Genomic DNA, 113,561 nt, shown 5'->3' with positions numbered 1-113,561 from the left:
GAGCGCGTCGGCGTGCTTCATCATCGACGTCTGCAGCTCCGTCATGACGGTCTCGTGGTCGCCCAGCAGGAAGCGCTCGGCGTCGCTGACGTCGCGTGCGTAGTCGGGTGCGGAGACGAGCCCGACGCACGGGCCCGAGCAGCGCTGGATCTGGTACAGCAGGCAGGGCCGCGAGCGGTTGGCGAAGACGGTGTCCTCGCAGGTGCGCAGCTTGAACACCTTCTGGATCAGCTGGATCGTCTCCTTGACGGCCCACGCGCCCGGATACGGCCCGAAGTACTTGTGCTTGCGGTCGACGGCGCCGCGGTAGTAGGCCACGCGCGGGAACGGGTGCGAGACGAGCCGCAGGTACGGGTAGCTCTTGTCGTCGCGGAACAGGATGTTGAACTTCGGGTTCAACGTCTTGATCAGGTTGTTCTCGAGCAGCAGCGCCTCGGCCTCGGTGCGCACGACCGTGGTCTCGAGCCGCGCGATGCGCCCGATCATGTGGCCGATGCGCGTGCCGCCGTGATCCTTCTGGAAGTAGCTCGCGACACGGCGCTTCAGGTTGCGCGCCTTGCCGACGTAGAGCACGGTGGAGGCGACGTCGAAGTAGCGATAGACGCCAGGCATCGCCGGCAGCGCGTTGACCTCGGCGAGCAGCTTGTCGCGCGCGACACGCGCTGCCTCGACGGCCGCGCGGTCGGCCTCCTCGGCCCGGCTGGCGCGCGTGTCCTCGGCGGCCGAGCTCTCGATCCAGGCCTCGACGTCCTCGGCGCTTCCGAGCTGGGCCGACGAGACGGGGAACGCCGTCGGGCCGCCCTTCTTGGCGACGGCGGCGGGAATCTTGGCGTCGCCCGGCGACGGCTTCGAGGATGGAGAACGGGGCATGAGCCCGTCATTGTGCCGCGCCGCGCCGGGGCATGTCGTCACCGCAAGAAACGGGAAACATGCCTGCGTATGATCGCCGCGATGCCCGCTTCATCCATCGCCACGCCCGCGCTGCTGTGGGACGTCTTCTGCCGCGTCATCGACAACTTCGGCGACATCGGCGTCTGCTGGCGCCTGGCCTGCAACCTGGCCGAGCGCGGCCAGCGCGTGCGGCTGTGGATCGACGACACGACCGCGCTGCGCTGGATGGCGCCCGACGGCCACGACGGCGTCGAGGTGGCGGCCTGGCTCGCGGCGACGAGCTTTCCGCCGCCCGGCGACGTCGTCGTCGAGGCCTTCGGCTGCGACCCCGCGCCGGCCTTCCTCGCCGCGATGGCCGCCGCCGATCGTCCGCCCGTGTGGATCAACCTCGAGTACCTCAGCGCCGAGCCCTACGTCGAGCGCAGCCACGCGCTCGCGTCGCCGCAGATGAGCGGCCCGGCGCGCGGCCTGGCGAAGTGGTTCTTCTATCCCGGCTTCACGGCGGTCACCGGCGGCCTGCTGCGCGAGCCGGCGCTGTCCGCCGAGCAGGCCGTGTTCGACCGCGACGCGTGGCTCGCCGCGCAAGGCCTCGGGCTGCGCGACGGCGAGCGCCTGGTCAGCGTGTTCTGCTATCCCGGCGCGCCGGTCGATCGGCTCGCCGCGTCGCTGGCCGCCGACGGCCGGCCCACGCTGCTGGCCACCGCGCCCGGCGCGGCCACCGGCGCCGTGCGCGCCGCGCTGGCGACGCTGGGCGAGCCGGCGGCCTTGCGCCAGCACCCGCTGCCCTGGCTGACGCAGTCCGGCTTCGACCGCCTGCTGTGGGCAGCCGACCTCAACTTCGTGCGCGGCGAGGATTCCTGGGTGCGCGCCCAATGGGCCGGCAGGCCCTTCGTCTGGCAGGCCTATCCGCAGGACGACGGCGCGCACGGCCCGAAGATCGGCGCCTTCCTGGCCCTGTCGCTGGCCACGGCGGCGCCGGACGCCGCGGAGACGATCCGCGACTGGACCGCCGCCTGGAACGCGCTCGACGACCCCGCCGCCGCGCTGCCGGCCTGGACGCCGCAGGCCCTGGCCGCCACCGGCGCGGCCGCCCGCGCGTGGCGTGACCGATTGACGGGCTCCGCCGACCTCGTCACGCGCCTGCTCGCCTTTGTCCGCGAAAAGCGCTAAAATACAGGGCTTTGCGTTACGTCAGCGGCAGGATGTCCGGCTGCGCGAGCGAACGCCGATGACCGGTCCTCTTGGCCGTCCGGCTGTTCCGTCCTCGACCAACAGTAACGCAGCTCTGGAAATCGACCCATGAAAATCGCTCAGGAAATCCGCGCCGGCAACGTCATCATGCAGGGCAAGGACCCGATGGTCGTGCTGAAGACCGAATACAGCCGCGGTGGCCGCAACGCCGCCACCGTGCGCATGAAGATGAAGAACCTGCTCAACGGTTCCGGTGCCGAAGTCGTCTTCAAGGCCGACGACAAGATGGACCAGATCATCCTCGACAAGAAGGAATGCACCTACACGTACTTCGCCGACCCGATGTACGTGTTCATGGACGCCGAGTACAACCAGTTCGAGGTCGAAGCCGAGAACATGGGCGACGCCATCAACTACCTCGAAGACAACATGACCTGCGAAGTCGTGTTCTACGACGGCAAGGCCATCTCGGTCGAAATGCCCACCAGCGTCGTGCGCGAGATCACCACCGAGCCGGCCGTCAAGGGCGACACCTCGGGCAAGGTCATGAAGCCGGGCAAGATCGCCACGGGCTTCGAGATCTCGGTGCCGATGTTCGTCGAATCGGGCGACAAGATCGAAATCGACACGCGCACGCACGAGTACCGCAAGCGCGTCTGAGCCCTCCGAGGCTTCGCGCGAAGAGCGCCTGCCGGCAGATGCCGCAGGCGCTTTTTCTTTGCACTTCTCGTTGGGGTCGGGCCCTCGTTGGGGTCAGGTCTTGCCTTTTGCCTTCCGGCCCTCGTTGGGGTCACGCCCTCGTTGGGGTCAGGTCTTGCCTTTTGCCTTCCGGCTGGGGTCAGGTCTTGCCTTTTGCCTCTCGTCCACCTATGGAAAGCGACCTTGCACGCAATTTCGAGACGGCAAATCGAGCCTCGACTTTTCTGTGCAGGAGCGGCCAACTACCCCGTGCAGCCACGGGCAAAAGGCAAGACCTGACCCCACAGCGGAGGCAAAAGGCAAGACCTGACCCCAGCCAGCTTGCAGCCACGGGCAAAAGGCAAGACCTGACCCCACAGCGGAGGCAAAAGGCAAGACCTGACCCCAGCCAGCTCTGACCCCAGCTAGCTCGCAGCCAGCTTGACCCCAGCCAGCTCGCGTGACCCCAGCTCCCGCCTCCCCTGACCCCAGCTCCTCACGACTGCGATCGACGAGTCAGCGCGAAGCGAGGAGATGCCGGAGCCCTCGCGCCCGTGTCCGCGACAATCGCACCCGCCATGAAGCACGCGCCCATCGTCCCCGCCGAGATCGACTTCAGCGATCCGCTGTCGCCGCGCTCGCCGCGCTTCGACGACCGCTATCACGCGGCGTACGGCGCATTCGAGCAGGCGGCGCACGTGTTCCTGGGCGGCAACGGGCTGCCCGCGCGCTGGCAGGGGTGCGACGCCTTCACGATCCTGGAGACCGGCTTCGGCCTGGGCAACAACTTCCTCGCGACCTGGGCCGCGTGGCGCGCCGATCCGCAGCGCAGCGCGCGCCTGCGCTTCGTGTCGATCGAGAAGCACCCGCTGCGATTCGACGACCTGCGCCGCGCGCTCGCCGGTTCGAGCGAGCCCGCGCTCGCCGCGCAGCTGTGCGAGGCCTGGCCGCCGCTGACGCCCGACCTGCACCTGCTGTCGTTCGACGAGGGCCGCGTCGAGCTGCTGCTGGCGCTGGGCGACGCGAGCGAGCGGCTGCGCGAGATCGTCGCGAGCGTCGACGCGTTCTACCTCGACGGCTTCGCGCCCGACCGCAATCCGCAGATGTGGTCGCCCGGCATCTTCAAGGCCTTGTCGCGCCTGGCCGCGCCGGGCGCGACGGCGGCCACGTGGAGCGCCGCGCGCGCCGTGCGCGACGGCCTGCAGCAGGCCGGCTTCGCGTGGCGCGCGGCAGACGGCATCGGCGGCAAGCGCCACGTCACGCTCGCGACGTTCGAACCGCGCGCGCCGCTGCGCAAGCCCGTCGCGCGCACCGGCGATCCGCGCACGAGGACGGTGGCCATCGTCGGCGGCGGCCTCGCGGGCGCGGCGTGCGCGCGGGCGCTCGCGCGCGAGGGCCTGCGCTGCACGGTGTTCGACCGCCAGGCGCAGCCCGCGAGCGCCGCCTCGGGCAATGTCGCGGGCCTGTTCCATGGCGTCCTGCATCCCGAGGACGGCATGCACGCGCGCGCGCACCGCGCGGCCGCGCTTGCCGCGCGTGACGCGCATGCGCGCGCGATCGTGGCCGGCGTCGAGGGCCAGTGCGCGGGCCTCGTGCGGCTGGTGCCCGAGCATGCCGACCCTGCGCCGTTGCTCGGCGAGCTCGCCCGCAGCGGACTGCCCGCCGACTACCTGCAGGCCTGGTCGGCCGACCAGGTCGAGGCCGCCGGCGGGCCGGCCTGCGCGGCGTGGTTCTATCCGGGCGGCGGCTGGATCGCGCCCGCCGAACTCGCGCGCTGGTGGCTGCGCGGCGACGGCATCGCGTGGCGCGGCAACGCCAGCGTGGCGCGCCTCGAGCGCCGCGAAGACGGCTGGCACCTGTTCGACGCCTCCGGCGCGCCGCTCGCGACCGCGGACGCCGTCGTCCTCGCCAACGCCGGCGACGCGACGGCACTGTGGTCGCGCGCGACCGACGCGCAGGGCCGCGCGCTCGCTGCCGATGCGAGCTGGATCGCCCCGCTCGCGATGACGCGCGGCCAGGTCAGCATCGTCGCCGCCGACACGCCGGGCCTGCGTCCGCCGGCGTGGCCCATCGCCGGCGCGGGCTACGCGTTGACGTTGAAGGACGGCGCCGTGATGTGCGGCGCCACGACCACCGCCGACGACCCCGACACCGACGTGCGCCTCGCCGACCACGCGCACAACCTGCGCCAGCTCGCGGCCGTCACCGGCTCGCGGCTGAAGGCGCCGCTGCCCGAATGGGTGGCGCCGGCCGACGACGACGAGCACCTCGCCGCGACCCTGGTGGCGCGCGGCCGCCTGCACGGGCGCGTCGGCTGGCGCGCGACCGCCGCCGACCGCCTGCCGCTGGTGGGCGCGGTGCCGCTGCAGCCGCCGGACGGCGACGCCGCCCTGACCGACCAGCCGCGCCACTGGCCGCGCGTGCCGGGCCTGTTCGTCGTCTCGGGCCTCGGCTCGCGCGGCCTCACGTGGGCGCCGCTGGCCGGCCGCCTCATCGCGAGCTGGATCGCCGACGCGCCCTATCCGCTGCCGGCCGACCTCGTCGACGCGCTCGACCCCGCGCGCTTCTGCACGCGCCGGGTGCGCGCGTCACGCCGGCCGGGCTGATCACCTCGCTTCGCGGAACGTCATCAGCGTGTCCAGCACGCGGCGTGTCGGCGCTGCCAGTTGCTCCAGCGGCCGATGCGCGACGCCGAGCCGGCGCACCAGCGCGGGCCGCAGCGGACGCACCTGCAGCCGGCCGCCCAGCGTCTCGTCCGGGTGTTCGAAGGGCAGCACCGACACGCCGTAGCCCGCGGCCACCAGCTGGCGCGTGATCTCGTTGATCGTGACCTCGACGCGCAGCCTGGCGCGCAGCCCCGCGTTGGCAAGCCAGGCATGCACGGCCTGTGCGACGTGCGTGGCCGGCTCGTCGAGGATCAGCGGCTGCTTCGCGAGCCACGCCGGCGTCACGGCGGCCGGCGCCTTGCACGCGGCCGGCAGGATCGCCATGATCGGCGTGCGCCGCATCGGCGTCAGCGCCAGCGTCGGATAGCCCGTCTGCGGCAGCGCGACGAGCGCGAGGTCGGCGTCGTCGGTGAAGAGCCTGGCCATCAGCGCCGCCGACGTGCCGAGCGTCAGCTGCACGTCGATGTTCGGATGCGCCGCCTCGAACGCCTCGACGAGCTTGGGCAGCAGGTAGGTGGTGGCGCCAGCCGAGCACGCGAGGCGCACGCGGCCCTCCTGGCCGTCGCGGTGGCGCTGGACGGCCGCGACCGCGTCGTCGGCCTCGCGCAGCAGTCGGCGCGCGCGGGCCACGAGGTCGGCCCCGGCGGCCGTGGGCGTCACGCGGCGCGGGCCGCGCAGCAGCAGCGGCGTGCCGAGCCGGCCCTCCAGCTCGCTGATGTGCAGGCTGACCGTCGGCTGCGCGAGATGCAGCGCGCGACCAGCCGCGGAGAAGGTGCCGAGGTCGGCGATCGCGACGAGCGTGCGCAGTTGGTCGAGGTTCAGTTCTCTCATCATCTTTCCTGATAGCTTTGGCCAGGAATCTCGACTTCCCCGATGCCACGGCCGACGGCAGCATAGCCTGCCATGAACACCGACGCCACCCGCCCGCTACCGCCGCACGTCCACGCCCTCGTCGCGCTGTGCGTGCTCAATCACGTCGCCCTGTCCGGCAGCCGGGTCGCGCTCGCGCTGCAGGCGCTGCGGCTGGGCGTGCCGTCGGTCGGACTCGCGCTGATGCTGGCGCCCTTCGCGCTGGCCTCCACGCTGGCAGCGCTGCCGCTGGGCCGCTGGGTCGACCGCGTCGGCGCGCGCGTGCCGGCGCTCGCGGGCATGGCGACGACGACGATCGGGCTGGCCGCCGCGGCGTGGCGCCCGCAAGTCGCCGTGCTGACGCTGGCAGCCGCGCTCGTCGGCCTCGGCTACACCGCCTCGCTGATCGCGCTGCAGGGCGAGCTCGCGCGCGACCGCGACGAGCGCACGCGCCAGTCCGGCTTCGCCGGCTTCGCGATCGGCACCGCGGCCTCGGGCGGCTTCGGGCCGTTCCTGGCCGGGCAATGCATCGCGCGCACCGGCGTACAGGCGGCATTCGGCGCGCTGGCACTGGTGTCGTTCGCCGCCTGGTGCGGCGGCATGGCGAACTCGCGCCGACTGATCGCGACGCGGACGGCCGCGCCCGGCGCGCGGGCAGCGCTGTTCTCGCGCGCCACATTCGCCGGACTCGGCGGCCTGCGGCGCCTGATGCTGGCCGACCTGCTGATGGCCTTCGCCTGGAACGCCAACGGCTTCGTCGCGCCGCTGGTCGGCCAACGCCACGGCTGGCCGGCCGACACCGTCGGCAACCTGCTCGGCTGCTTCGGCGCCGCGGTGATGCTCGTGCGCGCGCTGCCGGACTCGTTGCGCGCGCGCGGGGGCGACTGGCGCGTGATCGCGCGTGCGCTGGCGATCAGCGGCGGGGCGCTCGCGCTGCTGCCGCTGGCCAGCGGCGCGCTCGGGCCCTACGTCTTCGAAGCCCTGTTCGGCGGCGGGCTGGGCTGCGCGCTGCCGTCGGTGCTCGCGTTGATCGAGCAACGCACGCCGCCGGGACGACGCGCCGAGGTGCTGGGCCTGCGCCAGGCGGTGCTAGGGCTGGGCGCCGCGACCCTGCCGACCGCGCTCGGCGCGCTGGTGGCCGCGACGGGGCTCGTGGGCGCGCTGCTCGGATTGGGCGGCGCGCTACTGGCGGCCGGCGCCACGATCGCGCCGCGCGGCAACGCTCAGTCGGCCGGCATCGTCGCGCGGATCCGCGCGAGCAGGTCCGCGACGCCACCCGGCACGTCCTGACGCGGCATCACGAAGGTCGCGAAGGCGTTGCCGCCATCGTCCTCGACGTGGAACGACAGCACGACATCGCGTCCCGACGACCGCCCGCCGGAGCGGTTCCGGATCGCGAACGGCTTGAGCGCCCGCGTCGCGCGCGCGCGGCGCCAGATCGCCCGGAAGGCCGCGACGTCCAGCGGCGCCTCGCCGCGCTGGAGCACGCGCTCGTCGTCGCCGTCCTCCTCGAAGACGTACCAGGCCGCTGTCGCCGCGCCGTCGGCCAGCGACAGCGTCGCCTGGGTCGTCACGCGCCGTTGCGTCGAGGAATAGCGGATCTTGTGTGGCCGGCCGGGCACGAAGCGCGGCACCGGCCGCAGCAGCGCCAGCGTCAGCCAGGCGAGTGCGGCGACCACGCCGGCGAACAGCGGCAGGCTCAGCAGCGACCACGCGCCCCAGCCGTGGAACATGCCCACCGCCGACAAGAGCGCCCAGAATCCCAGCACCGCGGCGACTTCCCGCGCGCCCCAGCGCGCGAGACGGCCGCGCGCCTCGCGCCACCAGGTGCTGTCGGCCCGCAACGGCGTGCGCTCCGGAAGGGCCTCAGTCGCGGTCGTAAGTCAGCGTCTGCACGCCCGACGATGTCCCCAGCAGGCACACGTCCGCGCGATGGCGCGCGAAGATCCCCACGCTGACCACGCCCGGCCACTGGTTGATCTCGCGCTCGAGCGCCTCGGGGTCGGTGATGGACAGGCCGCGCACGTCGATGATGGGGTGGCCGTTGTCGGTGAGCACGTTGGCACGCACGCTCGGCTGGCCGCCCATCGCGGCGAAGCGGCGCATGATCTGCGCGACGGCGATGGCGATGACCTCGACCGGCAGGGGGAAGCGCCCCAGCACGTCGACGCGCTTCGATTCGTCGGCGATGCAGACGAACTTGTCGGCCAGGTCGGCGCAGATCTTCTCGCGCGTCAGCGCCGCGCCGCCGCCCTTGATCATGCAGCCGTGCGCGTCGATCTCGTCGGCGCCGTCGACGTAGACGCCCAGGCGGGTGACGTCGTTGGCTTCCAGCACCGGGATGCCCAGCGCCTTCAGCCGCGCCGTGCTCTGCACCGAGCTCGACACCGCGCCCGCCACGCGCACCGGCATGCGCCCGAGCGCGTCGATGAAGTGGTTGACGGTGGAGCCGGTGCCCACGCCGACGATGCTGCCGGGTTGGACGTAGGCGATGGCGGCCTGGCCGACGAGGGCCTTGAGTTCGTCTTGGGTCATGGCGCGATTATCCCCGGCGCGGCCGGCCGGTTGCCGGAAAGTCTGGGTGCGGCGCTCTGGTACAAAGCCGCCCATGGTGGACATCGCCCTCGTCGTCGCGCAGGCACTCCTCGTCGCGCTCCTGTGGACGCACGACTGGATCCCGCTCGGCCGCTTCAACGACGTCGCCGCGGTGCGCGGCGCGGACTCCACCGCGCGGCTCGTCGCCGTCACGCTGATCCAGAGCCTGCCGTTCACCGTGCTGCTCGCGCTGTGCCTGGCGCACTGGGGCGAGCCGCGGCCGCACGGGCTGACGCTCGCGCTGTGGATCGCGTACTCGATCCTGCTGGCCGGCGAACTGCGCGGCTGGTGGTGGCCGTACCTCGTGCGGCCCGACCCGGCGCGCGCGGCGCGCTACCGCACGATGTTCGGCCGCACGCATGCGTTCCTGCCGGTGCGCAATGGCTTCGCGCCCAACACGGCGCATGTCGCGCTGCACGCGTGCACGGCGCTGACGCTGATCCTGCTGGCGTTCGCGCCGCGCTGATGGCGCGCCGCGGCGCGCCATCGGGGACAATGCGGCACCGTCCCCGTTTCGCGCCACCTCAGCCTCCATGTCGCTCGTCCCGTACGCCCTCACCCGCCCCTTCCTGTTCGGCCTCGACCCGGAGCACGCCCACGAGATCGCGCTGGACGCGATCGCGCGGCTGCAGAACACGCCGCTGCAATGCCTGTGGTCCGAGGCGCGGGTCGACGATCCGGTGACCCTCGCCGGACTGAAGTTCCCGAACCGCGTCGGCCTGGCCGCGGGCCTCGACAAGAACGGCCGCTGCATCGACGGCCTGGGCGCGATGGGCTTCGGCTTCATCGAGGTCGGCACGGTCACGCCGAAGGCGCAGCCGGGCAACCCGAAGCCGCGCATGTTCCGCCTGCCCGAGGCCGGCGCGCTGATCAACCGCCTGGGCTTCAACAACCTCGGGCTGCCGGCCTTCCTCGACAACGTCAAGCGCGCGCGCACCTTCCGCGCGGCCGGCGGCATCCTCGGCCTGAACATCGGCAAGAACGCCGCGACGCCGATCGAGAACGCCACCGACGACTACCTGATCGGCCTGGCCGGCGTCTATCCGCACGCCGACTACGTCACCGTCAACATCTCCAGCCCCAACACCAAGAACCTGCGCGCGCTGCAGAGCGACGAGGCCCTCGACGCGCTGCTGGGCGCGCTGACCGAACGCCGCGCCGCGCTCGCCAGGGAGCACGGCCGCCAGGTGCCGATGTTCCTGAAGATCGCGCCCGACCTCGACGAGGGCCAGGTCCACGTCATCGCCGCCACGCTGGGCCGGCACGGCATGGACGGCGTCATCGCCACCAACACGACAATCTCGCGCGACGCGGTCAAGGGCCTGAAGCACGCGGAAGAAGCCGGCGGGCTGTCCGGCAAGCCGGTGCTCGAATCCAGCAACCACGTGATCCGCCAGCTGCGCGGCGAGCTCGGCCCGAAGTTCCCGATCATCGGCGTGGGCGGCGTGATGTCGGGCGCGGATGCAAAGTCCAAGATCGCGGCGGGCGCGGACCTCGTGCAGATCTACACCGGCCTGATCTACCAGGGCGCGCCGCTGGTGCGCGACGCGGCGCTGGCCATCAAGCGATGACGCGCACGCTGCAAGCGCTGGCGGTCATGCTGGCCCTGGCGGCCACCGGCGTCTCGACGGAGGCAGCCGCCGCCGACAAGCTTGCCTCGCCTCCGGCGTTCGTACACGACGTGCGCATCGAACAGATCGCCGAGGCATATGCCAAGGATGCGGTCGACGATGCCCGCGACAAGCACGCCGTCGCGTTGGACGGCTCGGAGAAGAGCATCCAGTGGGTGGAACGCATCCTGTCGTCGATGCACGACGCCTACGCGCGCGCGCAGCCCAAGCCGTCCGAGGACGTGGTGATGTCCTACGCCAAGGCCTACGGCAGCTACATCGGCGAGGTCTATCGACACCAACACGGCGGCGAGTGGGGCATCGTCACACTCGGCGGACAGTCGTTCCCCGGCATGCAGGCCGGCGGAAGCGGAGGCACGTTCTGGCCCTGGGGCCGCGTGCGGAATCGACTGGTCAACGGGCCGGAAGACAACGTGGCGGACTACTACGCCGTGCTCCTCAAGCCGACCGCCCCGGCGCCGGAAGCGGCATCGGCGCCGGCCGGCAAATGACGACGGGGCCGCGCAGGCCCCGTCCTCATGCGGCGAGCAGCGTCTCGATCAGTGGATCGTCGCGCCCGTGCGCTCCTGCACCTGTTCCTTCGTCACGCCGGGCGCCAGCTCGACGAGCTTGAGCCCCTCGGCCGTCACGTCCAGCACGCACAGGTCGGTGATGACGCGGTTGACGACGCCCACGCCCGTCAGCGGCAGCGTGCACTTCGGGATGATCTTGAGGTCGGTCGAGCCGTCCTTCTTCGTCGCGACGTGCTCCATCAGCACCACGACGCGGCCGACGCCGGCGACGAGGTCCATCGCGCCGCCCATGCCCTTGACCATCTTGCCCGGGATCATCCAGTTGGCGAGGTCGCCGAACTCGCTGACCTGCATCGCGCCGAGGATGGCGAGATTGATCTTGCCGCCGCGGATCATGCCGAAGCTGTCGGCGCTGGAGAAGATGCTGGAGCCGGGCAGCGTCGTCACCGTCTGCTTGCCGGCGTTGATCATGTCGGCGTCGACCTGGTCTTCCGTCGGGAACGGGCCGATGCCCAGCAGGCCGTTCTCGCTCTGCAGCCACACCTCCATGCCCGAAGGCACGTGGTTGGCGACCAGCGTCGGCAGGCCGATGCCCAGGTTCACGTAGAAGCCGTCCTGCAGTTCCCTGGCGGCACGTGCCGCCATCTCGTCTCGCGTCCAAGCCATTGTGTCTGTCTCCGTGTTCGGTCAGGCGGCGGTCTTCGTGACCGTGCGTTGTTCGATGCGCTTCTCGGGGTGGGCGTTCAGCACGATGCGGTGCACGAAGATCCCGGGCAGGTGGATGGTGTCGGGGTCGAAGGTGCCGGTCTCGACGATCTCCTCCACTTCGACGACGGTGATCCTGCCGGCCTGCGCCACGTTCGGGTTGAAGTTGCGCGCGGTGCGGCGGAACATCAGGTTGCCGGACTTGTCGGCCTTCCACGCCTTGACCAGCGAGACCTCGGGGTTCAGCGCCAGCTCCATCACGTACTTCTGGCCGTTGAACTCGCGGATCTCCTTGCCGTCGGCCACGATGGTGCCCACGCCGGTCTTCGTGAAGAACGCCGGGATGCCCGCGCCGCCGGCGCGCAGCTTCTCGGCCAGCGTGCCCTGCGGCGTGAAGTCGAGCTTGAGTTCGCCGGCCAGGTACTGGCGCTCGAACTCCTTGTTCTCGCCGACGTAGCTCGAGATCATCTTGCTGATCTGGCGCGTCTGCAGCAGCTTGCCGAGGCCGAAGCCGTCGACGCCCGCGTTGTTCGAGATGACCGTGAGGTCCTTGGCGCCGGAATCGCGCAACGCGTCGATCAGCGCCTCGGGAATGCCGCAGAGGCCGAAGCCCCCGACGGCGAGCAGCTGGCCGTCCTTGACGATGCCTTGCAGCGCCGCGGCGGCGCTCGGGTAGACCTTGTTCATGCGCGCTTGTCTCCGGTGGAAATCGAGATGCGGAAGCCCGGAGTCTGCTCCGGTGTCGATGTCCCGAAGCGTACTACTTAAGGCGTTACGTAGTCATTACGTAGAATTGACTACATGGACATCGCCGCCCTGCAATCCCTGTACGCCGACATCTTCGCCGAGTGGGTGCGCGAGCTCGAGCTCGAAGTGCGCGCCACGAGCGACGACGGCGTCACGCTCGCGCTGCCCGTGCGCGCGCGTCACGTGCACGCGGGCGGGGTCGTCTGCGGCCAGACGCTGATGGCCGCCGCCGACACCGCGCTCGTGCTCGCGATCAGCCACAGGCTCGGCGGCTTCCGCCCGCAGACCACCGTGCAGCTGCAGACGAGTTTCCTGCGGCCGGTGGGCAAGGACGTCGCCGAGGTCACGGTCGAGGCGCGCATCCTCAAGAGCGGCCGCAGCCTCGTGTTCGGCGAGGTGACGCTGCGCTTGCCCGACGGCCAGGTCGCCGCGCACGCGACCAGCACCAGCGCACTGCTGTGAGCCGCGACACGCCCACGCCCTCCCCGTCGGCCGAGGCGCTCGCGCGCGCGGCCGACCTGCGCGCCGGCTTCGACTACCGCACCGCGTTCGAGTTCGCGCCGATCGGCCTGGTGCTGTCGCGCCATCGCCTGATGATCGACTGCAACCGCGCCGTGCTCGCGATGTTCCGCGCCGAGCGCGAGCAGCTGATCGGCCAGTCGTTCCGCGTGCTCTATCCGACGCAGGGCGAGTACGAGCGCACCGGCGAGCGCATCCTCGCGAGCCTGGACACCGAGGGCCGCTACGCCGACGAGCGCGTGATGCGCCGCGTCGACGGCGAGCTGTTCTGGTGCCACGTCTGGGGCCACGCCCTCGACGCCGCCGACCCGCACGCCGCGGGCATCTGGAGCTTCGAGGACCTGTCGTCCAAGCGCTCGCTCAAGCTCGATTTCACCGCCCGCGAACGCGAGATCGCGGCGCTGCTGATCGAGGGACTGACCAGCAAGATGGTGGGCAAGCGCCTGGGCATCAGCCCGCGCACCGTGGACGTCTATCGGGCGCGGCTGATGCGCAAGGTGGGGGCGTCGACGACGGCGGAGCTGGTGCACAAGCTGCTGGCAGGCTGAACTGGCGGAGGCGAACCGCGCGCCCCTACCAGCGAATAGGCAGCGGATGGGCAATGATCAGTCGGCCTTCCTGCTGGCGCACGTACTGGCCCGTCTCGAGATCCTTCATGACCCTGCTGACCATCTCGCGCGAGCATCCGATGCGATTGGCGAGATCCCGGTGCGTCAGTCGTTCGCCGACGACCGCCGTCCCGTCCGCCCGGGGACTCGAGGCCGACTCCAGCAGTTGCTTCAGGCTGCCGTAGACGCTGTTGAGGGCCAGGTTCTTGGCCGACAGGGTCGCCGCGCGAGCGCGCCGTATCACCTTGGTCAGCAACTCGAAGGCGAACGCCGGATGCTCGTCGATGAATCGATCCAGCGTCTCGCGCCTCACGACCGAACATAGCGAGGCCTCGATCGTCTCGACGCTGGCGCAGCGCGGGCCGCCATCCAGGCTCATCTCGCCAAGGTATTCGCCCGGACCGTAGATCCCGAAGGTGATCTCGCGGCCGTTGGCAGCCGACGAGAACGCCCGCAGCCGGCCTGCCATGATGATGTAGAGGGCATCGCCCTGGTCGCCTTCCTCGATCAGGACGGTTCCCTTGCGATAGCGCCGCATCAGGCCGCACGCTGCCAGCTCGCCCAGGAGCGGGGTCATGGCAGGCAGCGGCGGCGCCTCGATGCTGCGCCTAAGGACGGAAACCGCTCCTTGGACTGCTTGTGTCATCGCTTCGGTGCCTCCGCAAGTGGGTGCAGGGCGAATGGTAGCGCGGCAAGCCCAGGAGATGTTGGCCGTCGGCATGGTGTCCTCAGCTGACCGCCAGCCCCGAACTCGCGCCCAGCGCATGTCCCGATGGAGGAAGCAGCGCGACCTCGCGCACCAGCCTGCCGATCGACTTCGCGCGCGTCTTCGACCGGATGTTGCCGACGTGCGAGCGCACCGTCGACACCGCGATGCCTTGGCGGCGCGCGATCTCGCGGGGGGTCAGGCCGGTGCACAACAGATCGAGCACCTGGGCTTCGGTTGGGGTCAATCCGTGGCGGCTCGCGAACATCTGTGCCGTCAGGGCGTCACAGGCATGACGCCGGCCGATCACCAGCAGCGCCAGGCCGGGGATCGCCGCACGGGGCCCCGGCAGGGGTCCGACGGTGGCCACGACGCCCTCGCCGCCCTCGTCGAAGGCGAGCAAGGCCCGCCATCCGCGCACGACCGCGCCAGCCAGAGCACGGCGGAACACGCCGGCTTCCCGGACGGACACGGCTTCGATGCGGCCGCCGTGGATCCGCAACGGTGCGGCTGCCGACGACAGCCAATCTCGCGCGGCGCGGTTGACGTGCAACGCATCGGCCGTTTCGTCCAGCACGACGAGGCCGTAGTCGATCTGGTCCAACAGACCGGCCAACCAATGTCCGGTCCTTGCGGTCGACGCCATGGCAGGGTCGGCGGGGGACGCGGCGGCGAGCGCGCCGGCCTCGAGTCTTTGATCGATCGCCATTGACATGGATTTCTCCTCAGGCTCGCCCGGACAAAGGCGTCCTGGCAGTGCAGAGACTAGGCGGTCGCCCGCGTGCCGGACAGTGACATCTTTGCGCCTGACGCGGTGACAAATTCACCAGCACCCGGTTGGTGCGCTGTTCGACCTGGTTCCAGCCCGTCCCAGGCCTTCTCACGGCATGTTGCAGCCGCGGGTCATGAGCAAGGCGCTGCGATGCCACGACTGCGAACGTTCGCCGCCGAGCGTGAAGATTCACCGTCTGCGTGGTGCGCAGTGCGCTGGTTTGCGTCGCGTGGCGGAAAGAGACTGTCCTGGCCCCACGAGCAGTTCGTGCGGCGAAACCAAAAGCGAGGGCACCCATGAAATTGCAGACCGAAGACTTCGTTTCATCCTTGTTGGGCCTGGTGCTGTGCGCCGCCAACGTGTCTTTCCTGGTGCTGCTGCTGTCGTGAATCGATAGCCAGCCCGAGGGCTTCGCCTGGCGCGATGCCCCTCACCTCCACGGAGATCATCATGAGTCAGTCTTTTTCCATCAGACCGCTTCTGCGCTACTTCGCCGTCGTCGCATTTTCGATCCTGTCCTATGCAGCCATGGCGCAAGCGGCGCCGACGTCCGACGCCTGCGGGCACGCGCTGTCGTCCTTCCAGCAGCGCCTCTATGGGCATTTCCTGGCCGGTCCGGCCTCGCTGCGCGAGTTCGTGTTCAACGAACGTGGGGTCCATCTGCTCGACATCCGGGAAGTCGATGCCTGGGCCCGCAACATCCAGGCGCAGGTTTGCCCGGTTGGCGAACCGGTCGTTTCGGCGGCGGATACGGGCGCCGTACGGCTGTCGCCCGACATCTCGGCGCCAGGCGCGGCGCTGTCCGTAACCGACGGCGCAAGCCGGGACCGATGCAGCACGAACGTCCTGGACGTGATGCACTGCGAGGCCCGCAGCGAGCGGGCCCGGGAAGCCGTCGTCGCGGAACTGCGCAATGCCCAGGCCTCCGGGCAATTCGACAGGGTCGGTGAACTGTCCGATGCGCAATTGAGCAGCGTCGTTGCCCCCCGCGCTTCGATCGCAACGACGCGCGCTGCGGTCAGGCAGGAACTGGCACTGGCGCGATCTGCTCATCAGCTGGAGTTCGGTGAACGGTGAGCCTGCCGGCGTCAACCCTGGGCGCCCGCGCCATGCGGGCGCCTCTTGGTCTTCGCGGCTCGCCGGCGGGCTTCGGGAGTTCGCCCGCGATCGGCAGGCAGGTCTTCCTCGATTGCACGCCGCGGCTTCCGGCATGCCGGCGGGTGGCCGCTGTCAGCGTCCTCGGCGCCGCGACCGCCGGCCCCCTTGCGGTCGCCCTGTGACCTGTGCATGATGTGCGCCAACAAGCGAGAACCGCGGGAGGTAGGTTATGGGCCCATTGGCACTTCCCTCGCCTTGTGTGTGCGTCGGACCGGTCGAAGGTGCAGTGACCGGGCCTCACGAACACGGCCCACGCGCGACAAAAGGACGATGACGTGGCGTCCGCGTGGGACTCGCAAGGCCTCGTCCTTGCTGCGATGTCGCCCGGGGACGAGCTGCTCCTCGCGCTCACCGACTCGCGTCGCACCGTACGCTTCGCTTCGATTCCGAACGCCACGCCGAGGATCGAGGAATTGCACCGGCGATTCCTGGCTCTGACTGCACGGGCTCGACCGGGCGAACCGGAACTGCGCAGCGCCGGCGCTTCTGCATGGTGCGAGTTCGGGGCCTTGCTGTCGTCGGCCCTTCTGCCGGCGCCCATCGCCGCCGTCCTGCGAGAAAGCGGCCCTCGGCCGCTCACGCTGCAACTCGAGCCGGCGTTGGCATGGTTGCCATGGGAGCTGGCATTCGATGGTGATCGATTCCTGGGCGAACGGTTTGCGATCAGCCGGCAGCTCGTCGTCGACGATGGCGTCCATGCCAGTGCGGCTGCGCCGCCGAGGCACGGCCCGCTGCAGGTCTCGGTCCTGGTCGGACTGGTGGCGCGCCCCGGCGGCGAGGATCCCGTCCTCCCCTTGATCGAGCGCCTGCGCACGATGGACGGGGTCGCGGTAAGCGTCGCGCACGTGACCGACGTGCGGCGCGACGAACTGCTCGACCTGGTCACCGAGTGCGACGTCCTGCATTGCCTCGGCACGTTCAGCGGTCGCCTGACAGTCGACGGACCGCCCCTTTCCTGGCGCAATGGCGAACTGTTCGATGCGCAGGAACTCCTTGCCGGCGTGCATTGGCCGCGGCTCCTCGTCGTCCAGTGCGCCGGCGCGCCGCTCGCGGGCGACTGGCGTGCGGCTTGTCACAACGCCGCGGGGACGCTTGCCTGTGGCTCGATGCCGGAAGACCCGGGGTCGCTCGAGTTCCTGACCTGCTTCTACGGCCAGCTCATCAACGCTGCGCCGCTGGCGATCGCCGCGGCAGAGGCGCGCGTCCACCTCCACGACAGGATGGGCATCGACCGCCTCGCCACGCTGCGACCGGAGATTTATGGCGACGGGGCATTCGTCCCGTTTCCGGAGCATCGCCGACGGCGCAACGACGACACCTGGCGCCAGGTGACGGTGGTGTCGATCGACGTCGACGATTCCATGGGGCGTATGCACCGGCTGGGAACCGAGCGCTTCAGCGAATTGCAGGCCGCCTACGACCACCGCGTCGCCGCCATTGTCGAATCCTACGGCGGCGTCGCCGATGACCCGCAGGGCGACGACAGCCGGATGTGCTATTTCGGATTGCCCGTGGCACGCGAAGATGCGGCTGCCAAGGCCGTCAACGCCGCCTTCGAACTGGTCGAGGCTGCGCCCGCGTTCGGACTCTCGGTACGGGTTGGCGTCTGCACGGGCGAAGTCGTGGTGCGCGATGGCGTGCCGACGGGCGATCCGATCGTCACGGCAGCGCGCCTGCGCGACAAGGCCGGCGCGGGTCGCATGCTGGTGGCAAGTCCCACGTGGAGCATCGTGCGGGACGCCTTCCGATTCGAGATTCCAGGGCACCTGTACGACGAGCTGAAAGGGATCGAGAAGCCGGTCTTCGCCTTCTTCGCGTCGGGCAAGGTGTTGTCGACCGAGCAGCACGGAGCGACCCGCATCGCCAATCCCCGCATGACGCCTTTCGTCGGACGCCATGCCGAACTGGAAGCGCTGGACAACCATTGGAACGCTGCGTGCGCCGGCTCGCTGCGCCTCGTTCGGATCGTCGGCGAAGCCGGGATCGGCAAGTCGAGACTCGTGCGCGAAGCCAAGACCGTCCTGGTCGCGCGAGGATCCCCCGTGTTCGAGTGTCGCTGCTCGCCCGATCACACGAACAGCGCGTTCCAGCCGCTGATCGAGGCGCTGCGTGCCCAGCTCAACATGGAAGACCTCGGCGATCCGACCACCCTGGACCGCTTGCGCCATCTGGTGGCGCGCGTCCGTGCCGATGAAGGGACGTTGGCGCTTGCTGCCGACCTCCTGGGCATCGCCATGCCTCGGCGCCATCCGGTCCTTGATCTGGCGCCCGAACGGCGGCGCCATCTGACCGTGGAACTCCTGGTGGCGCTGGCCGTCAAGCTGATGCGCGAAAGTGCTTCCTGCATGATCGTGGAAGACGCGCATTGGGCGGATCCATCGACGGCCGACTTCGTGAATCGCTTCGCCGAGGAAGGGCGCGCGCTCCCCCTGTTGATCATCGTCACGATGCGCACCGACGCGCATGGCTGGTGGTACCCGCGAAGGCCGGTGCACGAGATGCAGTTGCGCGGCCTCTCGCCGGCGCTGTCGCGTTCAATGGTGGAGCGCACCTGCGCGGCGTCGAGGTTGCCGACCGAACTGGTGCATCTCATTGCCGCGCGAGCCGATGGCGTTCCGCTCTTCATCGAGGAGTCGACCCGGATGGCCATGGACGTCGGTGCCACGGGAGGGGTCCTCGATCCGACTGCCGTGCCTCCCGTCCCCACCACGTTGCTGGACCTCCTGACCGCACGCCTTGACCAGCTCGGACCCGCAAAGCCGGTGGCCCAGCTTGGCGCGGTGATCGGCCGCGAGTTCCCGCAGGCGTTGATACAGGCCGTCTTCGAACACCCCGGCTCCTCCTTCCCCCTGCAGGATCTTCAGGTGCAGCTCGCGGCGCTGCTCCGTTCCGGGGTACTCATCTCCAGGCGCGACGACGACGAAACGCGCCTGGCATTCCGGCACGTGTTGTTGCGCGACGCGGCGTATCGTTCCCTGTTGCTGCCGCGGCGTGCGCGCCTGCACCAGGTCATCGCGCAGGTCATCGAAGAGCGGTTTGCTGGACTGGCGCAACGCCAGCCCGAACTGCTGGCCTTCCACCTGACACAGGCGCGGCTCGATTCCCAGGCGCTTCACCTGTGGGAGATCGCCGCCAGGCAGGCCACGGCGCGCTCGGCCCATGCCGAGGCGATAGGGCATCTCGAACAGGCGTTGAGCGTGCTGCACCGCACGCCCGAATGCCAGGAGCGCGATCGACTCGAGCTCCGGCTACAACTGCTGCTGGCCGCTCGCCTCATCGCCACGCACGGCTACGGAGCACAGAGCGTCGAACAAGCCTATGCACGTGCCATGGCGCTGACCCGTGATCTTGGTGATCAGGCCGCGCTCATGCGCGTTCTCCTCGGCCTCGAGGGCTATCACTTCATGCGCGCCAATTTTGCGCAGGCGCGGGACTACGCGCTTCAAGCCGCGGCGGTCGACGGCCATCGCGACAGCCCCTTGCATCGCATCCAGACCCAGTGGGCCCTGGCCAACATCCTCATGCACCAGGGAGAGATGGGTCTGGCCGTGCGCCAGATGGACGAGTGCCGCGCCGAATACGATCGCCTCGAGCGCAAGCCCGAGGGCATGCAGAACCCCGGCGTCATGTGCTTGTGCTACTCGGCCTGGTCGCTTTGGGAACTGGGCTTTCCCGATCAGGCCCTTCAGCGCGTCGACGCCGTCGTCGAACTCGCGCAGCGCCTGAACCATTCATTCAGCCTCGGCGAAGCGCACGGCTTCCGGGCAGCCGTGCAGCATTTCCGCGGCGAGGACCAAGCCGCGCTGGGCAGCGCCACGACCGCCGTGACGGTCTGCGAGGAGAACGGATTCACGGTCTGGCTCGCCCACGCGCGGATCATGCGCGGACGCATCCTCGCCGAGTTGGGGGAGTGCGCCGAAGGCATCGAGGAGATGCACAAGGGCTTTGAACTCTGGGCGGCCACCGGCGCCGTCGTCACGACCCCTTTCTACCTGGCCATGCGGGCCGAGGCGCTGGCCCGAGGCCTTCGACTCGACGAAGCGCTGGCCCTCCTGGAACAGGCGCTCGCCATCGTGGAACGCACCGGCGAGCGCTACTACATCGCCGAGATCCGGCGCCTGACGGGGCAGATCCTGTTGCAGCGCGCCGTGCGATCCGGCCAGGATCGCGCCGCCGACGCCGAGATCTGGCTGCGCGGCGCACTCGCGGACGCGACGTCGCTCGATCAGCGCTCGCTGGCCTTGCGCGCGGCGACGAGCCTGGCAGAACTGTGGCACGGCCAGGGCTGGCACCGCCAGGCGGCCGAGGTGCTCAAGCCGGCCTACGACGCCATCACGGAGGGGCACACGACGCGCGACGTGCTTCAGGCTCGCAACTGGCTGGCTCGCAGGGAACGGGTGGAGTCGCCCTGAGTCCAGGGTCGGCGCGGCAACGACACAGTGGGAGGTGAGGAATGACCGACAAGCTCGACGTCTTCGATCGCGAGACCAACCCGTTTCGCCGCAATCGGCTGCTGTTCGACTGGTTGCGCGACGATGAGGCGCGGCAGGATCTGTACCGGGAGCTGCGAGATGCGGGCTTCCGCCTGCTGCAGCTGAAGAGCCTCGTGCGCGAGCCCGACGATACGGCGTCGTGGCCGAGCCATGACCTCTATGTCGTCTCGGGCCGTGACGACGTCGCCCACGCACTCCAGCACTACAGCGTCCAACCCTATGCGTCGCTCGACAGCCAAGGACGTTTCATGTTGGGTATCGATGATCGTGCCCTTCACGACAAGCAGAAGCTCGATGCCGTGAAAGCGCTGACGTTCAGCAACGGCGAGATCGAAGCCACGGCCCGCGAAGCCGTGCGGCAGGCGTGCGTCCGCCCCTTCAAGACCAGCGAGTTCGACCTAGTCGGCAACGTTGCGCAGCAGGCCGGATTGCGCTTCGTCGAATTGCTGTTCGGCTTGCCGCCGGAATCGCACGTGCACCTCGAACTCGGGATGGCAGCCACGTACGAGCGGCTCATCTTCCAGATCATCGGTCGGCACTTCGTCACCGACCCGGGCCTGGCGCCGCTCGAATCGCCGGAGGCCCTCGCCTTGAAGAGCCTGCTCGAGGCCTTCGTGAACGACGCCGCGACAGCCACGCGGGACCGGGACCTGCTGGACAAGGGCCTGTCGCGGCAGACGGTGATCTCGCGCCTGTTCGCGCAGAACGGCTCCGGCGACCCGGCGTATCCGATCATGGTGGCTCTCGGACTGATGGCGGGAACCGTCGGAAACATCACGGCGGCCGTCTCGATCGCCATCGACTTCTTCTTCGACGATCAGGCGCGCGCAGAGGGGACGCCGTCGATCGGGGCTGCACGAGCAGCAGCCAGGGCGGGCGACAGAGCGCGACTCGCCGCCTTGATCGACGCCGCCCTGAACGCCAGGCCAGCGGCCCCGTTCCTGACCCGGGTTGCGCGTGCCGACCCGGGCGACCCTGGCAGCGGGGCCCGGCTGGCAGGCATTCCGGACGGCGCACTGGTGCTGCTGGCACTGGGCGCCGATTCGCAGGATGACCTGCGATTCGGCTGGCAGGCACCGCGGAAGGACTATCCCCATCGATGCGCCGGGCAGCGCTTCGTGATGCCGCTGGTGGTGGAGGCCGTCATGCAGGTCCTGCTGCTGCCTGGTCTCTCGCGCGTCATTGCACCGGACACCGGGTTGCCGATGCGACTGCGCACGCGCTGGGGCGCCATCTGCGAAAGCTTCCCGCTGCAATTCCAACGCACCCTGAGGCTGAACCAGCAGCCGTTGCATGTGGTGCTGCCGATCAAGGAGCCGGTGCTGCAGAGCGCCTACAAGCTCGAGCAGATCATACGAGCCGGTGCGCACATCGTGGAAGACGCCCTCGCGATGTCCAAGCACGTGCATTTCGCCTGGTTCAATTTCGACGAGACGCGCACCCACCTTTGCATGTCGACGGCCTACGACGGGGAATTCGATGCCTACGTCGAATTCTTCGCACTGCTCGTGCCCTTGTTCGATCTGCAGTTCAACTACCTCGATGTGAATCTGCCGCGGCCGATCCGCGAGTACCCGAACGAGTTCGTGAATGCCATTCGACAGTACCATCGCGAGCCGATCGCCGGCTACTTCTTCAGCGCGTATCCGCTGACGACCGTGGCAGACATCGCCAATGCGGGGGTTTGACAATCATGGTCATCACCCCCCGCATCGACGGAGACGCTCCCGCGCCCGGCGCCCACCCGCCCCCGACACCCTTGGACAAGGCGGAAGAGCGCGACGTGCAGCGCCTCGCGCTCACCGGCTACGACACCGACTTCGCTCGCCACATCGTCCTGAAGATCAAGGAAGCGGGTGCCGCACGCGGCTTCCTCGACCGCTTGCTGCGCCGGCGCTTGATCACGTTCGGCGAGGCCGGCCGCCCCGACGTCGCGATCAACATCGGGTTCACCTATCGCGGATTGCAGGCGCTCGGGTTGGCGGCCGGGTACCTCGACATCCTTGCGCAGAAGTCGCCCGCGTTCACGGAGGGGGCACCCTCGCGTGCCGGTGTGCACCTCGGCGACTCGGACGACGGCGCTGCGGATCGCTGGGAGGGGCCCTTCGCGCTGGATCGCGCGCATGTCTGGCTGAGCCTGCATGCCGACGAGAAGGACGACCTGGAGAAGATGACGCGGCTGCTCCGGTTCGCCATGTGCGGCGAGGACTGCTTCGAGGGATGGGAGACCATGCTGGACGCCGCCCACCTGACGCGCAAGATCAGGCCCAAGGCGCCTGCGCCGGTCCGGGTCGTGCATTTCGGCTTCCGCGACAACATCTCGCAGCCCGTGGTGACCGGTCGATCCCGCACGCAACAACTGCACTCCGCCGGCGAACTGCTGCTGGGCCACGACAACGACAAGCAATTCAACTACTGGGTCGGCAAGAGCACGCCGGCCGACGCCGCTCGCTTCGCGCGCAATGCCAGCTTCGGGATCCTGCGCAAAGTCGAGCAGCACGAGGACCGCTTCAACAAGTGGCTCCAGCGCACCGTTGCGAGCAACCCCGAGACACGCGACATCGAATACCTGAAGGCCAAGTTGTGCGGCCGATGGACCAACGGCGCGCTTGTACAGCCCGGAGTTCTCCTTGCCCCGGCTGCCGGCGCCAGCGGAGCCGTGCCGGTCGCGATGCTGAAGCCGAGCGAGGATCCGAGCGGAACAGGCTGCCCCTTCGGCGCGCACATCCGGCGCGCCAATCCGCGCGATGATCCCGTGGTGCCTCCAGGACTGCGCACACTGTTCCGGCGCGGCATCCCTTATGGGCCCAGCTTCGAGAAGGCCCCGGAGGTGCCCCGGGGGCTCATGGCCGCCTTCTTCTGCGCCAGCATCGAAGACCAGTTCGAAAGCCTGGTCTCGGAATGGATCGAGAAGAAGCCGATGGGACCGGACAACCGCGGACGTGCCAAGGATCCGCTGGTCGGCCATCACGAAGATCCGGAGGCCGTCTTCGAGATTCCGCAGGCCGGCGGCGAACCCATCCGGGTCCAGGGGTTCGAACCCTTCGTCACGACGCGCGGCACTCTCTACGCGCTCTTTCCGAGCCGGCAGGCGCTTGGCGAACTGGCCGACTGGGGCGACCAGAGCGCCGGCTCGACGGCAACCCCTGCCCCGTCTCCCGCGGCACCCGTGAAGCCGGACACCGACGACATCGGGTCCATCGAAGCGCGCGGGGCCCCGCGCAACCGCTTCTGCGACATCATCCTGGAAGGCGGCATCACCAGCGGCATCATCTATGCGACGGCCGTGGCCGGATTGTCGCGGCAGTACAGGTTCCGAAGCATCGGTGGCAGTTCGATCGGAGCCTTCGCCGCCGCCCTGACGGCCGCGGCTGAATATCGCCGGCGTCATGGCTTCGCCGACGGCTTCGAACTGCTGGAGAACGTACCGAGCAAGCTCGCCGCCGAGGTCGAGGGCGACCAGCGTTCCCAATTGGAGCGCCTGTTCAATCCGCAGCCGCGAACGCGCCGGCTGTTCAAGATCTTCCTGGCTGCGCTGAATCACGGGTCTGCCGCGTCGCGCCTGGGGGCCGCGGCTGTCGAGGCCTTGCGGCAGTACGGCAAGTCGATGCGCATCGTGTATTGCGTGCCGGTCATCGCGCTTGTGCTCGGCTGCATCTGGACCGTGCTGGCCTGGACAGGGGCAGGGAACATCGGCAAGGCCACCATTCTGACGATCAACTTCTGGGCGCCATGGTGGCTGCTGGCCTTGCTGGTGTTCGTGGTGACGCTGGGGCTGGCAGTGCTGGTCGGCATCACATGGGATCTGGCGCGTGGCCTGGTCCCGAACGGCTTCGGCCTGTGCCGAGGTCACGGCGGCGAGGCCGCTGCGGGCGAACCGGACCTCGTCGAATTCCTGCACGCATCCATCCAGCAGGCAGCCGGGCGCGACCCTGCGGCCGATGCGCCGCTCACCTTTGCGGATCTGTGGGATGCGCCATCCCCGCCATCCGAGGTTCTGAAATACGACGCGGTGGATGCTGACCAACGCTCCATCGATCTGCAGGTCTACGTGAGCAACCTGTCCCACGGGCGGCCCTATCTGTTTCCGTTGGACGAGTCCGATGACATGGAGAGGCTGTTCTTCCTTCCCGACGACTTGAAGGACTACTTTCCGCAAGGGTTGCTGGATTACCTGGAAGGAATGTCGAGCAGCTACATGCCACGCGATGCCCTCGATCCGCCGGTCAGCGCGGTTCCCGAGGGCCTGCGCGAGCTGCCGACCGGCGCATTGCCGATCGTCGTTGCCGCACGCATGGCGATGAGTTTCCCGTTCCTGATCTCGGCGGTGCCCTTGTGGGCGCTGGTATACGAAACCCCCTACACCAAGCCAGGTGCGAGGCGCTGCTGGATGTCCGACGGCGGGCTGTGCTCGAACTTCCCGATCCACCTGTTCGACACCTGGGTACCCAGGTGGCCGACTTTCGGAATCTCACTGCAGTCCCGCGCGAGCCGGGACGCCGGGCCGCCGGTCTGGCTGCCGAAGCAGAACCGGGAGGGCCGAGCCGACACATGGGACCCCGACGAGGTGCGTACCCGCACCGGCCTGGCCAGCCTGATCTCATTCACGGTAGCGCTCTTCACGACGACCTGGCGCTGGAATGACGGCACGGCCACGCGCATGCCGGGCGTGCGCGACCGGGTCGCACGCGTCTACCTGCTGCCGGACGAGGGCGGAATCAACATCCGAATGTCGGGCAGGCAGATACTTGAACTGGCCGACGAATACGGCACCGCCGTGGCCAAGGCCTTCATCGAAAAATTCGCGATGCCTGGCAGCGTCGGCTGGATCGAGCACCGCTGGGTGCGCTTCAATGCCCTGCTGACGGCACTGCGCGAGCGTGTCACCGGACTGGCCTCCGCAGTCGGAACCCAGCCGGATACTCCAGCACTGGCGCAGCAGATCGCGGCAGCAGCCACTTCGCCGCCGCTGCGCGCGGCTCGCACGGGTCCGCCCTGGCCGTCGGAGATGCCGATCGACGCACCGCAGGTCGCGGACTTGCAGGCGCTGCAGGCTGCCTTGCTCACCCTCGAGAAGTCGTTCGTCGCCGCGACCGCGCCCGCCGCTTTCGATGCGGTGCCGCGCCCGGGCCTGCACATCCGGCATCCTTCGTGAACCGTCCGGTCACTGCCGGCGCAGTCGGCGCGGTGCATCCTGCGGAAGCCGCCGCCGCCGTGGCGTCCGTGTCACCGGCGGACGCGATGGCACTGGAGCCTCAATTGCAGGCAACCCGCAGGTGGTCGGGCAAGGGAACGGTCTTCTTGTTGGGGAAGTCCAGCCACACCAGCGTCGCGCCGCCGTTGGCGGAGACGAGGTCGGGCGTGTCGGACATCGAGAGCGTGAAGTAGGTGTCCAGGCTCCTGGAGCCCGGCTTCGGCGGCGTCACGAAGTGGCGCGCGACGATCTCGCCGGGATACTCGATCTGGCGGATGAAGTTGCAGAAGCCGTTGGCCATCACCGGCCCGACGCCTTCCGGGTTGGGCTCGGCGCCGAACGTCTGCAGCCACTCGATGCGCAGCGACTCGAAGTAGCGGAAGTAGATCGTGTTGTTGACGTGGCCCATCGCGTCGAGGTCGCCCCAGCGCACCGGGATGCGCATCTCGTGGACGAGCTTCAGGCCTTCCGGCAGGTCGAAGCGCATCGTTCAGAGGCCGAAGCCGTCGTCCGCCTGCAGGACGGCGCCGTTGATGAAGTGGCTCTCGTTGGCGCACAGCATCAGCAGCGCGCTGTCGAGGTCGGACGGCTTGCCGATGCGCTTGCGCGGCGTCATCTGGATCAGCTTCTGGCCCGACTCGGTCGCCCAGTGGTGGTGGTTGATCTCGGTGTCGATGTAGCCGGGGCACAGCGCGTTGACGTTGATGTCGTAGCGGCCCCATTCGAGCGCCATCGCGCGCGTCATGTGGATCACCGAGGCCTTGCTCATCGCGTAGACGCCGATCTGCGACAGCGGCCGCAGGCCGGCCATGGAGGCGACGTTGACGATACGGCCACCGGTATACGTGCCGGGCGCGGCGCCGCGGGCGCGCGCGATCATGCGCTTGGCCACTTCCTGCGCGACGAAGAAGGCGCCGCGGGCGTTGACATCGAACACGTAGTCGAAGTCCTCGGGCGTGACGTCGGTCAGCTTTTGCGTGGTGCTGACGCCGGAGTTGTTGACGAGGATGTCGATGACGCCCATCTCGGTCTCTGCGTGGGCGACGGCGGCCTTGATGCTGTCGGGGTCGGTGACGTCGAGCTCGACGACGTGCGCGTCGCCGCCGGCCGCCTCGATCTCGGCGCGCAGCGTCTTCAGCCGCTCGACGCGGCGCGCGGCCAGCACGACGCCGGCACCCGAGTTCGCCAGCGTCTTCGCGAACTGCGCGCCGAGCCCGCTGGACGCGCCGGTGACGAAGGCGACGCGGCCTTCCAGGTCGATCTTCATGGCCATGATCTGCTCTCTCCGTGAGTTCGTTTTGAGGCGGGCGTGCGAGCACGCTGCGGCGACGTCGGCGACGCCGTCCCGCCTGGATTAGATGGGTGCCACCATAGCATGCAGCGCAAAAATCGAACGATCGTGCTATTTTCGTCCGCGTGCCCCGTAGAATGCAGCCCCAATGGCTCCAAGCCGGCGCCCCAGGCATTCATCTTCCCAGGAAAGCTGCTCATGACCCCGCAAGAACTCATTGCTCAATACGGCCCGCGCGAGGCGATGGAATACGACGTCGTGATCGTGGGGGCCGGCCCGGCCGGGCTGTCCACCGCGATCCGCCTGAAGCAGCTGGCCGCGGAGTCCGGCAAGGAAGTCTCCGTGGTCGTGCTCGAGAAGGGCTCGGAACCGGGGGCGCACATCCTGTCGGGCGCCGTGATGGATCCGATCGCGATCAACGAGCTGCTGCCGAACTGGAAGGCCGACGGCGGCCCGCTGCTGCAGCCGGTCACGGGCGACGAGTTCCTGTTCCTGTCGGAGACGGGTTCGAAGAGCGTGCCCGAGTGGCTGATGCCCATGCCGTTCCACAACAAGGGCAACTACGTCATCAGCCTGGGCAACGTCGTCAAGTGGATGGCGAGCCAGGCCGAGGCGCTGGGCGTCGAGATCTTCCCCGGCTTCGCCGCGGCGGAGGTGCTGTACGACGACAAGGGCGCGGTCAAGGGCGTGGCCACCGGCAACGTGGGCGTCGGCCGCAACGGCGAGCCGCACGACGGCTTCCAGCTGGGCATGGAGCTGCACGGCAAGTACACGATCTTCGCGGAGGGCGCGCGTGGCCATCTGGGCAAGCAGATCCTTGCGAAGTTCAACCTGCAGGAAGGCCGTGACCCGCAGAGCTGGGCCATCGGCATCAAGGAGCTGTGGGAGATCCCGGCCGACAAGGCCAGGCCCGGCCACGTGATGCACACCGGCGGCTGGCCGATGATGGACGACACCTTCGGCGGCGGCTTCCTGTACCACCTCGAAGGCAACAAGGTGACGCTGGGCTTCGTCATCGGCCTCGACTACAAGAACCCGTGGATGAGCCCGTTCGAGGAGATGCAGCGCTGGAAGACGCACCCCGCGATCCGCGCGCACCTCGAAGGCGGCAAGCGCATCTCGTACGGCGCGCGCGCCATCAACAACGGCGGCCTGCAGGCGCTGCCCAAGATGGTGTTCCCGGGCGGCGCGCTGGTGGGCTGCGACGCGGGCACGCTCAACGCGTCGCGCATCAAGGGCAGCCACGCCGCGATCAAGACCGGCATGCTTGCCGCCGAGGCCGCGTTCGCCGCGCTGCAGGCCGGCCGCCAGGGCGACGAGCTCGCCGCGTATCCCGATGCGTTCGACAAGAGCTGGCTGCACACCGAGCTGCAGCGCACCAAGAACTTCAAGCTGTGGTTCAAGAAGGGCAAGCTGATCGGCAACATCATGACCGGCATCGAGCAGTGGCTGATGCCCAAGCTCGGCATGATCCCGCCGTGGACGCTGCACGGCACGGTCAAGGACAACGAGACGCTGCGCCCGGCCGCCGAGATGCCGAAGATCGCGTATCCGAAGCCGGACAACAAGCTCACCTTCGACCGCCTCAGCTCCGTCTTCGTCAGCAACACCAACCATGCCGAAGACCAGCCGATCCACCTGACGCTGAAGGACAACTCGGTCCCGGTCAACGTCAACCTCGCGAAGTACGCCGGCCCCGAAAGCCGCTACTGCCCGGCCGGCGTGTACGAGTTCGTCAAGAACGAGGACGACACCGACCGCCTGCAGATCAACGCGCAGAACTGCGTGCACTGCAAGACCTGCGACATCAAGGATCCGACGCAGAACATCGTGTGGGTCACGCCCGAGGGCGGCGGCGGCCCGAACTACGCCGGCATGTGATGCCCTCGACGCCCGCCTTGCGCGGGCGTTAATTCTTCGTCAAGGAAGAAACCTGCAACTGCGCGTTGTTTTGGGCATCTTTCGGATGCCAGGGGCCGCCAAACTCCGTTAGTCTGCACGTCTATAAAAATGGACGAGACAGACCGGACATGGCATCCCTGCGAGGGTTCACCGACGCGCTGTTGACCACCGATCGCCGCCAGCGCTTCCGCCTCGCGCAGGCCTGGCTCGCGTCGGCGATGATGTGCTTCTGCGTGCTCGCGCTGCACATCGCCAACGGCTTCGGCCTCGTCGACACCGGCCCGATCTGGTGGTGGTCGGCCGCCTCGGTGGCTGGCATGCTGGTGGTCGTCAGCGTGATCCGCGGCGGTGCCAACAAGCGCTTCGCCGACCCGGCGCTGACGATGCAACAGATGCTCTACGCGATCCTGTGCGCGGCCTGGGCGTATTCGTTCGCGGGCCAGGCGCACAGCCTGGTGGGCATCATCCTCGCCGTGATCCTGATGTTCGGCATGTTCGGGCTGTCGAGCCGGCAGGTGATCTGGGTCGGCTTCTACACGCTGGGCCTGTTCGGCTTCGTGATGATGCTCGCCTCGCGCCGCAACCCCGAGCACTACCCGCCGGGCGGCGAGATCGTCTACTTCATGATGCTGTGCATCATGGTCATCGGCGTGGGCCTGCTCACCGTGCGCCTGCACCGCATGCGCGACCGGCTGCGACGCCAGAAGCTCGAGCTCGAGGCCGCGCTGGCGCACATCCATCGCCTGGCCACGCATGACGACCTCACCGGCCTGGTCAACCGCCGCCACATGCAGGAGCTGCTCGAGAACGAGCGCATGCGGCTCGAGCGCAGCGAGCAGGACTGGTGCGTCGCGCTGATCGACCTCGACCACTTCAAGTCGGTCAACGACGCCCACGGCCATGCCATCGGCGACGAGGTGCTGCGCGCGCTGAGCCGGCACGCCCACACGCTGATCCGCCGCACCGACGTGCTCGCGCGCTGGGGCGGCGAGGAGTTCGTGCTGCTGCTGCCCAACACGCCGTTGGCGCAAGCGGTCATCTCGCTGGAAAGGCTGCGCGAGCACTTCCACGGCCACCCGCTGGTGGTGCAGGACATCACGCTGCCGGTGTCTTTCTCGGCCGGACTGACCGAGCACCTGCGCGGCGAGAGCGTGGCCGAGACGCTGGAGCGGGCGGACAAGCTCTGCTACCAGGCCAAGACCCTGGGACGGAACCGGGTGGAGCGTGGCTGACGCCGTCGTCGACAACACGAGCGTGGAGCCGGCGCGCAAGCCGGGCTGGGTGCGCGAGTTCTGGCCGACGATCCTCGCCACGCTGCTCATCCTGTCCAGCGCGCGACCCGGTGCCGGGTTCCTGCTGCCGCTCTGGCTGCCGATCCTGCTGGTCTGGTTCCCGCGCATGGCCTGGCTCGCCTGGCGACGTCCGGCGCGGCGCAAGGCCCAAGGCATCAAGGCGGTCGCGATCGTGGCCGCACTGGCCGTGAGCGCGTTCGCGCACGGCCGCTACGAAAGCGAGGCGCGCGCGCAGGCGCAGCGGGTCGTCGACGCCGTCACCGCATACCACGTCCAGCACGGCAGTTATCCGGACGATCTTGCGCAGGTCGGCCTCGATGCGGACGCGCTGCGCCGCGACTGGCAGGTGCGCTACTGGACGCACGACGGACAGCACCGCGTGTCCTACGCGGCGGAGTTCACCGTGTACGACGGCTACAGCTACGACTTCGACAAGCCGGGGTGGGTCTACAGCGCGGAGTGAGTGGGACCGGCGGGGTCTGGCTTCTCCCCGTCCGCGAGATCACGTGGGCCGCAGAGGGGATGGCGATCGCGGATGAGGCAATGCCAGCCCCCTTCGGCACTTCACAGCGGCTCGACCGTCACTCCCACCCAAGGCGCATTGCCCGACCCGCCGCGGATGACGCCGCGCAGCGGCGCCACGTCGGCATAGTCGCGCCCCCACGCCAGCGTGACGTGATCCTGCCCCACCGGCACGTCGTTGGTCGGATCCAGCGCCAGCCAGCCGTGCGGCGGGCACCAGACCTGGGCCCAGGCGTGCGACGCGTCGGCGCCGACCAGGCGCGGCTTGCCGGGCGGCGGCTGGGTCAGCAGATACCCGCTGACGTATCGCGCCGCCAGGCCGAGGGAGCGGCAGGCGCCGATCAGCACGTGGGCGAAGTCCTGGCAGACGCCGTGGCGCAGCGACAGCGCCTCCAGCGCGCCGGTGGTGACCGACGTCGACTGCGGCAGGTACTCGAACTCGTCGTGGATCCGGTGCATCAGCGCGAGCGCCAGCTCGACGACGCCCTCGTTGTCGTCGGCGGACGGACGCGCCCAGTCGGCCAGCGCCTTCGCGCGCGGCGCGAGCGCGGAGTCGAGCGCGAACTCGGCGGCCTCGAAGGCGGCGCGCTCGGCGCGGCGTTCCTCCGACGAGCCGCCCGCGTTGACGTCGTGCGCGCTCGCGCCCGCGTGCAGGCGCAGGTCGCGCGCGACCGCGCGCCAGGGCTGGCTCGTGCCGGGCTCGGGCAGCGGCTGCGCGCTGACGCCGGCCTCGAATGCGGAGGTGACGTCGAGCTCGTCGTGCACCTGCGAGTGCGCGAAGACCTGGCGCGCGTTGCCCCAGGGGTCGACCGTCTCGCGGATGCCGCTGGCCAGGTCGACGCCGGCGTCGGGATGCGGCGAGACGACCAGCGACCAGGCGCGGATCTGCTGCGTGGCCGTGTCGCGCGGGCGCAGGTGCGCGAGGTGGTGCGCGCCCTCCACTTCGGAGTCGTAGCGGTAGCTCGTCTGGTGGCGCACGTGCAGCCAGCGCACTTCGGGGACGACAACCTCGGACTCGACATCCTGCTCGATCGCCCCATCCGCTGCAATGCGCGGTTCAGGATCGTCGCTGTCGGAGCCCTGCGACTGGGATTGCGATTGCGAAGGCGAAGGCGATCCCGGCGGCGACTGCGCCTGCTCCTGCTGCTGGCCGTCCTGCGACTGCGCCATCGGCTGCGGCTGCCAGCGGAGCTGCCAGGTCAGCGGGGTCCCGACATCGTTGCTCATTGCCACACCGTGTGATCGCCCGGCCCGACGTGCGAGAACAGCCGCCGCCCGACCTCGGCCGACAGGGCCTGCGTGCGCTCGCTGAGGGTCTTCAGCGACGACAGCAGCACCGCGTGGCGGCCGTCCTCGTCCACTTCCAGCAGCTGTTCCAGCGACCATTCGTCGGGCGCCGGCAGCTCGTCCAGCATGCGTTGCACCCAGCGCTGCTCGTGGCGCGCCAGGCGCTCGACGCGGTCGCGCAGCGTGCGTGCGACGCCCGCGAGCGAGCGCGGGTTGTCCAGCTCCAGCACCAGCAGGTGCAGCAGCGGCGGCAGCTCGCGACGGGCCTGGAACTGCGCGCGGTAGGTGATCGTCGAATCGAACAGGCCCAGCAGCAGCGCAAAGCCGTCGTCGCGCGCCGGCAGGTCGAGCTGCAGGCCCAGCATCAGCGCCTGCGTGAGGAAATCCAGGCGCTCGGTCTGGCGGCCCACGCTCAGCAGGCGCCAGCCGTCGTCCCGCGTCATGCGGTCGGACTGCGCCCCGGTGATCGCCGCCAGGTGCGTGGCGGCGCGCTGCAGCACCACCATGACGTCGTCGACGGACTCGACCGCGTGCCCCGTGCCGCCCGCGGCGACGCCCGCCGCGCGCGGCTGCAGCACCGCGCCGAGCCGCTCCTCGAAGTTGCGGCCGACGGCGTCGATCAGCTTCCAGTGCTCCACCGACAGCCGCTCGCGCAGCGCCTGCGCGCAGTGGCGCAGCGCGCGCAGGTTGAACGCGACGCTCATCGCGGAGGTGTCGGCCATCGTGTGCACCAGCGAGCGCTCGAACACGCGCACCGACTGCACCGGCGACGGCACGGCGCCGCCGATCAACCCGTTGCGCAGCGCCAGCCGGCCGAGCGCGTCCAGCATCACCGGGTTCGCGTTGTTGAGCGATTCGAGCGTGATGCGCGCGAGCCGCACGCTGTTGTCGGCGCGCTCGGTGTAGCGGCCCAGCCAGTACAGGTTCTCGGCGGAGCGGCTGGTGACGGTGCGGCGCGTGCGCGAGAGATCGCCCGCGCTGAGCGGCTTGGGCAGCAGCGTCGTGGCGTCGACCTGGCCTTCGGTCATCACCCAGGTGTCGACCGACACGCTGCCGTGCTGCATCGACAGCCACGCGTCCTGCGCGGCGTCGCGCCGCGTGGCCACGCGCGTCAGCGCGCCCGGCATCACGTGCCAGCCGCCGCGGCCGTCGGTCATCGCGTAGACGCGCACCAGCGCCGCGCGCGGCTCCAGCGCGCCGTCGTTCCAGACCGGGATCTCGGACGGCCGCACCCGCGCCTGCAGCGTGTAGGCGGCGGGGCGGGCATCGATGTCGGACAGCAGGCTCTCGCGTGCGGCGGCCGACAGCTCGGCCACGCCGTGCGGCGCGAAGCCCTCGGTGGTCGCGCTGCTGGGGAACGTGGGCGCGACGACGAAGTCGGCGAGACGATCGCGCTGCGCCTGCCAGACGGCGTCCTCGCCGCACCACCAGCTCGTGGTCGACGGCAGCAGCAGCTCCTCGCCCAGCAGCCGGCGCGCGACGGCGGGCCAGAACGCGGCCAGGCCGGGGCTCTCGAGAAAGCCGGCGCCGGGCGCGTTGGCGACCACCACCTGGCCCGCGCGGATCACGCCCAGCAGCCCCGGCACGCCGAGCGCGGAATCGCCGCGCAGCTCCAGCGGGTCGAGGTACTCGTCGTCGACCCGGCGCAGCAGCACGTGCACCGGCTCCAGGCCGTGCAGCGTCTTCAGGAACAGGCGCTCGCCGCGCACGGTGAGGTCGCCGCCCTCGACCAGCGTCACGCCCAGATAGCGCGAGAGGAACGCGTGCTCGAAGTACGTCTCGTTGTGCGGGCCCGGCGTCAGCAGCACGACGCGGGCGCTGTCGCCCTCCGGGCTCAGCCGCTGCAGGCCCTGCAGCAGGCCGAGGAAGCCGGCGGCCACGCGCTGCACGTGCAGGTCGCGGAAGGCCGCGGGGAATTGCTGCGAGATGATGAGCCGGTTCTGCAGCAGGTAGCCGAGCCCGGACGGCGCCTGCGTGCGCTGGCTGACGACGCGCCAGTCGCCGTCGCGGCCGCGCGCGAGGTCGAACGCGGCCACGTGCAGGTGCACGCCGCCCGACGGACTGCAGCCGTGCATCGCGCGCAGGTACTGCGGATGCGCGAGCACCAGCGACGCCGGCAGCAGCCCTTCGTCGAGCAGGCGGCGGCTGCCGTAGACGTCGGCCAGCACCGCATCGAGCAGGCGCGCGCGCTGCTTGACGCCCTCCTCGATCGCGGCCCAGGCCGTGGCGTCGATCAGAAAGGGCAGCGGCTCCAGCGGCCAGGCGTTGGCTGCGGCGGCGCCTTCGGCGTAGACGTTGTAGGTGACGCCGTCGTCCTGCACGCGGCGGCCGATGCGCGCCTTGGTCTGCGCCAGGTCGACCCAGCCGTCGGAGCCGGCGGCGTCGAAGAACTGGCGCCAGGGCGGCGCGAGTTCCGCGCCGGCCGCGGCCTCCTCCGCGATGACGCCGTGCAGCTCGTCGAAGCTGCCCGGCGTGCCACGCTGCGCCGCGGCGCGCGCGAGGGCCGCGGCCTCGGGGGCGTCGTCGGAAAGAAAGCTGGTCTGGACGGATGTCGGCATCGGGGACAAGACAAAGGCGGCCGGGGCCGCCTTCTTGCGGGGCAACTAGCGGTTTCGGCGCAGATCGAGTGTGAACGGAAACTCCAGGCTGCGCTGCGGCCGCGACACCGCCATTTTCCCAGGTGTATGGCCGAGCGCGAAGAAACGCGCCAGCCGGCGGCTCTCCGCCTCGTACGCATTGACCGGAAGCGTTGCATAGTTGCGACCGCCCGGATGCGCCACGTGGTACTGGCAGCCGCCCATCGACCGCTGCGACCACCGGTCCACCAGGTCGACCGTCAGCGGCGCCTGGACGGGAATCGTCGGATGCAGCCCCGACGGCGGCTGCCACGCGCGGTAGCGCACGCCGCCGACGAACTCGCCGACCCTGCCCGTCGGCTGCAGCGGCACCGGCTGGCCGTTGACGGTGAGCACGTGGCGCGAGTCGATCAGGCCGGTCACCTTCAGCTCGATGCGTTCCAGCGACGAGTCGACATAGCGCACCGTGCCGCCGGCGCTGCCCTCCTCGCCCATCACGTGCCAGGGCTCCAGCGCATTGCGCAGCGTCACGTGCACGCCGCCCGCTGCGAATTCGCCCACCTTCGGGAAGCGGAACTCCAGGTGCGGCGCGAACCACTCGGGGTCGAAGGCCATGCCGGCGTCGGTCATCTCGAGCAGCACGTCCGCGAAGTCGGTCTGGATGAAATGCGGCAGCAGGAAGCGGTCGTGCAGCTCGGTGCCCCAGCGCACCAGCGGCTGGTCGTAGGCCTTGGCCCAGAAACGCGCCACCAGCGCGCGCAGCAGCAGCTGCTGCACGATGCTCATGCGCGAATGCGGCGGCATCTCGAACGCGCGCAGCTCCAGCAGGCCGAGGCGTCCGGTAGACGAGTCGGGCGAGTACAGCTTGTCGATGCAGAACTCGCTGCGGTGCGTATTGCCGGTGGCGTCGACCAGGATGTTGCGCAGGCTGCGATCCACGAGCCACGGCGGCACCGTGTCGCCGCGCTCGCGCGTGGCGCGCGCGATCTCGGCCAGCGCGATCTCGAGTTCGTAGAGCTGGTCGTTGCGCGCCTCGTCGATGCGCGGCGCCTGGCTGGTCGGACCGATGAACAGGCCGGAGAACAGATAGCTCAGCGACGGGTGGTTGTGCCAGTACGCCAGCAGGCTGCCGAGGACGTCGGGGCGGCGCAGGAACGGCGAGTCGGACGGCGTCGCACCCCCCAGCACGAAGTGGTTGCCGCCGCCGGTGCCGGTGTGCTTGCCGTCGATCAGGAACTTCTCGGTGGACAGCCGCGACTCCCACGCCGCGTGATACAGGAACTCGGTGTGCTCGACCAACTCCGTCCAGTTGAAGGCCGGGTGGATGTTGACCTCGATGACACCGGGATCGGGCGTGACCTGCAGCAGCTTCAGGCGCGGATCGCGCGGCGGCGGATAGCCCTCCAGCACGATCTTCGTGCCCAGCTCCCGGCAGGTGGCCTCGATCGCGGCGAGCAACTCGAGGTAGTCCTCCAGGCGCTCCAGCGGCGGCATGAACACGTACATCACGCCGCTCGGCGAGCCCACGCGCTCGGCCTTCGGGCCGTTGGCGCGGCGCGGGTCGCGCACCTCGATGCACAGCGCCGAACGCGTGACCCAGTTGGCCGACTCGAACTTGCCGGGAATGCGTTCGTCGACCGGCGACGGCGAGGCGCTCGCGGCGGCGTTGGCCGCGCGATTGGCGGCCAGCGTCGCGGCGGCGCCCGTCGCGCCCGGCGTGACGCCGCCGACGATGCGTGTCGGCACCGCCCTGGCATCGGCCGCGGACTGCGGCGAGATCGGCGCGCCGCCGCCGGCCGATCCGACCGCGCCGCGCGCACCGAACACCCCCGGCACCGTCGTCGACGGCGTACCGCCCGCGACCGGGAACGACGTCGGCAAGGCGCCGCGCGAATCCATCGGATCGCGCTCGATCATGTACGGGTATTCGTTCTCGCGCACCCAGGCGAGCGAGTCGAGCGGCAGCCGATAGCCCATCGGCGAATCGCCCGGGATCAGGTACATGCGCTCGCCGCGGAAGTGCCACGGGCCGGTGACCCAGCGGCCGCCGACCAGGCCCGGGCCGGGCTCGCGGCGCAGCGGCAGCACGTAGCCGACGGGCGCGTCCAGCCCTTGCGTGTAGACGCGGCGCAGGCGGTTGCGTTCGAGTTCGTCGGACAGCCGGGACTCGAACGGATCGACGTTGACCGGCAGCTGGCGCTCGCGCCAGAGGTAGTAGAACGTGTCCTCGAAGCCGGCCTGCACCGTGGTGTCGACCAGCCCCAGCTTGCGCGCCAGCGTCCGGCCGAAGCGCTGGGCATCGGCCGCGGTGTAGTTCTGCGGGACGCGCTCGTCGGCGAACAGCGACGGGTCGTTCCAGCACGGCGTGCCGTCCGCGCGCCAGCAGATCGACAGCGCCCAGCGCGGCAACTGCTCGCCCGGATACCACTTGCCCTGGCCGTAGTGCAGGAAGCCGCCGGCGCCGTAGTGGTCGCGCAGCCGCAGCACCAGCTCCTGCGCGCGCATGCGCTTGGTCGGGCCCAGCGCGTCGGTGTTCCATTCGGCGCCGTCGCGGTCGTCGATCGAGACGAACGTGGGCTCGCCGCCCATCGTCAGGCGGACGTCGCCGGCCACCAGCTGCGCGTCGACCTGCTCGCCCAGCCGCAGCACCGCCTGCCACTGCTCCTCGGAATACGGCAGCGTGACGCGCGGCGACTCCCAGATGCGCGTGACGGCCATGTGGTGGCTGAACTCCACCTCGGACTCGTCGACGCCGCCGCTGATCGGCGCCGCGCTCGAGGGCTGCGGCGTGCACGCCAGCGGCACGTGGCCCTCGCCGGCGAGCAGGCCCGAGGTCGGGTCGAAGCCGATCCAGCCGGCGCCGGGCAGGTAGACCTCGCACCAGGCGTGCAGGTCGGTGAAGTCGATCTCGGTGCCGCTGGGGCCGTCGAGCGCCTTCTGGTCGGGCGCGAGCTGGATCAGGTAGCCCGAGACGAAGCGCGCCGCCAGGCCCAGCTTGCGCAGCACCTGCACCATCAGCCAGCCGGAGTCGCGGCACGAACCGGAGGCCAGCGTCAGCGTCTCCTCGGGCGTCTGCACGCCGGGCTCCATGCGGATCAGGTAGCGGATGTCGCCCTGCAGGCGCTGGTTCAGCGAGACGAGGAAGTCCATCGTCGCCGTGGGCTCGAGCGGGATGCTCGCGACGAAGGCGTCGAACGCGGGACCCTGCTCATCGACGACCGTGTAGGGCGCGAGCTCGGTGGCCAGCGCCTCGTCGTACTTGAACGGGAACTTTTCGGCGCTGTCCTCAAGGAAGAAGTCGAACGGGTTGTAGACCGCCATCTCGGCGACCAGATCGACGGTCACCTTGAACTCGCGCGTCTTCTCCGGGAACACCAGGCGCGCGAGATAGTTGGCGAACGGATCCTGCTGCCAGTTGATGAAGTGGTCGGCCGGCTCGATCTTCAGCGAGTACGACAGGATCGTGGTGCGGCAGTGCGGCGCCGGACGCAGGCGCACGATCTGCGGGCCGAGCGAGACGAGCCGGTCGTACTTGTAGTGCGTGACGTGACTCAGTGCGACGTGGATGGCCAAGGACGAACTCCCCAAAAAAATGCTGGCCCGCACGCCGATGCCGGCGGCGGACTCGAAACGTGGACGGCGCGCCGGCGTGCGGCGCGCCGTGCGGGTCACTGCGTGACGAGGAAGTCCTTGCTGATGCCCACGCCCAGCTCGCCGACGTTCGCCAGGAACTGTGTCAGGAACGCGTGCAGGCCGGTGGACAGGATCTCGTCGATGCGGCCATAGCGCAGGTCGGCCTCGAGACGGCCGGCGCGGCGCAGCGTCTCGCCCGAGTTCGCGTTGGCGACGGAGCGCAAGTTGCTGCTCATGCGGTTCATGCAGTGCGCCAGCGAGCGCGGCATGTCGGCGCGCAGGATCAGCAGCTCGGCCACCTTCTCGGGCTGGATCACGTTGCGGTAGACCTTGCGATAGACCTCGAAGCCGGACACCGAGCGCAGGATCGCCGACCAGTGATAGAACTCGTACTCGTTGTCGCGCTCGTCGGCGTGGCCGTAGAAGTCGCTGTCGACGTCGTGGAACTTGACGTCCAGCATGCGCGCCGTGTTGTCGGCCCGCTCGAGGAACGAGCCGATGCGCACGAAGTGAAAGGCCTCGTCCTGCAGCATGGTGCCCACGACGACGCCGCGCGACAGGTGCGAGCGGAACTTGACCCATTCGAACACGTTGGCCGGATCGCGCCGCAGCTCGCCGCTGGCCAGCAGCTTGTTGAACTCGAGCCAGGTCTGGTTGGTCGTCTCCCAGACCTCGGTGGTGAGCGTGCCCCGCACGGCGCGGGCGTTCTCGCGCGCGGCACGCAGGCAGCTGACGATAGACGACGGGTTTTCCTCGTCGGCGACCATGAACTCCATCAGCTTGGCCGGATGGATGTCGCCATAGCGCTTGGTGTAGTCGCCGGTGAGCTCGCTGATGGCCAGCAGCCCGCGCCAGCCCAGCTCGGCGACGGCGTCGGATTGCGGCAGCAGCGCGGTCTGGTAGTTGACGTCGAGCATGCGCGCGGTGTTCTCGGCGCGCTCCATGTAGCGCGACATCCAGAACAGGTGGTCGGCGGTGCGGGAAAGCATCTTTGCAGGTCTCCTCAGGCCGATTTCGTTTGCGATTGCGACTGCGACGGGGCCTGCGGCGGCGTCGGCGCGCCCTTCTGCGCCTGCGGCTCCGCCTCCAGCACCCAGGTGTCCTTCGTGCCGCCGCCCTGGCTGCTGTTGACGACCAGCGACCCCGCCTTCAACGCCACGCGCGTGAGTCCGCCCGGCACCATCTGCACTTCCTTGCCGGACAGCACGTAGGGCCGCAGGTCGATGTGGCGCGGCGCGATGCCCGACTCGACGTAGGTCGGACACGTCGACAGGCTCAGCGTCGGCTGCGCGATGTAGTTCCCCGGGTTGGCGACGAGCACCTGGCGGAACGCCTCGACCTCGGCCTTGGTGGCCGCGGGCCCGACCAGCATGCCGTAGCCGCCGGCGCCGTGCACCTCCTTGACGACGAGCTCGGCCAGGTTGGCCAGCACGTAGCTCAGCTCCTTCGGGTCGCGGCACTGGTAGGTGGGCACGTTGTTGAGGATCGGCTTCTCGCCGAGGTAGAACTCGATCATCTTCGGCACGTATGGATAGATCGACTTGTCGTCGCCCACGCCGGTGCCGATCGCGTTGGACAGCGTCACGTTGCCGGCCTTGTACGCGCGCAGCAGCCCCGCGCAGCCCAGCGTCGAATCCTTGCGGAAGACTTCCGGATCGAGGAAGTCGTCGTCGAGGCGGCGGTAGATCACGTCGACACGCTTCGGGCCCTGCGTCGTGCGCATGTAGACGAAGTCGTCCTTGACGAACAGGTCCTGGCCCTCGACCAGCTCCACGCCCATCTGCTGCGCGAGGAAGGCGTGCTCGAAGTAGGCCGAGTTGTACATGCCGGGGGTCAGCACGACGACGGTCGGATCGTTGCTGCCGCCCGGGGCGACGCTGCGCAGCGTCTCGAGCAGCAGGTCGGGGTAGTGCGCGACCGGCGCGACCGCGTGCATGGAGAACAGCTCGGGGAACAGCCGCATCATCATCTTGCGGTTCTCGAGCATGTAGGACACGCCGCTGGGCACCCGCAGGTTGTCCTCCAGCACGAAGTAGCTGCCGGTGCCGTCGGCGTTGCCGGCACGCACGATGTCGACGCCCGCGATGTGCGAGTAGACGTCGCCCGGCACGTTCACGCCGATCATCTCGGGGCGGAACTGCGCGTTGTCGACGACCTGCTCGCGCGGCACGATGCCGGCCTTGAGGATCTCCTGCTCGTGGTAGACGTCGTGGATGAACCGGTTGAGCGCGGTGACCCGCTGCGCCAGGCCCTTCTCCATCTCGCGCCACTCGTGCGACGGGATCACGCGCGGGATCTGGTCGAACGGGATCAGCCGCTCGGTGCCCTCGCCGGAGTCCTTGTCGCCATAGACGGCGAAGGTGATGCCGACCCGCCGGAAGATCAGCTCGGCCTCGTTCCGACGGTCGCGCATCAGGTCGGCCGGCTGCTCGGCCAGCCAGCGCGCGTAGTCCTTGTAATGCTCACGCACCGCGTTGCCCGCGGCGTGCATTTCATCGAAAGGCGAATTCATGGCGAGCTCGGGCTCCCTGGTGCGGCGCCGCGCCGCGCGGCGTTCCGTGTGAATGCATAGCAACAACCGATCCAGCCGACCCCGGCGCCCCGTCCTGGCGGCGATGCCCGCCAAACCGGCCGACAGCGCCGTTCCGGCGTGCGGACTGGCCACCCCAGTATCGACGACGCACCGCCGGTGTGCAATGCGGCGCCCGGCGACGCGTTGTCGCGCACCACATTGAGCTCGCCGACACGCCGGCCCGCACCATGGCAAGGCCGGGCGTCGCTGGGCGCGCACCGGCACCGACGCTGGCAGGCGGGCGCCCTGAGGGCATCGGCGGCAGCCTGGCAGCCTGGCAGCCCGGCAGCCTGGCAGCCTGGCGGCCTGGCCGCCCTGACAGCCCTGGCGGCCCTGGCGCCCCTGGCGGCTGGCAGCCACGGCGGTCTCGCCTTCCGACGGACTGTTGGACAGGTGCACAGGCGGGCCCGCGGACTCGCGAGTCAACGGGCACGCGTATCGGTCGCCCGGCAGCCTTGGCGACGCGGCCGCCGTCAGGGGTCGGGCGGAGGGCCGCGCGACCCGGGCCACGCCGGTGTCGACGGCTCATCCGTCCCCTGCCACTGCCAGTAGCGCCGCCGCAGCGTCCGGGTACAGCGCGCCCCGCCGCCGGCCCACAGCCAGGCGCCGCAGTGGTCGGTGCGCACGACCGGGATGCCATGTGCGGCGTAGCGCGCCACGACCTCGGGGGCCGGATGGCCGTAACGGCTGCGGTAGCCGACCTGGATCACCGCCACCTGGGGACGCACGGCGTCGAGGAAGGCGTCGGTCGACGACGTGTGGCTGCCGTGATGGGGCACGACCAGCACGTCGCTGCGCAGCGCCGCGGCGGGCTCGCCGCGCGCGCGGGCGACGAGCCGCGCCTCGCCGGGCGCCTCGACGTCGCCGGTCAGCAACGCGCTCGCGCCGTCCGCGCCGACGACGCGCAGCACGCAGCTCAGCGCGTTGGTCTTCGCGCCGGGTCGATAGTCGCTTGCGAAAGGGTGAAGGATCGCGAAGCGCACGCCGTCCCACGACCAGCCCTGTCCGGCCTCGCAGGCGACATGCGGCAGCGGGTTCGCGCGCAACGGATTGTCGGCCGCGAGCGAGCTGCGCAGCGCGAGCACCGGCATCCGGTCGATGATGGACTGCGCGCCGCCCACGTGGTCGGCGTCGGCATGGCTCAGCATCAGCACGTCGACCCGGGGCTCGCCGCGCGCCTGCATCAACGGCAGCAGCAGGCGCTTGCCGGCGTCGTTGTCGTCGCCGAAGCGCGGGCCGGTGTCGAACAGCAGCAGGTGCGCGTGCGTGCGCACCAGCACCGCGGTGCCTTGCCCGACGTCGGCCGCCACCAGCTCGAAGCGTCCGGGCGGCGGCCGCGCGACGAAGGGCCACAGCAGCGGCGGCAGCATCGCCGCGCCGAGCGCGCGCACGCGCCAAGGCAGCGGCAGCATCAGCAGGGCGCCGCCCGCGAGCCCGGCCACCAGTGCCCAGCCAGGCGCCGTCGCGACGTGGACGCTGGCCTGCGGCCATCGCGCGAGCCAGGCCAGGAACGCCAGCAAGGGCTTCAAGGCCAGCGCCGCCAGTTGCCACAGGGGCGGCAGCGCGACGCCCAGCAGCGTCAACGGCGTCACCACCAGCGTCACCCAGGGCTCGGCGACGAGGTTGGCCAGCAGCCCGACCAGCGACAGCTGCTCGAAGGCCACCAGCGTCAACGGCGCCAAGCCGACGCTCGCGATGACCTGGGCCCGCACGCCGCCGCGCAGTTCCGCGGCGACCCCGTGGCCAAGCCGACGCAGGCCCGATCCGAATCGCAGTGCGGCCGCGCGCCACCCTGGCGACGGTCGCTGCGCCTTTCTCGACGCGCACGTCGGCACGGCACCGTCCCCGGCGTCCGTGCGCGCGCCAACGTGCGGGCTCGCGTCCCGCGCGCGCGCGGCCACGGCCTCGCGCGCGGGCTCGGACACCATCAACAGCCCGACCGCCGCGAACGACAGCCAGAACCCCGGTTGAAGCAGCGCCCAGGGGTCGAGCAAGGTCACCGGCACCATCGCGCCCAGCGCCACCAGCGATGCCGGCCAGTTCAGACCCGCGCTGCGCAGGAACGCCGTGGCCGCCAGCATCAGCACCGTGCGCTGCGCCGGCACGCCCCAGCCCGCCAGCAGCGCGTAGAGCCAGGCCACCGCGACGCCGCCCCAGCGCGCGGCCGCGGGGGTCGGCAGCCACAGCGCCGCACGCTCCGAACGCCGCCACACCGCGCCGACCGCCGCGCCGCCCAGCCAGCCCAGCATGGTGATGTGCAGGCCCGAGATCGACATCAGGTGCGCGACGCCCGTGTTGCGGAACACCTCCCAGCCCGGCCCGTCGATGGCGGCCTGGTCGCCGACGGCCAGCGCCGCCAGCGCGCCGGTGGCCGCGGCGTCGTCGGCCGATTGCGCGCTGAGCATCAACCGGTCGCGCACCCATTGGCGAGCAGTCGCGACCGGCGCCCACGAGGTGTCCAGCAACTGGCCGTTGCCGCGCACCGTGCCGGTCGCGCGCAGGCCCTGGTCGAACAACCACAGCTCGGCGTCGAAGCCGTCGGGATTCATCGCGCCGTGCGGACGCCGCAGGCGCACCGGCAGGCGCCAGCGCTGGCCGGCGCGCAAGGGCGCGGGCGACGCCGCGACCGCGCGGTCGTCGCGCTGGTTGCGGCTCCATGCGAGCCAGACGCGCGACGGGACGACCGGCCCGCCGGCGCCGGGCGACGGCGCCGCCGCGGCCGGGCTGTCGTCGTCCTCGTCGAAGCCGTCGCTCGAGGCGTGGTCGCGTGCCGCCGCCTCCTCGGCCTGGGCGACCGCGTCGGGCAACGGACGCCCGGCCGCGACGTCCAGCGAGCGCACTCGCTTCAGTTCGCGCGAGGTCATCCCGAGCGCCCGCGCCGACTCGACGACGAAGGCGAAGTGCTCGCCGTCCTGCGCGAGCTGCGGCATGTCGTCGATGACGCCGACGAGCTCGACATCGCAGCCCTCCCATGCGGGCGCGAGCGCATCGGCGAGGCGGGCGTCCGCGCGCCAACCCGCATAGCCGAAGCCGGCCGTGGCCACGGCGACGCAGATGCCGACACGCCATCGGCGTCGCAAGGCGACAAGCAGCATGACCAGCGCCGCGGCATCAATCAGTGGATACGCATCGCGGACCCACAGTGTCTGCTGCTGCAACTGCCACGCCACGCCGCCGACCCAGGAAAGCGCCGCGGCGGCACGCCACCAGGCGCCGGCGGCGTCCGATGAAGTGACAGTGCGGTCGTCGTGCATGAGCTCATCGTAGAGACGTCGTCCAAACGCCGCCCTGCGCCGATTGCCGCATTTCGCCCGCATTTGCCATCCTTCGCCCCACGACGAAACAACGAGCAGGCATCCGGCGCGAGACTGCGGTCACCCCGCCATGCGAGTCCGCCATGACCCTGACCTGCTTCATCCGCTACGAGATCGACCCGTTCAAGCGCGACCTGTTTCGCCGCTACTGCGAGGAATGGGGCCGCATCATCCCGCGCTGCGGCGGCCACCTGATCGGCTACTTCCTGCCCAGCGAGGGCACGAACTACGAGGCCTGGGGGCTGATCTCGTTCGACAGCCTGGCCGCGTACGAGGCGTACCGCAGGCGCCTGCGCGCCGACGCCGAAGGCCGCGCCAACTTCGAGTTCGCGCAGCGCGAGCGCTTCATCGTGCGCGAGGAGCGCACGTTCACCGAGGTCGTCGACGGCGCCTACTTGCGCCCATCGGAATACAGTGATGCAAACGTTGCTTGACGCTTCCACCATGCCCACTTCGCGCCGCGCGACGCCCGCGCCTTCCGACGCTCCGCACGAACCGCGCCTCGCGCGCATCGCCGCGCTGGTGGCGGAGCCGTCGCGGGCGCGCATGCTGGCCTTCCTGCTGTCGGGCGAGTACGCGAGCGCGGGCGAGCTCGCGCGCACCGCCTCGGTCGGCGCGGCCACGGCGAGCGCGCACCTGGTCAAGCTGGTCGACGCGGGGCTGCTCGTGTGCGAGCCGCGCGGCCGGCATCGCTACTTTCGCATCGCGGACGCCGACGTCGCGCACGCGCTGGAGGCGCTCGCGATGGTGGCGGAGCGCTCGTCGCACGACCGCACCTGGTCGGCGCCGGCGCGCCTGCGGTTGCGCGAAGCGCGCTGCTGCTACGGCCATCTGGCCGGACGCCGCGGCGTCGCGCTGCTCGAGCGCCTGCTGGCGCACGGCTGGCTGGTCGACGCGCCCGACGGTTACGCGCTGACCGACGCCGGCATCGCCGGACTGGCCGAGTTCGGCTTCGATGCCGCCGCGCTGGGTGCAAGCGCGTCGCATCGCATCGCCTATCCCTGCCTGGACTGGTCCGAGCGCCGCGACCACCTGGCCGGCAAGCTGGCCAGCAGCCTGTTGACGCATTTCATCGAACGAGGCTGGCTGCGCCGCATCGGCAGCGAGCGCGCGCTCGAGCTGACGCCGCCGGGGCAGCAGGCGCTCGCACCGCTGCTGGCGTTGCCATCCGTCACCCCTGACTGAGGCGATGTTGCGCATACTCTGCACGTCACGCCCATCGATGGAGACGCGCCATGCCCGAGGCCAGCACCGACGAGAACTGGTTCACCGCGATCCCGTGGTCGGCCCCGCAGGCCGTCGAGACGCTGCGCCGCGGCGGCGTCAACCGCGACCTTGTGCCGAAGGCGCCCGGCGTGTATGCCTTCACGCTGTTCGACGGCCCGATCACGCTGGCGACGAGGCTGGGCGTGCTCTACGTCGGCAAGGCCACGACGCTGCGCTCGCGCATGAAGGCCTACATGATCGATCCGGCCACGCTGAGCGTCACGGGCCGCGGCGGCGGCCTCAGCACCTCGCTGAAGCATGCGGGCAAGGTCGGCCTGCTGGTGCAGATCCAGCAGCGTTCGCGCGGCACGGCGCCGTCGGGCATCTTCTACCGCTGGGCGGTCACGCACGACGAGGCCGAGGCGCGCCGGCTGGAGCTGCTGCTGCTGAACTACTTGCGCCCGGGGCTCAACACGGCCGACCTCTGACCGGCGCCGACCGCCGCTTGTCCGCGCGAAACCGCCGCCCGCGCCCCCGCCGCGGGACAGGTGATTGGGGCTGCGTGTAGCATCCGAGCCCATCATCGGGCCACCCCGCGCCACCGCGTCCAGTCGGTGGCGGGCCGGCCCGCACGGAGAATCCCTCATGACGATCGCCGCCCGCCTGCAAGCCCTCGGAATCGAGCTCCCGCCGCTCGCCATCCCCGCCGCCGCCTACCTGCCCTTCGTGCAGACCGGCTCGCTCGTGTTCATCTCGGGCCACATCGCCAAGAAGGACGGCAAGGCGTGGGTGGGCCAGCTGGGCCTGACGATGACCACCGAGGAAGGCAAGGCCGCCGCGCGCTCGATCGCGATCGACCTGATGGGCACGCTGAAGGCCGCCGCCGGCGGCGACCTCGAGCGCGTCAAGCGCATCGTCAAGGTGATGAGCCTCGTCAACAGCACGCCCACGTTCACCGAGCAGCACCTGGTCACCAACGGCTGCTCCGAGTTGCTGGGCGAGATCTTCGGCGACGCCGGCAAGCATGCGCGCAGCGCCTTCGGCGTGGCGCAGATCCCGATGGGCGCGTGCGTCGAGATCGAGCTGATCGCGGAGCTCGCGGCGTGAGGATCCGGATCCGCATTCCGCAGGTCCTGACGATCATCGGCCTGGTGGCGCTCGGCGCCGTCGGACTGGCCGCGATTGCGCAATATCGGTTCGACATGCAGCCCTGCCCGTGGTGCGTGCTGCAGCGCCTGATCTACATCGTCGTGGGCGTGCTGGCGCTGCTGGGCGCGGTGCTGTCCAACACGCCGCGGCGGCTCGCCGTGGGGCTGGCGTTCCTGGGCGCGCTGTGGGGAATCGGCACCGCGCTGTACCAGCAGCTGCACGCCGTCAACGAGGCGTCGTGCGACCTCAGCATGGCCGAGCGCTTCATCGCCTGGTTGAAGCTGGACCAGCTGTTGCCGCAGCTGTTCGTCGCCTACGCCTCCTGCGCCGATGCCGCGGTGTCGGTGCTGCACATCCCGTTCGCAGTCTGGAGCTGCATCCTGTTCGCGATCCTCGCGCTGCTGCTGGCGTGGACGCTGCGCGCGTCGATGAGGACGCGTTGATCCGCCTGCGACGCGCGTGAATCCCGGAACGTACTACGCCGCCAGCGCCGGCCCCGCGCCCGCGCGTCCCGCGCTGCGCGGGCGCGTGCACGCGCACGTGTGCGTGGTCGGCGGCGGCTTTGCCGGGCTCGCCACGGCCATCGGGCTGATCGAGCGCGGCATGCGCGACGTCGTGATCGTCGAGGGCGAGACCGTCGGCCATGGCGCCTCGGGCCGCAACGGCGGCTTCGTCTTCGGCGGCTTCAGCCTCGACAACGCGCAGCTGCTGGCCGACCAGGGCCCGGCCGGCGCGCGCGCGCTGTACGACCTGACGCGCCAGGCCGTCGCGACGATCCGGCGCCGCATCGGGCAGTACGCGATCGCCTGCGACGCGATCGAGGGCGGCGTCGTGCTGGCCAACTGGTTCGACGACGACGCGATCCTGCGCAAGCGCCAGGAATTCATGGCCAGGGAGTTCGACGTGCACTGGCAGCTGCTGTCGCACGACGAGCTCGGCGCCTACACGCGCTCGCAGCGCTACGCCGGCGGCCTGCTGGAACCCGACGCGTTCCACTTCCATCCGCTGAAGTACGCGCGCGGCCTCGCGGCGGCGATCGAGCGCGAGGGCGGCCGCATCCACGAGCAGTCGCGCGTGACCCGGTTCGTCGCGCCGCGCGCGCCCGGCGGCGGCTTCGAGGTGCGCACGGCCGAGGGTGTCGTGCATGCGCGCCACGTGGTCGTCGCCGGCGGCGGCTACCTGCGCGGCGTGTCGGCGCCGCTGGAACGCGCGATGCTGCCGATCGCCACCTACGTGATGGCCACCGAGCCGCTGGGCGACGCGCTCGGCCGTTCCATCCCCGGCCGCGCCGCGATCTACGACACGCGCTTCTCGTTCGACTACTACCGCGCGCTGCCCGACACGCGCATCCTGTGGGGCGGCCGCATCTCCATCCTCGACCGCGCCGCCGAGCCCATTGCGCGCCTGCTCAAGCGCGACATGCTCAAGGTCTACCCGGAGCTGCGCGACGCGAAAGTGGACTACGCCTGGGGCGGCCTCATGAGCTACGCGCGCCACCAGATGCCGCAGATCGGCCAACTGCCTGACGGCACCTGGCACGCACTGGGCTTCGGAGGCCATGGTGTCGGGCCGACGACCGCCGCCGGCGAGCTGATCGCCGACGCGATCGCGGCCGGCGCGCCGATCCCGCCAGGCTTCGCCGCCTACGGGCTGCCGCGCGTCTGGGGCGCGGCCGGCATGCTGGCGGCGCAGATGACCTACAACTGGGCCGAGTTCAAGGACTGGGTCAACGACTGAGTCGCGGGATAGTCCTCGGCGCGCTCACGGACGCAGCGCCTCGAGGCGGCCATTGCGGACCTCCATCAAGTGCAGCGCGCGCCGCGCATCGCCATGCGCGTCGAGCGAATACTCGCCGTCCAGGCCCGTCCACTCGCCCGGCACCGACAGCGTCGCCCGCAGCGCCTTCGCGCCGCCTCGATCGAGCGCCGCGACGCCCAGCATCACGGCCTCGTAGGCCTGGACGGCCGGCGTCGTGGGCAGTTCGCCGAAGCGCTCGCGATAGCGGCTGACGAAGTCGCGCATGCGAGGCAGCGGGCTCTCGAGATCGACCGCCTGCAACGCGATCGCGCCCTCGGTCGAGTGGCCGCCGACCTGCAGGAATTGCACGTTCGCGCCCCACGGCGACAAGGCGATGGCGACCTTGGGGACGACGCGGCGCAAGTGCTGCGTCACGATCGCCGCGTCGCCGGGGCTGTTGACGAGGATGACGGCATCGCAGGGCGTGGCGACGACGCGGCCCATGACGTCGGCGAAGTCCAGCGAGTTGCCGGATCGATAGTCGATCTCGGTGGCGGTCGTGCCGCCGAGGCTGCGGAATTCGACGGCGGCGGCATGACCGAAGCTCGCCGAGTACGCGCGGTTGGCCGAATCCATCAGCACGACCACCGAGCGCGCGCCGCGATCGTGCAGCACGTGGGCGAGCTGGCGCGCGCCGGCCGGCGCGTCGGCGGCGTTGCGGAAGAAGAAGTCGTCCTTGCCCGAGAGCTCGTCCGTCGTGGCCGTCGGCGAGATCAGCACGAGTCCGCGGCGGTTGGCCTCGGGAACGGCGGCGACGGCCATCTCGCTGGTCATCGGCCCGACCGCGAACGCGGCCCCGCGCGACGCGAACGACGCGATGGCGGCCCGCGCGGCCTCCGGGTCGTTGCGGTCGTCCTGCACCAGCAGTTCGTAGCGCGCGCCCGGCTTGGCGTCCAGCGTCTCCACGGCCAGTTGCGCGCCGTTGCGGCCGCCGGCGCCGAGTTCCGAGATCAGGTCGCCCACGAAGCCGATGCGAACACTGTCGGGCGAATGGCAGCCGACGCAGGCCGCCAGCACCAGGCCGGCGACGACGAGGAAGATCGATTGAAACTGGGAGCGTGGAAACATGGAATGGACGAGTCCGGGTTCGAAGCCAGAACCCGTTGCCGGGCTGCTGTGCAACAGCACCTTCACCGTTCCGCGACGCCGAGCCGTCATCCTAAGGCAACCGACGGGCCCGTACGGTACGGATGTTCAGCCGGCGCGTGCCCATGCCCCCACAAGGGCCGGGGCGGGCAACGGAAATGGAAACGCCCGGCAAGCCGGGCGTCCTCGACCTCGAAGTTGTCCGACGTCAGAGCGCGATCACGCGCTGCCCCTTGATGGCCGCATCGATCGCCTTGCCCTTGCGCGCGCGCTTGCCCGCGTACGCGGCGAGCGTCGCCCCCTTGAGGTCTTCCTCCTTCGGCTTCTGGCCGCGGCCCAGGCCCAGCACCTTGACGCCGTTGGCGCAGGTGGCCACCGAGACGAGCGGATCCTTGGCGTCGACGTCCATCAGCGTGAGGCCCTTGCCGCCGTTGGACTGCAGCTTCAGCTCGTCGAGCGGGAAGACGAGCAGCCGGCTGCTCAGGCTCAGGCAGGCGACCTGCGTGTGCCCGGCCTGCAGCGGCATGGGCGGGAGGAGGCGGTCGGTGTCGGCGATGCTGAGAAAGCTCTTGCCGCCCTTCTGGCGGCTGGTCATGTCGCCCACCTTCGCCAGCAGGCCGAAGCCACCGGTGTTGGCCAGCAGCAGCGTCGCATCGGAGGACGCGGCGAAGTAGTGCAGCGGCTGGGTGCCGGCCTCGAGGTCGATCAGCGTGGTGATCGGCGTGCCGTCGCCGCGCGCGCCCGGCAGCAGGCTGACGGCCACCGTGTAGACGCGCCCGGTGCCGCCCTGGTTGCTGCCGAACACGAGCAGCGTGTCGACGCTGCGGCATTCGAAGGTGCCATACAACGCGTCGCCGGACTTGAACGCGAAGCCGCCGGCCTCGTGCCCGTGGCCCTTCATCGCGCGCACCCAGCCCTTGAGGCTGACCACCACCGTCACCGGCTCGTCGACGATCCTGACTTCGACGACGGCGCGCTTCTCGGCCTGGATCAGCGTGCGGCGCTCGTCGGCGTGCGCCTTGGCGTCGGCCTCGATCTCCTTGATCACCGTGCGCTTCAATGCGGCAGGGCTGGACAGGATGTCCTCGAGCTTCTGCTGCTGGCTGCGCGCCTCGTCCAACTGCTGCTGGATCTTGATGGCCTCCAGTCGCGCGAGTTGGCGAAGCCGGATATCGAGGATGTCGTCGGCCTGGATCTCGGTCAGCTTGAACGCCTCGATCAGCGCCGGCTTGGGCTCGTCGCTCTCGCGGATGATGCGGATCACCTCGTCGATGTTCAGCAGCACCAGCTGCCGGCCTTCGAGGATGTGGATGCGCGCGAGGACGTTCGAGAGACGATGCTCGGTGCGCAGCTTGACGGTGTGCGCGCGGAACGTCGTCCATTCGATGAGGATCTGGCGCAGGCTCTTCAGCGTCGGGCGGCCATCGCCGCCGATCATCGTCAGGTTGATCGACGCGGAGCTCTCGAGGCTGGTGTGCGCGAGCAGCGTGTTGATCAGCTCCTGTGGCGAGATCGTGCGGCTCTTGGGCTCGAAGACGAGGCGCACGGACGCCTCGCGGCCCGACTCGTCGCGCGCCGCATCGAGCACGGCGAGGATCGTCGCCTTGAGCTGCAGCTGCTCCGCGCTCAAGGCCTTCTTGCCGGCCTTGATCTTCGGGTTGGTCAGCTCCTCGATCTCCTCGAGCACGCGCTGCGTGCTGGCGCCGGGCGGCAGCTCGGTGACGATCAGCTGCCACTGTCCGCGCGCGAGATCCTCGATCTTCCAGCGCGCGCGCACCTTCAGGCTGCCGCGGCCCGTGGAATAGGCGTCGCGGATGTCGGACTCGCTGCTGATGATCTGGCCGCCGCCCGGGAAGTCCGGGCCGGGGATCAGCGTGTAGAGCTCGTCGTCCGACAGCTTGTCGTTCTTCAGCATCGCGATGGCCGCATCGGCCACCTCGCGCAGGTTGTGGCTGGGCACTTCGGTCGCGAGGCCGACGGCGATGCCGCTGGCGCCGTTCAGCAGCACGAAGGGCAGGCGCGCAGGCAGCAGCCTGGGCTCGACGGTCGTGCCGTCGTAGTTGGGCATGTAGTCGACGGTGCCTTCGTCGATCTCGTCGAGCAGCAGGCGCGCGATCGGGTTCAGGCGCGCCTCGGTGTAGCGCATCGCGGCGGCGCCGTCGCCGTCGCGGCTGCCGAAGTTGCCCTGGCCGTCGATCAACGGATAGCGCAGGCTGAAGTCCTGCGCCATGCGCACCAGTGCGTCGTAGGCAGCGGTGTCGCCGTGCGGGTGGAAGTTGCCCAGCACGTCGCCCACCACCTTCGCGCTCTTGCGCGGCGCCGGGCCCGCGGCCGACGCGTTGGTGAACGACAGCCCCATGCGGTGCATCGTGTACAGGATGCGGCGTTGGACCGGCTTGCAGCCGTCGGAGACGTCCGGCAGCGCGCGGCCCTTGACGACGCTCAGCGCGTATTCGAGATAGGCGCGTTCGGCGTAATGCGCGAGGGTCAGCGCGTCGCCGCCGCCGTCACCGCCGCCGAACGCGAGGGGAGTCTGTTCCATGGTCAAACCGGATTTCCTTTGATCGCCGGGCCGCCCGGGGTGATGGGCAGGCGACCCGCAGGGGCGCATTGTCGGTGTTCGCGGACGCGCCGCCCGCGACTACCCCTGAAGTATCGTAAGGAATTGACCGTGACGAACCGGACGCCGGGCCAGCCCGGGGTTGACGCGCGCGGCGCTCAGCGTCCGCAGACGGCCTGCGCGCAGGCCACCACTTCGACGCCATGCGCCTGGTGCGGGAGCTTGCGCTGCAAGAGTGCCCAGTACAGCTCGAGCACCATGTGCACATGGGCCTCGGTCTCGGCGATCTCCGGCATCTGGCCGCCGGCCTTGCGCACCGTGCCCTCGCCGGCGTTCCAGGCGGCCAGCGCGATGTCGATGCCGCCGTAGCGACGCGTCAGGTCGGCCAGCATGCGCGCGCCCGTGAGGACGTTGGTGCGAGCGTCGAGCATGCGCCGCGCCGCCGGCGTCTGCCGCTCCTCGCGGGTGCCGTAGCGATCGGCCGTCACCGGCGTCAGCTGCATCAGGCCCACCGCGCCGCGCGGCGACACCGCGCGCGGGTTGTAGTTCGATTCGACCGTGATCACGGCCTTCAGCAGTTCCTCGTCGACCCCGGTGCTGCGGGCCGCCTCGTCGAGCACGGGCTGCAGCGCCTTCACGTCGGGCGAGATCTCGAGCCAGGTCAGCAGGCCATCGGTGCCCTGCGTCTTGCCCAGCACGCGGTGGTCACCGTCCTCGCGCAGCACCTGGTCGTAGCGGGAGTCGATCCGGCTGGTCGCGAAGTGCGCGATGCCCGCGCCATCGACGTAGCCCCACAGCACCGGCTTGCCGGCGACCGGGACGATGGGATTGTCGGCCGCGGCCGTCGACGCGACGACCGCGGGAGTTGCCTCGAGCGAACGCGCGGCGCGCACCTCCGGCACCGCGTCGCAGGCGGCCATCGAGCCGGACACCAGCGCGATGACGGCGCAGACGATCAGCAGCGGGCGCCTCACGAGGCGGCTCCCGAAAACGGGATTTCGAGGCCGGCGTCGACGCGCTTGTCGTACTCGCGATCCAGCACCGACATCACGACCAGGCTTTCCCAGCCGGCCGTCTCGTCCGTGCCCACGCGCAGGCACTCGCGCAGCCGGCCTTCCTCGACGAAGCCTTCGCTGGCGTACAGGCGCAACGCACGGGCGTTGAGCGATTTCACGTCGAGCCAGAACCGATGCGCGTGCAGGTCGCGGAAGGCCAACTGCTTGAGGATGCGCACGCACGCGCGCCCAAGCCCGCGGCCCGGGGTCTGGAGCACGATGCGCTTGAGCTCGACCGACCGGTTCGGATTGCGACAGCCCTGCAGGATCACGAAGCCGACGGGCGCCCAGTCGTCCCCGGCCTCGACGATGAAGTGGCGCGAGTCGGGAAAGCGGATCGCGCCTTCGTGCTGCGTGCGCTCCCACGGCGTGATGAACGCGAGGTTGCGCGCGTCCTGCTCCACCGAAACGACAAAGTCGAGGTCGGACAGCATCGTCGGACGAATCCGCAGATGCGCGCTCTCGGCAATGACGTGCGTGGGCATTTGAGGGACGGCGCTCGGACGGTCTGGGGAGGTGGCGGAGAGCACGGAATCTGGGCTTGCTCGACCAGGGCCGGGCAAGAGAGCGTGGATTATGGAAAGGATCGCAGAGCCGCGCCCTGGCGAATCCCCGATGAACGCGGGATTTCTGCACGTTTTGTCGGCCGCCAGGGTAGGTGGCGATCGAGGGCGGGAGGTTCCCGACACCGAGAGGCTGGTTATGTAAGCAGATGATTCGTAGAGCCGCTCGTCCTCCGGCCGAGCTCCGGAGCTCCTCGGCTACGATGTGAACATCGCCTTTGCCGCACATGGATCTCGTCCAGTCCCACCCTCATCCGTTCTCGGACACCGAATGGCCGTTCGAAGACCCCGTCAATGCGATTGCGATCGCCACCGACCGGGTCTTCGACGGCAGTCATCCCATCCTGATGGTCACGCATGACACGGATGGCGATTGGCAGGTACTGTGCGGCGGCGACGTCGCCGAACGACGACCCGTCGTGACCTGCCTGGGTTGCACCTGGTTGCGCGACCGCTCGATCGGCGAGATGGCGGCGCTGCCGCGCGGCTGGCGGGCTTGGCGCAGTGCGGCCGGCGAGCCATGGGATATCGAACGACAGCGCGACGACCACTGATCGTCTCGCACGACGTCGCGATACCGACGATCGATCAGCGCGCGATTGCTGCCGCGAGCCCGCAGGTTTCCCGCAGCGATCCAGGCGCGAATTCTCCGCGCGTTTGCGTCGTCAAGCTCGACGGCGGTATCTGACTCAGGCCCCGCGGCCCGCAGCGGCGCCAGCAGCCGCATCAAGTCGTCGAATCCAGTGCTTCCGTTGCAAGCATCATCCCGCATGACGCGAGCGCATGACTGGGGCGATGGCCGTGGGATTCGCGGCGGCGCTGACGCCGTCGCGAACCGCCCCGAGCCGTCGGACCGACGACTCAAATATCGATCTCGACCGCGTCCCCGCGCAACTCCATCAGTTCGCGCCGCGCATGCGCCTCGCCCTTGCCCATCAGGCGCGTGAACGAGCCCTCGGTCTGCACGAGGTCGAGCTGGCCCAACTCGACGCGCAGCAGCCGTCGCGTCTCGGGGTTCAGCGTGGTCTCCCACAGCTGGTCGGCGTTCATCTCGCCCAGTCCCTTGAAGCGGCCGATCTTCCACGAATCCTCGCGGGCGCCTTCCTTGCGCAGCTTGTCGAGCGTGGCGTCGCGCTCGCCTTCGTCGAGGGCGTAGATCTTGGCGGCCGGCTTGCGCCCGCGCGCGGGCGCGTCGATGCGAAACAGCGGCGGCTTGGCGACGAACACGTGGCCACGCGCGACCAGTTGCGGGAAGTGGCGGAAGAACAGCGTCAGCAGCAGCACTTGGATGTGCGAGCCGTCGACGTCGGCGTCTGACAGGATGCAGACCTTGCCGTAGCGCAGCCCGGAGAAGTCGGGCGTGTCGTTCGGCCCGTGCGGATCGACGCCGATCGCCACGGCGATGTCGTGGATCTCGTTGTTGGCGAACAGGCGGTCGCGTTCGACCTCCCAGGTGTTGAGCACCTTGCCGCGCAAGGGCAGGATGGCCTGGGTCTCCTTGTCCCGACCCATCTTGGCCGAGCCGCCGGCCGAGTCGCCCTCGACCAGGAACACCTCGTTGAGCGTGAGATCGCGGCTCTCGCAATCGGTGAGCTTGCCGGGCAGCACGGCCACGCCGGAGCCCTTGCGCTTTTCCACCTTCTGGCCGGCCTTCTGGCGCGCCTGCGCCTGGCGGATCACCAGCTCCGCGAGCTTGCGGCCGTACTCGACATGCTGATGCAGCCAGAGTTCGAGCGCGGGCTTGGTGTACGCCGACACCAGACGCAGCGCATCGCGGCTGTTGAGGCGCTCCTTGATCTGGCCCTGGAACTGCGGATCGAGCACCTTGGCCGACAGCACGAAGCTGGCACGCGAGAACACGTCCTCGGGCATCAGCTTGACGCCCTTGGGCATCAGGCCGTGCAGTTCGATGAAGCTCTTGACCGCGGTGAACAAGCCATCCTTCAGGCCGGACTCGTGCGTGCCGCCGGCCACGGTCGGGATCAGGTTGACGTAGCTCTCGCGCACCGCGGCGCCGTCGTCCGTGAACGCGACGCACCACGTGGCGCCCTCGCCCTCGGCGAAGTTCTCGGACTCGTTGGCGCCCGCGAAGCGCTCGCCCTCGAACAGCGGCACGACCGGCTCGGCCGTGAGCGTCTGCTGCAGGTAGTCGCGCAGGCCGCCCTGGTAGGTCCACGTGAGCACCTCGGGTTCCTTGCCGGCCTTCTCCACCGTGAGCGAGACCGTCACGCCCGGCATCAGCACGGCCTTGCTGCGCAGCAGGTGCACGAGCTCGCCGCGCGGCAGCTCCGCGCTTTCGAAATAGCGCGCGTCGGGCCAGACCGTCACCCGCGTGCCGTGGCGGCGCTCGCCGGATGCGAGCTTGCGCACCTCCAGCGGCACCGTGACGTCGCCGCCCGAGAACGTCAGCGAGGCGAACTGGCCATCGCGGAACACCGAGACCTCGAGCTTCTTCGCGAGCGCATTGGTGACGCTGACGCCCACGCCGTGCAGGCCACCCGAGAAGCTGTAGGCACCGCCACTGCCCTTGTCGAACTTGCCGCCGGCGTGCAGGCGCGTGAAGACGATCTCGACGACCGGCACCTGCTCCTCGGGATGCAGGCCGAACGGGATGCCGCGGCCGTCGTCGTCGACCGTGACCGAGCCGTCGGCGTGCTGCGTGACGGCGATGCGCTTGCCATGACCGGCCAGCGCCTCGTCCGCGGCGTTGTCGATCACCTCCTGCACGATGTGCAGTGGGTTGTCGGTGCGCGTGTACATGCCCGGTCGCTGCTTGACGGGCTCCAGGCCCTTCAGGACGCGGATGGAACCTTCGGCGTACTCGCCGGCTTGCTTGGATTTGGCGCCAGCGGCGCCCGGTTTCGTGGCCATGGCGAGATTCTAGGAGCGAAGTCAGAACACCCCGCGTGTATTTTCTGTACATAAACCCAGTCTTTTACACGGGCGACATTCGCCGGAGGCCGTAGAGTGAGGCCATGGAATGCCCATCGAACCCCGCCCACGCCGCCGCCGCGCCCTCGGACTGGGTCGTGCGCTGGACGCCCCTGCTGCCCGCCGGCGCCCGCGTGCTGGACGTCGCCTGCGGCCACGGCCGCCACGTGCACTGGCTGGCCGGCGCCGGACACCGCGTCACCGCGGTCGACCGCGAGCCGCCGCTGCTCGCCCCACTGGCCGGCCTGGCCACCACGATCACGGCCGACCTCGAGGCCAATCCGTGGCCGCTGCCGGAGCAGACCTTCGATGCCGTCGTCGTCACCAACTATCTCTGGCGCGCCCTCTTTCCGGCGCTCAAGGCAGCCGTGGCGCCTGGCGGGTTGCTGATTTACGAAACCTTTGCACAGGCGCATGCCGCGCTCGGACGGCCGCGCCGACCCGAATTCCTGTTGCGGCCGGGCGAGCTGATCGAGGTTCTGCGCGAGCGCGAATCGCCTGACGCGGCAGGCCTGCTTACCTCTGAAACGTGGCAGGTGATCGCCTTCGAGGAAGGTCGGCTGCCGGCCCGCGGCGACGTCCCCGAACGTGAGGTGCAACGCATCGTCGCGCGCCGTGGCAAAGGGCCGCCCGGACACGCAGACCTTCTGGCGCCGCCGGGCTAAAATCGAGCGATTGCCGGGCCCGCGCGCGCCCGGCTCCGGAAATCTCCCCGAGGAACGCGAATGGAAAGAATTGTCGGCAGCATCGTGGCGCTCGTCACCCCGATGCACGAAGACGGCAGCGTCGATTACGACACGCTGCGCGCATTGGTCGACTGGCACGTTGCCGAGGGCACCGACTGCATCGTGGCCGTCGGCACCACGGGCGAGTCGGCCACGGTCAGCGTCGAGGAGCACGGCGAGGTCATCCGCGTCTGCGTCGAGCATGCCGCCGGGCGCATTCCCGTCATGGCCGGCGCCGGGGCCAACTCCACGCAGGAGGCGATCGAGCTGTCCCGCCACGCCAAGAAGGTGGGCGCCACCTGCACGCTGCAAGTCGTGCCGTACTACAACAAGCCTTCGCAGGAAGGCATCTACCGCCACTTCGCGAAGATCGCCGAGACGGTCGACATCCCGATGGTGCTGTACAACGTCCCCGGCCGGACCGTCGCCGACATGCAGCACGACACCGTCGTGCGCCTGGCGCAGGTGCCGGGCATCGTCGGCATCAAGGAGGCCACCGGCAGCATCGAGCGCGCGGGCTGGCTGCTGCGCGCGCTGCCCAAGTCGTTCTCCGTCTATTCCGGCGACGACAGCACGGCCGTCGCGCTGATGCTGCTGGGCGGCCACGGCAACATCAGCGTCACGGCCAACGTGGCGCCGCGCCTGATGCACGAGCTGTGCGACGCGGCGCTGGCCGGCGATGCGCGCCGCGCGAGCGAGCTGCACCTGAAGCTGCTGCCGCTGCACAAGCAGCTGTTCTGCGAACCCAGCCCGGCGCCGTCCAAGTGGGCACTGTCCCGGCTGGGCCGTTGCCGTCCTACGCTGCGCCTGCCGCTCGTCGAGATGACGGAGGCCGGCAAGGCCATCGTCGACGCGGCGCTGGCCGAATGCGGCATCGCCTGACCGCCGTCGTCCGCATGCCCGCCGGCGCCGCGCGAGCGCCGGCAAACCAGGCCGCGCAAGCCCGTCCGCGACCTCTGCGACAATCCCCGGCCCGGACACTTCCGGCCTGACCTCGAACCTGATGCACATGACCACCCATTCCCCGACGCGCCTGCTCCATCCCACGCCCCTGCGCGTTGCCACCGTGACGCTGTGCTTCATGCTTGGCGGATGCACGGTCGTCGGAGACTGGTTCTCCCACGGCGAGACCAACTACAAGGGCGCGTCCAAGCGCACCCAGCCGCTGGAGGTGCCGCCCGACCTGACGCAGTTGCAGAAGGATTCGCGCTACCTCCCGCAAGGTGGCGTGGTCACGGCCTCCGACCTGAACAAGCCGGCCGATGCCGCCTCCGGCGTCGCCGCGGCCCCGGTGCAAGCGGGCGTGGCGCCCGCCCCGGCCACCCCCGAAGTGGCACTGTCCGCCGCGGGCAACCTGCACCTCGAACACAACGGCGACCAGCGCTGGCTGACCACCGCCGACGCCCCCGAGAACGTGTTGCCGCGGGTGCGCGGCTACTGGCTCTCGCAAGGCTTCACGCTGACGGTCGACGAGGCCAAGACGGGCCTGCTCGAGACCGACTGGAAGGAAAGCCGCAACAAGCTGCCGGACGAAGGCATCCGCAACCTCTTGTCGAACATGTTCGACAACCTGTCGGACTCCGGCTTGCGCGATCGCTACCGCACCCGCCTGGAGCGCCGCGACGATGGCGGCACCAACATCTACGTCACGCACTTCGGCACCGTCGAACATGTCGCCGGCACCACCAACAGCGTGCAGACGGCCGACGTGCAATGGGTGCCGCGCGCGTCGGATCCGGGCCTCGAGGCGATCCAGCTCAGCCAGATGATGCTCAACCTGGCCAACATCACGCCGGTCAGCGTCGCCCCGCCCAAGCACAGCTGGTTCCACTTCGGTGACGACGACGACACTGCGGCGAACTCGCGTCCGATCCCGAGCGCGGCCACGACGCGTCCGACCGCCGGCGGCACCGGCCCGAACGGCGCGGCCCGCGCGCGCATCGTCACCGGCCAGCCCGGCGCGACGATGGAGGTCGAGGACAACTTCGACCGCTCGTGGCGTCGCATCGGCCTCGCGCTGGATCACGGCGGCTTCACGGTGGAAGACCGCGATCGCGCCCAGGGCCTGTACTACGTGCGCTACGTCGACGCGAAGGAAGCCGCCCGCGAGGAGCCCGGCTTCTTCTCGAAGATCACGTCCTGGTTCGGCGCCACCAACACGTCGGCGGTCGGCAAGTACCGCATCTCGATCAAGGCGCCCGGCGACACGGCCACCGTCACGGTGCTGAACGACCAGGGTCAGCCGGACAACGGCGCGAACGCCCAGCGCATCGTGGCCTTGCTGGTCGACGAGCTGAAGTAAGGCCGCGCGCCTGCAAGAGAAGCCGCCTCCGGGCGGCTTTTTTTCGTCCACTCAGGACGAAGGCAGGGACGCGCCGACGTCAATCCCCCTCATCATCCCTTGACAGTTGCGGAACCTGCGTGCGTCCTCCTGGCGGTGGATTCAACTTGCGTTCAGCAAACCGACGCAAAAAAGCCGCCCGAGGGCGGCTTTCAAATCTCGAGACGCTGCGCTCGAGGGAGCGCAGATCAGGAAATTACTTGCTGGCGGCCGGAGCGGCGGACATCGCGGCGGTCGCGGCCGACGAGGCAGCAGCCATCGAGCCGGTGGCGGCAGCGGAAGCGGCGTCAGCGGCCGACGAAGCGGACGACATCGCGGCGGAAGCCGACGCGTCGGCAGCCGAGGCGGCAACGGTAGCGGACGAAGCGGCGGACGAGGCGGCGTCAGCAGCGGCCGGCGTGGTGTCGGCGGGCTTGTTGCAAGCGGTCAGGGCAGCGACGGCGACCAGGGAGGCCAACAGGAGCGACTTGTTCATGAATTTCCTCGAAGAAAAATTTTGGGTTCGAACCAATACCGGTAATCCAGATACCCGCCCTCACGGCAAGTATCCGAGCAAAAGACAGCAGGCAAGCTCGAGCATTTCCTGTGCCTAGCCCGCCATTATACCCATCCATACGGAACCTTTTCAGAGTCCCAGTGTCACCGCCGCAAAACCGGGTCCGGCCCGTTGCAAAATCGCATCAAAGTCCTCTCGCGCCTGCTGGCGATCGACGCGGTCGAAGCCGACACGGCCGCGCAGATGCTCGCGGTCGAACACCCGGAGCGCCTGGTCGGCGGTGTCGATCCACAGCGTCGGCAACGCCTCCGTGCGGGTCTCGTCCGGCACCAGGCACTGGATCACGTGGGCCCAGTCGCGCCGCCACGCGGCGAAGCGCGGATGGCGGCGCTCGATGACCGAATAGTCGCGCGCGATCACGACCAATTCGCGGCCACCCGCGCGTGCCCAGTGCGTCAGTTGCGAGAGCACGTCGGGCTCGCCGATAGGCCAGGCGGCGAAGTCCTCGTCGCACCAGCACAGCCGCCGCGTGCCGCGTTCGCTCGCGCCGGCGATCGTGTCGCGCAAGGCCTGCGCGAATTCCACCGGCCCCTCGAAAGCCCGGCCGCCGGCGGCCGGCTTCGCGCCGGGCAGGCCGGCGTGATCGTCCATCGAAGGCGGGCGGCCCGCCGCGTCGTCAATCGTCATGTGCCCATCCCTGCGCCACCCAGTCGGCGACGACGGCCTGCGCGTCGGCGGAGAGCCGCTCGCACTGCGGGGCCGTCAGTCGGCGTGCATCGGCCAGCTCGCGCATCAGGCGCGCGTCGCGGCCGGCCGCGTTGAACGACTCGCCGTTGATGAAGACGTGCCGATCGTCGTACATCATGCGCGTGCGTCGATCGAGCCGCAAGCCGGCGCCGACGCCGCGCTCCAGGCCCGTGTCGAACCAGACCTCGGGCTTGGGCTCGGTCATCACCTCGCCGAGTGCGCGCGCCAGTTGCGCCGGATCCTTCAGCAGCCGGTCGACGGCCTTGCGCGCGAACCTGTCGAGCGCCTCGGGCATGCGCGCGGGCGTCTCGGTGGCGCTGCGCGGCGGGTCGCGGAAGTGCGGCTCGTCGGGATCGGCCTCGACGTCGTCGAGCACGCGCTGCAGCAGCTCGCGCGCGAGCTCGGTGCCCATCGGCGTGCGAAAGCCGATCGAGCAGGTCATGCACTCGTCCTCGGCGACGCCGTCGTGGCCCCAGCGCGGCGGCACGTAGAGCATGTCGCCCGGGCCCAGCACCCACTCGTCGGTCGGCTCGAAGTGTTCGAGGATGCGCACCGGCAGGCCCTCGACGATGGCCGGATCGTCCACCGGCCCGACGCGCCAGCGCCGATGGCCATGCACCTGCAGCAGGAACACGTCGTACGAATCGACGTGCGCGCCGACGCCGCCGCCCGGGCTCGCGTACGACACCATCAGGTCGTCGACGCGGGCGTCGGCGACGAAGCGGAAGCGTTGCAGCAGGTCGTGCGCGGCCTGCACGTGCAGGTCGACGCCCTGCACCAGCATCGTCCAGCCACGCTGCGACATCGGTGGCAGCGCGCGGCGCGCGAACGGGCCGTGCTTCAGTTGCCAGGCCTCGGCCGACGGCGCCTTCGAGCGCGTCTTCGTCTTCGCTGGCGCGGCGTCCTGGATCACGACGCGCGACTCGACATCGTCGCGCGACGCCAGCTCGAACAGCTGCGCCGGCGTGACGGGCGCCAACGGCGCCCCGCTCTCCGCGACGAGGGGCAGCGCGTTGCGGATCAGCAGCGGGCGCTTCTGCCAGACATCGCGCATGAAGGCCGCGGGCGACAGGCCGCCGAGCAGCGCAAGGGGTTCACGGAGGTTCATCGTGGCATTGTCCCTGCTCGCGCGGCGCGCCGCCACGAGGTCATCGCCGCCCACGTAAAATTCGGCGATGAACATCACCGCCCCTTGCGTCGTCACGCTGACCTGGACGCTGTCGGACGCCCAGAACGCGCCCATCGACGAGCTCGCCGAACCCACCGATTTCTTCTTCGGCGGCGACGACCTGCTGCCCAAGGTCGAAGAGGCCCTGGACGGCCAAGCCGCCGGCCACGACGTGCAACTGCAGATCGAACCCGAGCACGCGTTCGGCGAGTACCGTTCCGACCTCGTCTGCTTCGAGGATCGCAAGCTCTTCCCCGATGGCGTGGAGGTGGGCATGCAGTTCGAGGGCCTGCCTGACGGCGCGGCCACGCCCGACATGCCCGAGGACACCGTCTACACCGTGACCGAGATCTACCCCGAGCACGTCGTGCTGGATGGCAACCATCCGCTCGCCGGCATGGCGCTGCGCATGCACATCACCGTGCGCGGCGTGCGCGCGGCGACGGCCGAGGAGATCGAGGCCAGGAGCGTGCAGGACGATGCGGCGGGACTGCTGCAGGTGCTGCCGCCGAAGGACAAGTCGCAGTTGCATTGAGCGACGCACGCGCCGCGCTGCCGCTCGTTCGTCTCAAGGGAAGGTCCAGCGAGCAGCGGATCCGGCTCTGCCGGGCCGCTCGCGGCCGGCCCCTCGGGGGCAGGGCGCGCCAGCGACGTGGGGCTCAATGCTTGCCGGTCGACCCGAACCCGCCCTCGCCCCGATGCGACGCGTCGAAGTCCTCGACGACGCGGAACGCCGCCTGCACCACCGGCACGATCACCATCTGCGCGATGCGCTCCATCGGGTTGATCGTGAACTCGGCCTGGCCGCGGTTCCAGCAGCTGACCATCAGCTGGCCCTGGTAGTCGGAGTCGATCAGGCCGACGAGGTTGCCCAGCACGACGCCGTGCTTGTGGCCCAGCCCGGAGCGCGGCAGGATCATCGCGGCGAGGCCGGCGTCGCCGATGTGGATCGCGAGACCCGTGGGGATCAGCGCGGTCTGGCCGGGGGCGAGGAGCACGGGTGCGTCCAGGCAGGCGCGCAGGTCGAGGCCGGCGCTGCCCGGCGTGGCGTAGGCCGGCAGCGTGTCGGCCATGCGGGCGTCGAGGACCTTGAGATCGATGGTGGTCATGAAAGCGGGAGAAAAGGAAAGGAATCAGGCAGCGATGCGCCTGGCGATCTCTTGAACGAGCTGGCGCGCCAGCGTCAGCTTGTCGGCCTGCGGCAGCGCACGGTCGCCGTCGGCGTCGACCAGCACCAGCGCGTTGTCGTCGCGGCCGAACGTGGCCGGGCCGAGGTTGCCGACGATCAGCGGCACGTTCTTGCGCTGCAGCTTGTCGCGCGCGTGCTTGAGCAGGTTCTCGCTCTCGGCGGCGAAGCCGACGCAGTAGGGCCGCGGCGACAGGCGCGCGACGTCGGCGAGGATGTCCTCGTTCTCGGTCAGCTCGAAGGTGGGCGCCACCTTCTTGCCGTCCTTCTTGATCTTGTGCTCGTTCATCTGCGCCGGACGCCAGTCGGCGACGGCCGCGGTGGCGACGAAGACGTCGCTGTCGCGCGCCAGCGGCATCACGGCGGCGTGCATCTGGCGCGCACTCTCGACGTCGATGCGCGCGACGCCGCGCGGCGTCGGCAGGTGCACCGGGCCGGCGATCAGCGTGACCTCGGCGCCGGCCTCCTGCGCCGCGCGCGCGATCGCGAAGCCCATCTTGCCGCTCGAATGGTTCGTGATGCCGCGCACCGGGTCGATGGCCTCGAAGGTCGGGCCGGCGGTGACGAGAATGCGCTTGCCGCGCAGGATCTTGGGCTGGAAGAACGCGACCAGCTCGTCGCGCAGGTCGACGGCCTCCAGCATGCGGCCTTCGCCGAACTCGAGGCAGGCCTGCTCGCCGACGTCGGGGCCCAGCAGCGTCGTGCCGTCCTCGCGCAGCTGGGCGACGTTGCGCTGCGTGGCCGGATGCGCCCACATCTCGCGGTTCATCGCCGGCGCCACGAGCAGCGGCACGCGATCCATCGGACGCGCCAGGCACATCAGCGACAGCAGGTCGTCGGCGCGGCCGTGCACCAGCTTGGCCATGAACTCGGCGCTCGCCGGCGCGACGAGGATCGCGTCGGCCTCGCGCGACAGGTTGATGTGCGCCATGTTGTTGTCGGGGCGCGCGTCCCACTGGCTGGTGTAGACGGGCCGGCCGCTGAGCGCCTGCAACGTCACCGGCGTGATGAACTGTTCGGCGCCGGCGGTCATCACGACCTGCACGGTGGCGCCGGCCTTGCCCAGCACGCGCACGAGATCGGCCGCCTTGTAGCAGGCGATGCCGCCGGACAGGCCCAGCACGATGTGCTTGCCGGCGAGGTCTTGAGGTTGGCTCATGGGCGCAATGTAGCGTGACGGCGCGTCGAGCGCAGGATCGCGGAGATCAGGCGCCGTGGCACTTCTTGAACTTCTTGCCCGAACCGCAATGGCATGGGTCGTTGCGCCCGGGGACGTCGCCGACGACGCGCGTCTGCGGCTTCGGCGCGTTCTGCACCCAGTAGCAGCGCAGGTCCTGCGCGGCGTAGAGCGCTTCCTGGATCAGGTCGTCGCGCTCCATCTTCTCGCCCGGGTACATCGCCTCGCGCTCCTTGGCGAACTCCTCGGGGTCGTGCAGCGTCAGCAGCGCGATGCGCGCGAGGCATTCGTCGAAGGCCTCGGCCATCTCGGTCTCTTCCTCGGGCGCGGGCCAGTCCTCGCTGAACTGCTGCACGACGTCCATGAAGCCGTGCGCCCAGATCTCGCCGTTCTGCGGGATCTCCTCGTCCTCCGAGCCCGCCTCGATCGTGCCTTCCTCGACGAGTCGCGCCTTGTCTTCGTCCGTCCACTCCAGCATGACGGGCGCGAGGCGCAGCTCGTCGACGGCGTCCATCAGCAGTTCCGGGTCGAGCTGCTTGAGCAGCACGTTCCAGCGTGACGTCAGCACCGCGGTGGCCTCGCGGTCGGCCTGCGGATCGGCGAACGCGCGGCTCCAGGCGTCGCCCAGCAGCGCGTCGCGCCACTCGACCAGCGGCCTGGCGCGCGGGCCGGCGGCCAGCGCCGTCATCGCGCCGTCCAGCCACTCGAGCGACACGCGCTCGTCGAAGCCGGCCAACTGCTCGCACAGCTGCTGCAGGCGATCCAGCTCGGCGTCGGTGTTGGTCGGATAGTGGACGAGGTTGGTGAACGGCGTGGTCATCGGGCGCAATCGAAAGGGAGGCCGGCATTTTCTCATGCCGGCCTCGCACGATGCGGCTCAGTCGCGCGGGAAGCCGCGCAACGGCGAGGGGTTGAGGCGCGCCATCAGCCAGCCGTCGACGTAGACGCCGTCGCGCAGCGCCTCGCAACGCCGCACGCCCTCGCGCACGAAGCCGAAGCGCTCGTACAGCGCCTGCGCGCGCCGGTTGTCGGCGAAGACGTCCAGCTCGATGCGCAGCAGGCCCAGCCAGTTGTCCGCGTAGTCGCACAGCGAGTGCATCAGCAGCTTGCCGACGCCGCGGCCCTGCCAGGCGGCATCGACGTTGATGCCCAGGATCATCGAGTGACGCTTGCGCGGCGACGCGCCGATCGGATGCAGGCCGGCCGCGCCGACGACGGCGCCGTCGGCCTCGGCGACGATCTGCACGTGTGCCGACGCGAGGGCAGTGCTCTCGGCCAGGCGCGCCGCCCAGTGCTCCTCGCTCGCATGCGGCATCTGCAGCAGGTTGGGAAAGACGTCGGGGTGGTCCATCATGCGCGCGTAGGCCGCGGCGTCGGAGACGCGGGTGCGGCGCACCGTCACGCCCGTGGGGGCGTCGAAATCGTCGGGGGCATGGTGTCGGCTCATGAACATCTCCTCGTGGGGGTGCCTGGGTCGGCGGCTGCAGAAAGCAAAAGGCCCGCGGGTGGCGGGCCTTTTGCAGAGAAATCGCGGTGTTCGAAGTTACGAGCGGCCCAGGCCCGGACTTCGCAGCGGCATGACGACGGTGTGCATCGTCGACGCGGTTTTGGCGATGACGATGGCTAGCGCGCGCATGTTCACGCGCGCGCGCCGGGCGGCGCACGAGGCGATGTGGGACGAGGCGCGGGTCGAGGTCATGAGTGCAGTCTGCCGACGGATGCGCAAGCCGTCAAGAAATCCGCGCAACGATTCAGGGACGCGCGCTCGGCGTGTGCTGGTACAGCACGTTGACCCAGCGCCCGCCCCGCTTTGCGTACAGCGAGCTGGCCCACACCGGGCTCGGTACCTTCTGCGTGCCGCAGGTCGTGTCCTGCTCGGCGCGATAGGTCACGAGGACGGCGTTCGCCGACACCGCCACCAGCGTGAGCGGCCCGAGCGCGTACGACCGCACGACGCACGCGGGACTGCGCACCCCGTCCACCACCGCCGCCTTGCCGGCGACGCCGTCGCCGTGGATCTCGACGTGGTCGTCCGACAGGAACTGCTCGAAGAACGCCGAGTCGTGGCTCTTCCACGCGACCCAGGACCTGGCCTCCAGGTCGCGGATGGCGGCCTGGTCGGACGCCGACAACATCGGCGCCGCGGAGGTCTCGGCCGCGAGCGGCGACGTGGCCACCAGGGCCAGGACGACGGCCGGCAGCAGGCAGGCGGCGCGCATCCGGACTACGCGCGTTCCGCGACCCAGCCCTGCACGCTGGCGAGCGCGCCCGCGAGCTTGGACGCGTCGGTGCCGCCGGCCATGGCCATGTCGGGCTTGCCGCCGCCCTTGCCGCCGACCTGCTGCGCGACGAAGTTGACCAGCTCGCCGGCCTTGACGCGGCCGATCGAGTCGGCGGTGACGCCGGCCGCGATCTGCACCTTGTCGCCGTCGACGGCCGCCAGCACGATGGCCGCGGTCTTGAGCTTGTCCTTGAGCTTGTCCATCGTGTCGCGCAGCGTCTTGGCATCGGCGCCATCGAGCTTGGCGGCAAGCACCTTCAGGCCCTTGACGTCCACGGCCTGCGCGATCAGCTCGTCGCCTTGCGCCGACGCCAGCTTGCCCTTGAGCTTCTCGATTTCCTTTTCCAGCGCCTTGACGTGATCGAGCACTGCGCCGAGGCGCGCCGGGATCTCGTCGGGTTGCGCCTTCAGCGTCGCACCGACCTTGTCGACGGTGTCCTCCAGCGACTGCAGGTAGGCCAGCGCGTTGTCACCGGTCACCGCCTCGATGCGGCGGATGCCCGCGGCCACGCCGCTCTCGGCCACGACCTTGAACACGCCGATGTCGCCCGTGCGCTCGACGTGCGTGCCGCCGCACAGCTCCTTGCTGGAGCCGATGGTCAGCACGCGAACCTCGTCGCCGTACTTCTCGCCGAACAGCATCATCGCGCCCGACTTCTGCGCGTCGTCGATGGCCATCACGGTGGCGTTGGCCGCGGCGTTGGCCAGCACTTCGGCGTTGACGATCTCCTCGACCTTGCGGATCTGCTCCGGCGTCAGCGGGCCGGTGTGCGCGAAGTCGAAGCGGGTGCGATCGGCGTTGACCAGCGAGCCCTTCTGCTGCACGTGCGCGCCCAGCACCTCGCGCAGCGCCTTGTGCATCAGGTGGGTGGCGCTGTGGTTGCGCACGGTCTTGGCGCGGCGCTCGACGTCGACCTTGGCGACGAACGAGTCGCCGACGTTGACGGTGCCCTCGACGATGCGGCCATGATGGCCGAACACGTCGGCCTGGATCTTGATCGTGTCCTCCACCAGCATGCGCGTGGTGCCGTTGCGCAGCTCGCCGGTGTCGCCCACCTGGCCGCCGCTCTCGGCGTAGAACGGCGTCTGGTCGAGGACGACGACGGCGTCGTCGCCAGCCGTCGCCGAGTTCACCGGGCTGCCGTCGACGTACACGCCGACGACCTTGACGCTCTCGACCACGAGGTGCTCGTAGCCGTGGAACTGCGTGGGCACGCCGCTCCAGGCCAGGCCCTGCGCCATCTTGAACTTGCCCGCCTGGCGGCCGCGTTCCTTCTGCTCGTCGAGCAGGCGGTTGAAGCCGGCCTCGTCGACCGTCAGGCCGCGCTCGCGGCAGACGTCGGCGGTCAGGTCGACCGGGAAGCCGAAGGTGTCGTGCAGCTTGAACGCCGTCTCGCCGTCGATCTGCTTCGCGCCGCCGGCCAGCGCCGACTCGAGTAGCTCCATGCCGGTGGCGATGGTCTTGAAGAAGCGTTCCTCTTCCTGCTGCAGCACCTCGGTGACGCGCGCCTGCGCGGCGCGCAGCTCGGGATAGGCCTCGCCCATCTCGGCGACCAGCGCGGCCACCAGCTTGTGGAAGAACGGGGTGCGCGCGCCGAGCTTGTAGCCGTGGCGGATCGCGCGGCGCGCGATGCGGCGCAGCACGTAGCCGCGGCCCGCGTTGCCCGGGATCACGCCGTCGACGACGGTGAACGAGCAGGCGCGGATGTGGTCGGCGATGACCTTGAGCGACGGCGAGTCCTTGTCGCAGTCGCCGCCGTTCGGAGTCGCGTCGTCGACGGCCTTCTTCGCGGCGGCCAGCAGCGTCACGAACAGGTCGATCTCGTAGTTCGAGTGCACGTGCTGCAGCACCGCGGCCAGGCGCTCCAGGCCCATGCCGGTGTCGACGCTGGGCTTGGGCAGCTTGTGCATCACGCCGTCTTCGGTGCGGTTGAACTGCATGAAGACGTTGTTCCAGATCTCGATGTAGCGGTCGCCGTCCTCGCCCGGCGAGCCCGGCGGGCCGCCTTCGATCCCGGGGCCGTGGTCGTAGAAGATCTCGGTGCACGGGCCACAGGGGCCGGTGTCCCCCATCATCCAGAAGTTGTCCGACGCGTAGCGCGCGCCCTTGTTGTCGCCGATGCGCACGATGCGCTCGGCGGGCACGCCCACGGTCTTGTTCCAGATGTCATAGGCCTCGTCGTCCTCGGCGTAGACCGTCACCCACAGCTTGTCCTTGGGCAGCTTGAAGTGCACCGTCAGCAGTTCCCAGGCGTAGCTGATCGCGTCCTTCTTGAAGTAGTCGCCGAACGAGAAGTTGCCCAGCATCTCGAAGAACGTGTGGTGGCGCGCGGTGTAGCCGACGTTGTCGAGGTCGTTGTGCTTGCCGCCGGCGCGGATGCACTTCTGCGAGGTGGTGGCGCGGGTGTACGCACGCTTGTCGAAGCCCAGGAACACGTCCTTGAACTGGTTCATCCCGGCGTTCGTGAACAGCAGGGTCGGATCGTCGCCCGGCACCACCGGCGACGACGCGACGATGGTGTGGCCCTTCGATTCGAAGAACTTCAGGAAGGTCGAACGGATTTCTGCGGCTTTCATTCCGGCACTTTCTGGGGGCCGCGCCTGGCGACGGCCGGCGGGCGATGGGGCGTGCGACGAGGTCGCGCGGAGCCGTCGATTATAAGAGGCGGGGGTCGTGCGGCCTGCTGCGGGCGGGAATCGGTACAACGTCACCGATGGCGGCAGGTTTTCCGCTTGCCCGGGCGCGACGCGCTCCACAATCGACGCAGACAACCTGCCCGCCAATGTCCGACCAGCCGCCAGAGCCCGAAGTCCCTGCCGACGCACCGCCCGCGGTCGCGCCGTGGATCAGCACGCAGCACGAGATGGAGACCGCCGCGCGCCCCGGGCGCACGCGTGTGTTCCGCATGCGCATGAAGTCGGGCCACGTGAGGGTGGCGGCCGTCACGTACTTCGAGTCCGCGGCGCGCGGCGAGAGCGACAGCCGCGTCGAGCACCTCTATCGCGTCCAGCTCAGCTGGCTCGTCGAGTTCGACCCGCGAGACGGCAAGACGCAGCGCTACGCCGAGCGCACCGGCACGGGCCGCGCCACCAACGCGCTGCAGTTCCGCGTGCTCGAGATGGCCGGTCCCGACGGCCGGCGCCTCAGCGCGGCGCGCCTGGGCCCCAAGGGGCAGATCGTGGCCGATCCGCCCAACATGGGCATCATGAGCCTGCTGCGCGCGCTGCTGGTCGAATGGGTCGCCGAGCGCCATCCCGACGCGACGGTGCTCACCGGCTCGCTCTACCAGGTGGACGTGCAGTCGGAGGACGCGCTGGCCGTGCGCGACAACTTCTTCGCGCGCTCGGGCTTCACCGTCAAGCCGACCTCCGGCGGCGGCGGCACCTTCTACGCGCGGTCGATCCGCGAACTGAAGACGACCTGGAACAACGACAAGGCCAGCGAGCTGATCGCGCCGCAGATCGCCGAGGCCGTCAGCGCGCAGCTGGAGATGCCCGCGCTGCGCCAGCAGGTCGCGGCGCTGCAGGATCAGCTGGCCGCGACGCTCAAGGAAAAGCGCGCCACCGAGGTGCTGTCGCGCATCTGGCTGGCGATCACCGTGCTGGCGGTGATCTTCGGGCTGGTCTTCGGAATCCAGCCCCGGCTGGGCTGAGCGTCAGGCCCGTTGCAGCGCCCGCAGGTCGCCGACGATCCTGGCGACGTAGTCGTCGATGCCGTGCCGCCGGGTCGCAAGCGCCAGACCGCGCGCGGCGCGAGCCTCCGCGGCGGGACGATCGGCCAGCGTGCGCTCGATGGCCGCGCGCAGGCCCGCCACGTCGCCGGGCGCGAAGCTCGCCACGACGTCCTCGTCCAGGTAGCTTTTCAAGCCCGCCGTCGCCGTCGCGACGACCGGCCGGCCGCAGGCCATGCCCTCCAGCAGCGACTGCACGCCGGCCGCGTACTTGTTCTCGCGCACGCTGACGACGACGACGTCGGCGTCGCGATAGAGCTGCACCAGGTCCGTCCACGCGTAGAACTTGCGGCTCATGTTGTCCGGCAGCACGTCGGGGAAGGTCTGCTGCAGCACGGCGGCGTCCTCGGAGAAGCCGCTGATCTTCACGTCGACGTCCATGTCCGCGGTGGCGGCGGCCAGCGTGCGGTAGTCGCGCTGCTCGAGGCCGACGCTGACGATCAGCGGACGCCGCTTGTCCGGGCTCGCGGGGCCGGGCGTGAAGAACGCGTTGTCGGTGTGGTCCCAGACGAACCTGACCTGCGCGTCGTCGGTGCCGAGGTAGTCGCGCAGGAACGTGGTCTGCAGCTCGGAGCAGGCCATCAGCAGGCCGGCGTGGCGGCGGATGCCGAACAGCTTCAGCGCGACGCGGCCGCGCGGCCGGTCGAGGTTGTGCACGAAGATGCCGACCCGCGGCCTGGCGCGCGAGTCCGCGCAGGCCTTGGCGACCTGCAGGCCGCCGGCCTCGGAGCCGCAGAACACGACGTCGCCGGGCGCGGCCCGGGCCGCGATGTCGCGCGCCATCGCCCACATCGACTCGGGCCCCGCCAGCTTCGCGCGCAGCTTGTCCGCGAACGACACCGCGCCCTCGCCCGGCGCATGGACGACCGCGCCGAGATCCTTCGCGATCATCGACATCGCGATCCGGGGGCGGTCGCCGTTCGCGTCGACCGCGGCGAGCTCCTGCGCGCTCATGCGTCGGGGCATCGCGATGTGAAAGGCCATGTTCGATCGATCCTGAGGGGTGGGTGAAGCGCCGTGACGCGAGGGCTTCGGGTCGCGGGCATTCTGCCAGCAGGCCCTAGCCGAGCTCGGCCTGCAGGAACGCGTGCAGCCGCGCATCGTCGGCGAACGCGACGTTGAAGCGCATCCAGTCGGTCGGCTGCAGCGTCGCCGAGAACAGGTTGCCCGGGCCCAGCATGATGTCGTGCTGCGCGGCGCGGTTGGACAGCGCCACCGGGTCGGGCAGCCGCGGATGGCGCGCCCACAGGAACATGCCGGCCTTGGGCTCGTGGAACAGCTCGAAGCCCAGCGACGCGAGCCGCTGGCCGCAGGCCTCGTGCGCCTCGGCCAGGCGCGTGCGCAGGCTCTTGAGGTGCTTGCGCCAGCGGCCTTCCGTCAGCGCGCCCAGGATCAGGCGCTCGCTGAACGCCGACGACGTCAGCCCGGAGATCATCTTGAGCTGCGCGAGGTCGTCGATCAGCGCCGGGTGCGCCGCGATGTAGCCCACGCGCAGGTTGGGCGAGATCGTCTTCGAGTAGCTGCCGACGTAGAGCACGCGCGCCAGCTGGTCGAGGCTCGCGAGCGACGGGCGCGGGTCGGGATCGAGGTCGACGTAGAGATCGTTCTCGACGATCGTCAGGCCGTGCTTGTCGGCCAGCTGCAGCACGCGGTGCAGCTGCGCCAGGGTGGCGGTCGACGCGGTCGGGCTCTGCAGCCGCGGCTGCGTGAAGAACACGCGCGGGTGGTGCGTGACGATGGCCTCCTCCAGCTCGGCGAGGTCGTAGCCCTGCGGCGTGCGCGGCACCGGGATCAGGCGCGCGCCGGCCACGCGCAGCGCGAACAGCAGGTTGGAGTAGCCGGGGTCGTCGACCAGCACGGCGTCGCCCGCGCGCACGAGGCGGCGGATGGCGAGGTCGAGCGCGTGGCTGGAGCCGTGCGTCAGCAGCACCTGGTCGGGCTGCAGCGAGACCTCGTGCTCGGCCATCGCGTCGCGGATGAACTCGCGCAGCGGCAGGTGGCCGCGCGGGTCGCCGTAGCCGTCGAGCTCGACGTTCTCGGCCGCCAGCCCGCGCAGGCTGCGGCGCACGCCGTCCTCGAACAGCCACGACTGCGGCAGCCAGCCGCAGCCGGCCTTCACGGCCAGGTGCCGGTTCTCGAAGATGCTGCGCAGGTACCACTGGGCGTCGAAGCTGGCGGTCGAGGCCAGGCCCGGCACGGCGGCGGCCTCGGCCGGCGCGCGTCGCCGCACGAAGAAGCCGGAGTGCGGCCGCGAGACGAGGTAGCCCTGCGCGACGAGCCGGTCGTAGGCCTCGACCACCGTGAACACGCTGACCTGGTGCGTCTTCGCGAACTGGCGGATCGACGGAATCTTCGCGCCGGTGCGCAGGCTGCCGTCGGCGATCAGCCGGCGCAGGCCGTCGACGATCTGCGTGACCAGCGGCGTGGAGGAATCGGATTGCAGCGTGAACATCGATCTGTACCGGGTCGACGACCTGCACAGTGCGCAAGCCAATCGCCGCAACTGTACATGGCTGTATCGGTAGGCCGGAACTAAAGTCGATGCACCCGGTCTGGCAATGTCGAGACACCTGCCGCACCTCATTTCTTCAGCAAAGCGCGCCCTGCGCCGGAGTCCTCCATGCAACGTGAAGCCCACCTGAACAACGCCGCCCTGATGGCGCGCCGCCGCGCCGCCATGCCCACGGGCCTGGGCCAGACCTACGACATCGTGGCCGATCGCGCCGAGAACGCGGAAGTGTGGGACGTCGAAGGCAAGCGCTACATCGACTTCGCCGGCGGCATCGCCGTGCTCAACACGGGCCATCGGCATCCGAAGATCGTCGAGGCCGTCAAGGCGCAGCTGGACAAGGTGCACCACACCTGCTTCCAGGTGCTGGCCTACGAGCCCTACATCGACCTGGCCGAGCGCCTGATCGCCAAGGCCCCGGGCGACTTCCAGAAGAAGGCGTTCTTCCTGACAACCGGCGCCGAGGCCGTCGAGAACGCCGTCAAGATCGCGCGCGCCGCGACGAAGCGCTCGGCCATCATCGCCTTCGGCGGCGGCTTCCACGGCCGCACGCTGCTGGGCATGGGCCTGACGGGCAAGGTCGCGCCGTACAAGGCCGGCTTCGGCCCGTTCCCGGCCGAGATCTACCACGCGAAGTACCCGAACGCGCTGCACGGCGTGTCGGAGGCCGACGCGCTGGCGTCGATCGAATCGCTGTTCAAGTACGACGTCGAGGCCGAGCGCGTCGCGGCCATCATCATCGAGCCGGTGCAGGGCGAAGGCGGCTTCTACGCGATCACGCCGTCGTTCGCGCAGGCGCTGCGCGCGCTGTGCGACAGGCACGGCATCGTCTTCATCGCCGACGAGGTGCAGACCGGCGCCGGCCGCACCGGCACCTGGCTGGCCTGCGAGCAGTGGGGCGTCGCGCCCGACATGATCACGATGGCCAAGTCGATGGCCGGCGGCTTCCCGATCTCGGCCGTCATCGGCAAGGCCTCGCTGATGGACGCGCCCGGCCCCGGCGGCCTCGGCGGCACCTACGCCGGCTCGCCGCTGGCCTGCGCCGCGGCGCTGGCCGTGCTGGACGTGTTCGAGGAAGAGAACCTGCTCGAGCGCTCGAAGTCCATCGGCGCACGCCTCGTCGCCGGCCTGAAGAAGATGGCCGGCGCGCACAAGGAGATCGTCGACGTGCGCGGCCTGGGCGCGATGGTGGCCATCGAGCTGTTCAAGGACGGCGACGTGCACAAGCCGGACGCCGACCTGACCAAGCGCCTGTGCGCGGAAGCGGCCAGGCGCGGGCTGATCCTGCTGTCGTGCGGCTCGTACGCCAACGTCGTGCGCGTGCTGGTGCCGCTGACGGCCAGCGACGCGCTGATCGACGAAGGCCTCGCCATCATGGCCGACGCCTTCAAGGCCGTCGCGTAAGCCCGGCGGCGCGGCTCGCGAGCACGCGCCGACGTCCCGCCATGCCGCCTGGGAGCTCGCCGCAGTCCAGGCGGCATTTCTTTTGGTTGCATTGACCCAGGCAAACCCCGGCGTTTGCCGTCCGGGACACACTGGCGCAACGGGTAGAGTGTGATCATCGAAGGCCGCGGCTCGCAGCCCGACTGCAGTCACCCGCCGGCGGCCCCAGGAGATTTTTCGCAATGGACATGAAGACTTCCCCCATCGCCACGCTCAACGACGCGGGGCTGCTGAAGACGCAGGCGCTGATCGGCGGCGAGTGGATCGCCGGCGCCGCGCACTTCGACGTCAACGACCCGGCCACCGGCCTGAAGCTGGCCGAGGTGCCCAACCTCGGCACGCCCGAGACGCTGGACGCCATCGCCGCCGCCGACAAGGCCTGGCCGGCCTGGCGCGCGAAGACCGCCAAGGAACGCCACGCGGTCATGATGAAGTGGTTCTCGCTGATCGTGGCCAACGCCGACGACCTCGCGCGCATCCTCACCGCCGAACAAGGCAAGCCGCTGGCCGAGGCGCGCGGCGAGGTCGTCTACGGCGCGAGCTTCATCGAGTGGTTCGCGGAGGAGGCCAAGCGGGTCTACGGCGAGACGATCCCCACCACCGACAACGGCAAGCGCTACATCATCCTGAAGCAGCCGGTGGGCGTGTGCGCGGCCATCACGCCGTGGAACTTCCCGATCGCGATGATCACGCGCAAGGTCGCGCCGGCGCTGGCCGCGGGCTGCCCGGTCGTGATCAAGCCGGCGGAGCAGACGCCGCTGTCCGCGCTCGCGCTGGCCGAGCTCGCGCAGCGCGCCGGCATGCCCGCGGGCGTGCTCAACGTCGTCACCGCCGACGGCGCCAACTCGGTGCTGGTGGGCAAGGCGCTGTGCGAGAGCGACGCGGTGCGCCACCTGTCGTTCACCGGCTCGACGGAGGTCGGCCGCATCCTGATGCGCCAGTGCGCGCCCACCATCAAGAAGCTGTCGCTGGAGCTCGGCGGCAACGCGCCCTTCATCGTGTTCGACGACGCCGACATCGATTCGGCCGTCGAGGGCGCGATGATCTCCAAGTACCGCAACGCCGGCCAGACCTGCGTGTGCGCGAACCGCTTCTACGTGCAGGAAGGCGTCTACGAGACCTTCATCGCGCGGCTGACCGAGAAGGCGCGCGGCATCAAGGTGGGCAACGGCTTCGAGCCCGGCATCAACCAGGGCCCGATGATCGACGGCAACGCCGTGGCCAAGGTCGAGGCGCACATCTCCGACGCACTTGCCAAGGGCGCGCGCGTCGTCGTCGGCGGCGCGCGCATCGACGACCGCTTCTTCACGCCGACCGTGCTGGCCGACGTCTCCTCCGAGATGCTGTGCACGAAGGAAGAGACCTTCGGCCCGCTGGCGCCGGTGATGAAGTTCCGGACCGAGGCCGAGGCCGTCGCGCTGGCCAACGCCACCGAGTTCGGGCTGGCCAGCTACTTCTACACGCGCGACGTCGGCCGCATCTTCCGCGTCGGCGAGGCGCTCGAGTACGGCATGGTGGGCATCAACACCGGGCTGATCTCGACGGCCGAGGTACCGTTCGGCGGCTTCAAGCAATCGGGCCTCGGCCGCGAGGGCTCGCACCAGGGCATCGAGGACTATCTCGAGGTCAAGTACCTCTGCCTCGGCGACATCGGCAAATGAGGGCCGCGGCCCTCGCCATCCTCGCGGGTGCGTGCGCGCTCGCGGGCGCCAGCGCGCACGCGGGCTCGCTCACCGTGCGAGACGGCAACAACGGCTGGACGGTCAACGAGGACCCGCAGGCCGACACCAGCGACTACGTGCTCAAGCGCTTCGTCAACGGCACCGGCCCCGACGAGCACTTCGGCCGCAACGGCCAGACCAGCTTCACGCTCGGCGCCAACAACGACCCGCCAGCGAGCGTCCGCGTCGACGCCACGCGACGCACGTGGATGGTCGGCTCCAGCCTCGCCGGCAACCAGCCGCAGCCCGTCATCGCGCGCTTCCTGGCCGACGGCAACGCCGACCTGCGCTGGGGCGTGCAGGGCAAGCTGCAGCTGACGCCGGCCGGCGTCGCGGTCAAGCCCAACGACCTGCTGCCGCTGGCCGACGGTTCGGTGCTGGTCGCGGGCGAGGTCACCGGCGTCGCCATCCCGCGCGCCGTCGTCTTCCACCTGAACGCCAACGGCGCGTTGGACCGCAACTTCGGCACCGGCGGCGTCTGGCAGCGCCCGGGCGACGCGGGCGACGCGTCCGCAGCCACCAGCCTGGCCGCCAGCACCGACGGCCTGGCCGCGGTGGCCGTCGCGGTGCGCGGCGCGACACCGCAGGCCGAGCTGTGGTCGATGACGGACGTCGCGCCGGCCCTGCTCCAGCACCGGCCGCTGGACCCGACGAGCGACGGCGAGGACCTGCGCGTCGACTGGGCGGCCGACCACTGGGTGCTCGGCTACGGCGGCGGTGCCACGGGCATCGTGCCGCCGGCGCTGCTGGGCAATCGCGCCGCGTCGCCGGTCGTCGCGTCGGCGGCCAGCGATCCGGGCGAAGGCGGCTTCAATCCGTTCACCGCGGTCGCGGCCTCGGCGCCCGCGGCGTCGACCGAGGACGAGGCCCTGCCGTGGTCGTGGATCGCCACGGCCGTCGTGCTGCTCGCGGCCCTCGTCGCCGGGGTGCTGCTGATGCGCTCGCGCAGGCCGCAGACGGTGCTGCGCAAGCCGCCGTCATACTGAGCGACTGGCGGCCTACTCGTCGTTGGCGGCCCCGGCGATCACGTGCCCGATCTCGGACACGTTGCCGTTGGACGCCTGCCCGACCGCGCGCCGCATCAGCGAAGCGGCATCCTTGCCGTGCGCCGGGTACTGGCCGATGCCGACCGTGCCCATCACCGGCAGATCCTGGCCGGCGACGTTGAACGGCTGGCGCAGCGAGGACAGCAGCTTGCGCGCGACGCCGTCGGCGTCGGACTCGGCGTCGATCCAGGCGAGCAGCACGCCGTACATGTCGGAGCCCAGCGAGGCGACGACGTCGCTGGCGCGCAGGGCCGCGCGCAGGCGCACCGCGGCCTTGCGGCGCAGCACGTTGGCGGCCTCGGCGCCGAGCGCGAGTTCGGCCGCGCGGAAGCCCTCGAGGCGCAGCACGATCAGCGCCATCGCCGCGGGCTCGCGCTCGCGCAGCGCGAGCAGGTGGGTCATGTGCTCGAGCAACTGCGCGTGCGTGGGCAGGCCGGTGGTCAGGTCGGTGCTGAACGCGCGCTTGGCGCTGGCGTCCATGCGTTTGCGCTCGATGGCCACGCGCAGCACGCGGCCCAGCGAATCGTCGCTCGCGTGGCGCTTGGCCAGCACGTCCTGCACGCCCATCTGCAGCAGCTTGATGCACTGCGCGGGCGTCGGCTCGGGCGCGACGACCACCACCGCCGAGTCCATCACCGCATGCGCCAGGCCTGGCCAGGCGAGCAGCTTGTCGTAGTCGGCCGGCGTCTTCACCTCGACCAGCAAGGCGTCGCAGGAGCTGGCGTGCAGCGCCTCGGCGATGTCACCCAGGCTGCTGCACGGATTGACGACGAACGGCCCATAGGCCGACGTGAACAGATCCGGTGCGACGCCGCTGAGGCAGATGACCTGGTAGGGATTTCCCATGGGGCGCGAACGTTGGAATGACAACGATGATGCCCCAGCTTTGCTGCGGTGCACAGGCATGGAAACACTAAACATCCCTCGAACAGGCGAGGCAAGAGCCGACTGTTCCGCGGAATGCAAAAACGCCCGGGGAGGCCGGGCGTCGTGCTGGAGCGGGTGATGGGAATCGAACCCACGTATGAAGCTTGGGAAGCTGCCGTTCTACCATTGAACTACACCCGCAGCGGAGCGGATTCTACGTGCAACGCAGGCCGATCGGACGCCGTGTCCTGAACGACACTGTGCGGATGAACGCATCGACGATCCTCTGCCTCGCGGCCGTGCTCGCGCTGGCGGGCTGCAACCGGCACGAAGAAGCCGCCACGCCGGCGCCGGAGTCCGCTGCCTCGGACAACAGCGCCTTCCTCGAAGGCGCCACCGCGGCCGCCTCCGCCGCCTCGGAACCCGTCCCGCCCCCGCCGCCGCCGGCGCCTCAGGCCGACCGCGGGCCGCCGCCCGACGTGCCGCCCATCGTGCGCGACGGCATCCGCTACGCGCAGGGCGACGCCGAGCGCGATCCCGGGCTGGCGCAGGCGAGCGGCATGCTGGTCGTCTCCGACGACTTCAGCGGCAAGCGGCTGTGGACGCTGGCCGTCTACAACGCCGGCGTCGACGCGAAGAAGAACGCGAGCGCCCGCTCGATCTACTTCAAGACGATGGCCTTCGATCCCGACGGCCGCCTGCGCGTCGTCAACGAGGACGGCGAGGCCTTCCTCGTCGACGTCAGGCGCCACCTGGCGACGCCCGCGCCGGCGAAGCCGGACGCCGCAGACGGCGCGCCCCTGGTTCGCTGAAGCCGCCGCCGATCAGGCCAGCCGCCCGCGCGAGCTGGTCCAGAACGAGCGCAGCAGCGACGCACCCGGCCCTGTCTGCGCACCGCCCCTCCAGTGCGATGCCGCGAGCTCGACGAACTCGTCGGGGCCGGGCCGCGAGAAGCCCATCGCCCAGTCGCCGAACTCTCGTTCGGGGATGGGCTGGTTCATCAGCTCGTTGACCTGGTAGTGGCTCTGGCTGGCGCGGATGCGGGCGAAGGTCTCGCGCACGGCGTCTTCCTCGCCCTCGAGGTACTGCATGAAGTTGCCGTCGCAGTACAGCAGCACGCCGGTGATGCCGTTGAGGGCGTTGAGGCGGCGCGACTCGGCGACGATGCGCCCGACCTGCTCGTCGAGCAGGTTCCAGGACGCGGCGCTGACGTAGGCGATGGCATGCAGCATGTCGTCGTGCTTCTCGTCGGCGTCAGGCAAGCGCGGCCTGGCGCGAGCCGGCGGTCTTGAACGCGGCCACCAGTTCCAGCAGGCCGGCGGCCTGCTGCTTGAGGCTCTCGGCGGCGGCGGCGCTCTCCTCGACCAGCGCGGCGTTCTGCTGCGTGCCGCGGTCGATCGAGGTGACCGCGGTGTTGACCTGCTGGATGCCCGTGGTCTGCTCGATGGACGACGCGTTGATCTCGCCCATCAGGTCGGTCATGCGGCGCACCTGGGCGACGACCTCGTCCATCGTGGTGCCGGCCTCGCCGACCAGGTGCGAGCCCGCCTCGACCTTGTCGACGCTGTCGCCGATCAGGCTCTTGATCTCACGGGCCGCGTTGGCCGAGCGCTGCGCCAGGCCGCGCACCTCGGACGCGACGACCGCGAAGCCGCGGCCCTGCTCGCCCGCGCGCGCCGCCTCGACGGCCGCGTTGAGCGCGAGGATGTTGGTCTGGAACGCGATGCCGTCGATCGTGCCGATGATGTCGGAGATCTTCTTGCTGGACGCGCTGATCTCGCTCATCGTCGTGACGACGCGCTGCACCACCGCGCCGCCCTTGCCGGCGACATCGGCCGCCGCGGCGGCGAGCTGGCCCGCGGCGCGGGCGCTCTCGGCCCCTTGCTGGACGGTCGACGTCATCTGCTGCATCGAGGCCGCCGTTTCCTGCAACGCGCTGGCCTGGCGCTCGGTGCGCGCCGAGAGGTCGTGGTTGCCCGAGGCGATCTGCGACGAGGCCGTGGCGATGCCTTCGGCCGAGGTGCGCACGCGGCCCACCATGTCGACGAGGCTGCCGTTCATGCGGCCCAGCGCGGCCATCAGCTGGCCGGTCTCGTCCTGGCGGTCGACGACGATGTGCGAGCTCAGGTCGCCGCCGGCGACGGTCTCGGCCAGCGCCACGCAGCGCGCCAGCGGACGCGTGACGGCCTGCGCCAGCATCCAGCCCAGAGACAGCGCCAGCAGCACCGCGACGCCGCACGCCGACACCGTCATCAACCGGTCGGCGGCGTAGCTGTCCTCCGCGGCCTTGATGCGCTGGGCGGCCAGTTCCTGGTCGTAGTCGATGTAGGCGTTGGAGGCCTTCAGCAGCGCGGCCAGCAGCGGACGGCACTCGGCGTTCATCTTGGCGATGGCGGCATCCTTCCGGCCGTCCAGCGCCTTGCCGACGATGTCGGTGGCCACCGGGCCGTACAGCGACTCGACGCGCACGATCTCGGCTAGCAGCGCGCGGTCGCGATCGGTGACGTCGCCGGCCTGCGCGACCGCGGCCTTGAGCTTGTCGATCGCCGCGTGCACCTCGTCGTGCGCCTTCAGCACGGCGGCCTTCTCGAGCTCGGTGTCCTTGGCGTCGGTCACGAGCACCAGGTTGCGCGCCGCGATCGCGCGCTGCGTCGCCGCGCCGCGGACGTCGAAGGCCAGGCGCTCGCGCGTGCCCACGCCGGACAGGTAGCTCGAGAAGCGCGCGTTCGACGCGCCCAGCGAGTGCAGCGACAGCGCCGACACCAGCAGCACGATGGCCGCGACGACGGCAAAGCCCAGCATCAGCTTGGTCTTGACGGGCAGGTCGGCGAATTTCATGGACAGCTCCAGGTTGGTCTGTCCTGTTATCGGTGAAGCGGCTCGACGGCGCAGTGGGGAGCCCGCGACGGCGAGGCATCGAGATCTCCCGACAGTCCCCGTCGTCAGCGGAAGAAGGCGCTGGGCGTCTCGCCGAACTGGCGCTTGAACATCGCCGCGAAGGCGCTGGGGCTGTCGTAGCCGAGCGCGAGCGCGACGTCGACCACCTTGTCGCCGATGGCAAGGCGCTCCAGCCCGTGCAGCAGCCGCGCCTGCTGGCGCCACTGGCCGAAGGTCATGCCGGTCTCGCGCGCGAACAGGCGCTGGATGGTCTTGACGTCGATGCCCAGCGTGACGGCCCAGTCGGCCAGCGTGGACACGTCGTCCGGCCGCTCGGCGATGCGCGCGCAGATGCGGCGCAGGCGCTCGTCCGCCGGCTGCGGCAGGTGCAGCGGCAGGACCGGCAGCGCGTGCAGTTCGTCCAGCAGCAGGCGCATCAGGCGGCCGTCGCGCGAGTCGGCCTCGTAGGGCAGCGCCACTTTGACCGCGGCGCGGATCAGCTCGGCGAGAAGCCCGGACACGCCGACCGCCTGCGCCTGGGCCGGCAGGTGCGCGGCGGCGTCGGGCCGAACGTAGATGCTGCGCATGTGCACGACGCCCACGCAGCGGATGCGGTGCGAGACCCCCGGCGGCATCCAGATCGCGCGCGTCGGCGGGACGATCCACTGGCCGCCATCGCTGGCCACCATCATCACGCCGTGCTCGGCGTAGATGAGCTGTCCGCGCGCGTGGTGGTGCAGTTCGACGGCGTGGCCGGCCGGGTAGTCGGTCGCCTTGGTCACGACCGGCAGCGGATCGACCTCGCGTTCGTGGGGCACGACGGGGCGGTAGACGGAGTCGACGGAAACGGTCATCGGTGGAGCGGGTGGAATTGTCCTTTTCGCGCTGATGGAAGCCCGGACGGCGCGAGACAGGCATTCATCTTATTCCTAAGATGCGAGGCATGTCGTCCACCGCCACCACCCTTGCCCGCCCGAGCCAGCCCGCGAAGACCTCGTTCCGCGTGCTGGGCGCGATCAGCACCGCCCACCTGATCAACGACATGATGCAGTCGCTGATCATCGCGATCTACCCCATCCTGAAGGGCGAGTTCTCGCTGAACTTCACCCAGATCGGCCTGATCTCGCTGACCTACCAGCTGACGGCCTCGCTGTTCCAGCCGCTGGTCGGGCTCTACACCGACAGGAAGCCGGTGCCCTACTCGCTGCCGGTGGGCATGACGTTCACGTTGTCCGGCCTGGTCCTGCTCGCGTACTCGCCCAACTTCGCGATGGTGCTGCTGGCCGCCGCGCTGGTGGGCACGGGCTCGTCGATCTTCCATCCCGAGTCGTCGCGCGTGGCTCGCATGGCCTCGGGCGGCCAGCACGGGCTCGCGCAGTCGCTGTTCCAGGTCGGCGGCAACACCGGCAGCGCGCTCGGGCCGCTGGTGGCCGCGGCCGTGATCGTGCCGCACGGCAAGAGCAGCGTCGCCTGGTTCGCGATGGTGGCGCTCGTCGGCATCGTGCTGCTGCTGCAGGTGAGCAAGTGGTATGGCGCGAACCGCGTGGTCGCGGCCAAGGGCGCGCTGAAGGCGCACGCGGCGGCGCTGCCGCGCAAGCACGTGGCGGGCGCGATCGCCGTGCTGCTGGTGCTGATCTTCTCGAAGTACTTCTACATTGCCAGCATCTCGAGCTTCTACACGTTCTACCTGATCGAGAAGTTCGGCCTGGGCGTGCAGTCCGCGCAGATGCACCTGTTCCTGTTCCTGGCCGCGTCGGCCGCGGGCACGCTCATCGGCGGCCCCGTTGGCGACCGCATCGGGCGCAAGCCGGTGATCTGGGGCTCGATCCTGGGCGTCGCGCCGTTCGCGCTCGCGCTGCCGCACGTGGGCCTCGCGTGGACGACGACGTTCACGATCCTGATCGGCCTGATCCTGTCGTCGGCGTTCTCGGCGATCCTGGTCTACGCACAGGAGCTGATCCCGGGCAAGGTCGGCGCGGTGTCGGGCCTGTTCTTCGGCTTCGCGTTCGGCATGGGCGGCCTCGGCGCGGCGGCGCTCGGCATCCTGGCCGACGCGACCAGCATCGACTTCGTCTACAGCGTCTGCGCCTTCCTGCCGCTGCTGGGCGTGGTGACGGCGCTGCTGCCGGACACGAACAAGCGCGCGTCAGCCAGCGCGTGAACCCAGCCGCGCCTCGAGCGCGGCGCGGTGCCGTCGGCTCGTCGGCAGGCGCTGGCCGTCCATCAGCACGACCTCGAGCTCGCCGTCCTCGCCCGCGCCCAGCGCACGAACCCGTGCGAGATTGACGATGGCCGTGCGATGGATGCGGCAGAAGCCTGCCGGCTCGAGCTCGCCCTCGACCGCGGCCATGCTCCGGCGCAGCGAATGGGTGCGCGGGCCGACGTGCAGGTCGACGCAGTAGTCGGCCGACTCGATCCAGTCGATGTCGGCCAGCGGCACCACGTGCAGCTGGCGGCCGCTCTTGACGACGAGGCGGTCCGGCAGCGCGGGCGTGCCGGCGCGCGCCGCCTTCTCCTTCGCGCGCGCCAGGGCCAGCGCGAAGCGATTGTCGGTGTAGGGCTTGAGCAGGTAGTCGAGCGCGCCCGCGTCGAACGCGCGCAGCGCGTGCTGGTCGTAGGCGGTGACGAAGACGATGGCCGGCGGCGCGTCGGCGCCGAGCTGCTCCAGCACGTCGAAGCCGTCGACCTCGGGCATCTGCACGTCGAGGAACAGCAGGTCCGGCCGCTGCGCGCGGATCGCCGCGATGGCCTCGGCGCCCGAGCCGCATTCCGCCACCAGCTCCACCTGTGGGTCGCCCGCGAGCAGCACGCGCAGGCTGGCGCGCGCCGGGGGCTCGTCGTCGACGATGATCGCGCGCCGCATCATGCCGCGGCCTCGCGCCAGGGCAGGTGGATCGTCACCTTGACGCCGCGGCCGTCGACGTTGGAGACGTCCAGCGTCGCCTCGCCGCCGTACAGGCCCTGCAGCCGGTTGCGCACGTTGGCCAGGCCGATCGAGCCGGTGCGCGGCGCCGTCGCGGCCGCCGGACCGACGGCGTCGTTGGCGGCGATGGCCGGGCCGTCGTTGTAGACCTCCAGCACCAGCGCGGTCGGCGTGCGCGAGGCGGCGATCTCGACCGCGCCCGGCTGCACGCGCATCGCGATGCCGTGCTTGACGGCGTTCTCCACCAGCGGCTGCAGGATTAGGCGCGGCACAAGCGCGCGGCCCAGCTCCGGCGCGACGCCGATGCGCGCGGCGAGGCGGTCCTCGAAGCGCATCTTCTGGATGTCGAGGTAGAGCGACGCGAAGTGCAGCTCCTCGTCGAGCGCGACCTCCTGCGCGCCGCCGTCGTGCAACGAGTGGCGCAGGAATTCGCTGATGCGGGCGATCGTCTCGACCGCCTGCGCCGCGCGTTGCTCGCGCACCATGCCGGAGATCGCGTTGAGCGCGTTGAACAGGAAGTGCGGCGCGATCTGGTGGCGCAGCGCGTCGAGCCGGGCCTGCGCGAGCTGCTCCGCGAGTTCGGCGGCGACGGCGCGCTCGCGGGCCAGCTTGTCGCGCGAATGCAGCGCGTGGCCGGCCATCAGGATGCAGTAGTAGATGAACAGCGACGACAGCAGCTGGTCGTGCATGCGCCGGCCGAACAGCGCCTGCACCGCCCCGGCTTCGGTGTCGGGCGACCAGGGATTGAGCGCGTGCTCGGACACGGCGATCCACAGCGCCGACGCCGCGGCCAGCGCGAACCAGGCCGCGCCGTGCAGGCCCAGCGCCGCGACGAAGCCCCGCCGCGGTGCGAGTGGACGCCGCAGCTGCAGCGCCATCACGAAGGGCGTCGCCAGCGTCCAGGGGAGCCACGCGAGCAGCTCGAAGACGAACAGCCGCACCCACGCGTGATGCATGCCCATCGAGCGCATCGAGATCACCGTCTGCGTGGCGTCGACCAAGCCGACGCCGGCCCAGATGCCGGCGATCCAGAGCCAGCGCGAGGGCGGTCGGCGGATGTCTCGAGAAGTCATGGCCGCGATCGTACGCGCCGCCGCGCGCGCGAGCACGCCGATTGCAGCGAAGCGGCGTCGCCTTGCAGCGAACGAGGTGTCCTGGATCGACGCGGCTGCGCATCATCCGGGGCATGACATCTCGCATCGCACTCCTGTTGAACACCGCCCTCGCCTTCGCAGCCTGCGCGGCCATCGCGCAGTCCTCGCCGACCCCGCCGGCTGCCGCCACGGCGACGCCCCTGCCGACCTACGTCGACGGCAAGCTGCGATTGCCGGCCGACTACCGCGAGTGGGTCTACCTGAGCACCGGCATGGACATGAGCTACAGCCGCGTCGCGATGCCCGGCCACCACATGTTCGACAACGTCTTCGTCAACCCGCAGGCCTACCGCGTCTTCAAGGAGACCGGCACCTGGCCCGACGGGACGATGCTGGTGCTGGAGACTCGCGGCGCGCGCGACAAGGGCTCGATCAACCAGCGCGGGCTGTTCCAGGACACCGACGTGATGGGCCACGAGGTGCACGTCAAGGACGCGCGCTTCGAGGGCGGCTGGGCCTTCTTCGGCTTCGACGACGACCAGCCCGCCAAGGAGATCGCGCACACGGTGGACTGCTACGCCTGCCATCGTGCGCATGCCGCGGTCGACACGACCTTCGTGCAGTTCTATCCGACGCTGCTGGCCATCGCCAAGGCGAAGAACACGTTCTCGTCGGCCTACCTCGACGAGCAGAAGAAGGCCAATTGAGGCCGCACATGCGGATTGCGAGCAAGCTTATGCGCGCGCGCCGCGGATGAGGAGATGAATCCGTCCGTACGATCGAAGGCTGTCCCCAGGCTTTCGAAAGTGCCCGCATGTTCCGTCGTCCCGCCGTCCGCCCCCTGCTCGTTGCCGCGCTCGCGGCCGCCTCGTTCGCCGCGCAGGCGGCGCCGGTCACGCTGCTCAACGTCAGCTACGACGTGGCGCGCGAGTTCTACAAGGACTACGACGCCGCGTTCATCGCGCACTGGAAGCAGGCCGGTGGCGAGACGATCGAGGTCAAGCAGTCGCACGGCGGCTCCAGCAAGCAGGCGCGCAGCGTGCTCGACGGCCTCGAGGCCGACGTCGTCACGATGAACCAGGCGACCGACATCGACGTCCTCGCCGACCGCGGCCAGCTGATCCCCGCGAACTGGGCCGCGCGGCTGCCGAACAACAGCGCGCCGACGACCTCGGTGCCGGTGATCCTCGTGAAGAAGGGCAACCCCAAGGGCCTGCACGACTGGGCCGACCTCGCGAAGACCGGCGTCAGCGTCGTGATCCCGAACCCGAAGACCTCGGGCAACGGCCGCTACACCTACCTCGCGGCGTGGGGCAGCGTCGTCAAGGCGGGCGGCACGCCGGCGCAGGCACGCGACCAGGTCGCGAAGATGTTCGGCAACGTGCCGGTGTTCGACGGCGGCGGCCGCGCGGCCACCACCACCTTCGCGCAACGCGGCATCGGCGATGCGCTGGTCACCTTCGAGAGCGAGGTCGAGCTGATCAAGGCGGAGTTCGGCGACAACTTCGAGGTCGTCTATCCGAAGCGCACGATCCTCGCCGAGAACCCGGTGTCGGTCGTCGACAAGGTGGTCGACCGCAAGCACACGCGCAAGGAGGCCGAGGCCTACCTGCAGTGGCTCTACTCCGACGAAGGCCAGGAGATCGCCGCGAAGCACGGACTGCGCCCGCGCAGCGCGAAGGTGCTGGCCGCGCATGCGAAGGAGTTCCCGAAGGTCGACACCTTCACCGTCGACGAGGTCTTCGGCAACTGGAAGACGGCGCAGAAGACGCACTTCGACGACGGCGGCACGTACGACCAGATCATGGCGGCGGCGCACCGCCAGTGATCAACAGCTCTTCGCGATCCACTCGATGACACGATCCAGTGCCGGCGTGGCGCGCGCGGCGTCCGGGTGGTTGACCATCATCGCGACCGCGTAGATCCGGCCGCTGGCCGCCTGCACATAGCCGGCGAGCGCGCGGGTGTCGAGCAGCGTGCCCGTCTTCAGGAACGCGTGGCCCGCGGCGGCGGTGCCCTGCATGCGGTGCTGCAGGGTGCCGTCCATGCCGGCCACCGGCAGCGACAGCAGGAATTCGCGCAGCTGCGGCGCGTGCCAGGCGTTGGCCAGCAGGTGGGCGAGCGCGCGCGGCTTGGCGCGTTCGCCGCGCGACAGGCCCGAGCCGTTCTCGACACGCACGTCGCCTTCGCCCAGGCCCTGGCGCACCAGCCATTCCTGCATGCGCGCCTGCGCGTCGGGCAGCGTGGCCGCGCGCAGCGGAAAGCCGCGCGACAGCGCCAGCATCAGGTGGCGCGCGGTGACGTTGTCGCTGACCTTGTTCATGTCATGCAGCACCACCGGCAGCGGCTGCGACAGGTGCACCGACCACGGCAGCTGCGGCTGGCCGTCCGGCCCGGCCGGGATCAGCGTGGCGCCGACCTGGCGCGCGCGTTCGACGACGATGCCGCTCAGCGAGCCGCCGGCTTCCGCCCACAGGCCGGCCAGCGCGCGCGTGGTGAACTGCGCCGGCGCGGTGGGCACCAGCGTCAGTTCGCGGTGGCCGCAGTTCGCGCCCCACGATCCCTGCACGTCGAGACGCTGCCCCGACGCGTCGTCCGCGAGACGGGCCGTCGCCGAGCAGCCGCCGCGCATCGCGACCTTGTTGACGATGCGCAGTCCCGCCAGCGGCGGCTCCAGCGCGACGGCGGCCTTCGCGCCGCGCGCGGGGTCGATGCCGACGTGCAGCAGGCCCTCGTCGATCGCGAACGCGTCGGGGCGCACGTGGTACGCGCGGCCGGTGCTGGGCGGCGGCGTGTTGGCGAAGTCGCCCTCGTTGAGGTCGAACGCATAGCGGTCGAGCACGATGTTGCCGGCGATGCGCCGCAGGCCTTGCGCGCGCAGCTGGCCGAACCAGTCGCGCAGCTCGGCCGAGGTCAGGCGCGCGTCGCCGCCGCCGACGATCAGCAGGTCGCCCAGCAGCGTGCCCTCGACCAGCGTGCCACGCAGGAACGCGAACGTGCGCCAGCGGAAGTTCACGCCGAGCAGGTCCAGCGCGGCCAGCGACGTGACGACCTTGGTGGTCGACGCCATCGCGTAGCTGGATTCGGGGTTGACCGCGACCAGCGGCATCTCGCTGTCCACCGATCGCACGTAGGCCCCGAAGCTGGACAGCGGCAATCCGCTGGCGCGCAGCAGGCTCTCGCCCGTCTGCGCCGGCGTGCCGCGTGGCGCGAGCCCGGCGCCGTGGCCCGCGACGCCCGGCGACTGGATCGCCCAGGCCAGCGGCGAGCATGCGCCCGCGCCGGCCGCGAGCAGGCGGCGCAGCGCGCGCCGCCGCGGTTCGCTGGCGTCGTCGTCGGAGGGGCTTCGGGCAAAATGCCGCATCCCGCGAGCGTAAGACCGGCCGCCCCGGCCCGGTACACCAAAAAGCGCCCGCGGCGCTCCCTACTTCGCGGCCGCCGCCGCGCCCTTGCCCGACATGACTCCAGATCCCCGCCCCAACGACGTCGACGCCGAGACGTCCGCCTCCGACAAGCCGCAGCACCCGCGCCGCAGCATCCGCAGCTTCGTGCTGCGCGCCGGCCGCATGGGCAGCGGCCAGGTCAAGGCGATGGAGACGCTGGGCCCGCTCTACGTGCTGCCGTACAAGGCCGGGCTGCTCGACTTCGACGCCGCGTTCGGCCGCCACGCGCCGACCGTGCTGGAGATCGGCTTCGGCATGGGCGACGCCACCGCGCAGATCGCGGCCGCGCGCCCACAGGACAACTTCATCGGCATCGAGGTGCACACGCCCGGCGTCGGCGCGCTGCTGCAGCGCATCCAGGAACGCGGCCTGACCAACCTGCGCCTGCTGCAGCACGACGCCGTCGAGGTGCTGCGCGACATGATCGCGCCGGGCTCGCTGGCCGGCATCCACGTGTACTTCCCTGACCCGTGGCACAAGAAGAAGCACAACAAGCGCCGGCTGATCCAGGCCGAGTTCGTGCGCGAACTCAGCTCGCGCCTGGCGCCCGGCGGCTACCTGCACTGCGCCACCGACTGGCAGCCCTATGCCGAACAGATGCTGGAGGTGCTGGGCGTCGAGCCCACGCTCGCCAATACCGCCGACGGCTACGCGCCGCGGCCGGACTGGCGGCCGCTGACGAAGTTCGAGAACCGCGGCATCAAGCTGGGCCACGGCGTGTGGGACCTGGTGTTCACGAAACGCTGAACACGGCGGCCACGCCATCCCGGCGCGGCCTCGACAAGACGTTCAGTCGGCCCAGTGGACCATGCCGGTCAGCCACGTGGCCAGCACGACGATGCCGAACGCGATGCGGTACCACGCGAACGGCACGAAGTTGTGCGTGGCGACGTAGCGCAGCAGCCAGCGCACGCAGACCCAGGCGGCCAGGAACGACACGACGAAGCCGACCGCGAACATCGGCAGGTACTCGTGCCAGTTGCCCGCCAGTTCGTGGCGCACCTTGAAGATCTCGAGGACGCTCGCGCCGATCAGCGTGGGGATCGCCAGGAAGAAGCTGAACTCGGTGGCGACGGGGCGCGACAGCCCCACCAGCAGGCCGCCGATGATGGTCGAGCCCGAGCGGCTGGTGCCGGGGATCATGCCGAAGCACTGGCAGAAGCCGACCTTCAGCGCGTCCAGCGTCGTCATCTCGTCGATGTGGTGGACGCGCGCCTGCACGTCCTTGCGCTTCTCGACCAGCAGGATGATGAGCGCGCCGACGATGAACGCGCCGGCCACGACCGGCCCGTTGAACAGGTACTGCGTGATCTTCTTGTGGATCGCGAAGCCGATCACCGCCGCCGGCAGGAAGCCGACGATGATGTTGGTGATGAGCTTGCGCGAATTGGCGTCGGTGGTGAGCGTGCCCAGCGTCTTGCTGATCAGCTGCCAGTAGACGATGAAGATCGCCAGGATCGCGCCCGGCTGGATGGCCACTTCGAACGCGTGCATCACGTTCTCGTCCACGCCGGGCTTCAGCAGCGCCTCAGTCAGGATCAGGTGACCCGTCGACGACACCGGCAGGAACTCGGTCAGCCCTTCGACGACGCCCATGATGGCGGCCTTGATCAACAACAACGTATCCACGCTCGACGCTCCGTGAGGCCGCTCACGGCCCGTATTTGCTTGAAGCGCGCGATGATACGCGGCCAGGATGGCCGCTTCCTGAGTTCGCGTTCAGGAAACCGTTGGCGAGGGCTCAGCCCTGCTTCGGCGACACCGACATGTGCAGGCCCGTCGGCGTGACCGTGATCGGCGAGGCCACGAGGTTCAGCCGGTCCATCTCGTCGGCCTGCGCCGGCTTCATGCGGTAAAGCACGAGGTTCTCGAGCGCGTTCTCCGCCACCAGCCCGCCGATGCGCTGCGCCGCGCCGTGCAGGTTGCTGGAGCCGCTGGACAGCGCCAGCTCGCGCACGCGCACCTGCGTCATGCGGATCGTGTGGTCGGACGGCTGGAAGCGCAGGCCGTAGTCCAGCTTGACGTGGCCCAGCGCCGTGGAGCCGAACAGGCGGTCGATGGCGGTGACGTCCAGCTCGGTGCCGACGCGGTTGGCCTGCGGCATCAGCGTCAGCACGGGGTTGGTGATGTTGAGGTCGATCACCTCCATCACCTTGCGCTCCATCGGGAACTGGCGCGCCATCAGCACGGTCAGCTGCGACTCGCTGATGTCGACGTCGTGCGTGCCGATCATGCCCGCGCAGCCGGACAGCACGCCCAGCACGCCCGCGCACAACGCGCCGGCCACCGAGGCCATGCGCAGGACGGCGCGATGCCGATAACGCCGGCCCACCGGTTGTTCACTGCGACCACCCACCATTGCGCTGCTCATTCGTGTTCTTTCGCTGCCCGCGCGCGAGAGCCGGGCCTGCCCACTCAACGCGCCGGCCGGCATTCCCGCCGACATGCGCTCCTGCGGACGTCCCCATCCGGACGCCCGATTTGGCGGCCACCCGCGATTGCTGCTACCATTACTGACCAACGAGTCATTAACGCGATGCCCCCGCTCTCTTCCGACCCCTGCCTGTTCCGCCGTCGACGCAAGGACGCCCGCCCGGCCGAACTGCTCGAGGCGGCGCTGACGCTGTTCGTCGAGAAGGGCTTCTCGGCCACGCGCAGCGAGGAAGTGGCCAAGGCCGCGGGCGTGTCCAAGGGCACGTTGTACCTCTATTTTCCCAGCAAGGAAGAACTGCTGAAGGCGGTGATCCAGCATTTCCTGGGCGCCGAGATCGAAGCCGGCATCCAGGAGGCCGCCGCCGCCGACGGGCCGACCGCGCAGGCGATGGAGCAACTGCTCGTGGCCTGGTGGACGCGCATCTACGAAGGCCCGGCCTCGGGCGTGTTCAAGCTGGTGATCACCGAGATCCGCAACTTTCCCGAGATCGGGGACTTCTGGGTCGAGCGCGTGGTGCGCCCGGGCGAGGAGATCGTCTCCGGCCTGCTTCGCCGCGGCATCGCGCGCGGCGAGTTCGCCCCGGTCGACATCGACTTCGCCGTGCATTCCATGCTGATGCCGATGATCCTGCTGTGCGTGCACAAGCACTCGTTCGCGGCCTGCGGCATCGCCAAGGAGCTCGACCTCGATCCCGTGGCCTTCATGAAAGCCCATTTCCGCCTGATATTCACCGGCCTGCAGGCCCGGCCGGCGGAGTCCATCCCACGCGCGGCGGCCTGACCGGCCGCCGGCCCGCATAGAATTTGAGGGTTTGCCTGCAGGCCCCCATTTCCGCTCCGCGCTCCGAGGAACACCATGAACATCGAACAAGCCCGTTTCAACATGATCGAACAGCAGATCCGCCCCTGGGATGTGCTGGACAAGGGCGTGCTGGGGCTGCTGGCCGTCGTCCGCCGCGAGGATTTCGTGCCGGCCGCCCATCGCGCGCTCGCCTTCGTCGACACCGAGGTGCCGCTGCCGGAAGGCGAGAACATGCTGCCTCCGCGCGTCGAGGCCCGCATGCTGCAGGACCTGCAGGTGCAGCGCCACGAGCGCGTGCTCGAGATCGGCGCCGGCTCCGGCTTCATGGCGGCGCTGCTGGGCCATCGCGCGCAGAGCGTCATCTCGCTGGAGGTCAAGCCCGCGCTCGCCAAGCTGGCCACCGAGAACCTGCGCCGCAGCGGCGCGGCCAACGTCAGCGTCGTGCAGGCCGACGGGGTGCATGGCTACGCCGCCGAAGGCCCGTTCGATGCGATCATGATGTCGGGCTCCGTCTCCAAGGTGCCCGAGGAACTGCTCAAGCAACTGAAGCCGGGCGGCCGCCTCGTGGCGATCGAGGGCGACGAGCCGGTGATGTCGGCGGTGCGCTACACCGCCAACGCGGACGGCACCTGGTCGCGCGTGAGCCTGTTCGACCTCGACGCGACCCGCCTGCTCGGATTCCCCGAGCCTGCCCGTTTCCATTTCTGAGTCAGCACACAGACAGCGACGTTCGACAGGCCCCTGGGGCTGGCCGGTGAAACGCTGCGCCCGTCGCCACGACCGCGGTTGCTCGCAGTCTGTCGGCTGAAATCGTCGTCAGGAGGTGCGCCGGCTGCAGGTCGTCGCATCGTGCGTGCATCGTGGCCCGCAAGGCCGTACAAACCTGTCCCAACGCCGTTCCGGCTCGCTCACCCAAGGATTTCGCATGTCCCTTTCGCGCGCAATGTCGCCGGCCCTGAAGCCGCTTGCCGGTGCTCTCGTCCTGGCTTTCGGCGCCATCGGCGCGCAGGCCCAGAGCCTGTCCGAAGTCGTGCAGGCCGCACGCAGCAACGACGCGACCTACCTCGGCGCGCGATCCAGTGCCGACGCGGCGCACTACCGCTACGAGCAGGCGCGCGCGGCGTACTTCCCGACGGCCAACCTGCAAGTGCAGGCCGGCCGCCAGACCAATACGCAGCCGAGCGTCGTCGACGTGGCGGAAGATCCCGCGCACCCCGAAGTCGTCACGCAAGTGCCGATCGGGGAAAGGAACACCACCAACAGCGCCGCCGCGACGCTCAACGCGCAGCAGACGATCTACAACCGGCAGAACAACCTGCAGGTCGACCAGGCGAAGAAGAACGAGGAGTTCGCGCAATCGCAGCTCGCGCAGGCCGACCAGGACCTGATCGTTCGCGTGGCGCAGGCCTACTTCAACGTGCTGTCCGCGGCCGATGCGCTGACATCGGTGCAGGGCAACAGCAAGGCGATCGGCGAGCAGCTCGCGTCGGCCAAGCGCAACTTCGAGGTCGGCAACGCGACCATCACCGACACCCGCGAAGCCGAGGCGCGTGCCGACCTGGCGCACTCCAAGGAGATCGCGGCGCAGAACGACCTGGTGGTGGCCAAGGTCACGCTGGACCAGCTCGTGGGCCGCAACGGCGTGGTACCGCATCCGCTGGTGCTGCCGGCCGTGCTGCCGCCGGTGATGCCCAGCCAGGCGTCCGACTGGGTCGCGCTGGCCGAGTCCGACAGCCCGCAGCTGACGCAGGCCAAGCTCGCGCTGGAAGTCGCCGAGCTCGAGACCTCGCGCCGCAAGGCCGGCGGCCTGCCCACGCTCACGGCCGGCGCCAGCTACAGCCGCAACCGCCAGCGCGACTCGTTCTCGCCCGGCGGCGGCACGGTCACCGGCACCGGCGGCAGCACCAACATCGGCCTGACGCTGACCGTGCCGCTGTTCACCGGCTTCCTGATCCAGAACCAGGTGCGCGAGGGCGTCGCGCTGGAAGAAAAGGCGCGCACCGACGCCGACGGCGCGCACAACCAGGTCGTGCTGAGCACGCGCACCGCGTTCGTCAACGCGCAGTCGCAGGCCGCGCAGGTCAAGGCGCTGGAGGCGTCGGAGGCCTCGAGCAAGCTGGCGCTCGACGCCACGGTGCTGGGCTACAAGGTCGGCGTGAAGGTCAACCTCGACGTGCTCAACGCGCAGTCGCAGCTGTACCAGACGCAGACCGATGCCGCCGGCGCGCGCTACAACTACCTGATGTCGCAGCTGAAGCTGCGCCAGGCCGCGGGCAACCTGACCAACAACGACCTGCTGCCGATCGACGCGCTGCTGGCGCGCTGACCCGGTGCGCGCCCGCGTGCGCGTGACGCGCGCGCGGGACGCATCCCCCATTGGTGCGATCGCCCGATCGCCCGGGCCCGCCCTTTTTGGGGTGACGCGCCCCGGGTGCGAGCTTCTATGATCCCGCCATGGTCGACAAAGCCGGGGTCGCTGCCTGGGATGGCAGTCTCGAAACGTTCCGCCTGCTCGCGAACAGCCTGCAGGCGATGATCGCCTATTACGATTCTGAGCACCTGGGCTACGGCTGCCGCTTCGCCAACAAGGCCTACGCGGCGGCCTTCGGCCTGACCGAGGCCTCGATCATCGGCAAGACCTTCGTCGAGATCATCGGCGAGGCCGCGGCGCGCGAGGTCAAGCCGTCGATCGACACCGTCACCCGCGAGCGCCGCACCGTCGCCTACGCGCGCGAGCTGGCGGCCGCCGACGGCACCCGGCGCTGGATCGAGGTCAACGTCATCCCCAACGTCACGCCCGACGGCCATCCGATGGGCGCGTTCGTCATCGTCACCGACATCACGGGCCACCGCCTGGCCACGCAGGCGCTGCGCGAGTCCGAGGAGCGGCTGACGAAGTTCATGCAGGCCAGCGCCGAGGGCATCGCGTTCCACCGCGACGGCATCGTGACCGACGCCAACCCGCCGCTGTGCGAGATGCTCGGCTTCACGCTGGGCGAGGTGCGCGGCCGCCATGCCGTCGACTTCGTCGCGCCCGACAAGCGTCCGCAGGCCCAGCAGGTGCTCGCCGGCGGGCTCGACGTCACCTACGAGAGCGCCCTCGTCCACAAGGACGGCCACCGGATCCCGGTGGAGCTGATCAGCCGCACGCTGGTCTACGGCGACGAGAAGCTGCGCATGTCCGTGGTGCGCGACCTGCGCGACCGCCACGCGGCGCAGGCGCGCATCCACCACCTGGCGCATCACGACGCGCTCACCGGCCTGCCGAACCGCATGTCGTTCATGGAGCGCCTGGGCCAGCAGATCGAGCATGCGCGCATCGCGGGCAAGTCGCTCGCGCTGCTGTTCGTCGACCTCGACCACTTCAAGCGCGTCAACGACTCGCTGGGCCACCTGATCGGCGACCGCCTGCTGCAGACCGTCGCCGCCCGCATCTCGGCCTGCCTGCGCGCCGGCGACGTCGTGGCGCGCTTCGGCGGCGACGAGTTCATCGTGCTGCTGGACGACGCGGCGCGCGACGACGTCGCGCAGGTCGCGCACAAGCTGCTGCGCGCCATCGAGCTGCCGGTCGATGCCGAAGGGCGCGACCTGTCGGTCACGCCGTCGGTGGGCATCGCGATGTTCCCGCACGACGGCGCGACGCCCACCGAGCTGATCAAGAACGCCGACACCGCGATGTACATCGCCAAGTCGCGCGGCCGCGCCAACTGCCAGTTCTTCGACCCCGCCGTCGCCACCGCCGCCTACGACGCGCTGGTGCTCGAGAGCGAGCTGTCGCAGGCGCTGCAGCGCGAGGAGTTCGTGCTGCACTTCCAGCCGCAGGTGCGCGCCAGCGACGGCACGCTGGCCGGCATCGAGGCGCTGATCCGCTGGATGCATCCCGAGCGCGGCATGCTGCGCCCCGACGCCTTCATCGCGCTGGCCGAACAGCAGCGCGTGATGCTGCCGATCAGCCAGTGGGTGTTGCGCACCGCGGCGCGCGCGGCCCTGCAGTGGCGCTCGCAGGGCCTGATAGCCGTGCCCATCGCGGTCAACCTCTCGAGCATGCAGTTCCGCGCCAACGGCTTCGTCGACGCGGTCGCTCAGGTGCTGCGCGAGGAAGGCGTGCCTGGGCAGTGGATCGAGCTCGAGCTGACCGAGCGCATGTTGATGGACGACGTCGGCGAGGTGCAGCGCACGCTGCAGCAACTCAAGGCACTCGGCATGCGCGTCTCGGTCGACGACTTCGGCACCGGCTATTCGTCGCTGGCGCACCTGAAGGAGTTCCCGATCGACGGCATGAAGATCGACCGTTCCTTCGTGGCCGACCTGCCGCAGCAACGCGGCTCGGTCGCGATCGCGCGCGCGGTCATGCAGATGGCGCAGGGGCTGTCGCTGACGGTCGTCGCCGAGGGTGTCGAGAACGAGGCGCAGCGGCGCTTCCTGGTGGAGCACGGCTGCGACCTGCTGCAGGGGGAGCTGGTCAGCCTGCCGCTGTCGGCGGACGACCTGGTGCGCTGGATCGAGCGGCATCGCGCGGCGCTGCACACCTGACGACGCGCGAGCATCGGCCGCACGGCCCCGCCAGACCAGAGGCGACCCGATTGCGCCTCTGCCCGAGGGATTTCGGCAGAACCGCGAATCGATAAAGCCCGAATTCGTAACTATTTGCACACCTCGCGAATGCTTGCGGCGCGCGCGATGCACGCAAGCGCGACGGGACCGCATAACCTTCGTCCCGTCCCCGCAAGAATGTCCGGAACGAGCGCGCCGCCAGCGGCAACCGTCGATCGTGTCGAGGCGTGGGCGACGAGACTTCGACTCCACGCCTTGCCCGCTTCATCGCGGGCACGGGGCGGTGTCGTCTCTTCGCCGGCAGGGTGGATTTCCCGATATCAACTTCCGACAACGCAAGAAAATGACCAAGACGTTCACGAAAGCCATCCTCGCCACCGCCGTCGCCCTGCTCGGTGCCACCGGCGCCCAGGCCGCCACCTACACCGAGAATTTCTCGTCCGTGCCGGGCTGGGAATCGGGCTGGCTCGGGGCCGACTCCAACCTGACCAACTATTACGGCATCGGACAGGGCCGCGGCAACAACCCGGACGGTCTGTGGGTCGGTGAATCGAAGATCGACTTCACGTCCAGCTTCGGCGCAACGATCACGTCGCTGAGCTTCGACGTCGCGGCCTACACGGGCACCAGCTCGATCGAGTTCTTCAACGCCACCGGCGGCCTGATCTCGACGCAGACCCTGACCGCGACCAACGGCGCCTTCAGCAACCCTGGCGTGTATGAGCACTTCACCGTGAATTCCTCGACGGGCATTTCGAGCTTCGAGTTCACGTCGCCGTCGACGGTCGGCAACACCAGCATCGACAACGTCGTCGTCGTCACCGCCAGTGCCGTGCCGGAAGCCGGCAGCCTCTCGATGATGCTCGCCGGCCTGGGCGCGATCGGCTTCCTGGCCCGTCGCAAGAAGCAAGCTTGATCGGGCGGCCGCGTCGCGCGGCCGTTCGCTCCCCGAAGCGGGCGCCCTCCGGCAGGACGGCGCCCGTCTTGCTGTCCGCGCCGGACGGGGCGCTCAGCAACCCTTCACGCACCTGCCCGCGCCGTCGAACTCCATTGTGTGCCCCGACAACGGCACATGCGCCGGCACCTTCACGGCCTTGACGAACGCCTCCGTCTTGCTGCCCGCGCGAACCTTGCCGTCGACGGTGCCGATTTCGTTCGCATGCGAAGGAATCACCGATGCCGGCTTGACGAGGTCGTTGACGACATAGGCCGCCTCGGCCGGGCCGGTGGTGAAGCCATCGCCCATGTTCATCACGACGAGGCTGGCGTGGTAGTAGTCGCGGATGACAAGCTGCTGGTCGGCGAGGATGCCGGTGTCGCCGGACAGGTACGCCACCAGCCCGTTGCTGAAGCGCAGCACGTAGCCCGTCGCCGGCCCGACGTCGCCGGTGAGGCCCGCGGCCTTCATCTGCTTGCCGAGGTCGCCGTCGATGAACAGCGGGTCGACGCCGTTGCTGTGCAGCGCCGCGACCGTCGCGATCTTCACGCCGCCCACGGTCACGCTGCCGCCGAAGCGCGCGAGCATCGAGTCGGCCGGGTCGCCGCCGCCGGCCTTCAGGCGCGCGGCGAAGAACGGCGGCATCTCGCTGCCCGTCACGATCTTCGATTTCTTGGCAAGCGCGATGTCGACGACGTTGGACTGCGGCGTCGGCACCGAGATGTCCGGCTTCGCGCACGTGCCCGCGCCGGCGGCCTTGATGTGGGCCTCGCCGAGGTGGTCGTTGTGCATGTGGCTGACCAGGATCACGTCGATCTTGCCGAGCCGCGGGTCGGCGCCGCCGGCCACCGTGTGCCCCGGGTCGTAGAGCACGCGGGTGCCGTTCGGATCCTCGAAGACCAGCGCGCGATCCTGCGCGCAGAACTCGCCGTCGATGCCGCCCAGCGGCGTCACCTTGACGGTCTGTGCGAGGACGGGTTGGACGAACAGGGCGCACAGCGCGCCCGCGGCGGCGATCCAGCTCAAGCGGCTCATTGACGGCTCCATGGCGGCGACGGAAGCGCGATCTTACGGCGCGGCGGGCTTGTCCCTGGCGGCGTCGCGCGCCCGGGCGTCGCGCACAATCGCAGCCCGATCGAGTCCGACCAGGAACACGCATGCGCCCGCCGACCGCCCTGCCCGCTTCGCGCCGCAGACTGCTGATGCTGGGCGGCGCGCTGGCGCTGGCGGGCTGCGCCGCCTCCGCGCCCGATGCGCGCGACGGCGCGATCGCCGAGCTGGCGTCCACCGGCACGCTGCGCGCGGCCATCAACCTCGGCAATCCGATCCTGGCCAGCCGCGATGCGGACGGCGCGCCGCAGGGCGTGTCGGTCGATCTCGCGCGCGAGGCCGCGCGACGGCTCGGCGTGAGGCTCGAGCTGCGGCCCTTCGAATCGGCCGGCGCGGTGGTCGAGGCGGTCAAGGCCAGGCAGGTGGATCTCGCCTTCGTCGCGATCGACCCGGTGCGCGGCGCCGACACCGACTACACGCCGCCCTACGTGATCATCGAAGGCGCGTACCTCGTGCGCGACGATTCGCCGCTGCAGCGCAACGACGAGGTGGACCGCCCCGGCACGCGCGTGGCGGTCGGCCGCGGCAGCGCCTACGACCTGTTCCTGGCGCGCGAGCTGAAGGCCGCGACCCTCGTGCGCGCGCCGACCTCGCCGGCCGTCACCGACCTGTTCCTGGCGCAGCACCTCGACGTCGCCGCCGGGGTGCGCCAGCAGCTGGAGGCCGACGCGCGCCGCGTCGGCGGCGTGCGGCTGCTGCCGGGGCGCTTCATGGCCATCGAGCAGGCGATGGGCGTTCCCAAGGGCCGGACGCGGGCGCAGGCCTGGCTCAGCGGCTTCGTCGCGGAGATGAAGGCCTCGGGCTTCGTGGCCGACGCGTTGAAGCGCCACCACATCGACGGCGCGCTCGTCGCGCCCTGACGCCGCGCGTCACGCGCGCGCGGCCATGCGCGCGAACGAGCCGGGATGCGATCGCGCGCGCCAGGCGCGCAGCACGTCGGCCGCGAGCGCGTCGGCGGGCGCCGTCGTCCGCACCTCGTAGTCGTAGGCGCCGAACGCGTGCGTGGTCGCGTCGTCCTCGCGCGCGGAGCCAAGGCGGCGGTCGCCGCGCTCGCGTTCGCGCCGCTCCAGTTCGTCCACCGGACACCGCACGCCGACATGGAAGACATCGAACGGCGCCAGCAGCTTGACCAGCCGCTGCATCCACCCGGAGGTCTCGACGATGTGCTCGACGATCAGGTCGTTGCCCGCGGCCGCCAGCGCCGGGATGCTGCGGTGGAAGCCGTCGAAGAACGCCGGCCGCATGCGGGCCCACTCGAAGTCGCCGGAGGCCATGCGCTCGTGCGGCAGCACGCGCGCGGCCAGCAGGTGGTCGATCGACCAGTGCCAGAACGGCTCGTCGAGCTGGCGCTGCAGCGCCAGCGCGAGGCTGGACTTGCCCGAGCTCGATGCGCCGTTCAGCAGGATGATCCGGCCGGGCCGCACGGTCGCGTCGTCGGACATGCGCTCAGGCCTCGGCGATCGCCGCGATCGACACCTTCAGCCCAGGGATCCGCGCCGGCAGCTTCGCGCCCTGGCGCGCCGGCGGGTCGGACGGGAACCAGCGCAAGTACTCCTCGTTCATGCCGGCGAAGTCGTCCTCGTCGGCGAGCACGATGGTGACGCTGACGATCCTGTCCATCGAGCTGCCGGCGGCCTCGAGGATGGCCGAGATGTTGGTCAGGCACTGGCGCGTCTGCTCCTGCACCGTCGTGCCGACGATCTTGCCCGTGGCGGGATCGTGCGGCGCGGTGCCCGAGACGAAGACGAGGCCCGCGGCCCTGACGGCCTGGCTGTAGGCGGCGGGCGGCTTGGCGGCCTTGTCGGTGAACACGATGTGGCGGGGCATGGCTAGATCGGCGCCTTGACGTTGCCGTAGGCGTAGCGCGTGACGACGTCGCCGCCGCCCCCCCCGGGGAGGCGGGTCACGACGCTGAGCGCGAGCCCGGTGCCCTTGGCGATGGCGATGCGCGTGTCGATGACGACGTCGTCGTTGACGGTGTGCGTGGCGTAGTTGGCCGCGGGCGTGCCGTCGACGACGGAGTCGGGCAGCGCCTTGCAGCTGAACTCGCTGGCATCCTTCAGGTTCTCGCGCGACATGGCGATGTTGTCCCTGGCCGAGATCTCGCTCTTGCGCCAGGCGCCGCGCACCTGGATGTAGACCGCGCCATCCACGGTCACGCCATGCAGGACGTCCGTCCCCCGGTTGGTGGTGGTCGTGTGGTTGGCCTGGATCGACTTCTCCAGCGCCGCAAAGACGGGTTTGCAATCGCCCGACAACTCGGCGGCGCGCGGGGTCGTCGACGTCGCGAGCACGGCGGCGGCGAGCGCCAGGGCGGTGGAACGGATGGGCATCGCAGGCTCCTGGCAGGCCGGTGGTGTGGGGATTCTGGAGGCGCGACCGTGCGCACCAATCCCTAACACCCGTCGACGCTACAGCAGCCGCACGATCCGGTCCGCCATCCGCTCCGCCGCGCCCTTGTGCGTGGCCGCGAACGCGAGCGCGCGCGAGCTCGCGATGTGCTGCAACTCCGAGCCCACCACCTGCAGCGCGCGGCGCAGCGCGTGCTGCATGTCGGGCTCCTGCCACGCGGCGCCCGCGAGCGCGGCCTGCCTGGCGGCCTCGGCGAAGTTGAACGTGGACGGGCCCATCACGATGGGGCAGCCGCAGGCCGCGGCCTCGATCAGGTTGTGGCCGCCGAGCGCCATGAAGCTGCCGCCCAGCAGCGCGACGTCGGACGCCGCGTAATACTGCGGCATCTCGCCGAGCGAGTCGCCGAGCCAGGCATCGACGTTCAGCTGCTCGGCCGACGGCATCTCTCCCCACGCGCTGCGGCGCGCCACGCGCAGGCCGTGCTGCACCAGCAGCGCCTCCACCTCGTCGAAGCGCTGCGGATGCCGTGGCACGACGATCAGGAACGGATTGCGCCCCTGCACGCGGCCCCACTCGCGCATCAGCTCGGCCTCCTCGCCCTCGCGCGTGATCGCGGCCAGCACCACCGGCCGGCCGATCGCCGCGTGCCACGTCTTGCCGCGCGCGAGCAGCGCGGGCGACGGCCGCACGTCGAACTTGAGGTTGCCCGACAACGCGACGCGCTTCGCCCCGCCCTCGCGCAGGCGCTCGGCGTCGTCCTCGGTCTGCGCCAGCACGTCGGTGACGACCGCCGCGGCCGGACGCATCAGCGCGGCGAAGCGCTCGCCGCGGCGCGCGCTGCGCTCGGACAGCCGCGCGTTGGCAAGCACCATCGGCACGCCGCGATCCTCGGCGCCGTGCAGCAGGTTCGGCCAGATCTCGGTCTCCATCAGCACGCCGATGGCCGGACGCGTGCGCTGCAGGAAGCGGCGCACGGCGCCGGGCGTGTCCAGCGGCAGCCAGGACTGGCGATCGCCGTTGCGCATCAAGGCCTGGCCCGCCTCGCGGCCGGTGGCGGTGCCGTGCGTGAGCAGCAGCCGCATCTCGGGCCGGCGCAGCCGCAGCGCGTCGATCAGCGCGGTGGCGGCGCGCGTCTCGCCGAGCGACACCGCATGCACCCAGATCGACCCGGCGGGGATGTCGACGCCGTAGCCCAGGCGCTCGCGCATCGCGAAGCGATAGCCCGGCTCCTTGCGGCCGCGCAGCCAGTAGCGCAGCAGGATGGCCGGCAGCAGCAGGCGCAGCGCGAACGTGTACGCGCGAAGCGCGAGGCGCTGCTTGAAGGTCATCGCCACCGGCATTCAGGCTCAGTGCGCGGCAGCGCCGACATGCGCGTCGGGCTTGACCTTCTTCAGCGCCGCCATGAAGTCGTGCTGGATGCGATCCAGCGCGGCCTGCGTGTGGCCTTCGAAGCGCAGCACCAGCACCGGCGTCGTGTTGGACGCGCGGATCAGGCCGAAGCCGTCGTCGTACTCGGCGCGCAGGCCGTCGATGGTCAGGATCTCCGCGCCCGGGAACTTCGCCTCGGCCAGCAGGCGCTCGATGATCCGCGGCGGCTCGCCTTCGGCACAAGCGACGTTCAGCTCGGGCGTCGAGAAGCTGGTGGGCAGCTCGTCGAGCACCGCGCTCGGGTCGGCGCTGCGCGACAGGATCTCCAGCAGGCGCGCGGCCGTGTAGGTGGCGTCGTCGAAGCCGTACCAGCGCTCGGAAAAGAAGATGTGGCCGCTCATCTCCCCGGCGATCGGCGCGCCGGTCTCCTTCAGCTTGGCCTTGACCAGCGAGTGCCCCGTCTTCCACATCAGCGGCTCGCCGCCGGCGTCGCGGATCGCGATCGGCAGGCGCTGCGAGCACTTGACGTCGTAGATGATGGGCGCGCCCTTCACGCGGGTCAGGATGTCGCGCGCGAACAGCATCAGCTGGCGATCCGGATAGATGATGTTGCCGCCGCGCGTGACGACGCCCAGGCGGTCGCCGTCGCCGTCGAAGGCCAGGCCCAGCTCGGCCTCGGTGGCGTGCACTGTCCGGATCAGGTCGACCAGGTTCTCCGGCTTGGACGGATCGGGATGGTGGTTGGGGAAGTCGCCGTCGACGCGGCTGTAGAGGTCGATCACCTCGCAGCCGAGCGCGCGCAGGATGCCCGGCGCCGACGCGCCCGGGATGCCGTTGCCCGAGTCGACGACGATCTTCATGGGCCGCGACAGCTTGCAGTCGCTCGTGATGCGGTGCGTGTACTCGGCGAGGATGTCCATCGTCGCGACGCGGCCCTCGCCCATCACGTAGTCCTCGTTCTGCATGCGCTCGCGCAGCTTCTGGATGTCCTCGCCGTAGATCGCGCGGCCGGCCAGCACCATCTTGAAGCCGTTGTAGTTCTTCGGGTTGTGGCTGCCGGTGACCTGGATGCCCGAGTGGCAGCCGTGCTTGCCGCGCGTGGCGGCCACGTAGTAGAGCATCGGGGTGGTGACGGCGCCGATGTCGACGACGTCGAGGCCGGTGGACCGCAGGCCCTTGACGAGCGCGGCGACCAGGCGCGGACCCGAGACGCGGCCGTCGCGGCCCACCGCGACCGCCTTCTCGCCCAGGCGCACCGCCTCGCTGCCGAAGGCGCGGCCCAGGTGCTCGGCGAAGGCGTCGTCGAGCGCCTCGTCGACGATGCCGCGGATGTCGTAGGCCTTGAAGGCGGATGCTTTGACTTGCATGGCAGGGTTCTTCTCGGATGCTGGGGCGGTGGCGGCGATTCTACGGGCCGGGCTGCGCCGGCCGGCCCGCGCCGCGCCCTTGCCGTTCGTCGCCTGCACCGTCGATCGGTCGCCGGACGCGGGTGCCGGCCGGGCAAGTGCCTACACTGGGACGCCATGATCCCGACGAGCCCTCTTCGAACCGCCACACTGCGCGCCAGCTGGATCCACTGGGCCGGCATCGGCTCGCCCGGCGGCAGCCCGGCCTGGGTGCAGGTGCTGTGGACGATGATCTACGCGGCCATCGTCGCCACCGGCTTCACGGTGCTGAGCTTCGCGCTCAACGCGCACAGCGCGGCACGATGGTTCGACCTGCACGAATGGCTCGTGGTCTTCGGCACCAATTTCGTCATCTCGCTGACGATCGCCTTCATCATCCAGGGCATGTTCCTGCTGGGCCGCAGGACGATCGGGCACGCGCGCATCCAGGCGTTCGGCGCCTGGCAGCGCACGCTCTACTTTGCGGGGATCCCGATCGTGGGATCCCTCGTCGGCTGGCCGACCGGCGTCTCCCTGGTGATGGGCAACCTCGATTTCGTGCGCCGCATGACGTCGAGCGAGCTCGCCTCCAGCCTGCTGCTGTCGGTGCTGATCAGCGCGATGTTCCTCCTTTATTTCTCGCTGCGCGTCGGCCGCGCGCGCGCCGACATGCGCGCCAACGAGGCCCAGCTGCGCCTGCTGCAGGGCCAGATGGAGCCGCACTTCCTGTTCAACACGCTGGCCAACGTCATCAGCCTGATCGACGCCGACGCACCGCGCGCCAAGCACACGCTGGAGGCGCTGACCGACTACCTGCGCGCGTCGCTGGGCGGACTGCGCCGCGACGACAGCACGCTGGCCGGCGAGCTCGACCTCGCTCGCCGCTACCTGCAGCTGATGCAGACGCGCATGGGCGAGCGGTTGCGCTTCGAGATCGAGGCCGACGATGCCCTGGGCCGCGCGGCGCTGATGCCGCTGGTGCTGCAGCCGCTGATCGAGAACGCGGTCAAGCACGGGCTGGAGCCGCAGGTCGACGGTGGCACCGTGCGCGTGAAGGCCACGCGCGTCATGCTGGACGGCGAGGACTGCCTGCAGGTCTGCATCGAGGACGACGGCGCCGGCCTCGCCGCGGCAGCGCGCCGCCCGCGCCGGCGCGTCGCCGGCGGCGCCGACGGCAACGGCATTGCGCTGGCCAACCTGCGCGAACGCCTGCAGGCCCGCTTCGGCGGCTCGGCGCGCCTGACGCTGACGGAACTCGGCGCCGGCACCGGCACGCGCGCCTGCATCGTCGTGCCCTGGCAGCTCGCGTCCGCTGCCTGACAATCGCCAGCTCAACGACATCCGACCCGACATGACCCGCGCCCTCATCGCCGACGACGAACCCCACCTCGCCCACTACCTGCGCGACCAGCTGGCCAAGCTGTGGCCCGGGCTGGAGATCGTCGCCATCGCACGCAACGGCCTCGAGGCCGCCGCGCAGATCGCCGAGCTGCAGCCCGACATCGCCTTCCTCGACATCCAGATGCCCGGCCTCACCGGCCTCGACGTGGCCGCCGGCATCGAGGGCCTGACCCGCGTCGTCTTCGTCACCGCCTACGACGAGTACGCGCTGACGGCCTTCGACGCCGAGGCGCTGGACTACGTGCTCAAGCCGGTGACCGCGGAGCGTCTCGCGCGCACGGTCGAACGGCTGCAGCGCGCGTTCGCGCCGCGCGCGGGCGGCGACGCGCCGCACGTCGACGACGACCACCTCGCCCGCGCGCTGCGCGCCCTGCAGGCCGCGCCCGCGCCGGCGGCCGCGCCGTTGCGCTGGATCCGCGCGAGCCAGGGCGAGCTGACGCACCAGGTCGCGGTCGGCGACGTGATGTTCTTCAATGCCGACGACAAGTACACCTGCGTGCGCACCGCCAGGGCCGAATACCTGATCCGCACGCCCATCACCGAGCTCGCCGCGCAGCTCGACCCGCAGCAGTTCTGGCAGATCCACCGCTCGACCATCGTCAACCTGGCCCACATCGCCGGCACGCGGCGCGACGAGGCGAGCCGGCTGTTCGTGCGCGTCGCGGGCTGGGACAGCGAGCTGCCCGTGAGCCGGGCCTACGTGCACCTGTTCAAGCCGATGTGAGGTTCAGCGCTTCGCGGCGCTGGCGGCCTTCGCGGCTCTTGCCGCACGCTCTTCGGCGATGAGCGCGTCCCATGGCGATCCTTGCGCGAAGCGTCCCGGCGGGGACATCGCGTCGATGAGATCGAAGGCGTTCACGAGCGACTTGGCGCCGGCGGCGCTGTCGCAGCTCAGGCCGCGCGGACGTGCCGTCGACGGCACACGGAGCAGCACGATCTCGGCGAATTCCGGACCGATGTCTTCGTCCTCCGTGACGACGTATTCGAGCTTGTAGATCGTGTCGACGTGGCGGAACCAGACGCTGTCCGAATCAAGCTTGCCGTCCGCACGTCGCCCTGCCTCGTGGAAGAACGTGGCGCCCATGGCCGGATCGCTCGTCAAAGCGGGCACCTGCAGTTCCGGCGCGCGCCCGGGCAGTCCGAAGCGATACTGCAGGTAACGCGGCTGCGCATCGTGCCCGCACAACGACGCGATCTTGTGTGCCGGACCGATCGTGCAGCTGAAATAGCTCGTCTCGTCGGCACGGCACAGCGTGGCCGGCGCCGCGAAAGCCGCGGCGCCGGACGAGAGCATGAGACCGACGAGCCAGCCGCGCACGTCAATCGAACGCGTAGCTGAACTCGCCATCCTTCGCGCCCACCTTCACGCCCGCGATGGGCGTGCCCTGCATCGTGCGCGTGAGGAACTCGCGCGAGATCTCGGGCAGCATCGTGTTGGTGAGGATGGCGTCGATCATGCGGCCGCCGGACTCGCTCTCCGTGCAGCGGCTGACCACCAGCTTGACGACGTCCTCGTCGTACGTGAACGGCATCTTGTAGCGCGCCTCGATGCGCTTCTTGATGCGGTTCAGCTGCAGCGCGACGATCTTGCCCAGCATCTCGTCGGACAGCGGGTAGTACGGAATCGTGACGAGCCGGCCCAGCAGCGCCGGCGGGAAGATTTTCAGCAGCGGCTCGCGGATCGCCTTGGCCATGCCCTCGGGGTCGGGCATCAGGTCCGGATCCTTGCAGAGGTTGGCGATCATGTCGGTGCCGGCGTTGGTCGTCAGCAGGATCAGCGTGTTGCGGAAGTCGATGGAGCGGCCCTCGCCGTCCTCCATCCAGCCCTTGTCGAAGACCTGGAAGAACAGCTCGTGCACGTCGGGGTGCGCCTTCTCGACCTCGTCGAGCAGCACCACGCTGTAGGGCTTGCGCCGCACGGCCTCGGTCAGCACGCCGCCCTCGCCATAGCCGACATACCCGGGGGGGGCACCCTTCAGCGACGAGACCGTGTGCGCCTCCTGGTACTCGCTCATGTTGATGACGATCAGGTTCTGCTCGCCGCCGTAGAGCGACTCGGCCAGCGCGATGGCGGTCTCGGTCTTGCCGACGCCCGAGGTGCCGGCCAGCATGAACACGCCGATCGGCTTGCTCGGGTTGTCGAGGCCGGCGCGCGAGGTCTGGATGCGCTTGGCGATCATCTCCATCGCGTGATCCTGGCCGATGACGCGCTTGCCCAGCAGCTGTGGCAGCTTCAGCACGGTGTCGATCTCGTTGGCGGCCATGCGGCCGACCGGGATGCCCGTCCAGTCGCCGACGACGCTGGCCACGGCCTGGAAATCGACCGTCGGCAGCATCAGCGGGCTCTCGCCCTGCAGCTTGGTGAGCGCATCCTGCACGCCGCGCAGCTCGGTCATCACGTCGGTGCGCTCGCCGTCGGTGAGCGTGGCCTGGGCCTCGGCGGCCTTCTCGGCGCTCGCCTCGAGCGCGCTGCCGGTGCCCTCGACGGGCTGGCCGCCGTCGCGCAGCTTCGCGCGCAGCGCCAGCAGGCGGTCGACCAGCGCCCGCTCGTCGTTCCAGCGTGTCGTGAGCGTGGCCAGGCGATCCTTCTCGGCGGCCAGCAACGCGTTGACGTTCTCCTCGCGCTCGGCGGTCGGGATGCCGATCGCGGCCTCGCGGGCGATGATGCCGATCTCGGTCTCGAGCGCCTCGATGCGGCGCTGCGAGTCGTCGACCTCGGCCGGCACCGCATGCAGGCTGATCGCCACGCGCGCGGACGCGGTGTCCAGCAGGCTCACCGACTTGTCGGGCAGCTGGCGCGCCGGGATGTAGCGGTGCGACAGCCTCACCGCGGCCTCGAGCGCCTCGTCGAGGATCTGCACCTTGTGGTGCTTCTCCATCGTGCTGGCGACGCCGCGCATCATCAGGATGGCCTTCTCCTCGCTCGGCTCGTCGACCTGGATGTTCTGGAAGCGGCGCGTCAGCGCGGGATCCTTCTCGATGTACTTCTTGTACTCGGCCCAGGTCGTCGCGCCGATCGTGCGCAGCTGGCCGCGCGCGAGCGCCGGCTTGAGCAGGTTGGCCGCGTCGCCGGTGCCGGCCGCGCCGCCGGCGCCCACCAGCGTGTGCGTCTCGTCGATGAACAGGATGATGGGCTTGGGGCTGGCCTGCACCTCGTCGATGACCGAGCGCAGGCGCTGCTCGAACTCGCCCTTCATGCTCGCGCCGGCCTGCAGCAGGCCGACGTCCAGCGTCAGCAGCGAGACCTCCTTCAGGCTGGGCGGCACGTCGCCGCGCGCGATGCGCTGCGCGAAGCCCTCGACCACCGCCGTCTTGCCGACGCCGGCCTCGCCGACCAGGATCGGGTTGTTCTGGCGGCGGCGCATCAGGATGTCGACGACCTGGCGGATCTCGTCGTCGCGGCCGACGATCGGATCCATCTTGCCGGCGCGCGCCTGCGCGGTGAGGTCGACGGTGAACTTCTTGAGCGCCTCCTGCTTGCCCATCTGCGCCGGCGCGATCGCGCCGCTGGCTTCGCCCGGGGCCGCGCCACCGCCGACGTTCGAACCGTCGCGCGCGCCGAGCGTGTCCTCCGGCGAGCCCGCGACGATCTTGGCGAAGTCGTCGAACAGGTCGTCGGGCTTGATCTTGCGGAACTCGCCGGAGATCGCATACAGCGCGTTGCGCAGCGTCTGCGTCTTGACCGCGCCGACCATCAGCAGGCCCGTGCGCACCGCGCTCTCGCCGAACTGCAGCGTGCCGTAGAGCCAGCCTTCCTGCACCATCTTCTCGATGGTCGGCGAGAAGTCGGAGATGGACGTCGCGCCGCGCGGCAGCGCGTCGAGCGAGGCCGTGATGTCCGCGGCCAGGCGCGAGGCGTCGAGCGCGAAGTGCTTGAAGATGCGGTGCAGGTCGGAGTCGTTCGCCTGGATCAGCTGGTGCAGCCAGTGCACCAGTTCGACATACGGGTTGCCCCGGAGCTTGCAGAAGACCGTCGCTCCCTCGATGCCCTTGTAGGCCACCGGATTGAGCTTGCCGAACAGCGCGACACGACTGATTTCACTCACGGAAAACTCCTCTTGCGGGCCTCGACGTGCCCAGTTGGATGTCGACTCGATTGGATAGTCGATCGCCGGCGTTTTCAATCCCCCGGCATGGGCAAACGCATCAGGTGATACCCAGCACCAGGTCCTTCGCGGGCTCGTCGACTCGGCGCGTGCCGAGCCAGGCCGTCCAGCCCAGCGCGCCGGCCGCGCCGAGCCTGACGGGTGGCACTTCGTCCTTCTCGAGCACCAGCTGCATCTCGCACGAGAGCTCGTGGCCGACGTAGTTCAGCACCCAGTCGCGCAGCCGCCGCATGCTCTCGCCGCCGGGCAGGAAGCGCTTGTACTGTTCGAGGCTGAGCGGGCCGATCTCGATGCGGAAGCGCGTCTGGCAGTCCCACACCTTGGCGCCGATCACGGCGCTCTGGCCGAGGCCGACCGGCGCGTTGCGCAGGCCGATGCGCGAGTGCGCCTCCTCGGGCAGGCGCATCCAGTGCGGCTGCCACTGGTGCACGCGCACCGGCACGCGGAAGAAGTCGTTGAGGATGCGCTCGAGGCCCTCGGCGCCGTGCACCGAACGCCCGAGGATGCCGGCCGCGGCGAGGCGCGCGCCGTCCGGCACCGCGTCGCGCCCCAGCAGCGTGGGCTGGCCATAGCCGGCCAGCGAGCCGACCCAGCGGCTGAACGGATCGTTGTCGGGGCGGTCGAGGCTCACCGCCGGCTGCGCCTCGGCCCAGGCGCGATACAACAGCGACAGCAGGCGGTGGTGGAACATGTCCAGGAAGCGCACCAGCGCGCGATCCGAGGGCATGCGCCGCGCACGCTCGCGCGCGTACTCGGTCAGGTGCAGCGGCAGCGGGCCGTTGGCGCCGAACAGGCCGAAGAAGCGCTGCGTCAGCGTGGGCGGCGCGTCGCCGTCGGCGGGCGTGAAGCTCGCGAGCGCCGCCGGGGCGAACGACAGCGAAGGCGTCTGCGCGAAGCGGATCGGATCGTCGCGCAGGCGCAGCGAGGTGCCCACGCGCGGCAGGCCGGGATGCGCGTTCTCGAGCAGGCGCACGGCCATGAAGAAGTCGAACTTGTGCGGCTCCTCGCGCAGGCGCCGCAGCAGCTCCTGGCGCGCCTCGTGACGCGCGGCCTTCGCCGCCTCCTGCTGCGCCAGCAATTCCGCCACTGCCGCGGCGTGGCCGCCGACCTCGCCCTTGAGCGCATCGAGCGAGTTGAGGACGTCGCTGACCGTGAGGATGCGCGTGCCCTCCGGATCGTCCTCTTCGGCAGCGGCGTCCGTCATGTCAGAGCACCGAACGCGCGCCGATGCGCGGCGGCCACGTCTTGACCATGCCACGCGTCTGCGAGGCCAGCACCAGCTGCGTGAAGCTGTTCATGCTGGCGTAGCGGGCGAGGAAGCGATCGAGCACGGCGCCCAGCACGAGGATGCCGGTGCCCTCGAAGGCGCGCTCGTCCAGCGACAGCCAGACCTTGGTGCCGCGCCCGAACACGATCGGCCCCTTGACCGGGATGCGGCTGATCGCCGCCTCGCTGCGCACCGAGACCAGCCCTTCGAGCTGCTTGTGCAGCGGCGACAGTTCGTCCATGCCGTACAGCGACAGCAGCTCGCGCAGCGACGCCGCGCCGCCGTTGCCTTCGCTGTCGATCAGCGACAGGTAGTTGAGCGACAGGTGGCTCAGCGCGCGCCACGGCCCCTTGCCCTCGCCCACCGGCGTGACGGGCCGCGTCGGCCCGCGGATGCAGCGCACGCCCTTGACCGGCGTGTTCTCCTCGAGGAAGAAGTCGTTGGCGCTGCCGATGGTCAGCGTCAGCGGGAGGTCGCGGTTGGTGCTGAGCGTGTCGATGGCGAGCTGCACCACCGACGGCGGCCACGGCGCGGTCTGCGGGTCGGCCAGCGTCACATAGACCTCGGTGCCGATGTAGCCGCTGCGCGGCCCGCGCTGGCGCGACGCCTCGGACTGCACGCGCTGCATGCGGCGCGTCGAATAGAACGCGTACGAGTCGGCGCCGGCGTCGTCGTAGCGCGCGTACAGCGGCTTGAACTCGCGCACCTGCGCGACGCCCGACTTGTCGATGCCCGCCACCGACAGCAGCGAGTAGACCTCGTAGTCCATCGGCCGCGCGCGGTCGCTGACGACGTGGAACTCGTGGTCGCGCGTGTTGACCTCGACGCGGTCGGCGCGCTTCTGGAACAGGTTGATCGCCGGCGTGCAATGCAGCGCGAAGTTGCTCGGGTCGAGCGACTTCTCCAGCGTGACGTCGCTGCGGTCGGTGATGAACAGCAGTTCGAACTCCGACGAACCGATCTTGCCGATCAGCTCGCGCAGTCCCTTGACGCGCGCGAACAGGTAGCGTGCCGGGAACGCGGCGTATTCCTTGAGCAGGCGATAGCCGGACAGCGCCCGATCCTGCACCGGCAGCAGCGCCTCGTCGTCCTCGAAGCCGCCGGGCGTCAGCGCGTCGGCGCCGAGCACGCCGACGAACGCGTTGCGGCGCAGCGGGTCGACGACGGCGATGCCCAGGCAACGCGCGAAGAACTGCTCGTAGACGCGGTGCGCAATGCCGTCGTCGCCGGCCATGTGCAGCACGAGCTCGTCGAGCTCGACCTGGTTGGCCAGCAGCGACGCACCGACGCGGAAGCGGATGCGCAGGCAGGCGTTGGGCGACACCAGCCCGGACAGCGCGGCCGGCGGCACGTCCGTGACATGCGACTGGAAGCGCGCCTGCGAGATGCGCAGCGGCCACAGCCGCACGGCCTGGCCCGTGGTGAAGCGGCAGGCGGTGCGCTCGCCGGGTTGCAGCCGCGAGCTCATCGCGCTGCCGCGCGGCACGGTCGGGCCCGCGGCCAGCGCCGGGTCGTCGAGATCGGGCTCGAACTGCGCGATCAGCATCGACGGCGTCGGCGCGAGGTAGGTCGGGTAGACCAGCTCGAGCAGGTACTGCGTGAAGCGCGCGTACTCGGCGTCCTGCTGGTAGTGCACGCGGCCGGCGAGGAAGGCGAAGCCTTCGAGCAGCCGCTCCACGTACGGGTCGACGCATTCGCCCCCGGAGGTGGTCTGCTCCAGCGCGAGGCGGCCGGCGATCTTCGGATGCTCGCGCGCGAACTCCGCGGCCGCGTCGCGGATGTGCAGCAGTTCCTGCCGGTAGTAGCCGAGGAGCCGGGGGTCCATGTCAGGGCGCCTTGTGTTCGAGGACCTGGGTCATGCCGCTCTCGAGGTCGATCTCGGTGCGCATGTAGATCTCCAGCGGGATCGGTTGCGACCACAGCTGGCCCTCGATCCGAAAGCCCAGTACGTTGTGCGTCTCGCCCTTGTTGCCCTCGGCGGTCACCTTGAGCGTGTGCGCGATGATGCGCGGCTCGAAGCGCAGGATCACGTCGCGCAGCACGCGTGCGAGTTCGCCGAGGTCGTACTGCGACGCTGGCCGGCCGGCCAGCGGAGGCATGCCGAAGTTGATGACGGAGCCGCCCAGCAGCGCGTCGCCGTCGAAGTCGATGCTGGACTGCGTGGCGTTGAACAGCCAGTTGAGGTCGCGCAGCACGTTCTCGCGCAGCCGCTGCAGCGTGGCCGAACGGTTCTCGCGCGGCTCGGTGGCGCGGCCCGGCTCGTCGTCGATCAGGCGATCGAGCAACGACGGGTAGAGGCGATCGCGCGAGAGCGCTTCAGGCATCGGACTGCGTGCCCGTCTCGGCCGCGGGCGCGCTCTCGACCAGCGCGGTGTCCAACGTCACCACGCGCACGTCCAGCAGCGCGATCTCGGCCTGGTCGGTGGCCAGCATGCGCTGGCCGAAGCCGTGCCAGGCGCCGCCGGCCTGCTCGCGCCAGTCCGTCGCACGCGCCAGCCGCAGCGCGTTGTCGGCCTCGCGCTCGGTGCCGGGGTAGCGCGTGGGAATCAGCGCGACGTTGGCCGCGCCGTTCTCCAGCGTCAGCGTGGCCGGCGCCCACACGAAGTCGCGCAGGTCGGCGGGCTTCTCGATCTCGATGCGCATCAGGCGCGAGACCGGTACCCAGTAGTACTTGCCGTTGATGATCGCCTCGATCACCGGCCCGAGGCGCGAGTCGGCGTCGGCCAGCCAGGCGAACGGGGCGTCGTCGAGCTTGCCCGACGTGGCGGGCGCGGCCTCGAGCGCGCGGGCGCGCAGTTCGGCGGCGGCGTCGGGCCGGCCTTCGGCGTCGACGCGCAGCGCCTCGATCATCATCGCGAGCCAGTCCTGCGGCGCGCCCAGCACCAGCGGGGAACGCTTGCCGTCGAAGACGTCGCGCCGCAGCGCCTCGCAGCGCAGCGCCTCGCGGTAGGTCTCGACCATCGGCTTGGACGATGGATCGAGCTCGATCAGCACATCCAACTGCGTGCCGGCCTTCATCCACTCGCCCTGCACGCAGTAGATCTGGAACAGGAAGATGCGCAGGTCAGAGCGCTGCGGCTGCTTCTGGATCATCTTGCGAAGATCGTCGAAGTGCGCCAACGGGTCGGCCGAGGAAAACTGCATCGCGAGATCGATGGACGCCATGAACGCTTCACCTCAGGATCAAAAAGCAACGCCGGCCAAGATGACCGGCGCCTTCGGGAATTCGAGTCTTCGAGCGCCACGCACCGGAACGAGACGCGGCGCACGAAGATGGCCGACCCGCGCGCGGATCGGCCTCGCACGAGCTCAGTCCTTCGAGTTCTCGGCGATGTTCCAGTTCATCGACGGCTTGTCGCCGGCGCTGCCGTCCTTCTTCTGCTCGACGTAGTCGACCTTGACCGACGCGAAGTTCAGCGT

Annotated in this window: 98 protein-coding genes and 1 tRNA gene (1 of these 99 running past the window's edge); 45 read left to right on the top strand and 54 right to left on the bottom strand. The window is 70.1% G+C overall.

Annotated elements, in window-relative coordinates:
• A protein-coding gene (gene uvrC, locus LPC04_RS13515; RefSeq protein ID WP_420854727.1) for an excinuclease ABC subunit UvrC crosses the window boundary here: on the bottom strand, positions 1–612 show its start. 1,416 nt of this gene lie to the left of the window's left edge; 612 of the gene's 2,028 nt are visible here — the first part of the coding sequence; the start codon lies at positions 610–612; its stop codon lies off the left edge, out of view.
• Positions 613–951: 339 nt separating this feature from the next.
• On the opposite strand from uvrC, the gene earP reads away from it, so the two are divergent.
• From earP to mnmC, 3 genes are all read left to right on the top strand, one after another.
• Positions 952–2,061, top strand: a complete 1,110-nt coding sequence (gene earP, locus LPC04_RS13510) for an elongation factor P maturation arginine rhamnosyltransferase EarP (protein WP_275682769.1) — start codon at positions 952–954, stop codon at positions 2,059–2,061.
• 129 nt (positions 2,062–2,190) lie between these two features.
• Complete coding sequence (gene efp / locus LPC04_RS13505; RefSeq protein WP_275682768.1) at positions 2,191–2,742, top strand: elongation factor P; 552 nt, start codon at positions 2,191–2,193, stop codon at positions 2,740–2,742.
• Positions 2,743–3,338: 596 nt separating this feature from the next.
• Entirely contained in the window at positions 3,339–5,366 is a 2,028-nt protein-coding gene (gene mnmC / locus LPC04_RS13500) for a bifunctional tRNA (5-methylaminomethyl-2-thiouridine)(34)-methyltransferase MnmC2/FAD-dependent 5-carboxymethylaminomethyl-2-thiouridine(34) oxidoreductase MnmC1 (protein ID WP_275682767.1), read from the top strand.
• Here the strand turns inward: mnmC and LPC04_RS13495 are convergent, their stop codons facing one another.
• A complete protein-coding gene (locus LPC04_RS13495; RefSeq protein WP_275682766.1) occupies positions 5,367–6,257 on the bottom strand; it encodes a LysR family transcriptional regulator in 891 nt (296 codons plus the stop codon). It abuts the gene before it with no gap.
• Between the two features lie 72 nt (positions 6,258–6,329).
• On the opposite strand from LPC04_RS13495, the gene LPC04_RS13490 reads away from it, so the two are divergent.
• Positions 6,330–7,565, top strand: coding sequence for an MFS transporter (locus tag LPC04_RS13490; RefSeq protein WP_275682765.1), 1,236 nt, complete (start codon positions 6,330–6,332; stop codon positions 7,563–7,565).
• Here LPC04_RS13490 and LPC04_RS13485 read toward each other — a convergent pair.
• Both LPC04_RS13485 and rpiA read right to left on the bottom strand, forming a co-directional pair.
• Positions 7,499–8,119, bottom strand: a complete 621-nt coding sequence (locus tag LPC04_RS13485; RefSeq protein WP_275682764.1) for a hypothetical protein — start codon at positions 8,117–8,119, stop codon at positions 7,499–7,501. The genes LPC04_RS13490 and LPC04_RS13485 overlap by 67 nt on opposite strands.
• 22 nt (positions 8,120–8,141) lie before the next feature.
• Complete coding sequence (gene rpiA, locus LPC04_RS13480; RefSeq protein WP_275682763.1) at positions 8,142–8,810, bottom strand: ribose-5-phosphate isomerase RpiA; 669 nt, start codon at positions 8,808–8,810, stop codon at positions 8,142–8,144.
• Between the two features lie 73 nt (positions 8,811–8,883).
• On the opposite strand from rpiA, the gene LPC04_RS13475 reads away from it, so the two are divergent.
• The 3 genes from LPC04_RS13475 to LPC04_RS13465 all read left to right on the top strand — a co-directional run bounded on the left by LPC04_RS13475 (position 8,884) and on the right by LPC04_RS13465 (position 10,992).
• Entirely contained in the window at positions 8,884–9,336 is a 453-nt protein-coding gene (locus tag LPC04_RS13475) for a hypothetical protein (RefSeq protein WP_275682762.1), read from the top strand.
• 67 nt (positions 9,337–9,403) lie between these two features.
• Positions 9,404–10,441: a quinone-dependent dihydroorotate dehydrogenase gene (locus tag LPC04_RS13470; RefSeq protein WP_275682761.1), complete on the top strand. Its 1,038-nt coding sequence runs from the start codon at positions 9,404–9,406 to the stop codon at positions 10,439–10,441.
• Entirely contained in the window at positions 10,438–10,992 is a 555-nt protein-coding gene (locus tag LPC04_RS13465) for a hypothetical protein (RefSeq protein ID WP_275682760.1), read from the top strand. Before LPC04_RS13470 ends, LPC04_RS13465 begins: the two co-directional genes overlap by 4 nt.
• A 48-nt stretch (positions 10,993–11,040) precedes the next feature.
• On the opposite strand, the gene LPC04_RS13460 is transcribed toward LPC04_RS13465, so the two are convergent.
• Positions 11,041–11,679: a CoA transferase subunit B gene (locus LPC04_RS13460; protein ID WP_275682759.1), complete on the bottom strand. Its 639-nt coding sequence runs from the start codon at positions 11,677–11,679 to the stop codon at positions 11,041–11,043.
• 21 nt (positions 11,680–11,700) lie between these two features.
• Positions 11,701–12,405 (bottom strand): CoA transferase subunit A, encoded by a 705-nt coding sequence (locus LPC04_RS13455; protein ID WP_275682758.1) that lies wholly within the window; start codon positions 12,403–12,405, stop codon positions 11,701–11,703.
• A 114-nt stretch (positions 12,406–12,519) separates the two neighbouring features.
• Here LPC04_RS13455 and LPC04_RS13450 point away from each other — a divergent pair, with 114 nt between their 5' ends.
• Both LPC04_RS13450 and LPC04_RS13445 read left to right on the top strand, forming a co-directional pair.
• The gene (locus LPC04_RS13450) at positions 12,520–12,927 is read left to right on the top strand and encodes a PaaI family thioesterase (protein WP_275682757.1); all 408 of its coding nucleotides are present in this window, start codon (positions 12,520–12,522) and stop codon (positions 12,925–12,927) included.
• Between the two features lie 56 nt (positions 12,928–12,983).
• Positions 12,984–13,532, top strand: coding sequence for a PAS and helix-turn-helix domain-containing protein (locus LPC04_RS13445; RefSeq protein WP_275683197.1), 549 nt, complete (start codon positions 12,984–12,986; stop codon positions 13,530–13,532).
• 25 nt (positions 13,533–13,557) lie between these two features.
• On the opposite strand, the gene LPC04_RS13440 is transcribed toward LPC04_RS13445, so the two are convergent.
• Together LPC04_RS13440 and LPC04_RS13435 are read right to left on the bottom strand one after the other, a co-directional pair.
• Positions 13,558–14,313, bottom strand: a complete 756-nt coding sequence (locus LPC04_RS13440; protein WP_275682756.1) for a Crp/Fnr family transcriptional regulator — start codon at positions 14,311–14,313, stop codon at positions 13,558–13,560.
• Between the two features lie 7 nt (positions 14,314–14,320).
• Positions 14,321–15,013, bottom strand: coding sequence for a helix-turn-helix transcriptional regulator (locus LPC04_RS13435; protein ID WP_275682755.1), 693 nt, complete (start codon positions 15,011–15,013; stop codon positions 14,321–14,323).
• Between the two features lie 480 nt (positions 15,014–15,493).
• Here LPC04_RS13435 and LPC04_RS13430 point away from each other — a divergent pair, with 480 nt between their 5' ends.
• The 4 genes from LPC04_RS13430 (at position 15,494) to LPC04_RS13415 (ending at position 25,876) form a co-directional block, all read left to right on the top strand.
• Positions 15,494–16,147 carry a hypothetical protein gene (locus tag LPC04_RS13430; RefSeq protein WP_275682754.1) on the top strand — a complete coding sequence of 218 codons (654 nt, stop codon included), beginning with the start codon at positions 15,494–15,496 and terminating at the stop codon, positions 16,145–16,147.
• A 356-nt stretch (positions 16,148–16,503) separates the two neighbouring features.
• Positions 16,504–20,640, top strand: a complete 4,137-nt coding sequence (locus LPC04_RS13425) for an ATP-binding protein (protein WP_275682753.1) — start codon at positions 16,504–16,506, stop codon at positions 20,638–20,640.
• A 41-nt stretch (positions 20,641–20,681) separates the two neighbouring features.
• On the top strand, positions 20,682–22,409 hold the full coding sequence (locus LPC04_RS13420; RefSeq protein WP_275682752.1) for a cytochrome P450 family protein: 1,728 nt from the start codon (positions 20,682–20,684) through the stop codon (positions 22,407–22,409).
• Between the two features lie 71 nt (positions 22,410–22,480).
• Positions 22,481–25,876 carry a patatin-like phospholipase family protein gene (locus LPC04_RS13415; RefSeq protein WP_275682751.1) on the top strand — a complete coding sequence of 1,132 codons (3,396 nt, stop codon included), beginning with the start codon at positions 22,481–22,483 and terminating at the stop codon, positions 25,874–25,876.
• Positions 25,877–25,976: 100 nt separating this feature from the next.
• On the opposite strand, the gene LPC04_RS13410 is transcribed toward LPC04_RS13415, so the two are convergent.
• Together LPC04_RS13410 and LPC04_RS13405 are read right to left on the bottom strand one after the other, a co-directional pair.
• Positions 25,977–26,402, bottom strand: coding sequence for an acyl-CoA thioesterase (locus LPC04_RS13410; RefSeq protein WP_275682750.1), 426 nt, complete (start codon positions 26,400–26,402; stop codon positions 25,977–25,979).
• A 3-nt stretch (positions 26,403–26,405) separates the two neighbouring features.
• Positions 26,406–27,188, bottom strand: coding sequence for an SDR family oxidoreductase (locus tag LPC04_RS13405; RefSeq protein WP_275682749.1), 783 nt, complete (start codon positions 27,186–27,188; stop codon positions 26,406–26,408).
• A gap of 216 nt (positions 27,189–27,404) precedes the next feature.
• Between LPC04_RS13405 and LPC04_RS13400 the strand changes: the two genes are divergently transcribed.
• The 3 genes from LPC04_RS13400 (at position 27,405) to LPC04_RS13390 (ending at position 30,863) form a co-directional block, all read left to right on the top strand.
• Positions 27,405–29,087 carry an electron transfer flavoprotein-ubiquinone oxidoreductase gene (locus tag LPC04_RS13400; protein ID WP_275682748.1) on the top strand — a complete coding sequence of 561 codons (1,683 nt, stop codon included), beginning with the start codon at positions 27,405–27,407 and terminating at the stop codon, positions 29,085–29,087.
• 149 nt (positions 29,088–29,236) lie between these two features.
• Positions 29,237–30,340, top strand: a complete 1,104-nt coding sequence (locus LPC04_RS13395; RefSeq protein ID WP_275682747.1) for a GGDEF domain-containing protein — start codon at positions 29,237–29,239, stop codon at positions 30,338–30,340.
• A complete protein-coding gene (locus LPC04_RS13390; protein WP_275682746.1) occupies positions 30,333–30,863 on the top strand; it encodes a hypothetical protein in 531 nt (176 codons plus the stop codon). The genes LPC04_RS13395 and LPC04_RS13390 overlap by 8 nt, the downstream gene beginning before the upstream one ends.
• A 101-nt stretch (positions 30,864–30,964) precedes the next feature.
• Here the strand turns inward: LPC04_RS13390 and LPC04_RS13385 are convergent, their stop codons facing one another.
• The 6 genes from LPC04_RS13385 to LPC04_RS13360 all read right to left on the bottom strand — a co-directional run bounded on the left by LPC04_RS13385 (position 30,965) and on the right by LPC04_RS13360 (position 44,244).
• A complete protein-coding gene (locus LPC04_RS13385) occupies positions 30,965–32,149 on the bottom strand; it encodes a transglutaminase family protein (RefSeq protein WP_275682745.1) in 1,185 nt (394 codons plus the stop codon).
• Positions 32,146–34,767 (bottom strand): circularly permuted type 2 ATP-grasp protein, encoded by a 2,622-nt coding sequence (locus LPC04_RS13380; protein ID WP_275682744.1) that lies wholly within the window; start codon positions 34,765–34,767, stop codon positions 32,146–32,148. Before LPC04_RS13380 ends, LPC04_RS13385 begins: the two co-directional genes overlap by 4 nt.
• A gap of 45 nt (positions 34,768–34,812) precedes the next feature.
• Complete coding sequence (locus LPC04_RS13375) at positions 34,813–38,358, bottom strand: transglutaminase family protein (RefSeq protein WP_275682743.1); 3,546 nt, start codon at positions 38,356–38,358, stop codon at positions 34,813–34,815.
• A 95-nt stretch (positions 38,359–38,453) separates the two neighbouring features.
• Complete coding sequence (locus LPC04_RS13370) at positions 38,454–39,407, bottom strand: alpha-E domain-containing protein (RefSeq protein WP_275682742.1); 954 nt, start codon at positions 39,405–39,407, stop codon at positions 38,454–38,456.
• A gap of 14 nt (positions 39,408–39,421) precedes the next feature.
• Positions 39,422–40,930 carry a circularly permuted type 2 ATP-grasp protein gene (locus LPC04_RS13365; protein WP_275682741.1) on the bottom strand — a complete coding sequence of 503 codons (1,509 nt, stop codon included), beginning with the start codon at positions 40,928–40,930 and terminating at the stop codon, positions 39,422–39,424.
• 533 nt (positions 40,931–41,463) lie between these two features.
• Entirely contained in the window at positions 41,464–44,244 is a 2,781-nt protein-coding gene (locus LPC04_RS13360) for a DNA internalization-related competence protein ComEC/Rec2 (protein ID WP_275682740.1), read from the bottom strand.
• 143 nt (positions 44,245–44,387) lie between these two features.
• Between LPC04_RS13360 and LPC04_RS13355 the strand changes: the two genes are divergently transcribed.
• From LPC04_RS13355 to LPC04_RS13330, 6 genes are all read left to right on the top strand, one after another.
• Entirely contained in the window at positions 44,388–44,738 is a 351-nt protein-coding gene (locus tag LPC04_RS13355) for an NIPSNAP family protein (RefSeq protein ID WP_275682739.1), read from the top strand.
• A 10-nt stretch (positions 44,739–44,748) separates the two neighbouring features.
• Positions 44,749–45,489: an ArsR/SmtB family transcription factor gene (locus LPC04_RS13350; RefSeq protein WP_275682738.1), complete on the top strand. Its 741-nt coding sequence runs from the start codon at positions 44,749–44,751 to the stop codon at positions 45,487–45,489.
• Between the two features lie 50 nt (positions 45,490–45,539).
• A complete protein-coding gene (locus LPC04_RS13345; protein ID WP_275682737.1) occupies positions 45,540–45,998 on the top strand; it encodes a GIY-YIG domain-containing protein in 459 nt (152 codons plus the stop codon).
• Positions 45,999–46,155: 157 nt separating this feature from the next.
• Positions 46,156–46,617 carry a RidA family protein gene (locus LPC04_RS13340; RefSeq protein ID WP_275682736.1) on the top strand — a complete coding sequence of 154 codons (462 nt, stop codon included), beginning with the start codon at positions 46,156–46,158 and terminating at the stop codon, positions 46,615–46,617.
• Positions 46,614–47,102, top strand: a complete 489-nt coding sequence (locus LPC04_RS13335) for a disulfide bond formation protein B (RefSeq protein ID WP_275682735.1) — start codon at positions 46,614–46,616, stop codon at positions 47,100–47,102. Before LPC04_RS13340 ends, LPC04_RS13335 begins: the two co-directional genes overlap by 4 nt.
• 16 nt (positions 47,103–47,118) lie before the next feature.
• A complete protein-coding gene (locus LPC04_RS13330) occupies positions 47,119–48,396 on the top strand; it encodes an NAD(P)/FAD-dependent oxidoreductase (RefSeq protein WP_420854722.1) in 1,278 nt (425 codons plus the stop codon).
• 24 nt (positions 48,397–48,420) lie between these two features.
• On the opposite strand, the gene LPC04_RS13325 is transcribed toward LPC04_RS13330, so the two are convergent.
• From LPC04_RS13325 to LPC04_RS13310, 4 genes are all read right to left on the bottom strand, one after another.
• A complete protein-coding gene (locus LPC04_RS13325) occupies positions 48,421–49,524 on the bottom strand; it encodes an ABC transporter substrate-binding protein (protein WP_275682734.1) in 1,104 nt (367 codons plus the stop codon).
• Between the two features lie 226 nt (positions 49,525–49,750).
• Positions 49,751–52,084: a DNA topoisomerase IV subunit A gene (parC, locus tag LPC04_RS13320; protein ID WP_275682733.1), complete on the bottom strand. Its 2,334-nt coding sequence runs from the start codon at positions 52,082–52,084 to the stop codon at positions 49,751–49,753.
• Between the two features lie 176 nt (positions 52,085–52,260).
• Complete coding sequence (locus LPC04_RS13315; protein WP_275682732.1) at positions 52,261–53,076, bottom strand: lytic transglycosylase domain-containing protein; 816 nt, start codon at positions 53,074–53,076, stop codon at positions 52,261–52,263.
• Positions 53,073–53,642, bottom strand: a complete 570-nt coding sequence (locus tag LPC04_RS13310) for a GNAT family N-acetyltransferase (protein ID WP_275682731.1) — start codon at positions 53,640–53,642, stop codon at positions 53,073–53,075. Before LPC04_RS13310 ends, LPC04_RS13315 begins: the two co-directional genes overlap by 4 nt.
• Positions 53,643–53,947: 305 nt before the next feature.
• Here LPC04_RS13310 and LPC04_RS13305 point away from each other — a divergent pair, with 305 nt between their 5' ends.
• Complete coding sequence (locus tag LPC04_RS13305; RefSeq protein ID WP_275682730.1) at positions 53,948–54,274, top strand: hypothetical protein; 327 nt, start codon at positions 53,948–53,950, stop codon at positions 54,272–54,274.
• Between the two features lie 307 nt (positions 54,275–54,581).
• Here LPC04_RS13305 and LPC04_RS13300 read toward each other — a convergent pair whose 3' ends face one another.
• Positions 54,582–56,591 carry a DNA topoisomerase IV subunit B gene (locus LPC04_RS13300; RefSeq protein WP_275682729.1) on the bottom strand — a complete coding sequence of 670 codons (2,010 nt, stop codon included), beginning with the start codon at positions 56,589–56,591 and terminating at the stop codon, positions 54,582–54,584.
• A 104-nt stretch (positions 56,592–56,695) separates the two neighbouring features.
• Between LPC04_RS13300 and LPC04_RS13295 the strand changes: the two genes are divergently transcribed.
• From LPC04_RS13295 to LPC04_RS13280, 4 genes are all read left to right on the top strand, one after another.
• Positions 56,696–57,316 carry a class I SAM-dependent methyltransferase gene (locus tag LPC04_RS13295; RefSeq protein ID WP_275682728.1) on the top strand — a complete coding sequence of 207 codons (621 nt, stop codon included), beginning with the start codon at positions 56,696–56,698 and terminating at the stop codon, positions 57,314–57,316.
• A gap of 60 nt (positions 57,317–57,376) precedes the next feature.
• Entirely contained in the window at positions 57,377–58,258 is an 882-nt protein-coding gene (dapA, locus tag LPC04_RS13290) for a 4-hydroxy-tetrahydrodipicolinate synthase (RefSeq protein ID WP_275682727.1), read from the top strand.
• Between the two features lie 127 nt (positions 58,259–58,385).
• Complete coding sequence (gene bamC / locus LPC04_RS13285; RefSeq protein ID WP_275682726.1) at positions 58,386–59,678, top strand: outer membrane protein assembly factor BamC; 1,293 nt, start codon at positions 58,386–58,388, stop codon at positions 59,676–59,678.
• A 146-nt stretch (positions 59,679–59,824) separates the two neighbouring features.
• Entirely contained in the window at positions 59,825–60,310 is a 486-nt protein-coding gene (locus tag LPC04_RS13280; RefSeq protein WP_275682725.1) for a hypothetical protein, read from the top strand.
• 32 nt (positions 60,311–60,342) lie between these two features.
• Here the strand turns inward: LPC04_RS13280 and LPC04_RS13275 are convergent, their stop codons facing one another.
• Entirely contained in the window at positions 60,343–60,900 is a 558-nt protein-coding gene (locus LPC04_RS13275) for a hypothetical protein (protein WP_275682724.1), read from the bottom strand.
• Positions 60,890–62,068: a JmjC domain-containing protein gene (locus tag LPC04_RS13270; RefSeq protein ID WP_275682723.1), complete on the bottom strand. Its 1,179-nt coding sequence runs from the start codon at positions 62,066–62,068 to the stop codon at positions 60,890–60,892. The genes LPC04_RS13275 and LPC04_RS13270 overlap by 11 nt, the downstream gene beginning before the upstream one ends.
• 67 nt (positions 62,069–62,135) lie before the next feature.
• Between LPC04_RS13270 and LPC04_RS13265 the strand changes: the two genes are divergently transcribed.
• Entirely contained in the window at positions 62,136–62,663 is a 528-nt protein-coding gene (locus LPC04_RS13265; RefSeq protein WP_275682722.1) for an FKBP-type peptidyl-prolyl cis-trans isomerase, read from the top strand.
• Between the two features lie 124 nt (positions 62,664–62,787).
• Here the strand turns inward: LPC04_RS13265 and dut are convergent, their stop codons facing one another.
• The 7 genes from dut to alaS form a co-directional block, all read right to left on the bottom strand.
• On the bottom strand, positions 62,788–63,237 hold the full coding sequence (dut, locus tag LPC04_RS13260) for a dUTP diphosphatase (RefSeq protein ID WP_275682721.1): 450 nt from the start codon (positions 63,235–63,237) through the stop codon (positions 62,788–62,790).
• Between the two features lie 24 nt (positions 63,238–63,261).
• Positions 63,262–64,473 carry a bifunctional phosphopantothenoylcysteine decarboxylase/phosphopantothenate--cysteine ligase CoaBC gene (coaBC, locus tag LPC04_RS13255; RefSeq protein ID WP_275682720.1) on the bottom strand — a complete coding sequence of 404 codons (1,212 nt, stop codon included), beginning with the start codon at positions 64,471–64,473 and terminating at the stop codon, positions 63,262–63,264.
• A 46-nt stretch (positions 64,474–64,519) separates the two neighbouring features.
• The gene (locus tag LPC04_RS13250) at positions 64,520–65,311 is read right to left on the bottom strand and encodes a UPF0149 family protein (RefSeq protein ID WP_275682719.1); all 792 of its coding nucleotides are present in this window, start codon (positions 65,309–65,311) and stop codon (positions 64,520–64,522) included.
• A 57-nt stretch (positions 65,312–65,368) separates the two neighbouring features.
• Positions 65,369–65,938 carry a GNAT family N-acetyltransferase gene (locus LPC04_RS13245; protein WP_275682718.1) on the bottom strand — a complete coding sequence of 190 codons (570 nt, stop codon included), beginning with the start codon at positions 65,936–65,938 and terminating at the stop codon, positions 65,369–65,371.
• 96 nt (positions 65,939–66,034) lie between these two features.
• Positions 66,035–66,190: a hypothetical protein gene (locus tag LPC04_RS13240; protein ID WP_275682717.1), complete on the bottom strand. Its 156-nt coding sequence runs from the start codon at positions 66,188–66,190 to the stop codon at positions 66,035–66,037.
• A gap of 52 nt (positions 66,191–66,242) precedes the next feature.
• A complete protein-coding gene (locus LPC04_RS13235) occupies positions 66,243–66,710 on the bottom strand; it encodes a nuclear transport factor 2 family protein (RefSeq protein WP_275682716.1) in 468 nt (155 codons plus the stop codon).
• Between the two features lie 5 nt (positions 66,711–66,715).
• Positions 66,716–69,349: an alanine--tRNA ligase gene (alaS, locus tag LPC04_RS13230; protein ID WP_275682715.1), complete on the bottom strand. Its 2,634-nt coding sequence runs from the start codon at positions 69,347–69,349 to the stop codon at positions 66,716–66,718.
• Positions 69,350–69,555: 206 nt separating this feature from the next.
• Between alaS and LPC04_RS13225 the strand changes: the two genes are divergently transcribed.
• Positions 69,556–70,425 (top strand): hypothetical protein, encoded by an 870-nt coding sequence (locus tag LPC04_RS13225; RefSeq protein ID WP_275682714.1) that lies wholly within the window; start codon positions 69,556–69,558, stop codon positions 70,423–70,425.
• Between the two features lie 3 nt (positions 70,426–70,428).
• On the opposite strand, the gene LPC04_RS13220 is transcribed toward LPC04_RS13225, so the two are convergent.
• Both LPC04_RS13220 and LPC04_RS13215 read right to left on the bottom strand, forming a co-directional pair.
• Positions 70,429–71,487, bottom strand: coding sequence for a glycosyltransferase (locus LPC04_RS13220; RefSeq protein WP_275682713.1), 1,059 nt, complete (start codon positions 71,485–71,487; stop codon positions 70,429–70,431).
• Positions 71,488–71,563: 76 nt separating this feature from the next.
• A complete protein-coding gene (locus LPC04_RS13215) occupies positions 71,564–72,955 on the bottom strand; it encodes an aminotransferase-like domain-containing protein (protein WP_275682712.1) in 1,392 nt (463 codons plus the stop codon).
• A 168-nt stretch (positions 72,956–73,123) separates the two neighbouring features.
• Between LPC04_RS13215 and gabT the strand changes: the two genes are divergently transcribed.
• The 3 genes from gabT to LPC04_RS13200 all read left to right on the top strand — a co-directional run bounded on the left by gabT (position 73,124) and on the right by LPC04_RS13200 (position 77,162).
• Complete coding sequence (gabT, locus tag LPC04_RS13210; RefSeq protein ID WP_275682711.1) at positions 73,124–74,416, top strand: 4-aminobutyrate--2-oxoglutarate transaminase; 1,293 nt, start codon at positions 73,124–73,126, stop codon at positions 74,414–74,416.
• 221 nt (positions 74,417–74,637) lie between these two features.
• Positions 74,638–76,116 (top strand): NAD-dependent succinate-semialdehyde dehydrogenase, encoded by a 1,479-nt coding sequence (locus tag LPC04_RS13205; RefSeq protein WP_275682710.1) that lies wholly within the window; start codon positions 74,638–74,640, stop codon positions 76,114–76,116.
• Entirely contained in the window at positions 76,113–77,162 is a 1,050-nt protein-coding gene (locus LPC04_RS13200; protein ID WP_275682709.1) for an NHL repeat-containing protein, read from the top strand. Before LPC04_RS13205 ends, LPC04_RS13200 begins: the two co-directional genes overlap by 4 nt.
• A gap of 12 nt (positions 77,163–77,174) precedes the next feature.
• Here LPC04_RS13200 and LPC04_RS13195 read toward each other — a convergent pair whose 3' ends face one another.
• Together LPC04_RS13195 and LPC04_RS13190 are read right to left on the bottom strand one after the other, a co-directional pair.
• A complete protein-coding gene (locus LPC04_RS13195; RefSeq protein WP_275682708.1) occupies positions 77,175–78,068 on the bottom strand; it encodes a GGDEF domain-containing protein in 894 nt (297 codons plus the stop codon).
• Positions 78,069–78,216: 148 nt separating this feature from the next.
• Positions 78,217–78,290: transfer RNA gene (locus tag LPC04_RS13190), tRNA-Gly, on the bottom strand.
• 65 nt (positions 78,291–78,355) lie between these two features.
• On the opposite strand from LPC04_RS13190, the gene LPC04_RS13185 reads away from it, so the two are divergent.
• A complete protein-coding gene (locus LPC04_RS13185; RefSeq protein ID WP_275682707.1) occupies positions 78,356–78,901 on the top strand; it encodes a hypothetical protein in 546 nt (181 codons plus the stop codon).
• 12 nt (positions 78,902–78,913) lie between these two features.
• Here the strand turns inward: LPC04_RS13185 and LPC04_RS13180 are convergent, their stop codons facing one another.
• The 3 genes from LPC04_RS13180 to LPC04_RS13170 form a co-directional block, all read right to left on the bottom strand.
• Positions 78,914–79,351, bottom strand: coding sequence for a BLUF domain-containing protein (locus LPC04_RS13180; protein ID WP_275682706.1), 438 nt, complete (start codon positions 79,349–79,351; stop codon positions 78,914–78,916).
• Positions 79,344–80,927, bottom strand: a complete 1,584-nt coding sequence (locus LPC04_RS13175) for a methyl-accepting chemotaxis protein (RefSeq protein ID WP_275682705.1) — start codon at positions 80,925–80,927, stop codon at positions 79,344–79,346. Before LPC04_RS13175 ends, LPC04_RS13180 begins: the two co-directional genes overlap by 8 nt.
• A gap of 104 nt (positions 80,928–81,031) precedes the next feature.
• Positions 81,032–81,820 carry an AraC family transcriptional regulator gene (locus LPC04_RS13170; RefSeq protein ID WP_275682704.1) on the bottom strand — a complete coding sequence of 263 codons (789 nt, stop codon included), beginning with the start codon at positions 81,818–81,820 and terminating at the stop codon, positions 81,032–81,034.
• 89 nt (positions 81,821–81,909) lie between these two features.
• Here LPC04_RS13170 and LPC04_RS13165 point away from each other — a divergent pair, with 89 nt between their 5' ends.
• The gene (locus LPC04_RS13165) at positions 81,910–83,127 is read left to right on the top strand and encodes an MFS transporter (protein WP_420854721.1); all 1,218 of its coding nucleotides are present in this window, start codon (positions 81,910–81,912) and stop codon (positions 83,125–83,127) included.
• Here the strand turns inward: LPC04_RS13165 and LPC04_RS13160 are convergent.
• Both LPC04_RS13160 and LPC04_RS13155 read right to left on the bottom strand, forming a co-directional pair.
• Complete coding sequence (locus LPC04_RS13160; RefSeq protein ID WP_275682702.1) at positions 83,113–83,832, bottom strand: LytR/AlgR family response regulator transcription factor; 720 nt, start codon at positions 83,830–83,832, stop codon at positions 83,113–83,115. The two genes, LPC04_RS13165 and LPC04_RS13160, sit on opposite strands and share 15 nt — an antisense overlap.
• On the bottom strand, positions 83,829–84,962 hold the full coding sequence (locus LPC04_RS13155; RefSeq protein ID WP_275682701.1) for a sensor histidine kinase: 1,134 nt from the start codon (positions 84,960–84,962) through the stop codon (positions 83,829–83,831). The genes LPC04_RS13160 and LPC04_RS13155 overlap by 4 nt, the downstream gene beginning before the upstream one ends.
• 137 nt (positions 84,963–85,099) lie before the next feature.
• On the opposite strand from LPC04_RS13155, the gene LPC04_RS13150 reads away from it, so the two are divergent.
• A complete protein-coding gene (locus LPC04_RS13150; protein ID WP_275682700.1) occupies positions 85,100–85,690 on the top strand; it encodes a cytochrome P460 family protein in 591 nt (196 codons plus the stop codon).
• Positions 85,691–85,797: 107 nt separating this feature from the next.
• Positions 85,798–86,811, top strand: a complete 1,014-nt coding sequence (locus tag LPC04_RS13145; protein WP_275682699.1) for a sulfate ABC transporter substrate-binding protein — start codon at positions 85,798–85,800, stop codon at positions 86,809–86,811.
• On the opposite strand, the gene dacB is transcribed toward LPC04_RS13145, so the two are convergent.
• Positions 86,812–88,347, bottom strand: a complete 1,536-nt coding sequence (gene dacB, locus LPC04_RS13140; protein ID WP_275682698.1) for a D-alanyl-D-alanine carboxypeptidase/D-alanyl-D-alanine endopeptidase — start codon at positions 88,345–88,347, stop codon at positions 86,812–86,814.
• A gap of 94 nt (positions 88,348–88,441) precedes the next feature.
• On the opposite strand from dacB, the gene trmB reads away from it, so the two are divergent.
• Positions 88,442–89,173 carry a tRNA (guanosine(46)-N7)-methyltransferase TrmB gene (gene trmB, locus LPC04_RS13135; protein ID WP_420854720.1) on the top strand — a complete coding sequence of 244 codons (732 nt, stop codon included), beginning with the start codon at positions 88,442–88,444 and terminating at the stop codon, positions 89,171–89,173.
• Positions 89,174–89,215: 42 nt separating this feature from the next.
• Here the strand turns inward: trmB and LPC04_RS13130 are convergent, their stop codons facing one another.
• Both LPC04_RS13130 and LPC04_RS13125 read right to left on the bottom strand, forming a co-directional pair.
• Positions 89,216–90,055 carry an undecaprenyl-diphosphate phosphatase gene (locus tag LPC04_RS13130; protein ID WP_275682697.1) on the bottom strand — a complete coding sequence of 280 codons (840 nt, stop codon included), beginning with the start codon at positions 90,053–90,055 and terminating at the stop codon, positions 89,216–89,218.
• Between the two features lie 112 nt (positions 90,056–90,167).
• Positions 90,168–90,797 carry a hypothetical protein gene (locus tag LPC04_RS13125; RefSeq protein WP_275682696.1) on the bottom strand — a complete coding sequence of 210 codons (630 nt, stop codon included), beginning with the start codon at positions 90,795–90,797 and terminating at the stop codon, positions 90,168–90,170.
• A gap of 165 nt (positions 90,798–90,962) precedes the next feature.
• Between LPC04_RS13125 and LPC04_RS13120 the strand changes: the two genes are divergently transcribed.
• The 5 genes from LPC04_RS13120 (at position 90,963) to LPC04_RS13100 (ending at position 97,131) form a co-directional block, all read left to right on the top strand.
• The gene (locus LPC04_RS13120; RefSeq protein ID WP_275682695.1) at positions 90,963–91,640 is read left to right on the top strand and encodes a TetR/AcrR family transcriptional regulator; all 678 of its coding nucleotides are present in this window, start codon (positions 90,963–90,965) and stop codon (positions 91,638–91,640) included.
• Between the two features lie 75 nt (positions 91,641–91,715).
• On the top strand, positions 91,716–92,369 hold the full coding sequence (locus LPC04_RS13115; protein ID WP_275682694.1) for a protein-L-isoaspartate O-methyltransferase family protein: 654 nt from the start codon (positions 91,716–91,718) through the stop codon (positions 92,367–92,369).
• Positions 92,370–92,586: 217 nt separating this feature from the next.
• Complete coding sequence (locus LPC04_RS13110; RefSeq protein WP_275682693.1) at positions 92,587–93,987, top strand: TolC family outer membrane protein; 1,401 nt, start codon at positions 92,587–92,589, stop codon at positions 93,985–93,987.
• 128 nt (positions 93,988–94,115) lie between these two features.
• Positions 94,116–96,194, top strand: a complete 2,079-nt coding sequence (locus LPC04_RS13105; RefSeq protein WP_275682692.1) for a putative bifunctional diguanylate cyclase/phosphodiesterase — start codon at positions 94,116–94,118, stop codon at positions 96,192–96,194.
• Between the two features lie 364 nt (positions 96,195–96,558).
• Positions 96,559–97,131 carry a PEP-CTERM sorting domain-containing protein gene (locus LPC04_RS13100; RefSeq protein ID WP_275682691.1) on the top strand — a complete coding sequence of 191 codons (573 nt, stop codon included), beginning with the start codon at positions 96,559–96,561 and terminating at the stop codon, positions 97,129–97,131.
• A gap of 93 nt (positions 97,132–97,224) precedes the next feature.
• Here the strand turns inward: LPC04_RS13100 and LPC04_RS13095 are convergent, their stop codons facing one another.
• Entirely contained in the window at positions 97,225–98,187 is a 963-nt protein-coding gene (locus tag LPC04_RS13095; RefSeq protein WP_275682690.1) for an MBL fold metallo-hydrolase, read from the bottom strand.
• A gap of 122 nt (positions 98,188–98,309) precedes the next feature.
• Between LPC04_RS13095 and LPC04_RS13090 the strand changes: the two genes are divergently transcribed.
• Positions 98,310–99,122, top strand: a complete 813-nt coding sequence (locus tag LPC04_RS13090) for an ABC transporter substrate-binding protein (RefSeq protein WP_275682689.1) — start codon at positions 98,310–98,312, stop codon at positions 99,120–99,122.
• A gap of 9 nt (positions 99,123–99,131) precedes the next feature.
• Here the strand turns inward: LPC04_RS13090 and LPC04_RS13085 are convergent, their stop codons facing one another.
• The 5 genes from LPC04_RS13085 to LPC04_RS13065 form a co-directional block, all read right to left on the bottom strand.
• A complete protein-coding gene (locus LPC04_RS13085) occupies positions 99,132–99,704 on the bottom strand; it encodes a chloramphenicol phosphotransferase CPT family protein (protein ID WP_275682688.1) in 573 nt (190 codons plus the stop codon).
• 4 nt (positions 99,705–99,708) lie between these two features.
• Positions 99,709–100,089, bottom strand: coding sequence for a RidA family protein (locus LPC04_RS13080; RefSeq protein WP_275682687.1), 381 nt, complete (start codon positions 100,087–100,089; stop codon positions 99,709–99,711).
• 2 nt (positions 100,090–100,091) lie between these two features.
• A complete protein-coding gene (locus LPC04_RS13075; RefSeq protein ID WP_275682686.1) occupies positions 100,092–100,595 on the bottom strand; it encodes a hypothetical protein in 504 nt (167 codons plus the stop codon).
• A gap of 78 nt (positions 100,596–100,673) precedes the next feature.
• Positions 100,674–101,942: a 3-deoxy-D-manno-octulosonic acid transferase gene (locus LPC04_RS13070; RefSeq protein ID WP_275682685.1), complete on the bottom strand. Its 1,269-nt coding sequence runs from the start codon at positions 101,940–101,942 to the stop codon at positions 100,674–100,676.
• 18 nt (positions 101,943–101,960) lie between these two features.
• Complete coding sequence (locus LPC04_RS13065; protein WP_275682684.1) at positions 101,961–103,349, bottom strand: phosphomannomutase/phosphoglucomutase; 1,389 nt, start codon at positions 103,347–103,349, stop codon at positions 101,961–101,963.
• Between the two features lie 156 nt (positions 103,350–103,505).
• On the opposite strand from LPC04_RS13065, the gene LPC04_RS13060 reads away from it, so the two are divergent.
• Both LPC04_RS13060 and LPC04_RS13055 read left to right on the top strand, forming a co-directional pair.
• Positions 103,506–104,687, top strand: coding sequence for a sensor histidine kinase (locus tag LPC04_RS13060; protein ID WP_275682683.1), 1,182 nt, complete (start codon positions 103,506–103,508; stop codon positions 104,685–104,687).
• Between the two features lie 31 nt (positions 104,688–104,718).
• Positions 104,719–105,492 (top strand): LytR/AlgR family response regulator transcription factor, encoded by a 774-nt coding sequence (locus LPC04_RS13055; protein WP_275682682.1) that lies wholly within the window; start codon positions 104,719–104,721, stop codon positions 105,490–105,492.
• 3 nt (positions 105,493–105,495) lie between these two features.
• On the opposite strand, the gene LPC04_RS13050 is transcribed toward LPC04_RS13055, so the two are convergent.
• From LPC04_RS13050 to LPC04_RS13025, 6 genes are all read right to left on the bottom strand, one after another.
• The gene (locus LPC04_RS13050; protein ID WP_275682681.1) at positions 105,496–106,086 is read right to left on the bottom strand and encodes a hypothetical protein; all 591 of its coding nucleotides are present in this window, start codon (positions 106,084–106,086) and stop codon (positions 105,496–105,498) included.
• A 1-nt stretch (position 106,087) separates the two neighbouring features.
• On the bottom strand, positions 106,088–108,814 hold the full coding sequence (gene tssH, locus LPC04_RS13045; RefSeq protein WP_275682680.1) for a type VI secretion system ATPase TssH: 2,727 nt from the start codon (positions 108,812–108,814) through the stop codon (positions 106,088–106,090).
• Between the two features lie 100 nt (positions 108,815–108,914).
• The gene (tssG, locus tag LPC04_RS13040) at positions 108,915–110,078 is read right to left on the bottom strand and encodes a type VI secretion system baseplate subunit TssG (protein WP_275682679.1); all 1,164 of its coding nucleotides are present in this window, start codon (positions 110,076–110,078) and stop codon (positions 108,915–108,917) included.
• 1 nt (position 110,079) lies between these two features.
• Positions 110,080–111,966, bottom strand: a complete 1,887-nt coding sequence (tssF, locus tag LPC04_RS13035; protein ID WP_275682678.1) for a type VI secretion system baseplate subunit TssF — start codon at positions 111,964–111,966, stop codon at positions 110,080–110,082.
• 1 nt (position 111,967) lies between these two features.
• Entirely contained in the window at positions 111,968–112,465 is a 498-nt protein-coding gene (tssE, locus tag LPC04_RS13030; RefSeq protein ID WP_275682677.1) for a type VI secretion system baseplate subunit TssE, read from the bottom strand.
• Positions 112,458–113,306 (bottom strand): type VI secretion system accessory protein TagJ, encoded by an 849-nt coding sequence (locus LPC04_RS13025; RefSeq protein ID WP_275682676.1) that lies wholly within the window; start codon positions 113,304–113,306, stop codon positions 112,458–112,460. Before LPC04_RS13025 ends, tssE begins: the two co-directional genes overlap by 8 nt.
• Positions 113,307–113,561 lie beyond the last annotated feature (255 nt).

The sequence above is a fragment of the Scleromatobacter humisilvae genome (genome assembly GCF_023231945.1).
In the GTDB taxonomy this organism is placed as follows: Bacteria; Pseudomonadota; Gammaproteobacteria; order Burkholderiales; family Burkholderiaceae_C; genus Scleromatobacter; species Scleromatobacter humisilvae.
Note: the sequence above shows the minus strand (reverse complement) of the source record. Positions and strands in the feature narration are given on the sequence as shown.

Bases quoted from the DNA above. Each gene is read 5' to 3' on its own strand.
- earP (WP_275682769.1), top strand. From the start codon at position 952: ATGCCCGCTTCATCCATCGCCACGCCCGCGCTGCTGTGGGACGTCTTC.
- efp (WP_275682768.1), top strand. From the start codon at position 2,191: ATGAAAATCGCTCAGGAAATCCGCGCCGGCAACGTCATCATGCAGGGC.
- mnmC (WP_275682767.1), top strand. From the start codon at position 3,339: ATGAAGCACGCGCCCATCGTCCCCGCCGAGATCGACTTCAGCGATCCG.
- LPC04_RS13495 (WP_275682766.1), bottom strand. From the start codon at position 6,257: ATGAGAGAACTGAACCTCGACCAACTGCGCACGCTCGTCGCGATCGCC.
- LPC04_RS13490 (WP_275682765.1), top strand. From the start codon at position 6,330: ATGAACACCGACGCCACCCGCCCGCTACCGCCGCACGTCCACGCCCTC.
- rpiA (WP_275682763.1), bottom strand. From the start codon at position 8,810: ATGACCCAAGACGAACTCAAGGCCCTCGTCGGCCAGGCCGCCATCGCC.
- LPC04_RS13475 (WP_275682762.1), top strand. From the start codon at position 8,884: ATGGTGGACATCGCCCTCGTCGTCGCGCAGGCACTCCTCGTCGCGCTC.
- LPC04_RS13470 (WP_275682761.1), top strand. From the start codon at position 9,404: ATGTCGCTCGTCCCGTACGCCCTCACCCGCCCCTTCCTGTTCGGCCTC.
- LPC04_RS13465 (WP_275682760.1), top strand. From the start codon at position 10,438: ATGACGCGCACGCTGCAAGCGCTGGCGGTCATGCTGGCCCTGGCGGCC.
- LPC04_RS13460 (WP_275682759.1), bottom strand. From the start codon at position 11,679: ATGGCTTGGACGCGAGACGAGATGGCGGCACGTGCCGCCAGGGAACTG.
- LPC04_RS13455 (WP_275682758.1), bottom strand. From the start codon at position 12,405: ATGAACAAGGTCTACCCGAGCGCCGCCGCGGCGCTGCAAGGCATCGTC.
- LPC04_RS13450 (WP_275682757.1), top strand. From the start codon at position 12,520: ATGGACATCGCCGCCCTGCAATCCCTGTACGCCGACATCTTCGCCGAG.
- LPC04_RS13440 (WP_275682756.1), bottom strand. From the start codon at position 14,313: ATGCCGACGGCCAACATCTCCTGGGCTTGCCGCGCTACCATTCGCCCT.
- LPC04_RS13435 (WP_275682755.1), bottom strand. From the start codon at position 15,013: ATGTCAATGGCGATCGATCAAAGACTCGAGGCCGGCGCGCTCGCCGCC.
- LPC04_RS13430 (WP_275682754.1), top strand. From the start codon at position 15,494: ATGCCCCTCACCTCCACGGAGATCATCATGAGTCAGTCTTTTTCCATC.
- LPC04_RS13420 (WP_275682752.1), top strand. From the start codon at position 20,682: ATGACCGACAAGCTCGACGTCTTCGATCGCGAGACCAACCCGTTTCGC.
- LPC04_RS13410 (WP_275682750.1), bottom strand. From the start codon at position 26,402: ATGCGCTTCGACCTGCCGGAAGGCCTGAAGCTCGTCCACGAGATGCGC.
- LPC04_RS13405 (WP_275682749.1), bottom strand. From the start codon at position 27,188: ATGGCCATGAAGATCGACCTGGAAGGCCGCGTCGCCTTCGTCACCGGC.
- LPC04_RS13400 (WP_275682748.1), top strand. From the start codon at position 27,405: ATGACCCCGCAAGAACTCATTGCTCAATACGGCCCGCGCGAGGCGATG.
- LPC04_RS13395 (WP_275682747.1), top strand. From the start codon at position 29,237: ATGGCATCCCTGCGAGGGTTCACCGACGCGCTGTTGACCACCGATCGC.
- LPC04_RS13385 (WP_275682745.1), bottom strand. From the start codon at position 32,149: ATGAGCAACGATGTCGGGACCCCGCTGACCTGGCAGCTCCGCTGGCAG.
- LPC04_RS13380 (WP_275682744.1), bottom strand. From the start codon at position 34,767: ATGCCGACATCCGTCCAGACCAGCTTTCTTTCCGACGACGCCCCCGAG.
- LPC04_RS13370 (WP_275682742.1), bottom strand. From the start codon at position 39,407: ATGCTTTCCCGCACCGCCGACCACCTGTTCTGGATGTCGCGCTACATG.
- LPC04_RS13365 (WP_275682741.1), bottom strand. From the start codon at position 40,930: ATGAATTCGCCTTTCGATGAAATGCACGCCGCGGGCAACGCGGTGCGT.
- LPC04_RS13360 (WP_275682740.1), bottom strand. From the start codon at position 44,244: ATGCACGACGACCGCACTGTCACTTCATCGGACGCCGCCGGCGCCTGG.
- LPC04_RS13355 (WP_275682739.1), top strand. From the start codon at position 44,388: ATGACCCTGACCTGCTTCATCCGCTACGAGATCGACCCGTTCAAGCGC.
- LPC04_RS13350 (WP_275682738.1), top strand. From the start codon at position 44,749: ATGCCCACTTCGCGCCGCGCGACGCCCGCGCCTTCCGACGCTCCGCAC.
- LPC04_RS13345 (WP_275682737.1), top strand. From the start codon at position 45,540: ATGCCCGAGGCCAGCACCGACGAGAACTGGTTCACCGCGATCCCGTGG.
- LPC04_RS13340 (WP_275682736.1), top strand. From the start codon at position 46,156: ATGACGATCGCCGCCCGCCTGCAAGCCCTCGGAATCGAGCTCCCGCCG.
- LPC04_RS13325 (WP_275682734.1), bottom strand. From the start codon at position 49,524: ATGTTTCCACGCTCCCAGTTTCAATCGATCTTCCTCGTCGTCGCCGGC.
- parC (WP_275682733.1), bottom strand. From the start codon at position 52,084: ATGGAACAGACTCCCCTCGCGTTCGGCGGCGGTGACGGCGGCGGCGAC.
- LPC04_RS13310 (WP_275682731.1), bottom strand. From the start codon at position 53,642: ATGCCCACGCACGTCATTGCCGAGAGCGCGCATCTGCGGATTCGTCCG.
- LPC04_RS13305 (WP_275682730.1), top strand. From the start codon at position 53,948: ATGGATCTCGTCCAGTCCCACCCTCATCCGTTCTCGGACACCGAATGG.
- LPC04_RS13300 (WP_275682729.1), bottom strand. From the start codon at position 56,591: ATGGCCACGAAACCGGGCGCCGCTGGCGCCAAATCCAAGCAAGCCGGC.
- LPC04_RS13295 (WP_275682728.1), top strand. From the start codon at position 56,696: ATGGAATGCCCATCGAACCCCGCCCACGCCGCCGCCGCGCCCTCGGAC.
- dapA (WP_275682727.1), top strand. From the start codon at position 57,377: ATGGAAAGAATTGTCGGCAGCATCGTGGCGCTCGTCACCCCGATGCAC.
- bamC (WP_275682726.1), top strand. From the start codon at position 58,386: ATGACCACCCATTCCCCGACGCGCCTGCTCCATCCCACGCCCCTGCGC.
- LPC04_RS13275 (WP_275682724.1), bottom strand. From the start codon at position 60,900: ATGACGATTGACGACGCGGCGGGCCGCCCGCCTTCGATGGACGATCAC.
- LPC04_RS13270 (WP_275682723.1), bottom strand. From the start codon at position 62,068: ATGAACCTCCGTGAACCCCTTGCGCTGCTCGGCGGCCTGTCGCCCGCG.
- LPC04_RS13265 (WP_275682722.1), top strand. From the start codon at position 62,136: ATGAACATCACCGCCCCTTGCGTCGTCACGCTGACCTGGACGCTGTCG.
- dut (WP_275682721.1), bottom strand. From the start codon at position 63,237: ATGACCACCATCGATCTCAAGGTCCTCGACGCCCGCATGGCCGACACG.
- coaBC (WP_275682720.1), bottom strand. From the start codon at position 64,473: ATGAGCCAACCTCAAGACCTCGCCGGCAAGCACATCGTGCTGGGCCTG.
- LPC04_RS13250 (WP_275682719.1), bottom strand. From the start codon at position 65,311: ATGACCACGCCGTTCACCAACCTCGTCCACTATCCGACCAACACCGAC.
- LPC04_RS13245 (WP_275682718.1), bottom strand. From the start codon at position 65,938: ATGAGCCGACACCATGCCCCCGACGATTTCGACGCCCCCACGGGCGTG.
- LPC04_RS13240 (WP_275682717.1), bottom strand. From the start codon at position 66,190: ATGACCTCGACCCGCGCCTCGTCCCACATCGCCTCGTGCGCCGCCCGG.
- LPC04_RS13235 (WP_275682716.1), bottom strand. From the start codon at position 66,710: ATGCGCGCCGCCTGCCTGCTGCCGGCCGTCGTCCTGGCCCTGGTGGCC.
- alaS (WP_275682715.1), bottom strand. From the start codon at position 69,349: ATGAAAGCCGCAGAAATCCGTTCGACCTTCCTGAAGTTCTTCGAATCG.
- LPC04_RS13225 (WP_275682714.1), top strand. From the start codon at position 69,556: ATGTCCGACCAGCCGCCAGAGCCCGAAGTCCCTGCCGACGCACCGCCC.
- LPC04_RS13220 (WP_275682713.1), bottom strand. From the start codon at position 71,487: ATGGCCTTTCACATCGCGATGCCCCGACGCATGAGCGCGCAGGAGCTC.
- LPC04_RS13215 (WP_275682712.1), bottom strand. From the start codon at position 72,955: ATGTTCACGCTGCAATCCGATTCCTCCACGCCGCTGGTCACGCAGATC.
- gabT (WP_275682711.1), top strand. From the start codon at position 73,124: ATGCAACGTGAAGCCCACCTGAACAACGCCGCCCTGATGGCGCGCCGC.
- LPC04_RS13205 (WP_275682710.1), top strand. From the start codon at position 74,638: ATGGACATGAAGACTTCCCCCATCGCCACGCTCAACGACGCGGGGCTG.
- LPC04_RS13200 (WP_275682709.1), top strand. From the start codon at position 76,113: ATGAGGGCCGCGGCCCTCGCCATCCTCGCGGGTGCGTGCGCGCTCGCG.
- LPC04_RS13195 (WP_275682708.1), bottom strand. From the start codon at position 78,068: ATGGGAAATCCCTACCAGGTCATCTGCCTCAGCGGCGTCGCACCGGAT.
- LPC04_RS13185 (WP_275682707.1), top strand. From the start codon at position 78,356: ATGAACGCATCGACGATCCTCTGCCTCGCGGCCGTGCTCGCGCTGGCG.
- LPC04_RS13175 (WP_275682705.1), bottom strand. From the start codon at position 80,927: ATGAAATTCGCCGACCTGCCCGTCAAGACCAAGCTGATGCTGGGCTTT.
- LPC04_RS13170 (WP_275682704.1), bottom strand. From the start codon at position 81,820: ATGACCGTTTCCGTCGACTCCGTCTACCGCCCCGTCGTGCCCCACGAA.
- LPC04_RS13165 (WP_420854721.1), top strand. From the start codon at position 81,910: ATGTCGTCCACCGCCACCACCCTTGCCCGCCCGAGCCAGCCCGCGAAG.
- LPC04_RS13160 (WP_275682702.1), bottom strand. From the start codon at position 83,832: ATGATGCGGCGCGCGATCATCGTCGACGACGAGCCCCCGGCGCGCGCC.
- LPC04_RS13155 (WP_275682701.1), bottom strand. From the start codon at position 84,962: ATGACTTCTCGAGACATCCGCCGACCGCCCTCGCGCTGGCTCTGGATC.
- LPC04_RS13145 (WP_275682699.1), top strand. From the start codon at position 85,798: ATGTTCCGTCGTCCCGCCGTCCGCCCCCTGCTCGTTGCCGCGCTCGCG.
- dacB (WP_275682698.1), bottom strand. From the start codon at position 88,347: ATGCGGCATTTTGCCCGAAGCCCCTCCGACGACGACGCCAGCGAACCG.
- trmB (WP_420854720.1), top strand. From the start codon at position 88,442: ATGACTCCAGATCCCCGCCCCAACGACGTCGACGCCGAGACGTCCGCC.
- LPC04_RS13125 (WP_275682696.1), bottom strand. From the start codon at position 90,797: ATGAGCAGCGCAATGGTGGGTGGTCGCAGTGAACAACCGGTGGGCCGG.
- LPC04_RS13120 (WP_275682695.1), top strand. From the start codon at position 90,963: ATGCCCCCGCTCTCTTCCGACCCCTGCCTGTTCCGCCGTCGACGCAAG.
- LPC04_RS13115 (WP_275682694.1), top strand. From the start codon at position 91,716: ATGAACATCGAACAAGCCCGTTTCAACATGATCGAACAGCAGATCCGC.
- LPC04_RS13110 (WP_275682693.1), top strand. From the start codon at position 92,587: ATGTCCCTTTCGCGCGCAATGTCGCCGGCCCTGAAGCCGCTTGCCGGT.
- LPC04_RS13105 (WP_275682692.1), top strand. From the start codon at position 94,116: ATGGTCGACAAAGCCGGGGTCGCTGCCTGGGATGGCAGTCTCGAAACG.
- LPC04_RS13100 (WP_275682691.1), top strand. From the start codon at position 96,559: ATGACCAAGACGTTCACGAAAGCCATCCTCGCCACCGCCGTCGCCCTG.
- LPC04_RS13095 (WP_275682690.1), bottom strand. From the start codon at position 98,187: ATGAGCCGCTTGAGCTGGATCGCCGCCGCGGGCGCGCTGTGCGCCCTG.
- LPC04_RS13090 (WP_275682689.1), top strand. From the start codon at position 98,310: ATGCGCCCGCCGACCGCCCTGCCCGCTTCGCGCCGCAGACTGCTGATG.
- LPC04_RS13085 (WP_275682688.1), bottom strand. From the start codon at position 99,704: ATGTCCGACGACGCGACCGTGCGGCCCGGCCGGATCATCCTGCTGAAC.
- LPC04_RS13080 (WP_275682687.1), bottom strand. From the start codon at position 100,089: ATGCCCCGCCACATCGTGTTCACCGACAAGGCCGCCAAGCCGCCCGCC.
- LPC04_RS13075 (WP_275682686.1), bottom strand. From the start codon at position 100,595: ATGCCCATCCGTTCCACCGCCCTGGCGCTCGCCGCCGCCGTGCTCGCG.
- LPC04_RS13070 (WP_275682685.1), bottom strand. From the start codon at position 101,942: ATGACCTTCAAGCAGCGCCTCGCGCTTCGCGCGTACACGTTCGCGCTG.
- LPC04_RS13065 (WP_275682684.1), bottom strand. From the start codon at position 103,349: ATGCAAGTCAAAGCATCCGCCTTCAAGGCCTACGACATCCGCGGCATC.
- LPC04_RS13060 (WP_275682683.1), top strand. From the start codon at position 103,506: ATGATCCCGACGAGCCCTCTTCGAACCGCCACACTGCGCGCCAGCTGG.
- LPC04_RS13055 (WP_275682682.1), top strand. From the start codon at position 104,719: ATGACCCGCGCCCTCATCGCCGACGACGAACCCCACCTCGCCCACTAC.
- tssG (WP_275682679.1), bottom strand. From the start codon at position 110,078: ATGACGGACGCCGCTGCCGAAGAGGACGATCCGGAGGGCACGCGCATC.
- tssF (WP_275682678.1), bottom strand. From the start codon at position 111,966: ATGGACCCCCGGCTCCTCGGCTACTACCGGCAGGAACTGCTGCACATC.
- tssE (WP_275682677.1), bottom strand. From the start codon at position 112,465: ATGCCTGAAGCGCTCTCGCGCGATCGCCTCTACCCGTCGTTGCTCGAT.
- LPC04_RS13025 (WP_275682676.1), bottom strand. From the start codon at position 113,306: ATGGCGTCCATCGATCTCGCGATGCAGTTTTCCTCGGCCGACCCGTTG.